Origin of the sequence: Chryseobacterium glaciei (assembly GCF_001648155.1) — a bacterium.
Taxonomy (GTDB): Bacteria; Bacteroidota; Bacteroidia; order Flavobacteriales; family Weeksellaceae; genus Chryseobacterium; species Chryseobacterium glaciei.
In genome coordinates, this window is sequence record NZ_CP015199.1 from 1,889,217 (window position 1) to 2,004,559 (window position 115,343).

Here is a 115,343-nt window from a genome sequence, read left to right on the forward strand (position 1 = left end):
GAACGTCTCCATTTGCATTTACAGGAAATAAATTTGAAATCAGAGCGGTAGGTTCTTCTGCAAACTGTGCAGAATCTATGACCGTAATGAACACGATTGCTGCAAAACAATTAGGTGATTTCAAAAAAGAAGTTGATGCTTTAATCGAAACAGGATTGAAGAAAGACGAAGCTATTTTCAATGTATTAAGAGAATATATCAAGCAGTGTAAAAACATTATGTTTGAAGGCGATGGATATTCTGATGACTGGGCAAAAGAAGCTGAGAAAAGAGGCCTTAACAACTTAAAGACTACTCCAGAAGCTCTTAAGCAAGAAATGGATCAGAAGTTTGTAGATCTTTATGAGGAAATGGGAATTTTCACTCACAGAGAAGTTGAGGCTAGAAACGAAATCAAATTAGAAAAATATTCTACAGTTATTGATATTGAAGCAAGAGTTTTAAGTGATATCGCAAGAAACCACATCATTCCTTCCGCTTTAAATTATCAAAACAGATTAATTGAGAACGTAAAAGGTCTTAAAGAAATTTTTGAAGACAAAGAATTCAAAAAATTAGCAAAAGAACAAATGAGTTTAATTACTCAGATTTCTGAAAACATTTCTAAAATCAAGTTAGGTGTTGAGGATCTTATGAAAGCGAGAGAAGCTGCAAAAGCAACGTCTGACAGCCAAAAGCAAGCAGAAGTATACTGCACGAATGTAATTCCATTATTTGACCCGATCAGAGAAGCTTCTGATGATCTTGAAATGATGGTTGACGATGAGCTTTGGCCAATGACGAAATATAGAGAAATGTTATTTACAAGATAACATCTGTAAAGTTCCATATTAGTTAAGCTCCTCGGTTTTTTCCGGGGAGTTTTTTTTGATTTATTAACAGTCTGAAAATTGGAGTTTTAAAAACTAGACTATGATTAATAAAGGAAATATCAATTATTATGTTAAAGAATCATAATAAAAAAAACCGCTCACTCACCAAAAATGGGACGTAGCGGTTGGTTTTTCTTTAACATACTTAAAGTATATGTTAAAATATGTTAAATACATAACCTGATAATAATCATATCGGGCTCGTTTTACTCGGAATCTCTACTTTTGTAAGGCTTTTGAAATAAATATCCCATTAACACGGTAATAAATATGTATATGAAGAAAAGAGTTTTGTCTTATTTAGTAGCTTTAGTTTCTACAGTCTCACTACAATCTTGCGTTACAAATTATGTAGTTTCAAAACCAGCAACTTACTCTAAAGAATACAAAACAGATGCCAAACTAGCTTCAATTGATACGAACAAAATGGAGCAGGATAAGCAAAGACTTATTAACTCTTTTCTTGCGGAAAAAGCGGCATCTATAGCAAATGCAAAAAATTCTATTAAAAATGCAGGCATTGCTAAAGTAGTAAAATACAATAAAACAATAGACAATATCCTAACGGAAGCTGAAACATACCTAGGAACTCCTTACAGATATGGAGGAATGACGAGAAACGGTATAGATTGTTCAGCTTTTGTGCTTTCTGTATTCGGAGCAGCAGCAGGGCTTAGCTTACCAAGAGTAGCAGCTTCTCAGGCTCAGGAAGGAGAAAAAATTGAGAAAGAAAACCTACAGAAAGGAGATTTGATTTTCTTTTCTCACGGTAGAAGAATTTCTCACGTAGGTATTGTAGAAAGTGTTTCTGAAGAAGGTGAAGTAAAATTCATTCATGCAGCCACTTCAAAAGGTGTTATGATTTCTTCTCTTAATGATTCTTATTGGGGACCTAAGTTCAGATTCGCAAAAAGAGTGATTAACGAAAACGGAGAAGCTTACAACAACCTAGCTGCAACAACAGCAACAGCCGCAACAAGTTTTTAATTTTAAATAATTGATTTAAATAATGAAACCATCAAAATTTTTGATGGTTTTTTTATTATGTTTTATATTGAAGCTTGATTAGCTATTTCTCTCTATTTGTATATCGAGCTTATATAATAGACCATGCACCTCAGAAAGGGAGAATTTAGCCTTTTTAAGCTTATTAATATTAGGATCTATGGAGTAGTTGATGGAAGTCCTGAAATCTGTTTTTTCAAGGTTTGCATTCACAAATACAGCTCCCGCAAGATCACAGTTTATAAATACCGAATTTGAAAGATCACATTCTTCAAAATCAACCTCAATTAACTTTGAATTTTTGAAAAAAGTCTTTTTAATCGTTGTTTTATAAAAGGTGGAATTATTCAGAGAGCATTCATCAAACTTAAATGACAATCCAAATTCATTGCAGTCACTAAATTGAAGTCCAAACATTTTACATCCTTTAAAAATCACATCACGAAAAGCCGTGTTTGAAAGCTTTGCCATGCTTAAATTGCATCCTATGAACTCACAGTCGGTAAATTTAAATTCGGATAGATTTACATATTCAAAATTACAATTAAGGAAAGTGCAGTTTTCATATTCGCCTTTTTCCAATGGAGATTTTCCAAAATCTGTGTTTTCGAAATTTTGGTCAAGAATGTATGCTTCTTTCATAAAGCTTATTGATTTTATTAATGATTTATTCTCCGCAGATTTTACAGATAGTTTAGGTTTTAAATTTAAAATTAACGGAAAATTTGTACACTTCCATCATCCAACTTCCAGCTTACACCAGACTGTTTTTATCAGCATAATTTAATTTAAAGAAAATAAAAGTCATGATCGAAAAGGCCAATAATGAACTTCCACCATAACTAAAGTACGGTAACGGAATCCCAACGGTTGGGAAAAGCCCCATAACCATCCCTAAATTGATCGTAAAGTGCATCAAAAGAATCGAGGCAAAACAATACCCGAAAACACGATTAAATATAGATTTTTGCTGTTCTGCGAGATAATAGATCCTTCCGATATAAACCATGTAGCAAAGCACAAGAACTGCACTGCCTATAAAGCCCCATTCTTCACCAACCGTACAAAAAATATAATCGGTTTCCTGCTCAGGGACGAATTTTCCTTGGGTAACAGAACCTTCACGATATCCTTTTCCTAAAATTCCACCAGAACCGATCGCTGTTTTAGAATATAATAAATTGTAACCGGAAGTGTCTCTAAATGCTTTTTCACCTTTAAAAAGAACTTCAATTCTTTCTCTCTGGTGTTTTGGAAGTTTTTCTAAGATTTTTGGTGAGCCAAAAGCCAATCCACATAATAAAACAATAGACCCAATAATACTCGCGATGGAAATTACATCCCAAGACATTTTATAGTAATTCATTGCGATCCACCCTGCCGCAATCACCAAAATAGCGACAACAACGTAAATTGGGTTTATAGCTAAAGATACTAAGAAAACTCCCGCAAAAAGGAATCCAATTCCGAAAAGCAAACCACTTAATCCTTCTCTATATAAAGCAATAAAAAATGCCGTAAAAACCAATAATGAACCCACATCGGGAATTGCCAAAACAACAACTGCAGGAATAGCGATAATCGCCAATATGGTTAAAAGTGATCTTCTGTTACTTAGATTAAAATCCGGTCCGGAAACATAATTGGCAACCATAAGCGTCGTCCCAATTTTGGCAAACTCTACAGGCTGCATGGTAAAACTCCCGAATTTATACCAGTTTTTTTGCCCTAAAATCTCCTTACCAAAAGGAAAAAGACCAATAAGCAACAAGACTCCGCCGATATAAAAAATACCTGCCATATTTTCGAAAAACTTACTTCTTCCAAAAAAGATAATAAGCCCTACAAATACCGAAATACCGAAAAAAGCCAATTGTTTTTCGCCTAATTTCTGGTCAACACTGTAAATATTTGCGATGGCAAAAATGCAAAGCATGAAGTATAAACCAAGACCCAACTTATCTATTCCCTCTGTCCATTTCATTGCTTCGTGGTTTTGATATTTTTGGTTTCTTCGTCTATCTTTTTCTGCAGTTTTACTTTCTGTTCTTTAATAAAATTAAGGCTGTCCTGAATTTTTTTCAATTTTACAGAATCCGGTTTTGGGTCTACATATAATCCTTTACGTTTTAAATCTGCGACCCACTGTCTTTTATATTCAGGCATAAAGCTTGAAGTGATCATCTTTTTGTAAAGATTTTCTCTTTTCAGATCTCCTGTAATATATTTTTCAGCAATTACGGTACAAGCAGGGCCAGCCCAAGTTGCCCCAAAACCAGCGTGTTCCATTACGGCAACAACAACTATTTTAGGTTTATCAGCTGGAGCGATCAACACGAAAATCGAGTTATCTTTCCCCTGAGGTACCTGTGCGGTACCTGTTTTTGCTAATTGTGTAAAGTCGTTTGATTTTAATCCTCTTGCTGTTCCTCTTAAAACTACGGCTTCCATTCCTTTTAGAACGGGCTCAAAGTGTTTTGGATCAACAAGGGTTTTATGTTTAGTTTTAAATCTTTTGTCTGGATTTGGTTTTCCATCAATTGCTTTTACGATGTGAGGCGTGTAATACCAACCTTTATTGGCAATAGCTCCAACATAATTGGCCAATTGTAAAGGCGTTACCAAAACATCTCCCTGCCCCATTCCGTTGAAAACAGCTCCGGTAGCCAAAGCATCCCAATTTTTAGGATCTTTTTTGGCTCCACTTGCTTTATAAATGGACTGCATTCTTTTCTCGTAAAACTCACCGGAAGGAATTCTGCCTTTTGCTCCAACAGCCAAGTCATTGTTTAGGAATTCTCCTACGCCAAAGCTATTCAGGATTTTTTTCCATTCATCAACTCCTTTGGAAGGGTTTCCCGGATATTTATTCATAATAGCTAAATAAGCATATGAAAAATAACAGTTACTTGAAATCTGTATTGCCGGTATCAAAGGATCTGCTCCGCCGTGACCTTTAATTCTTAATCCTCTATAATTAAATCCTCCTCCACACGGGAAAATAGTATTTTCATCCATTACTCCCATCTGCATTGCAGAAAGGGCAGTCAATAATTTGAATGTTGAACCTGGTGGATAAGCCGCCTGAAGTGATCTGTCAAAAGTTGGTTTATTTTCATAAAGTGTATCTTTTGATAAAGCGTATAAATTTCTAGACTTATTTGGACCCGTGAAAACATTGGGATCAATATCTGGTCCGGTCGCTAAGGTTAAAATTTCACCGTTATTTGGATCGATGGCAACGATGGCTCCATGTTTATTCACAAGCATCTCTTCGGCCATTCTTTGAAGGTCGTAATCAATGGTAAGTGTAATATCTTTACCTGTTACTACATCTTTATCTAAAGTTCCATCTTTGTAAGAACCAATATTTCTAAGTCTGATATCCTTCTGAATATATTTAATTCCCTTTATTCCACGAAGTTCTTTTTCGTATGATTTTTCAACTCCTGATTTTCCTGCGAAATCTCCCGGTAAATAATAGGTAGAATCTTTTTTAATATCTCTTTCATTCACCTCACTCGTATAACCCAAAAGGTTTCCAGAAGTAGAAACTTCATACTGACGCTGAGGTCTTGAAACAATACTGAAAGCCGGATATTTAAATATAATCTCCTGTACTCTGGCAATATCTTCTCTGCTAAGATCCTTCAAAAAAGTCATCGGGGTCAGCTTAGAATAATATTTTTCTTTTTTAATGATATTAATTCTTTTAATGAAATCATTCTTATCGATTTTCATTAAGCTACAAAAAGCCAATGTATCAAAATCAGGTTTCATTAAGGCTTGAGTAAACGAAATTTCATAAGCCGGCTGGTTGCCCACCATGATCTTACCGTTTCTGTCGAAAATTACGCCTCGTTGAGGAATAACGTACTCCGTTTTAATGGAAGTATTGGCCGCATTAAGTGCATAACGGTCGGTAAACAACTGCAAATAAGCAAGTCTCGCCACAAAAATAAGAGCGATAACAGCAAGGGCGGAAAAGATTTTTAAATAACGTGTGTTCAAACTTTTTGTTTGATTTTAAATATTAATGCGTAAATAACGATAAATATAAATGAAATTACGCTTGTTACCAACACATTAAGTAATATTTCAAAAATTCTGCTAAACTTAAAGAATTCAATATATTGTACAAAAAGTTGGTGCAAAAATATACTTGAAAACAGAAACACTAAAAACTGTGCCCATTGAAGGGACTGAAAAGAGAAAAAGTCTGTAGATGTATCTGTAGATGTCCTGAAAATCAAGGTTCTGTAATAAGCAATCAAAGTGGTTGCAAATGCATTGATTCCCCATGTGGACAAGAATGCATCAACAGAAAGCCCAATTAAGAAACTTAAAGCTAAAAATTGATATTTATTTCTGAAAAAAGGATAAAACATAACGAACACAGGATATAACACCGGAGTATATTTTCCGAAAATAACAATCCTGTTCAATACAAAAATCTGTAATGCAACAAGAAATATCATGATTAATATGTCCGTAAATAAAGTCCTGCTAATCATTTTCCTTTTTTATTACAGCTTGCATTGTATCCTGAATCTTTTGAACTTCAGCCTTCTTAAGGTTTTTAACAACAAAGATTTTATTCAGCGCGCCCATTTTTTCACTAAGCTCAACCGAAATATCCCAAAAACCTGTTTTATTATCAACGGAGTAACCCGCAATTGTACCGATCATCACTCCTTTAGGGAAAATTGCCGATTTACCGTCTGTTACAACGCTGTCACCAATTTTTAAAGCAACATATTTAGGAACGTCTGCCAAGTGCATTACTCGGGAGTTATCTCCACTCCAAGTTAATGTTCCAAAATATCCTGAGTTTTTAAGAGCTGCATTAATTCTGATTGTATTTACACTTAAAACAGATTGAACTAAAGCATAACTATCTGTAGAATTAATAACGATTCCCGCGATACCTCTTGGAGCCATAACTCCCATTTGAGGATATACACCGTCTCTTCTACCACGATTAATGGTAAAATAGTTGTTTCTTCTATTAATACTGTTGAAAACGATCTCTCCGTCTACAAATGTATAGATCTGTCCTCCTCCTAAAGTATCATGAACTTTTCTGAATACCGGATTCTTGGCTCCCTCTTTTCCGTAGAGTTCCACCATTAAAGCCTTATTTTGAGCTACCAGATCTTCGTTGACCTGTTTTAGCTTAAGATAAGTAACTCCTTCATCAATATATCCGGAAACCCTAGAGTTTAACGCAGCCGACTGGCCGGCAACCCAAGATCTCTGCATGGCATTCTTAGAGAATATCAGAACCAGAGCAATGATTTGCAAGAAAATAAAGAAGACAAAAAGAGAGTTCTTCGAAAATAATCTCAGCAAAAATCCCATTCAGATAAAGTGTCGTAAAAGTTAAAATTATTTAATTAAGAAATTGAATTTATCCATATTCTTAAGCGCAATACCCGTTCCGCGAACTACAGCTCTTAACGGATCTTCTGCCACGAAAACAGGAAGACCAGTCTTTTTGTGCAGTCTGTCTGCCAAACCTCTCAATAAAGCACCACCACCAGCAAGATAAATACCTGTTTTGTAGATATCTGCTGCCAATTCCGGAGGTGTTAAAGAAAGAGTTTCCATTACAGAATCTTCAATTCTTATGATAGATTTGTCCAGCGCACGAGCAATTTCTTTATAGCCAACCATAATTTCTTTTGGCTTACCAGTGATAAGGTCTCTACCTTGTACCGGGATATCTTCAATATCAACATCAAGATCTTCCACAGCAGAACCAACTTCAATTTTCACTCTTTCAGCTGTTCTTTCTCCGATGTAAAGATTATGGTGTGTTCTTAGGAAATAAGCAATATCATTTGTAAATACATCACCTGCAATTTTTACAGATTTATCACAAACAATACCTCCTAAAGCGACCACAGCAATTTCTGTAGTACCGCCACCTATGTCGATGATCATATTTCCTTCAGGTTTCTGAACATCAATCCCAACTCCTATTGCAGCTGCCATTGGTTCGTAGATCAACCTTACTTCTTTTGCATTTACTTTTTGAGCAGAATCTCTTACCGCTCTTTTTTCAACCTCCGTAATTCCGGAAGGAATACAGATAACAATTCTTAAAGCCGGCTGAATAAATCTACCTTTGATCCCAGGAATTTTTTTGATAAATTCCTTAATCATGTGCTCAGAAGCGTGGAAATCTGCAATAACACCGTCTTTCAAAGGACGGATCGTCTTAATATCTTCGTGAGTTTTCCCCTGCATATGCTTCGCCTGTTCACCTACTGCGATCGGTTTACCGGTAGAACGCTCAATTGCAACAATTGACGGCTGATCTATAACAATTTTATTATTATGGATGATAAGCGTGTTGGCAGTTCCTAGGTCTATCGCAATTTCTTGCGTAAACATATCGAATAAACTCATATTTTTCTTCTGATTTTAAGAATACAAAGATATAAATTTAACGCCACTAACGAAATTCCATAAGCATATAATTTGGTTAAAATTTTATTAAATTTTTCAATATTCTATTAACTTTTGCATTAATCAATTACAGACTTTAAGTGAAATAAGGTTTAAGATACTTTTGGATGGAAGTAAGAAGCCGGAAATTGAGCCTTTTTTAATAATAAAAAGGCAAATTTGCTCATAAAAAAATCATCAAATTAAATTTTGAAATTATTTTAGCATAAAACGCGAAATTTTCATTTTTCATACCAATTCAAAGCTTATTTAGAAGCATCCCAAAATAGTTTTTTACGATAATTATCATATACATTATCAGAAAGGGGTTAACAAAAAAAGCGTTAAATTTGCATCGCTTATGTTACAATATTCCAATATAAATCAAACTTCAAATTTTGCGGTTCTTTCTATAAGCTATGAAAAGGCTGATGGAGAAACTCGCGGGAAATTTGCATTTTTTGATGAAAATATTAAAAATTTTGTCTCCCAAATTCATGATGAAAATTTAGGCGATGCTTTTGTGGTTTCCACTTGTAACAGAACCGAAATTTACACCACTTCTCCGAATTACCTTTTGGTAGCCGAAGAATACTGTAAAACGATCGGGGTAAATATCACAGATTTTCTTCAGTTTGCCAATATTTTAACCAAAGAAGAAGCTTTGAAACATCTGTTCAGAGTTGCTGCAGGTTTGGAAAGCCAGATCATTGGTGACTTCGAGATTATCGGACAGATCAAAAAAGCTTACAACCGTTTTAAAAAAGAAAGACAGAATTCTAATCCTTATCTGGAAAGAGCGATCAACTCGGCGATCCAGATCTCGAAGAGAATTAAAAACGAAACAGGAATCTCCAACGGAGCGGCTTCCGTTTCTTATGCTGCCGTTCATTATATTTTAAACAGTCAAAAAAGAATTACCGAGAAAAATATTCTTTTACTTGGAGTTGGAGAAATTGGGCAAAATACAGTTGAGAATCTTGTAAAACATGTTTTCCAGCCGAAAATAAAAATAGCAAACAGAACTCAGGAGAAAGCTGAAAAGATATCTGAAAAATACAACATTCCTCATGTTGACTATTTTGATTTTGACAACGAGTTGAAAAACACAGATATCCTTATCGTTGCTACCGGAGCCAAAAAACCTATCATCAATGCTTCTCACTTCCCGAACGGAAAAGAAACATTAATTATTGATCTTTCCATCCCTCATAACGTAGATAAAGATGTTACGACGAATGAAAATGTAACCTTAGTTGATGTTGATGAACTTTCAAAACAGATTCAGGAAACCATCCAGCAGAGAGAAAAAGAAATCCCAAAAGCCGAATCTATTATCAAAGAAATGGCAAAAGAGTTTCTTGAGTGGGAAAAAAAGAGAAAATTAGCACCAAATATTCACCATTTCAAAGCCGTTCTTAAGAATATGGAACGCAACGAGATGCATAATTTTTACCGAAAAAATAAATATATAAACATCACAGATATGGAGCTTTCTGAGAAAATGATTCAGAAAATCACCAATCGTTTTGCAAAATATATCATCGATAATCCTTGGAAAGCCGAAGAAATTAGTAAATTAATGCACGAAATATTAGTTGAACAACCAAACAACGAATTCAATGAAAAGCATTAGAATCGGAACGAGAAATTCCGCCCTTGCACTTTGGCAGGCAAGAGAGGTTGCCAGGCACCTACAAAACAATAATTATTTAACCGAGATTGTACCTATCGTTTCTTCTGGCGATAAAAATCTTAATCAACCCCTTTATTCTTTAGGAATCACAGGTGTTTTTACAAGAGATCTGGATATTGCATTATTAAATGATGAGATCGACATCGCCGTTCACTCTTTAAAAGATGTACCTACACTTCTTCCGGAAAATGTTGAGCTTATCGCTTATCTTGAAAGAGATTTCCCTCAAGATGTATTAATAAGAAAGGAAGCATCCAGAACGAAAGAGTTTCACGAGTTGAAATTGGCAACAAGCAGCTTGAGAAGAAGAGCTTTTTGGTTAAGAAATTATCCTCACGCTGAATTTTCAGATATCCGTGGAAATATCCAAACTCGTCTACAAAAATTAGAAGATCAGGATTTTGACGCTACTATTTTATCTTTAGCAGGAATCAAAAGAATGAAAATGGACATTGATTATGAAATGCTTCCATTAATGATCCCCGCTGCGTCGCAAGGTGTAATTGCTGTTGCAGGGCATTCTGACAAGAAAGAAATCAACGAAATTTTAAGCAAAGTAACCAATCATAAACCAACGCAAATCTGTGTTGAGATCGAAAGAAATTTCCTAAGCACTCTAGAAGGAGGCTGTACCGCACCAATCGGAGCGTTTGCTGAATTTTTTGGAGACCAGATTCGTTTTAAAGCGGCACTTTGTTCATTAGATGGTAAAAACTGCATTGCTACAGACGAAAACTTCGAATATAATGAGTCTGAAAATTTTGGAGAAAAATTCGCAAAAATAGTTCTTGAAAACGGAGGAAAAGAATTGATGGCCGAAATTAAAGCTTCTTATTAAGAACTTTTAAGCATATTTGTACCTTTATATTTTAACGTACAAAATCATGAAAAAGGCTCTATTTTTATTACTCCTCGCATTCTGTGTGTTTACTGCAAATGCACAGAATAAATTTGCGCTTCAATTATCTAACGCCGCTTTGGGGATTATAGACAAGACGATCACTTACGACCCTACTTATTTTATCCTTACCTATCCCAATGGAGATGTTCCTTCGGATAAAGGCGTATGCACAGATGTTGTTATCAGAGCCTACAGAAAAGTTGGTATTGATCTGCAAAAAGAAGTTCATGAGGATATGGCGAAAAATTTTTCAAAATATCCAAAGACCTGGAAGTTAAAAAAGCCTGACACCAATATTGATCACAGAAGGGTTCCTAATTTGATGGTCTTCTTTTCTAAATTTGGAAAAGTAAAATCAATTGAAACCAATCCTACATTTTATATTCCGGGTGACATTGTTACTTGGGTTTTACCTGGCAACCTAACCCATATTGGAATTATTGTGAATAAAAAATCTGCAGACGGAAAAAGGTTTTTGATCGTACATAATATAGGAAGCGGACAGGTTATGGAAGACGTACTTTTTAAATATACCATTACAGGACATTATCAATACTCTAAATAAACTACTTTTATGAAAAATCTTTTTTATGCTTTATTCGTATTGATAATTTGCTCTACGAAGGCTCAAACCAATGAATTTAAGATAATTAATAAGCCTATTGAATATTCTACGGAAAGAACGCGCCTAAGTTTGGAGTATCTTAAGGATCATTATCAGATTGTTCAAAAGTCTCCAACTATTTCACCTAAAATAATCGTATTACATTATACTGCAGGTGGAACTGTTGAAACCAATTATAAGTATTTCAATAAAACCCATCTGGAATCTGCCCGAAATGTTTTGAAAAAACAAAGTACATTAAATGTTTCGTCCCAGTTTATTGTAGACAGAGACGGCACCATCTATCAACTTATGGAGCCCAATATGTTTGCAAGACACACGATTGGTCTTAATTATTGCGCAATAGGCATTGAAAATATCGGAAGTAAACAGCAACCGCTTACCGAAAAGCAAATTGCTTCGAACGCTCAATTAATTAGATTTTTAACCAAAAAATACGATATAGAATATTTAATCGGGCATTCAGAATATGGTATCTTTAGAAATTCTAAACTTTGGAAAGAAACTGACCCAAATTATTTTACAATAAAAGACGATCCCGGGAAAGATTTTATGAAAAAAGTAAGACTGTTAGTTACTGATTTACATTTAAAAGACAGACCTTAATGAAAATTTTATTCACCAAAAACATAGATCAATCAATTTTATCCCAGCAATTAGGAGAGGACATTTTGGTGGATTGTGTTGAGGTTATTAAGACCAACCCTATTCGGATCAATTCTTTTGATTTAAAAAATTCTTCTCTTATTTTCACAAGTGTGAACGGTGTAATTTCCTTTTTCAACAATCAATTTAAGCCTAATGAAGATTTTACAGCGAAAAACTACAATAAAATATATTGTGTGGGCGAAAAAACAAAAAGAGAATTAAGAAAAAACGGTTTTGGAACTTTTAAGGTATTGAAAAATGCTGAAACGCTTTCAAAATTCATCATTACTCACTGCCAGCATGAAAAGTTTCTTCATTTCTGTGGTAACTTAGCTATTGATGTTCTCGACAAAGAACTTCCGTTGCAAAATATCAAATACAATAAAGTCACAGTTTATAATACCGAAGAAATCAATCCTTTGGTACCTGAAAAATATCATGCTATAGTTTTTTTTAGTCCAAGTGGAGTTCGTAGTTTTGCAAATCAGAATTCTTTGGAAGGAATGACGCTTTTTTCGATCGGCGAAACCACTTCCAACGAACTAAGAAAATACACCCAAGAGAAGATTTATACTTCCGTGGGCAACAGTCTCGTATCTATCTTTGAATTAATACGAAAGACCGTTAAAAACAATCTTTAAAATGTGATTGCCCGAAGGTAACGAACGGCAGTAATAGTCTAATAAATTATGATTAAAAACGACCTATATTTAAAAGCACTTCGCGGAGAAACCGTAGAAAGACCGCCAGTTTGGATGATGAGACAAGCCGGAAGATATTTGCCGGAATTCATTGCTCTTCGTGACAAATATGACTTCTTCACTAGATGTCAGACTCCCGAATTAGCTTCTGAAATCACAGTACAGCCAATCCGCAGATTTCCTTTGGATGCTGCTATTTTGTTTTCTGATATTTTAGTAGTTCCTCAAGCAATGGGAATTGACTTTAAAATGAAGGAAAATGTTGGTCCGTGGTTAGACAACCCGATCAGAACAATGGAAGATGTTCAGAATGTTATTGTTCCCGATGTGAATGATACCCTAGGATACGTTTTTGATGCCATTGAACTAACTTTGATAAAACTAGACAATGAAATTCCATTGATCGGTTTTGCGGGTTCCCCTTGGACAATTCTTTGCTACTGTGTGGAAGGAAAAGGAAGTAAGGCTTTTGATATTGCAAAGTCTTTCTGTTTCCAACAGCCGGAAGCTGCTCATTTATTACTTCAAAAAATCACAGATACCACGATTGCTTATCTTAAAAGAAAAGTAGAAAAAGGAGTTTCTGCGGTACAGATCTTTGATTCTTGGGGAGGAATGCTTTCTCCTGCAGATTATCAGGAATTCTCTTGGCAATACATTAATCAAATTGTTGAGGCTTTAAGTCCGCTTTCTCATGTTGTGGTATTTGGAAAAGGATGTTGGTTCGCTTTGGAAGATATGACGATGTCTCCGGTTTCAGCTTTGGGTGTTGACTGGACGATCAAACCAGAGCTTGCAAGAACATTGACCAATCATACAATGACACTTCAAGGGAATTTTGATCCGGCGAGATTACATTCTACACCTGAAACCATCAAGAAAATGGTGACTGAAATGATCAACCGTTTCGGAAAAGACAGATATATTGCAAATCTTGGTCACGGGATTTTACCTAATATTCCGGTGGAAAATGCAGAAGCTTTTATTAGAGCTGTTGTGGAGTGGAAACCGAATAATTAAACTTGATATTATTGAAACCTTCAAGGTTTTAAAAACCTTGAAGGTTTAATTCCCATAAAACAAAATCCCTTTCAAATTCTGAAAGGGATTTTTCTATGAATAAAATATATAATAATTAGTTAATCTCTGTAATGAAATCTTCTTTAGACTTTCTTACTTTCGCAAGATTCACCAACCAGTCGTTGGATGCTTCTCTGTAACCGATTGGTAACAATAAAACACTTTTTAGTCCTTTCTCTTTTAAGTTTAAAACCTCATCAACAGCTTCCGGAGAAAAACCTTCCATTGGCGTTGAATCTACTTCTTCAAAAGCTGCCGCAATAATTGCTGCTCCGAAAGAAATATAAGCTTGTTTTGCTGCATGAGTGAAGTTTTCTTCAGCAGATCTTTGAGGATAAGTACCCAACAGCATCTGTCTGTAATTTTCCCAACCTTCATTTTTGAAACCTCTGATTTCATTCGTAAGATCGAACATATTATTGATTCTTTCTTCCGTATAGTTATCCCAAGCTGCAAAAACCAAAAGGTGCGAACAATCCGTGATCTGTGGTTGGTTCCATGCATGTGGCTTGATTTGTTCTTTCACTTCCTTATTCGTGATCACAATGATCTCGAAAGGCTGTAATCCGCTTGAAGTTGGAGCTAATCTGGCTGCTTCCAATATTTTATCTACCTTTTCCTGAGGTACTTTTTCACCGTTCATTGCTTTGGTCGCAAATCTCCAGTTTAATTTTTCTATTAATTCCATTAAATAAATTTTACGCAACAAAATTAGTTGGAATTAGTATAAACTCGGAGTCGAAAAATCAAATTTGATGTATTGTTAAAATCTATTATTTAGAATGAGTTTTAATTGTATAAAAAAAGCCTCCAAATTGAAGGCTTTACTTTTATTTTTTAAGAATTTTCTTTGTGATGACTTCTTTTCCATTATCAATTAAGATCATGTAAGTTCCGTTTGGCAGATCAGAAAGATTATATTTTTCAGATTTTCCTTCGAAAGTTTTCACTTTTTTTCCGGACATATCCATTACGCTTACTTTGGTATTTTTTAAATCATCAGACTTAATGAAAAGATCATCTTTTACAGGATTTGGATATACTTTAACCTTATCAGAAGCCGAAACCTCCGAAGTTCCCAATGTAGTCGTTGCCGAAATAACAACATCATCTACTGCTACTCCAAACGAATAATCTCCTACATCATCATACACAAATCTGAGTCGGAAATTAGGATTAGCATAAGGCGTTAGATCAATATTTGTAGCAATCTCATAAGTAGTAAGTACATAGGTAAGTGTATTAAAATCAATATCCCATACCCCTGCATCACCTGAAAAAGTAAATATCTGAACCCAAGAAGTTCCGTTAAAAGCCTCAACTTTCAGAGTTGTATCGTCCTGGTAAATCATATTGGCATATTTAAAGGATAATTTCGGGCTGGAGGCTGCTGTAAGATTAATAATAGGCGAAACCAATCTGGCATTCGTGTTTATACCTGATGGTCCCGCATCGTCATCATCAAAAAAAGCAGTTCCGTTTGGAAAGGAAGCAAACCCGGATTGAGTTCCGACTGCCCAATTATAGGTGGTATCGGGATTATTCACCGTCCATCCTGAAGGCAAAGCTGCCGTATCAAAGTTCTCTGAAAACAATTGAGCATTGGCCATCCCGCAGACCAAGACTAAAGGAAGTAATATTTTTTTCATGGTAATCGTTTTATATAGCTCAAATTTATAAAATAATTATTTAAAATTAAATATAACAATCACATAATCAACAATAATTGATTATAAATAAAATAATTCACATTTGCAAAACAAAAAATCACCCCTCAAAAATGAAGGGTGATCGTATTTTAATTAAAATAATGTAAAGTCTTTTAAGAAAGCATTCTCTGTGCTTTTTTTACCCCTTCCACCAAAGAATCAATCTCTTGGAAAGTATTGTAAATCGCAAAACTTGCTCTCACAGTTCCTGCAATATTGAAGAAATCCATTATAGGTTGTGTACAATGGTGTCCTGTTCTTACAGCAATGCCCATTTTGTCAAGAATCATCCCAACATCAGAAGAAATCCCTGTTCCTTCCAGATTAAAGGAAACAACGCCTGTTCTGTTGGCTTTTTCACCATAAACTTTTAGGTTTTCTATTTCTAATAATTGTCTTTGAGCATATTCCAACAAAGCATTTTCATGATTTTGGATGGTCGATTGTCCTACTTTTTCAATAAAATCTATCGCAGCACCAAGAGCAATATTTCCTCCAACATTTGGTGTTCCGGCTTCATATTTAAACGGTAAGCCCGCGTAAGTAGTCCCGTCAAAAGAACACGTTGCAATCATCTCTCCTCCTCCATGAAACGGAGGCAAATCTTCTAAAATCTCCTGTTTCCCGTATAAAATACCTGTTCCCATCGGAGCATACATTTTATGACCAGAAAAAACAAAGAAATCACAATCCATTTTCTGAACATCGATCGTGAAATGCGGAGCCGACTGAGCACCATCGATTATAATATAAGCATCAGAATTTTTTCTTGTTTTAGCAATGATCTCTTCAATCGGATTTACAATTCCTAATGCATTGGAAACCTGATTTACAGAAACAACTTTCGTTTTTTCGCTTAAATATTGATCAAGATAATCTAACTGAAGAATCCCGTTTTCATCAATTGGAATAACACGAAGTTTCGCGCCTGTTCTTTCACAAAGTAGTTGCCAAGGAACGATATTTGAGTGATGCTCAAGGTAAGAAATGATAATTTCATCATCCTTTTTAAGCTTCTGAGTTAAAATATAAGCAATGAGGTTTAATCCTTCCGTTGTTCCTTTTGTAAAAATTACTTCAAAATCATGTTTAGCATTAATGAATTTCTGAACCTTTCTTCTTGAAAGCTCCATTTCTTCTGTTGCTAACTGACTTAATGTATGAATTCCTCTATGTACATTAGCATTAAGCTCGGTGTAATATTTATTCCAAACTTCTAAAACTGAATTTGGTTTTTGAGATGTTGCTGCATTATCTAAGTAAACTAATGGCTTACCGTTCACCTGCTGGTTTAATATAGTAAACTGACTTCTTATTTCTTGAATGTCAAACATTTATTAAAATTTTAAATTAAAATGCTCTTATTTAGAACACTTCAAATTTACGGCTTTTTTTTCGAAAGAAAATTGAATGAACACGATTATAGATTTAATCTAAAAATAAAAAACCTGCCAAAATACATTGACAGGTTTTATATTGTGATTAAGAAATTTCTTATTCAGCTGCTGCTTCTTCAGTTGCAGGAGCATCTCCTTCAGCCACAACTTCTTCTTCATCGTCATCATCTGCCGCTGCTGCACCTTTCGCTGCATTTCTAGACATTTTAACAGCTACTACAACTGCATTGTCCGGGTGTACGAAAGAATAACCTTCAGCTTTGATAGTTCCAACATAAAGTTTGTTACCAATTTTAAGAGAAGTAATATCTACTACGATCTCGTCTGGCAAGTTTGCAGGAATAGCTTTTACTTTCAATTTTCTGAAAGACTGACGTAAAACACCACCAGCTACAACACCTTTAGAACGACCAGTGATTCTTACAGGAACTTCCATAACTACTGGCTTATCGTCAGATAATCTGTAAAAGTCTGCGTGAATAATTTTGTCTGTAATTGGGTGGAACTGAATATCTTGAAGAACAGCAGGAATTACCTGTCCGTCAACTTCAATAGATACCGTGTGTGCTTCAGGAGTATATACCAAACCTTTGAACGCTTTCTCTGTTGCAGAGAAGTTCAATGGCTCACCACCTCCGTAAACAACACAAGGAACTAATTCAGCATCACGTAAAGCTTTTGTCGACTTTTTGCCCACGCTTTCTCTTTTTGTACCTTGAATTGTAATTGATTTCATTTATAAAAATTTAAAATTTTGTTTAAAGTTTAATTTGCAAACGGCTAATTATCAATTAAATAACAAACTTACTGCTAATTGATTGATGTTCGTGAACCATCTTCATAACGTCCGCAAATAGAGGGGCGCAAGATAGCACTTTTATTTTAGTTGTCAAATTATTTTTCAAAGGAATTGAGTCAGTTACAATAACTTCCAATAATTTTGAGTTCTCAATATTATCGTAAGCCTTGCCTGAAAGTACTCCGTGAGTAGCCATTGCTCTTACAGATTTTGCACCTTTTTCCATTAAGATATCTGCAGCTTTACAAAGTGTTCCCGCAGTATCGATCATGTCATCAATAAGGATAACATTTTTTCCTACAACATCTCCGATAAGGAACATTTCTTCGATTACATTTGCTTTTTTTCTTTCTTTGTAAGCAATTACAACGTCTGCGCCTAAGTGACCTGCATAGTTTTTTGCTCTTTTTGCTCCACCCATATCCGGAGAAGCAATGGTAAGATTATCAAGATTCATATCTCTGATGTAATCTACGAAAATTGTAGAAGCATATAGATGATCAACCGGAATTTCAAAGAATCCCTGAATCTGATCCGCGTGCAGATCCATCGTCATGATTCTTGTTGCTCCCGCAGCAGTTAAAAGATTTGCCACCAATTTAGCTCCGATAGGTGCTCTTGGCTTGTCTTTTCTGTCTTGTCTTGCCAACCCGAAATACGGAAGTACAACGGTAATACTTTTAGCAGAAGCTCTTTTTGCTGCGTCAATCATTAAAAGAAGCTCTAAAAGATTGTCTGCCGGCGGAAATGTAGAAGCAATAAGGAAAACTCTTCCTCCTCTTACAGATTCGTCTAGCACAGGTTCAAATTCACCATCGCTGAACTCCTGAATGATGATTTTCCCTAATTCTTTCCCATAATGTTGGGCAATTTTTTCTGCCAAGACCTTACTCGTTCTTGTAGAAAATAGATAACTTAACTGATTGGCCATTTTTACTTTTTAAAAGATTTTGCAAATTTATAAAAAAACCACAAGAATTACTCCTTGTGGTTCATATGTTTTTATTTTCCTTTTTACTAAGGGAATTTCACACCCGAATATTTATTCGGATCTACCCATGGCAGTGTAGATTTATAAGTAGCGTTTATTGACTTAATAAATTCATTAGCAATAATTGCATACCCTCTACCCGTAAGGTGCACTCCGTCTAAAGAGAAAGCTCCTCCTGTAACGAATTTAGCAGTATACTTCACACCATCCCAAGAAACTCCTGACTGAGATCCAAGCTCATTCATTTTCTTATTAGCATCAACAAAAGCATAGCCTTTTGAAGCTGCTGCAGCTTTAATTGTTACGTTATAAGCATCAATAGCTGTGTTAATTTCTGTAATTTCAGATGGAATCAAAATATATTTATCTGCAAACGGGAAAGCAATACCCCTAGCCGATAGAGCAGCTAAAGCAGTAGGTTCAGTTTTGCCAATTTCAGCTTTTGTAGTTAAAGGCACTAAATCTCCAGCTTTCGCCTGTCTTGCCTGCCCATAAGTGTTACCAAGATAAGTAGCTAAAGCAACCAACTGAGCATTTCCTGAAGCAGCCGCCGCCGCTGTAATCTGAACCTTTAGATCAGTTAAACTTTCATCCTTAATAAGTAAAGGATTTGCAGCAGTTTTAGAAAGAGGTTTAATTCTATCTCCAGCTCCAAATGCAGTTAAGATCTGATTTAATGGTCCGTATAGGTTTGTATTTAAATTATCAATATTCGCTTCACCTGCAGCAACATTTCCATTTCCTAAAACAGCAGATGTAAGAGGATTTGTAGGAATCGTTGTTAACGAAGGAATAGAAGTTACACTAGGAATATTTGCAACAACCCCTTTAGCATTTGTAGTAGCAATCTCAGAAATCAATAAATTATAATATTGAGCAAACTGAGCCGGAGGTGTTAAAGTCTCCACAGAAGTATCTGCACCAGCTAAGGCATAAAGTAAAGCATCATTATTTCCAATCCATAAAGAAAAGAATGTAGGATTTTGAGCTTTAAAATCAGCAATAACCGAAGTTGTTGGACTTGAAGCAAATCTTACGAAATAAGGATTAGCCGTTTTTAGCAAAACTCCCGAAACATTTCCGTAACCCGGAGCTAATAAATGAGCAACTTTTGCTCCCGGAACCCCCATATTATTGAAAGGACCAGCCAAAACAGTATTTGTTAAAGTCGTTGCAACGTTATTATTAGCATTTTTTATGTCCGGAGCACCTGCAATAAAGCTATCAATATAAAGTTTTGTAGTAGCAATCTGTACATTTGCACCAACATTCAGAAGAAGACCTCCGTTGTTATCTGCCATTAAAGGCTGTCTGAAATCTCCTCCACCAACAAGCTTCATTTGCTGAGCGATCATTGAAGGGTAAGATTCATTTTGTCCATCAATATAAAGAGCACCGTCTCTATAACCAGAGGTTAATGAGTTTCCTAAAGAAACATACTTAGTAAAATCAGCGTCACCTTTAGAAACCTGAACATCCTTTACGTCTGTATCAAATTCATTTTCGCAACTCGTTGTAAAAAGTAACGCGGAAATAGCGATTGTAGAAATTATAATTTTTTTCATAGTCTTTCAATTAAAAAGGATTATAAGATAAACCTAAACCTACATAAAATGCCGTAGCTGTGGATTGTCCGTAGAAACCAAGATTAGCATTTTTCACGTCTCTTGCCTGAGGCATTGCATATCCTCCAGAAACATCAACTCCGAATTGTTTTAGTTTAAATCCAACCCCACCCGTTACAACATATGTATTGTATGAAGGTGTTTCAGGGATAAAGTTTTCGTCAGTATATGGAGATTCATCATAATAAGCACCAAGACGACCAAAGATCTTATCTGTAAATGCATATTGAGTTCCTAACCTAAATGTTTTAGTGTTGTGAAAGTTTTTAGGAGAAACAGAAACTGTAGGATCTGATGGCTGATTTCCAACCGGAGCATTGCCAAAATCCAACGTCAATTTGCTGTATCTTTCCCATCCATGATAGTTGAAATCTGCTGAAACCAACCATTTTGGAGTAATCTTATACGTCAAACCAATAGTATATTCTTCCACCAAAGGCAATGTTGCAGAGAAGCTATCCTTGCCTGACGCATCCAGACCTAATAATGGATAAATAGAAGCTGTCGGGAAGCTGAAAGTAGCTGTTCCCTTCTTAGCCTTCATATCAACCGGCGAACGGTAAGCGATACTTACATCAAGCTTTGGATCTGGTCTGAAATAGAAACCAAAACCATATCCATGTCCGCTTGCCTTACTGTCAAGATTAAGCTCACCTCCAAATTGTGTAATAGCTTTATCCCATTTCACATCTCCTTTTGCATAGATATAACTTGCACCAAAAGCAAACCAATCATTAAATTTATATGAAACCATTGGCTGAAAATAGAAAGCCTTCAGCTCAAGTCTCTGAACCATTTCTTTTCCTTCCCAATTACTTGGGTACTCAATCGTACTCCCGAAAGGGGTAGAGAAACTGAAACCAACTGATAATTTCTCGATCGGCCTATAAGCAATTGCTGCATAAAGAGGAGTTCCCATAGGATTATCTGTTTCTGTACTTTGCAGAGTATTCGTATTCTGGAAGGTAACTTTATTACCTGCAGCAAAAGCTCCCACTGAGATACTCAGTCTTGAAGGAATGAACGACATACCCGCCGGGTTAAAGAATGCCACACTTGCATCCTCAGCATGCGCACTAGTATGTGCCATTGCCAATTGCTTTACCCCTTGCAGAGACACTCTGAAGCCTCCGGCGTAAGATAGAACACCCGCCAATAAAGCAGTTGATACTAATATTTTTTTCATAGACTATTATTATATAACCCAAATATAAAATTATTTTGGCTACAACTGTTAATAAATCTTAAAATTTTAAACATTATGCCAAAAGAAAATTATGTTTAAAATAACACTTTAACGAAAACAGGCCTTAAACGCATAACTATTAGGCATTTAATAATGTTTTACTGACTAATCAAGTTTTTCGTTTAATATTAAACAATGATGTTGACGAATATTTGAATTTTTTAGAATTACATAAAGATAAAAATATATAAATTTGCAAGAACAAATAAAAGTTATATGAGTTGTGGATGTAAAACATCCGGCGATTCTGCACATTCTTGCGGACCCAAGAAAACCGCGAATGGCTGTGAAAGTGTAAATACCTGTGGTAATAGTTATAAATTAAGTGTTTTCGACTGGCTGTCTAACATCAATAATCCTGCATCTAATAGGTGTGATTATGTAGAAGTTAGATTTAAAAATGACAGAAAATTATTTTATAAAAATGTAAATAATGTTCCTTTACATATAGGTAGCGTAGTAACAGTAGAATCAAGTCCCGGACATGATGTAGGTGTGGTAAGTCTCACCGGAGAATTAGTGAAAATTCAGATGAAGAAGAAAAGAGCTTCTGAAGAATCAGCACTTAAAATATATAGATTAGCGAACCAAAAAGACATTGAAGTCTGGCAGGAAGTTAGAAAAAAAGAAGACAGCGTAAAAATAGAAGCCCGAAAAATTGCTCACAAAATTGGCCTTGAAATGAAGGTTACAGATGTTGAGTATCAAGGTGATGCTTCTAAAGTTACATTTTATTACACTGCTGATAACCGAATAGATTTCAGACAGTTAATTAAAGAGTACGCCTCAACTTTCAGGACTAAAATCGATATGAAACAGATCGGTTTCAGACAGGAAGCTGCAAAAGTTGGAGGAATCGGATCGTGTGGAAGAGAATTATGTTGTTCAACTTGGTTAACGGATTTCAGATCGGTAAACACCAACGTTGCAAGATATCAGCAATTGAGTATTAACCCTCAAAAATTGGCTGGACAGTGCGGTAAACTGAAATGTTGTCTTAATTATGAATTAGACAGCTACCTTGACGCTTTAAGCAATTTCCCTTCTTCTTCTACCGTATTAGATACAGAAAAAGGAAGAGCTTTTTGTATCAAGATTGACGTTTTCAAAAAGAAAATGTGGTTTGCGTATGTTGACAGTTCAATGGCTTGGTATGATTTTGATATTGATTTAGTTAAGGAATTAATAGCAAAAAATAAAAAAGGCGAAAGAACTTTACCTCTTGAAGACCTTAAGCAACCAGATGCTCCTTTGCATACGATTGACCTTATTCAAGAGAACAGTGTTGATAGATTTGAGAAGAAAAACAAAAGTTTTAATAAAAACAAACCTCAGAATCAAAACAGACCGAACAACAATCAAATCGGGCCAAATCAAGGACCTAGAAAACCAAGACCAGAAAGATCAGACAGGCCTCAAAATACTGATAAATCTGATCGTCCGGAAAGATCTGAAAGACCAGCAAGGACAGAAAACCCGAACCCGAATACCAACGCTAATCCTAACAAGCCGAGACCTCAAAAGCCTCAGCAGCAACAGCCAAAAGCTCAGTTAGAAAAAGCAGACGCAACGGCAGCTGATCCTGAGAAAAGTGCTCAACCAAACCCAAATAAGAAAAAATTCAAGAAGAAATTTCCTCCAAAAAAAGATAACAATGCGTAAAATTTTAGGGTTATTAACTCTTATCCTTTTCTTTAGCTGTAACTCTTCTTCGGAAGGGGACGTTACTATGAATTCTGTTAATAATAAATGGAATAAGAAAAGCGAACAAAAATTTAATCTTGAAATTACGGATCCGCAAAATCCTAAAAATATTATATTTGTTGTAAGAAATAACAATGATTATCCTTACAGTAATATAAGATTTATTGTAAATTTCACCAATCTTCAAAACAAGAAAAAGGAAACCGACACATTGAATTATGTATTGGCAAAACCAAACGGAGAATGGCTTGGTACAGGTTTTGGTGAGACAAAGGAGACACTTTTTCAATATAAATTGAATTACAAATTTCCTGCGAAAGGCAAGTATGAAATCGGCGTGGTGCAAGCCATGAGAAACGATGCTCTTCCCGGAATTGAAGATATTGGAGTAAAAATAGAAACGGCTAAACCGTAATCATAAATGGAAGTAAACAAACAAAACGCAGGAAGTAAAGGAAAAACATTCCCCCTTCCTCCCAAAAAAAATGGCAAAAAAACCGGTTGGAAAAAATGGGTTAGCTTTATTTGGATTGGACTCATTGCAGTCGTTTTAGGAATTTCAGGACTTTTCTTTGCCGTTTCTCAAGGTTTTCTTGGGGAAATGCCCGATGTAAAAGAGCTTGAAAACCCAGATATTTACGTTGCATCTGAAATTTATTCATCTGATGGTTTATTATTAGGCAAGTTTGAAAAAGAAAAAACCCAGCCTATTACCTATAAAGATCTTCCCCCTTATCTTGTGTATGCTTTACAGGCTAAAGAAGATGAGCGTTTCAAAGAACATTCCGGAATTGATCTACAGTCAGTTGCCAGAGCTGTTGTTTACGGTGGTGGACGAGGTGGTGGTTCTACCATTACTCAACAGCTTGCAAAATTACTTTTTACAGGTGGAGCTTCTCAAAATAAGACCGCAAGAGCATTCCAGAAATTAAAAGAATGGGTTGTTGCGGTAAGTCTCGAGAAAAGATATACCAAAGAAGAAATTGTCACTTTATATTTCAACAAATTCGACTTTTTATACAATGCAAACGGTGTTGAAATGGCTTCAAGAATCTATTTCAATAAAAAAACGTCTCAACTTACCCTTCCAGAAGCTGCAATGTTTGTAGCAATGCTGGAAAATCCGGTAAAGAATAACCCAATGAGAAACATCGAAAGGGCTAAAGCGAGAAGAGATGTTGTTTTAGAACAAATGCAGAAAACAGGTTATATCGATCAGACTACTTTTGATAAGGCTGTTAGCACTCCAATTACGTTAGATTATCATCCAATCAAGAACATTAGTGATGATTATTCTGCTTACTATAAGTTTTATTTAAAGAAAGAGATTGATAATTACCTTAAAGATTACGAAAAGCAGACAGGTAAGAAATTAAACCTTTATAAAGATGGTTTAAAAATATATGTTACTCTTGATTCTAAAATGCAAAAGTATGCTGAAGATGCAATCAGGGAACATTTAACAGATATTCAAAAAAGGTTTGATGCCGAGCAAAGAGGCAGAAAAAACAGACCTTTCTATTACTTAACAAATACACAGATCAATAGTGTAATGCTTCAGGCGATGAAAAGAACCGGACGTTACAAGCAATTGAAGGCAGCTGGAGTTTCTGAAGATTCAATCATGATGGAATTCCACAAACCGACCAAAACTTCACGTTTCACTTGGAGCGGAGAAGAAGAAGTTGAAATGTCTCCTTGGGATTCTATCAGATATCACAAACAAATTGCTCAGGCAGGTTTAATGTCAATGGTTCCTGGAACAGGTGAAATTAAAGCTTGGGTTGGAGGTATCGATTGGCAACATTTCCAATATGACCACATCAAACAAGGAAAAAGACAGGTTGGTTCAACATTCAAGCCTTTCGTATATGCAACAGCAATTATGAAATTGGGAATGACACCTTGCTCAACAGTATCCAACGGAACTTATGATCATAATGGATGGCATGTACCTGGAAGAGGAGGAATGCTAACACTTAAAGACGCATTAGCACACTCTCAAAACCCTGTAGCAGCGAGACTTATTGAAATGACAGGTGTTGATGCGGTAATTCAAACAGCAAGAGATCTGGGTGTAACGGAAGAAATTCCAAGAAACAATACAATCGCTTTAGGTTCATCAGATATTACAATCTATGAAATGCTTGGGGCTTATAGTACTTTTGCTAACTACGGAAATCACAACAAACCGGAAATGATCTGGAGAATTGAAGATGCCAACGGTAGAGTGATAAAAGAAGTAAATGTAGAACCAAAAGAAGTAATGAACCCGCTATACGCTTACACCATGATTGAATTAATGAAAGGTGTTGCACAATACGGAACCGCTTCCGGTGAATTGGGAAGAAGAGGAATCTCAAAAGCGGTGGAAATTGCTGCTAAAACAGGTACAACGCAGAATAACTCCGATGGTTGGTTTATGGGAATTACTCCAAAACTGGCAACAGGAGCTTGGGTTGGATGGGAAGACAGAGCAACCCACTTTTTAGGAACAGGAGAAGGCCAGGGAGCAAAAATGGCTTTACCAATCTGGGCGATCTTTATGAAGAAAGTTTGGGCTGATAAAACATTAGGAATTTCACCTGATGACAAATTCATAAAACCTTCCGATTGGAAAGACGGATGTTCCGGCTTAAAAGGTATTAGCGGAGGTTATGGTGATGATGGAGGTCTTCAAACGATTGACGAGATCAAAAATCCGAAACCCGTAGACCATACCCCTAAAAACAATTCACAAAAGAAAGATGAAAATGTTAATGAAAACCTACACTCCGGAGAAGAGGTAGATTTCAATAAATAAATTCTCTTTTAGAAATACACAAGACCTTTCAATTATTTGGAAGGTCTTTTCTTTTATTATTAATAACTTTGATTCATGAATATCGAAAACATCAAACAACCTTTTATAAAAATTTTTCCTGGAGATTTTTCCGGCAATACCATTCAAAGAAATACTCCAAAAGTTTTATTTTCAACAGTAGATCCTGTCGGTTTTGAAAAGCCTGAATTGATTGTTTTTAATGAAAAACTTTCGGAAGAAATAGGATTAGGAAAATTTGAAGAAAAGGATCTGGATTTTCTTGTTGGAAATAATATTCCTGAAAATATTCAAACTTATGCAACGGCTTACGCAGGACATCAATTTGGAAACTGGGCAGGCCAATTAGGTGATGGAAGAGCAATTTTAGCAGGTGAAATCACAAATGATTCCAGTAAAAAAACAGAAATCCAATGGAAAGGAGCCGGCGCAACACCCTACTCCAGACATGCAGATGGAAGAGCTGTGTTGAGATCTTCCGTTCGCGAATACTTGATGAGTGAAGCGATGTTTCATTTGGGAGTTCCTACAACAAGAGCACTAAGCCTTTCTTTCACCGGAGAAGATGTAGTAAGGGATATGATGTACAGTGGAAATCCTCAGAAAGAAAAAGGCGCAGTTGTCGTAAGAACAGCAGAAAGCTTCCTTCGCTTTGGACATTTTGAATTGATGTCTGCTCAACAAGAATATGACACCTTATACAAGCTTGTTAATTTCACCATTGATAATTACTATCCCGAAATAACTTCCGAAGGAATTCAAAAATATAAAGACTTTTTTGAAAGCGTTTGTAAAAAAACAGCCGATCTTATGGTCGAATGGTTCAGGGTTGGCTTTGTTCACGGTGTAATGAATACAGATAATATGTCAATTTTAGGATTGACAATTGATTATGGACCTTATTCTATGATGGATGAATATGATTTAAATTTCACTCCCAACACAACAGACTTGCCTGGAAGAAGATATGCTTTCGGAAAGCAAGGCCAGATATCGCAATGGAATCTTTGGCAACTAGCCAATGCACTACATCCAATCATAAAAGATGAACAGTTTTTAGAAAAAACATTAAATGAGTTTGGAGATTATTTCTGGAAATCTCATGACAATATTCTTTGTAAGAAATTTGGCTTTGATCAATTACTTGATGGTGATGAAGAGTTTTTCACAAACTGGCAAGGATTGATGCAGGAATTAAAGTTAGACTATACTCTATTTTTCAATCAATTAGAAAAAATTGATGATGAAAATGATTTGAAATTTTTATTTGAAAGAGTTTCGTACATTTTTTTAGACACTGAAAAACTTTTAAAAATTGAGAATTTCATAAATACATATAAAGCTAGAATTGGTAGAAATTTAATTTCAAATGAAGAATCTATCAACCTAATGAAGAAAACAAATCCAAAATTCATTTTAAGAAATTTTCTACTATATCAATGTATAGAAGAAATTAATATAGGAAAAACTAATATTCTTGATAAATTAATAACAGCATTAGAAAACCCTTATAAAGAAATTAATTCTGAATTCTCCATAAAGAGGCCTTCAGAATATGATGATATATCGGGATGTTCGATGCTTTCGTGTAGCTCTTAAGTTTATTAATAATCCATTAATATAGTATTTAGTGTGAGTTTTTTTCATCATTAAGCTTTTTTTGTTATATTTACATAAAATAAAAAATATCATGAAAAAACTTCTACTATCTCTAAGCTTACTTCTTACTGGGGCAGCTACGCAAGCTCAAACAGTATTATTAAATGAGGACTTTGAATCTTATACAAATTTTGCAATTACAGGGTTTGGGAGCTGGCTTACTCTAGATTTAGACGCCTTAACTACTTATACCGGAGGAGGTGACCCAACTTGGGATAATGCTGGTGAAGCAATGGCTTATCAAATTTTCAATCCTTCAGTGGCTGGCGTAACAAATCAAGCAACTCCAACTACTGCTGATCCTGAAACTAGAAATTTTGATCCTCACAGTGGGTTAAAATATGCTGCTTCTTGGGCTGCTGTTCCAGTTGGCACTGTCACAGCAAACAACGATTGGCTTATATCTCCAGCAGTCACATTAGGCGCAAGCAATAATTTATTATCTCTATGGACGAAAGCAATGTCTTCAACATATACTCCGGAAAGATATAGAATAGGAGTTTATGTAGGTAGTGGAACACCAACTGCCGTCGCAAATTTCACAATTATCTCGGGAGCAAGTCCATTAACTGCAACGCCCCTAACTTGGCAACGCATAAGCTATGCACTTGATGCATACGCTGGGCAAACTATAAGAATTGGTATTCAATGTATATCTGCGGATAAATATATGTTCATGGTTGATGATGTAAGAATCACTACTGGATCTCTTGGAACAAGTGAAGCAACAAAAGCTAAAACAACAAATATTTACCCTAACCCAACAAAAGGAGAAATCAACATCAAAACTGATAAAAAGATTAAATCTTCAACAGTATTGGATTTCTCAGGAAAATCAGTATTGAAATCTACATCTGATAGAGTTGATATTTCTTCTCTTCCAAAAGGAGCATACTTATTACAAGTTGAATTCTCTGACGGAACAACATCTTCAGAAAAAGTAATTAAAGAATAATTATTCACCATATAATCTTTTTAAAGCTCACCAATTTGGTGAGCTTTTTATTTTTACATTTGCAAAAAATTGATAACAAGTGGCTTTCAAATCTAAATTAATTAACCTTTTAAAATTAATATTCCCATCAAGCTTTATTGAATTGGGCATTTTTGCATTTTTCATTATTTGCTATGGAATTTTGGGTTCATATATTGCTCTCAATTACAGAATAATTTTTGACGACAGAATTCCTTGGGATGCCTATTTTAGCTTTGACAACCGCTCAATTATAATGACAGGCGGAAGCTTCGAAAGACATCCTCTAGCCTACTATTTTTTCAATTGGATAAGAGAATTAGCTTTACTCATTTCAGGTGGAAAAACAAACGATACATTTAGACTCACTCTAGCTTGGTTTAGTAATTTAGTCATCAGTTCAAGTATCGTTCAGGTTTTTAAGTATCTCAAAAATATCATCAGCCTTCCATTATTCTTTAGCCTATTAATAACTTTCTTTTTTGGACTATTTTCAACAAACATTATCCTTTCTTTTACTCCCGAAAACTTTACGTATACTTTATTCTTACTGACTCTATTTAATTATTATGCAGCTATAAAAATTAAAAAAGAAGAAAAAATCCCCGCGATACCTCTAATTTTAGCCGGAATTTCTATTGGAGGACTCACTGTCACAAACATTGTAAAAGTTTTTATCCCAGTAGTATTTGAAAAAGGGCTTTTTAAAAATTGGAAGAAATTCGGAAATGCTGTTTTCAGAATAACATTAACCTGCATCTGTTTCATATTATTATACTTAAATAGAATTGATTTTAAGTACAAAACCATCTTTTCAAAGACAAATAGTCAATATGAAAAATTCTCCAATGTAAAATCAACTCCTATTTGGGACATGATTTCATCTTATTTTTTTGGGGGAAACATCTTATTTCCAAGTTTTATCATTCGTGATAAACACAACATGAAAGGCTTCGATTTCAAAGGCTTATTTATGGATGTTTATACTTCTGGGATTCCGTACATATTTATTTCAATACTTTTGACATTGATTTTGTGGAGTTATTTCAGGAATTTCAAAAACAAATTTGTTCAGATATTAATGATCTCTTTTTTCATTGATATCATCATCCATTGCATCATGAGATTCGGGCTTCACACATCTTATATCTACGGTGGACACTTCGTTTTTGTCTATCCATTACTGTTGGGGTGGCTGTTTTATTCATACAAATCATCACCTAAAATACTCTCTTTTTTAACTATCATTTTAGGTCTTTTATTTACTTATTTAGCCTCCAGTAATTACTTAAGAATGACAGAATTTTTCTGGTTTTTAAATCAATATTATCAATAAAAAAAGCCGAGAAAATTCTCAGCTTTAGTATCTATATTTCTAAAAAGTTCTATTTCGCTTCTGCACAGAAAATTCTGTATTGTACAGGAATTGCTGATTTAAAATACTCTCTAACCTTAGACAAATCCGAAGCAGCACTCTGTTTTGTAAAATAACTTCCCGCCAAAATTTTATAATTTGGTCTTAGCGAAGCATCCGTCTCAACTTTCAAATTCGGGAATCTTCTTCTGAAATAAGACTTCACTTCATTAGCCTCTTCATTACTCTTCACAGTCGTAATTTGAAGTTTATATCCTAAAATTCGAGGGTTTTTTCTACAAATCTCTGCATTTGTAAGCTCTCTGTTGGGAACATAAATCTTTGTTGGCTTCGTATAAGAAGTGTCATCATCATTATCTCTTGATGAATTATTGGTTACTACTCGGGAACATTTATCCTCTAAATTCCCCAAAGCATCGCTCACTTTCGGATCCATAGACATGATTAACTCTGTTCCGGACAAAGTATCTTTCTTCACAACCTGCTGTGCTCCAATATTATAAAACCCTAATAATGATAATACTGAAAATATTTTGATTAAATTTTTCATTTAAACTTGTTTCGGCAAATTTATACAAATTAAAAAATTATGCCAAACGAAGTTATTTAGAATTAATACAAATTAACCACAAATGATATTTTCCCCTCTCGTTATGGCGTTAAATTCCTGTTAAAAATATTATTTTTGCGGGATTGATTGGTTCAATATTTTACTAACATAAGATAATTTAAATGATTAGTTGGAGAAAGCATTATAAACAAACGTTGATCGCAATAGGCTTATTGCTATCAACCAGTGCTTCAATTTACGGGCAAGACGGCGATCCTAAAAACGGAGAGAAACTTTTCAAAGCGAATTGTACTGCATGTCACGCGCTGGACAAACAAGTAATAGGACCTCCTTTGAAAGGGGTTGTAGAACGAGTGAAGACAGAAGGCGGTGTAGACAAGGATTGGCTTCACAAGTGGATCAAAGACAACAAAGCTCTTAGAGCTTCTGGGGACAAATACGCCAATGAGATTTTTGAAAAATTTAATAAAACTGAAATGTTACAGTTTCCGAATCTTACAGATAAGGATATTGATGACATCTTAGCTTTTACAACTAATCCTCCGGCTGTAGAAGAGGTCAAAAAAGACACTGGAACAGCAACGGCAGCAGATGGAGCTCAAGCAGCTCCGGCAAGCAATACTACTACAAGTGTAGTTATTATTTCACTTTTAGCAATTGCTGCTCTATTAGTTTGGATCTTAATTAAACTAAGACAATTAGTAAAATTAGGGCAATCTGAAGACTTAGCTGGACTTAACGAAACTAGAGTTAAATCTTTCAGCGAAATCTATGAAAAATACCATTATGTAGGTAAAGGATTATTAACGATCCTAGCTATTTTGGCAACTTATGGAATTTGGAACTGGATCATGTGGATCGGGGTTTACAAAGGATATAAGCCAGAACAGCCTATCTACTTCTCTCACAAAATCCACGCTGGGGAACAGAAAATTGACTGTCAGTTATGTCACTCTAGTGCTAAATACGGTAAAGTATCTGAGATTCCTTCTATGAACGTTTGTATGAACTGTCACAGAACAATTTCTGAATACGGAGCTAATGATTACATGGAGCCAGGAAAAGACAAAGCATTCTATGACGGAGAAATCCAGAAAATATATGCTGCGACAGGTTGGGATCCTGCTAAACAACAGTATACAGGTAAAACTCAGCCAGTAGAATGGACGAGAATTCACAACATGCCGGATTTCGTATACTTTAATCACTCTCAGCACGTAGTAGCGGGTGAACAAGCAATTATTAATTCTTTCAATAAAAAGAATCCAACAAACAAAATTGATGTTGTTTGTAAAGCTTGTCACGGAAAAATTGATACAATGAATGTTGTTCAAATGGCTAATGACTTCACAATGGGATGGTGCATTGAATGTCACAGAACTACTGAAGTTGATATGAACAACGGTTATAATAAAGAATACTTCAAGAATCTACATGACAAGCTTAAGAAGCAATACCCTAAAGATGGTGGTAAAATTACTGTAGACGCAATTGGAGGTCTTGAGTGTGGTAAATGTCATTATTAATAACTAAAAATTAGAAGTATAAATGGCTTCAAATAAAATACAATTTAGAAGTATTCATGAACTTAAAGACCCAGCTTTAAATAATAAGCTGGCTCAGAAAGAGTTTCAGGAAGAAATTCCGGTAGAAGATTTCCTTGGAGATGCTGAACAAAACGGATCAAGTACTTCAAGAAGAGATTTCTTAAAGTTACTAGGATTCTCTACAGCGGCGGTAACGCTTGCTGCTTGTGAAGCTCCGGTAATTAAAACGATTCCTTACGTAGTAAAACCTCATGATATTATTCCGGGGGTTCCAAATTACTACGCTTCAACATATTTTGATGGGTTCGATTTCGCTAGTGTTTTAGTAAAAACTCGTGAAGGTAGGCCAATCAAGATTGATCCAAACCCGGCTGCTGGTGATTTAGGTAAAACTAACGCTAGAGCTCAGGCGGCTGTACTTTCTCTTTATGATAATGATAAAGTAAAGCAACCTAAGCTAGACGGTAAAGACGAAACTTTCGATAAAGTAGATGATTTCGTTCTTAAAGGATTAGAAGAAGCTAAAGCAGCAGGAAAGAAAATCGTTCTTTTATCTCAGTCTTTTGCTTCACCTACTTTCAAAAAGTTATTCGCTGATTTTAAAGCAAAATATCCTACAGCTGAACTTGTAACTTTTGATGCTTTCCCTTACTCTGCAGGATTAGATGCTGCTCAAGAAGTATTCGGACAAAGAGCATTACCAGTTTACGATCTTAAAGGTTCTGAATTGGTAGTTTCTTTCCAGGCAGATTTCTTAGGAGATTACAACGCTGGAAGTTTAGAAACTTCTTTTGCTGAGGCAAGAAAACCGGGAGCAAGCATGTTGAGACACATCCAAGTGGAATCAAACATGTCTTTAACTGGTGCTAATGCTGACTCAAGATATAGATTAAAGCCAAGTGCTGTAAACAAAACTTTAGTTGAAGTTTACAATGCAATCGTAGGAGGAGGCGCTGCTTCTGACAAGATTGCTTCTGAGATCGTAAAAGAATTACAAGCTAAAGGCAGCAAAGCAGTTGTATTGGCTGACGGTTCTAAAGGAGCTCAGGTTCTTGCACACTTGATCAACCAAAAATTAGGTTCAGTAGCTTTCACTGGTAAAGCGAACTTCTTAAGAGAATTTGACCAAGCAAGATATAACGAATTCTTAGCATGGGTAAATGCAGGACAAGTTGGAGTATTAATTACAAACAACGTAGATCCTATCTACTCTCATCCAAAAGGAGAAGATTTCAAAAAATCTTTATCTAAAGTTGCTTGCGTAGTTGCTGTTGCAGATAAGAAAAATGAAATGTACAAAGCAGCGAAAGCTGTAATTCCTGTAGCTAACTGGCTAGAATCTTGGGGTGATATGGAACCTCAGACTGGAGTTTATACATTAATGCAGCCTACAATCCAAAAAATCTACAAATCAAGACAGATTGAAGAATCTCTATTGGTTTGGAAAAATGGAAAAAACAATGCTGCTAATAACTATTACGATTATTTAAAAGCAAGTTCTGCTTCAATCTTAGGAGCAACTTCTTTCAATAAAGCTTTATACAACGGTATCGTTCCTTCTAATAATGCAACAATGTTGTCTTATGCAGGTGGAAATGGTGCTCAAGCTATTGCAGAATTAGGAAACTTCAAAGCTTCCGATCTAGAATTAGTATTATATACTACTACTGCAATGGGAGATGGTACTCAGGCAAACAACCCTTGGTTGCAGGAATTACCAGATCCAATCACTAGAATGTCTTGGGATAACTACTTGACAATTTCTCCTAAAGATGCAGAAAGATTAGGTATTGAAAACGATCTTAATGCTAGAATGCAGTTAGATGGTTCTATCGTAAACCTTACTGTAAACGGAGTAACAATAAAAGATGTTCCTGTATTCATTCAGCCGGGACAAGCAGACGGATCAGTTGGTCTTGCGCTTGGATATGGTAAGAAAAACTCAGGAGCTACTGCTGATACAGGTGTAAATGCTTATCCTTTATTTGATGGTTCTAACTTAGCTATTTCAAACGCTAAGATTGAAAAAACAGGTGAAGATCATGAGTTTGCTGGTATCCAGCTTCAGAATACTCTAATGGGACGTTACGAGATTGCTAAAGAAGTTCCTTTAGCTGAATATATTAACGTAGCATTCGATGACGAACACAAAGGATGGAACAAGCCTTTGGAGTACCACACAATTAGCGGTGCACTTCCAGCAGGTAAAATTGACCTTTGGGATGCATTCGATGATACAGATGGTCCTCACTTCAACTTATCTGTTGACTTGAACTCTTGTACTGGTTGTGGAGCATGTATTATTGCTTGTCAGGCAGAAAACAACGTTCCTGTTGTAGGTAAAGAAGAGATCAGAATGTCTAGAGATATGTATTGGTTAAGAATTGACCGTTACTACTCTGCTAAAGAAAAGATCGAAACTAAAGAAGGTATTGAAAGAGGACTTAACGTTCCTAACTTATACGACATCTTAATCGAGCCAAACGAAAGTCCAGATGTGATTTTCCAACCGGTAATGTGTCAGCATTGTAACCACGCTCCATGTGAAACTGTATGTCCGGTAGCGGCTACTTCTCACAGTAAGCAAGGTCAAAACCACATGGCTTACAACAGATGTATTGGTACTAGATATTGTGCAAACAACTGTCCGTATAAAGTAAGACGTTTCAACTGGTTTACATATAACTTGAATGATAAATTCGACTTTAATCAAAATAACGATTTAGGAAGAATGGTTCTTAACCCGGATGTTGTTGTAAGAACAAGAGGGGTTATGGAGAAATGTTCAATGTGTATCCAAAAGACTCAGGCAACTATTCTTACAGCTAAGAAAGAAGGAAGAAAAGTTACAGACCATGAATTCCAAGACTCTGTTGCGTGTGCATCAGCTTGTTCTACAGGATCTATGAAGTTTGGAGACATGAATGACAAAGAATCTGAAATTAGAAAACTATATTCTAGTAACAGAAGATATTATTTACTAGAAGAGATCGGAACCAAGCCAAACGTGTTCTATCACACTAAAGTAAGAAACAGAGTAGAAAAATAAAGTTTAAATAATAAATAGGTAAAAAATGTCAGGACATTACGAAGCTCCGATAAGGGAACCTCTAATTATTGGTCACAAAACTTATCACGATATTACGGAAGATATCGCACGACCTATCGAAGAAAGAGCAGGAAAATTATGGTGGGTATCACTATATGCAGCCTTAGTTCTTTTCATCTATGGATTCGGCTGTATCGCTTATACTATCGGAACAGGTATTGGAGCATGGGGGCTTAACAGAACTATTAACTGGGGTTGGGATATTACCAACTTCGTATGGTGGGTAGGTATCGGTCACGCCGGAACACTTATCTCCGCAGTATTATTATTATTTAGACAGCGTTGGAGAATGTCTGTAAACCGTTCAGCTGAGGCGATGACTATCTTCGCGGTTGTTCAGGCGGCAATCTTCCCTGTTATCCACATGGGTAGAGTTTGGGTAGGATATTGGGTTTTCCCTTTACCTAACCAGTTTGGTTCTCTTTGGGGGAACTTTAACTCTCCTCTACTTTGGGACGTATTTGCGATCTCTACGTATTTCTCAGTATCAACCGTATTCTGGTTCATGGGATTAATCCCTGACTTTGCGATGATCAGAGATAGAGCAAAAACTCCTTGGACAAAGAAAATATATACATTCCTAGCATTCGGTTGGGGTGGTAAAGCAAAACACTGGCAGAGATTCGAAGAACTATCTTTGGTTCTTGCAGGTTTAGCAACTCCACTTGTATTCTCAGTACACACTACCGTATCTTTTGACTTCGCAACTTCGGTTATTAAAGGATGGCACTCTACGATCTATCCTCCTTACTTCGTTGCTGGAGCAATCTTCTCAGGATTTGCAATGGTACAAACACTATTGTTGATCGCTAGAAAAGTTTGTCACTTAGAAGACTATATTACAATGTATCATATCGAAATTATGAACATCGTAATTATCTTAACAGGTGGTATGGTAACTGTAGCTTATGCAACTGAATATTTCATCGGATGGTACTCAGGATCAAGATTTGAAGACTTTACTTATCTTTCTCCAGGTGCAGCAACTGGTCCTTATTGGTGGGCTTTCTGGGCATTGATTACTTGTAACTTAATTATTCCTGCATTATTCTGGTTTAAGAGAGTAAGAACAAATATTATTGCAACATTTGTTATTGCATTAATCATTAACATCGGTATGTGGTTCGAGCGTTTTGATATTATCGTTATCAACCTTTCTAGAGACTACTTACCTGGATCTTGGACAATGTTTAAGCCAACGATCATTGATGTAGGTGTATACTTAGGAACAATCGGATTCTTCTCTGTATTATTCTTACTATATGCAAGAACATTCCCTGTAATTGCACAGGCCGAATTGAAATCAATTCTGAAAATCTCAGGTGAAACTTATAAAGCAAAAGAAGGAGATGAGCACCACTAAAATTGTATACGGACTTTATGCTGATGACGACGATCTAATGAACGGCGTTAAGGCATTCAACGATAAAGGGATTGCGATAAACGAAGTTTATACTCCATTCCCGGTTCACGGACTAGATAAAGCTTTAGGTTTAAAGAAAACTAGAATCTCTGATGCTGCTTTCTTCTATGCTCTTTACGGTCTTACCATTGGTGCTACTGTAACTTGGTATGTGATGAATCATGACTGGCCTCAAAATATTGGTGGTAAACCTGCTTTTGACTGGGCACACAATATGCCTGCATTCGTAGTTCCAATGTTTGAATTGATGGTTTTCTGTGCCGCTCACATGATGTCATTAACTTTCTTGGTAAGAAACAAAATGTATCCTGGAGCTCCTGCACAAAACCCGGATCCTAGAACTACAGATGATAAATTCCTTATGGAGTTTGTAACTGAAGATGTAGAATCTGTAAAGCAGTTGCTTATTGAAACCGGAGTTGAAGAAATAACTGTTAAAGACGCTTAAAATGAAAAAGAATGTATTAAAAATTACAGCAATTTTAGGTTTAACTACAGTTTTACTTAATTCTTGCGGACCGAAAGAAAACACTCCGTTGGTATATTTCCCGGATATGTACTTTCCTGTAGCTTATGATCCATTGATGAAAGCTCAGGATGCGTATTCAGATCATGAAAATGAAATTCCTGCATTTGTTAAAAATAGTTTTGCAACAGGTCTTGGTCCTGTAGAAGGATCGGTTGCTCAAAATAGTGACGGTGTTTTTGAAGAAGGTTTACTTCCAAAAAATGTAGACGAATATAACGCAGGTTATGATGCATCTAAAAAACTAAATGCTTCTCCTTTAAATCCGGCAAACGCTGCTAAGGATATTGAAAGAGGAAAAATGTTATTCGACCATACTTGTGCTGCATGTCACGGAACAGGAGGTGATGGACAAGGACCAATTGTACAAAGCGGTGCTTTCTCTGGTGTACCAAACTATGCTGATAGAGAAATTACTGTAGGATCTGTTCATTATGTATTAACAAACGGTAGAAATGCGATGGGTTCTTATGCTGGACAGCTTAACGCTGGAGACAGATGGAGAGTGGCAATGTATGTGATGAGCGCCTTCAAAAAAGGAGCAACAGCACCTGCAGCAGCTACAACGGCTACAGCTACACCAGCTGCAGCTGCAACAGAGACTACTACCGAAACTAAAAAATAAGAAAAGAAATGTATAGTTTTTCACCAAAATTAAAATCAACTTCTCTAATACTTCTTGTTGTAGGTTTAGTTCTGTTTGGTATTGGTTTTTTCTTGAATAAAGGAATTAGCACAGAAAGAATAGAACAAATGATGGAAGCTGTTCATGCTTCCGGTCATACTGCTCCTACACATTCAAGTGAAATGATTGGTCCTCAGGATCACGCTTCTCACTTGGAGCATGCAGAACTACAGATTCACAATCAGCCTTTAGCGGCAATACACTTTGTGGCTGTATTTTTCTTTGGAGTAAGCTGCGCGGTATTATTTTTCTATTGTATTCAGCACGCTGCTCACGCAGGATGGCCAATTATTATTACAAGAGTAATGGAAGCTATTGCTTCTTACATCCCTTACGGTGGTGCAATCTTGGTAATTTTAATGCTATTGAATATCTTCCAACAAGGTCACTTATTCCATTGGATGGATCCGGATTTAACAGATCCAAATTCTGCACATTTTGATGTGATCTTATTTGAAAAGAAAAGATTCTTAAATATTCCTTTCTATGCAATCAGAACATTGATCTACGTTATCGGAGCATCATTCTTCGCATGGAAATTGAAAGCACAGTCTAAAAAAGTAGATGATACAAAATCTTTAGTTGAGTATCAGTTCCTTTACAGATGGGCTGTTGGATATATCGCATTCTTCGGGTTTGCTTCTGCAGCTTGGGCTTGGGACTGGTTGATGTCTATTGACCCTCACTGGTATTCTACAATGTATATCTGGTATTCAATGGTTAGCTGCTTATCAAGTGGTATTGCTGTTATCATTTTATTAAGTGTTTATCTTAAGAAAAATGGTTTCTTACCACAGTTCAATGACAATCACTTGCATGATTTAGGAGTATTCCTTTTCGCTACAAGTATGCTTTGGACGTACACATGGTTCGCACAGTTTATGCTTTATTGGTATGCAAACGTACCGGAAGAGGTTAACTACTTCTTCGGAAGATTCCAACACTATGGTGTTACTTTCTTACCAATGTTGATCATCAACTTCTTATTACCATTATTGGTATTAGTAAGTAGCAGCATCAAGAGAAACTACAGAGTAGTTACAGTAATGGCGATCGTGGTTATTTTAGGTCACTTATTAGATTACTTCAATATGGTTATGCCGGGAACGGTAGGACCTTTCTGGAACACTCCGGAAGTATTGTTACTAATATTAGGAGCTGTATTATTTGTAGTTGGATTGTTTATGTTTACAGTGCTTTCTGCATTAGCTAAACTTAAATTGATTCCTACAGGTAACCCATTCTTACATGAATCTGAAATTTATGAGTATCCTTTCTAAGGACTTGTAACAAAATAAAACTTTAAAAGACTGATTATTAATTAATCAGTCTTTTTTTATGGAATGAATTCATCATTTCGGGCAACTTTTTTAAAATTGTTTCGTCTTATCATTAGATTGGTTATATAACTATTAAAAATTTATTATGAAAAAAAGTTATCTGTTTTACATTCTATTTGTTTTTGCATTTCAGTTGATCAATGCGCAGTCTGTTACTTTTGTTTCGGAGAAAACAAATAAGCCACTTCCCAAAGTTTCGGTTTTCGGAAAAGACGGAAGTATTCTTGCCTTTTCTGATATTGATGGAAAAATAGATAAAAAGTCTATTGATCCGGCTCAGGAAAAATTTCAGATTATATATGATAACTTTTCGGTTGCCACACTCTCCTATTCAGATTTTGATAAAGAGGTTATAAAAATTAATGACAGAGTAAAAGATATCGAAACGGTAGTTATTAAAAATAATAAACCTGCAAAATATATTTTTGTAAAAGGAAATTTTAATTCTTATGTAACCGTCAACAACAAACTGAATTGCTATACAGACGGAATCGTCACTTATATTTTTGATAATAAAACCAAGAAACTGAAAAGCACAAATGTTGAACAATACAGAGTTTACAGACTCGAAGATGTAAAGTTTGAAAAAAAACAAACTGCAATGTGGGATTATGATGCAACACTGGAGGTTCCGGATTTAAAAGAAGTGGGAAATATTTTAGATTATAAAAGTAAAAGATCTACCATCAAAGAATTGAAAGGTGACCAGAAAGATCAAATCGAAATCACAGGTGAAGCCTTACAGAAAAAAGAATTTGCATTGTTCGGGTACAGATTTTTTGATATTAAAAGTATCTTAAATCTCTCCTATGAAAAAGGAAGCAAAAAAACATTGCGCGATTTATTAGAATTTAATGAGATCAATTTTTTAAAACTGAAACATAAAAGCGAACCCGATTACAATCAATTAATTCTTTACACCAACTTCTATCCTACAGAATTAAACTTCAGCAACGAGAATGATATCGAAAAAGTGAAATTCAAAACAGATAACAGCAATTATCAGTCAAAATTCTGGGAAACACCATATTTTCCGAATATGCAGAGTGTTTTTAGCTCATTTTTTAAAGATGATTTAAAAGAGCAACAAAATAAAAAATAAAAAATGTCTTTTCGTAAAGGTTTTATTAAATTTGTAGCAAACCAAAAAAACATGAAAAAGTTTTCTTTTCTACTAATTTTCAGCTTATTGCTTTTCACGGCATGTAAGAAAGATCATGTAGATGCTACAAGTACACAAACTTTGCAGTCTAGTATCAATGATATGACTTCTAGCCTTCCAACCATTAAACAGATAAAATTTAATGAAGCTCTTTATATTCTTAAAACATTTGGAGTAGAAGCTGATGGCGATGTAAACGAATTGAAAGCTCTTGGAAAGCTTGTTAACGGAAAAAAAGTCCCCGAAATTTTGACGATGGCCGATCAGGTTGCTCAAAAAAACGGTATCGAATGGGCAAGTACTGCTCCACCATCATTAGGTGAAATGAATATCTTCGGTGACGAAAAAGCAAAAGAAAGTGATCCAAACGACGTTAAAGCGAGCTCTTTAAGCATCATCACAAGACCTTCTGCGGATGACGGAAATGGCGCAACTGCGATCCAAATTATTCCAAGATTGGTAGATAATGCGGGAAATCCTGTTGCCTTTACCGGAGCCGGTCTAGAAGCAACTTTAGAGGTTTTCAGTAATGGAGTAAGGCTTTCTACCGCTAAAAACCTGATGCAGGATAATAATTTCAAAGGATTTAACCTTAAATTCTCATCTCTTCTTGCTTCAAAAGTGGTTGACAATAAAATCGACATCACGGTTTCTGTAAAAACAACTGCAAAAACGTTCAAAATGTCTAAAATCGGACTGGATGTTAATGCATCAGCATTGAAAGTTCCTGCACCACCAAAAGTAGATTCTACAGCGGTAAACCAAGATCCTGCAGCTATTGACCCGAATAATCCTACGACGACAGTTCCAACAACAGGAACAACAGATCCTGCGGCAACTACAACGCCTGCTACACCAAAGCAACCGACTGCAGATCCTAAAAATACAGTAACTAAGTTTTTAAATAACGTAAGTTCACAAAACCTAAAAGCGGCTTTTGATGCATCAAACAACCCAAATTGGGGAAGTTATGAGTCTTTCTCGAACCCAACTTCAGGTTTTGGATCTGTGAAAAATGTTAGCGTTAAAAACATCAGCTCAAACGCTACCAATCCAAACAATGCAAGTGTAAATGCAACCTACGATGTTACCGATAAAAATGGAAAAACAACTTCATTAAAGGTAACTTTCGGACTTAAAAGTGTAAACGGAGACTGGAAAATTTCCAGCTATAAAATAAACCCATAAATGGCTTCAAAAGAACTCATCAAAAAACTGGAAGATACGATTGAAAATATTCCTGATTTTCCGATTCCGGGGATTCAGTTTAAAGATATCTCTCCTATTTTCTTAGATCCAAAACTTTACGAAGATGTTATTAAAGATTTGGTAGCTTTCAGTAAAGGAAAAGTAGATGCAGTCTGCGGAATCGAAAGCCGAGGCTATTTATTCGGAATTGCGATTGCGGTAGCACTAGAAGTTCCGTTTATTCTTATCAGAAAAGCAGGAAAGCTTCCTCCACCCATCATTTCAGAAAAATATGATCTCGAATATGGAAGTGCAGTAATCGAAACCCGCGAAGGACAGATCAAAAAAGGACAAAGAATTTTAATTCATGACGATTTATTAGCAACAGGTGGAACTACAGAAGCCGCTGCTAAATTAGTTGAAAAACAAGGCGCAACCGTAACTCAATTCAGTTTCCTGATTGGTCTTACAGGTCTTAATGGTGATGAAAAATTAAAAAAATTTAACTCCGAGATCTATCATATTTTAGAATATTAAAATGTATAAATATAAAGATGCTGAACAATGTTGAGCATCTTTTTTAATCTAAAAACAAGCAATTTTTCAAGAGTTTAAATGATTTATCTAAAGCTTTGATACAGTTTTATTAATAATACTCATAAAGTATTTTGTAAATCATTCAGAAACAATTAAATTTGCAGTTCAATTTTTAAGAATTTATGGCAAAACTTACAAAGAATGCTCAGCACGAGCAAGAAGGTAAAGAAACAGTAGAGTTTTTTAAAGACCTTGACAGAGAGGCTTTAAACACAGAAAGGTTTCTTGAGAAATATTCAAAGCCTCTAGGTATTGTTTTTGGTGCACTTGTTTTAGGTGTTCTAGGGTTTTTCGCTTATCAGCAATTTATTGTAGCTCCTAAAAATGTTGAAGCTATGAAAACTTTCCTTTCTGCTCAGAAAAATCTTATGGAAGGTAAAGATAAAGAAGCTTTAGGAGGAAAATCTGCTGCAAACCCAGGTTTTGTTGGTACTTATAACGATTATTCTTCTACAAATGTTGGTAAACTTGCCGGATATAACGCTGGTTTATTGAAATTCAAAGAAGGAAAATTTCAGGAAGCTTATGATCTTTTAGATCAATTTTCATCTGATAACAAAACATTGATGGCAATGAAATTTGGCGCAATGGCAGATGCTAAATCTGGTCTTAACAAGAATGATGAAGCTTTATCATTATTAGACAAAGCATCTTCTGCATCTTCTGATCCTTACACTACTTACTATTTCACAAGAAAAGCAGGTATTTTAGCTTTAGGATTAAAGAAAAACGCAGATGCTAAAAAATATTTTTCTGCAATTGACGAAAAATATCAGGACTACGACAACGGAATGTCTGATTCTTATATTGAAATGACTAAATATTACTAAAAAATGGCAACAGTTAATCTATCCGATTACAAGCCACTTCATATAACTAATGCCGAAGATTTTTCTATCGGCATTGTTTTTTCTGAGTGGAATGATTTTGTAACATACAATCTTCGTGATGCAGCTTTGGAAATCCTTGAAAAAGAAGGCGTAAAAGCTGAAAACATTAAACTTTTCCCGGTTCCGGGAGCATTTGAGCTTAACTACGCAAGCATGCAGCTTTGCAAGGAAAGAAAATACGACGCAGTAATTGCAATTGGCTGCGTGATCCGTGGAGAAACTCCTCACTTTGATTTCGTTTGCTCGGCAGTAGCTCAGGGGATCAAAGATTGTAATATCTTAACTGATACTCCAACTATCTTCTGTGTATTAACAGACGATACAAAAGAGCAGTCTATCGCAAGAAGCGGTGGTGATCTTGGAAACAAAGGCGTTGAAGCAGCTGTTACAGCATTAAGAATGGTAGATTTTAAAAAGAATTTATCTGAAAAAACCGGAAATATCGGTTTCGGACACTCATAATTTTAACATTCGTTATAAATTCATAAAACAAAAAGGACTATTATTTATAGTCCTTTTTTTATTGATAACTCTCTTGTTTCCCGTATTAAAACAGGTTTTTTCCTCTGATACTTATTTTTTAATGGTAAATTAACCATTTATAAAACTCCTAATAATTAAGATGTTTACGTATTTTTTATTAAATGATTGTGAACAAAAAGTATCTTTGCGAAAAATCAACTTATAATTCAACCAGATGATTACTCAAAAAATTAAACCTTTTTTATATTTAGGTATTTTTTACCTTATAGTTTCATTAGTTATAAGACTCGTTTTCTTATTTCATCCCATAACAACCGCAAGTTTTGGATTTTTTGAGATAATTAAAGTATTATCGATCGGAATTATTAATGACATTTTTGTGTTCACCATTGCGAGTGTGTTCTTAGCACTGTACTTTTTATTTCTATCAAATTCGAAGTACGATAAGCCTTACGGACATATCATATTAGGAATACTTATACTTATTTTCCTTTACATCCTCGTTATTCCCAACAATATTTTCAAACAATATGGAGGCTCAATTGCAGAGATTGCCCTCGCTTTTATTGGGTTAAAAATACTCTTCTTTGGATTAATGCTTTTCTTACCTGGCAAAAGAATTCAGATCAGAAATGTTCTTTACTTTATCATATTGTTTTTGTATTCGGTAATCATCATTTTCAATGCGGTAAGTGAGTATTTCTTTTATAATGAATTTGGTTTGAGATACAATTTCATCGCTGTAGATTATCTTATTTACACCAACGAAGTTATCGGAAACATCATGGAAAGTTATCCTGTTGTTCCTTTATTCCTTTCTATTTTTGCTGTTGGACTTGCCATCACGTTCTTCATTTATAGAAAAACAAGAAAAGAACTTCTGGATCTTCCAAATTTGAAACAGAAATTCATTTTATTAGGTTCTTTCATTCTGTTGGTTGCTGTAAGTTTATTCGGATTAAGTTTTACAACGAAAATAACCTCTCCGAATGTCTTCGCAGAAGAAATTGAAGCCAACGGATTACCTAAATTTTACTGGGCGTTTACCCACAACGAACTTGATTATTTTCAGTTTTATCCTAAAATAGATCAAAAATTAGCTGAAAAGAATTTCTTAAGTGAATTTTCTACTCCGGCTTTAACAAGAAATATCACCTCAGAACAGCCTGAATTAAAGAAAAATGTAGTTTTAATTTCCATTGAAAGTCTATCCGCAGATTTTATGGAACATTATGGGAACACAGAAAAGCTAACTCCATTTTTGGATAGTCTGGCAGATAAATCGATGATGTTTACCAATCTGTATGCTACAGGAAACAGAACCGTTCGTGGTTTGGAAGCATTGACACTTTGTATTCCTCCAACAGCCGGAGAAAGTATCATTAAAAGAGAAAATAATAAGAATAAATTCACAACCGGAAGTGTTTTCAAATCTAAAGGTTATGATGTGAAATTTTTATATGGCGGATACAGTTATTTCGACAATATGCAGGATTTCTTTACCGGAAACGGATATGGAATTGTAGACAGAGATAATTTTAAACCAGAAGAAATTTCTTTTGCCAATGTTTGGGGCGTTGCCGATGAAGATATGGCTAAAAAAGCAATTCAGGTGATGAATGCTGAAGCAAAATCAGGAAAGCCGTTCTTTAATCACTGGATGACCGTTTCCAATCACAGACCGTTTACCTATCCTGACGGAAGAATTGATATTCCCGGAAATGCAAAATCCCGTGAAGGCGGAGTAAAATATACAGACTATTCGCTTAGAAAGTTCTTTGAAATGGCTAAAAAACAAGATTGGTACAAAAATACAGTCTTCGTAATTATCGCTGATCATTGTGCTTCCAGCGCAGGAGACACAGAATTACCGATGGATAAATATAAAATTCCTGCAATGGTTTATTCTGAAGGATTTATTCAACCTCAAAAATTTGATAAACTGATGTCTCAGATCGATGTAATGCCAACTGTTTTTGGTTTATTAAATTTTAATTATCAATCTAAATTCTTGGGTCAGGATGTCTTAAAAAGTGAATTTCAGCCTAAAGCTTATATTGCAACGTATCAGGATCTTGGATTTGTGAAAGATGATCATTTAACGATCATTTCGCCTGTAAGAATTATCAGACAATATTCTGTGAAACAAAAACCGGGTAAATTATCACCTCAATTCAATATTTATTATGATGAGAATATTTTAAAAGATCATAATCAAAAACTTGTTGATGAAACAATTTCCGCTTATCAGTCTACTTCTTATTGGTTAAAAAACAATCAGTTGAATCGTTAATTTTGGTTACAGAAAATATTTTTATTGATAATTTTTCATGTAAATATTTAATGTTAATATTAATTTTATATTTTTAACTTTACTAACAAAATTAAACACATTATGAAATGGACAGACGATAGAGGTGGCAACGTTGAAGACCGTCGCGGAGGCGGTGGACGCAGTGGCGGTGCAATTGTAGGCGGCGGACTTGGAACTTTAATTATTGCCGCTATCATCTTCTTTCTGGGAGGAGATCCTTCAAGCATATTAAGCTCCGGCAGCATGTCTTCACCACAAACTCAGACCGAACAACGGGAACTAAGTGCCAACGACAAGAAAATTGGAGAAATGGTCGACATGATGGGAAAATGGAATATCCTAACATGGGATCAGGTTTTCAAGGAAAATGGCATGACTTATACTCCTCCAAAGATCATTCTTTTTACAGAAACTACTCAATCCGGTTGTGGAACTGCGCAATCTGCGATGGGACCTTTTTATTGTCCTGCAGATCAGTCGGTTTACATGGATATGAGTTTCTTTAATGAGTTACAGCAACGATTTGGCGCACAAGTTACTGAATTCACGATTGCTTACGTTTTGGCTCACGAAGTTGGTCACCACGTACAGACTCTTTTAGGAACAACTCAAAAAGTTGATGCCTTGAGAAGAAGCGGAAGATATTCTGAAACCGAAATGAACAGAGTTTCTGTTGCAACCGAATTACAGGCTGATTTCTATGCCGGAGTTTGGGCTAAGAAAACAGATTCTAGAGAACATATTTTAGAACCCGGAGATATTGAGTCTGCCATTGAAGCTGCACAAGCTGTTGGAGACGATAATATTCAGAAAAGATCTCAGGGATATGTAAATCAGGAAAGTTTTACGCATGGCTCATCTGCACAGCGTAAAGAATGGTTTATGAAAGGGTATACTACCGGAGACATCAGACAAGGTGATACTTTCAACCAACTTTTAAAATAAATTAATCCTTATAAAAATTAAAAACCCTGAAGAAGTTCTTCAGGGTTTTGTTTTATTTCAATTCTATCGGATTGCTGTTATTTTTAGCTTCCTCTTTTATTCTGTCTTCCATTCTTTTTCTCATTTCGGCAGGATTTTGATTTCCGCCACGGCCATTTCCGCCGCCTGATCTTGGTGAAGCAATTCCTCCACCACCTATTCTGGTTTGTGAAAATCCGCCACCTTGTTGGCTCATGAATGACATAGGATCGGTTCTATATTTTTCCTGTTGTTTTAAATAATCTGCTCTTTTTACTTTAATCGTATTTCCAAATTGATTCATCGTTGGAAAATCGGCGATTTTATAGTTTTTCATTAAGTCAAAAGAATATTCTCCTTGAGCGTCTTCCACTTTTACAATCAATCCAGGAAGTCCTGTAAATTTGTACGGTCCATCCTGATAAGGTAAATCTGTTGTAAACCAAGCCGTCCATTTTCTTCCAGCAAAATCAGTTTCAGCTTTTTGTACTTTATATTCTCCGATTTTTGTTGTTTCGGGAAGGATTTTCCAGCTTAAAGGACGATCTTCTTCGTAAGAATAGTTATCTCGACCTATTCTGTCTTTAAAGAATGTCTTTTGGTTGGTTTTATCTTTTTCTATTGAATAATTAATACTTGAACGTAAACCTTCCATCTGGTCTCTGTTAAAACCCCTTGCACCACCGCTTTGAAAGTTTTGCTGCATGATAGAATCTCTTTTCAATCTGTTTTCAGAATAGAACATTGATTTTTCTGCTGAAATGTCTAAGTATGCGTTTTCGGTTTTTATATCAGTTTTGTTTGCTGCATCCGGTTTCATGGTTACCTGATACACAAATCTGTTGGCTTGTGCATAGATATTCTGCATGAATAATGCTAAAGCAATGATTCCTATTTTTTTCATTTTAAATTTATTTTAATTCAATTGGGTTTTGGTTAATATTGTTTTTAAAAGAAGTATTTTCTGTGTTAGTGCTTTGCATTGATGGATTATTACCGTCCATTCCTCCTCTGTGAGACATTCCTTCACCACCACCTAAGTGATTGCCGCCTCTCATTCCGCCCATTCCGCCGCCATGTTTTCCGCCACCGCCGTTAAAACTTTGCATTCCATCTCCATTACTACCCAGTCTTTTGTTTTTTATAAATTCTAGCTCCAATGCGGCTTTATCTCCATTAAAATTTACTCTTGTACTTAGCTTGACATCAGAACTAATGGGTTCTTCAAAAGCATTTTTAACTATAATTTTCTTAATAAGATCGAATTTATAATCGCCTTTATCATCTTCTAATTTCACAATTAGTCCAGGTAAGCCAGAAAGTTTGTAGGGGCCGTCAGAAATCGCAATATCTTTTGTGAACCATGCCGTCCAAACTCTCCCTCCAAAATTGGCAACTGCTTTTTGGGACGGATACCCATTCTGTTTCTCTGTAACATCTGTTATCTCCCACTTTACAGGTCTGTCTTCCTGATAATAAATTTGCTTCCCGACTACTCTATCGTAATAATAAACTTTCTGTCCAGGAATATCTTTAGTTATATAATATTCAAAAAAAGTAGGCTCAACATGTTTTTTGATTCCGAGTTTTGAAAAATCTTTTTCTTCTTTTTTAATATCTTTTTTTTCGTCAAGTTTAAATGTCGAGAATAAAGAATCTTTAATTAATTTATTCTCACTGATAAATAAAGATCGATTGTCTTTAATATCCAAAAAAGTTTTTTCATTCTTTAGGCTTACCAGATTAATTGAATCCGGATTCACCGAAGTTTCATAAATGTATCTTGTAGTCTGTCCGTAAGACATTGTTACCAAAAACAGCGCTAAAAAAACAAGTACTTTATTTTTCATTATTATTTCTTTTATAGATAAAAAATCCTATTCAAAGTTAAATCAAAAACAGAGTTTCCTGATTTGTGATAGAAAATTTATACAATTTTAACATTAACAATCATATCGATAATCAACTTAATAAGATTAGAATCATTAAAATAGATAGCTTCAATTTGAGATTGCGGAAATTAGTTCGTATTTTTGCAAGATTAAATCATTCTAAATAAATACAATGATAAAAGTATCAGACCAAGCAAAGGCAAAAGCTATCCAACTTATGACGGAAGATGGCTTCAACCCTGCTGAAGATTATATAAGAGTAGGGGTAAAAAGTGGAGGATGTTCTGGTTTAGAGTATGTTTTGGGATTCGACAATCAAAAAGCAGACACAGATCAGATTTTTGAAGATAACGACGTAAAAATTGTTGTTGAGAAAAAAGCTGTCCTTTATCTGGCAGGAACAATTCTTGAGTATTCAGGAGGATTAAACGGAAAGGGGTTTGTTTTTAACAATCCTAATGCATCCAGAACGTGTGGTTGTGGAGAGAGTTTTTCTTTATAATTAGAAGTTAGAAATATGAGGTTAGAAGTTAGCACATTGCGAATTTTTAACATCTGAAATTTAACCTCTAAAATCTATTAAAATGAGTAAATATACTGAAGACGACTTGAGGGTCGATTTAGAAAATAAAAAATACGAATTCGGTTGGGAAACAAAGATCGATTATGAAGATTTCCCGATTGGTTTAAATGAAGATATCGTTCGTGCTATTTCTGCTAAAAAAGAAGAGCCGGAATGGATGACTGAATGGCGTTTGGAGTCTTATAGAATTTGGCTAAAGATGACTGAGCCAGATTGGGCAAACATTAAATATACAAAACCAGATTTTCAAGCCATAAAATATTACGCTGCTCCGAAAGTAAACGCTGAATTGGCAAGCTTAGATGAAGTAGATCCTGAATTATTGGCAACTTTTGCAAAATTAGGAATCAATATTGAAGAACAAAAAAGACTTTCAGGAGTTGCTGTAGATATTGTAATAGATTCAGTTTCTGTTAAAACGACCTTTCAGGACACGTTAATGGAAAAAGGAATTATTTTCTGTTCAATTTCTGAGGCGATTAAAAATCACCCGGATCTTGTTAAGAAATATCTTGGTAAAGTAGTTCCTAGAGGAGATAACTTTTATGCAGCCCTAAATTCCGCAGTATTTTCTGACGGAAGTTTCTGCTATATTCCAAAAGGCGTAAGATGTCCAATGGAATTGTCTACGTATTTCCGTATCAATCAAGCAGGAACAGGTCAGTTTGAAAGAACGATCGTTATCGCCGATGAAGGAAGTTATGTATCTTATCTTGAAGGCTGTACAGCTCCGTCAAGAGACGAAAACCAGCTTCACGCTGCCGTTGTAGAACTTATCGCAATGGATGGCGCTGAAATTAAATATTCAACCGTTCAAAACTGGTATCCAGGAAATGAAGAAGGAAAAGGAGGTGTTTTCAATTTTGTAACGAAAAGAGGACTTTGCGAAAGAAATGCAAAAATCTCTTGGACTCAGGTTGAAACAGGTTCTGCCGTTACTTGGAAATATCCGTCTTGTATCTTGAAAGGTGATAACTCAATTGGGGAATTCTACTCTATTGCGGTTACCAACAACCACCAATATGCAGATACAGGGACAAAAATGATCCACATTGGTAAAAATACCAGATCAACGATCATTTCTAAAGGAATCTCTGCAGGAAAATCTCAGAATTCATACAGAGGATTGGTAAAAGTAATGCCTTCTGCAAAAGGAGCGAGAAATTTCTCTCAGTGTGATTCTTTACTAATGGGTAACGAATGTGGTGCACACACCTTCCCTTACATTGAAATTAAAGACCCTACAGCTCAGTTAGAGCACGAGGCTACGACTTCAAAAATCGGTGAAGATCAGATTTTCTACTGTAACCAAAGAGGTATTGATACGGAAAGAGCAATTGCTTTGATCGTAAACGGTTTCAGTAAAGAAGTTTTAAATAAATTACCAATGGAATTCGCTATTGAAGCGCAGAAATTGTTGGAAATTTCATTAGAAGGATCAGTTGGGTAATTTTTATCGCAAGGTTAGACTAAGATTTTTTAGTTGCTAATTATTTATTTTAAAGATAAACAAAGGCGCTAACGCTTAGGAAAGTAATACAAGTTTTAAATTGCATTCCTACAATTAACTTGTGTATCTTTGCGAAAATTACACAAATGACCGAAAATGAAATTTCAAAGATTGTCTTTGAAAGTGGATTAAAAATCTATAGAAAATTAGGAATTGGATTATACGAAAGTATTTATGAAGAATGTCTTTTCTATGAATTAAAGAAATCAGATGTAAAAGTTGAAAGACAAAAACCTCTGAACATCCAATACGAAGAACTATTGCTGGAAAATGCTTTTAAAATGGATTTATTAATTGAAAACAAAGTTGTTTTAGAAATTAAATCCGTTGAAAATTTAAATAATTTTCATGCAGCACAATTAAAAAATTATTTAAGACTTGGAGACTATAAACTTGGAATGTTGATAAACTTCAACTCCCAACTGTTTAAAAATGGTGTCATGAGAATAGCAAACGGTCTTGATAAATTTTAGATATAAATTAAGAATAAGAAATAGTATTTCATTGATAAGCGTTAGCGCCTTTGTTTATCTTAAAAAAGCAAAGGAGATTAAAAAATCTTAGTCTAACCTTGCGATAAACTTGAACATATGTTAAATATAAAAAACTTGCACGCCAAAATTGCAGATGGCGCAGAAATTTTAAAAGGTATCAATCTAGAAATAAAACCGGGTGAAGTTCATGCGATCATGGGACCAAACGGAGCCGGAAAATCTACTCTTTCTTCTGTAATTGCAGGAAAAGAAGAGTATGAAGTTACAGACGGAGAAATTCTTTTTCAAGGTGAGAATATCATTGAAGATGCTCCGGAAGACAGAGCGCACAAAGGTATTTTCCTTTCTTTCCAGTATCCTGTGGAAATTCCTGGGGTTTCGGTAACCAACTTTATCAAAGCTGCTTTAAACGAAACCAGAAAAGCAAACGGATTGGAAGACATGTCTGCAAAAGAGATGTTAGCAATGATTCGTGAGAAGTCTGAGCAGTTGGGAATTAAAAAAGATTTCCTTTCTAGATCATTAAATGAAGGTTTTTCAGGAGGTGAAAAGAAAAGAAACGAGATCTTCCAAATGATGATGCTTAACCCAAAATTGGCTATTCTTGATGAAACAGATTCAGGATTAGACATTGACGCGTTGAGAATCGTTGCAGATGGGGTAAATACATTCAAAAATGAAGGAAATGCAGTTCTTTTGATTACCCACTATCAAAGATTGCTTAACTATATTCAACCTGATTTTGTACACGTTTTAGCAGACGGAAAGATCATCAAAACAGGAGACAAATCTCTTGCTTTAGAGCTTGAAGAGAAAGGTTACGATTGGCTTCTTAATTAAGAAGAAAAAGTTTTTAGCTAAGATTTTATCAATTTTAACTAAAAAACAAAGCGGAAAAACCGCAGTATTATTACAATATTCAAATATATAAAAAAGGTGTGATGGCCGAAATCGCAGTAATGGCTTTATACGATCAAATTATTGACAACCACGGTGAATTTTTGGAAGGTCTTCGTCACAGATTTCTGGATGAAGATAGAAAATCTGCTCTTCAAAAGTTTGAAAGCATTGGTTTTCCTACCAAAAAGGACGAAGAATATAAATATACCAACATCAAAGAGATCACGGAGAAAAACTATAACTTTTTCCCGAAAGAAAGTCACAATATTACTAAAGAGCAATTCGACGAATTGCATTTAGGAGAAGAAAATTTTGACTGGATCGTTTTTGTAAACGGTAAACTTCATAAAGAATTATCTAAAGTTTCTATCGAAAACGTAGAATTCTTATCATTCAATTACGCTTTGAATGACGAGAATCACAAAGAAGTTTTTGATAAATATTTTAATACAATTGCTGACGGAAATTCGGCTTTTACAGATTTAAATCTTGCATACTGCAAATATGGTTTCTTTCTGAAAGTTCCGAAAAATGTAGTGATTGAAAAACCAATCCATGTTTTCTATATTTCTCAAAATCAAGAAGAAAACACATTCTACAACACAAGAAACCTGTTGATCGTAGAAGATGGAGCTAAAGTGGAAATTATTGAAAGTCACCACAATTTTGATGATACATTTGTATTGACAAATTCTGTAACGGAGATTTTCACCTATCCAAATGCAAAAGCAGATTGGCATAAACTTCAAAACGATAACCATACGTCTTATCTTGTTGACAGCACTTTTGCAAAACAGGAAAAAGACAGTTTAACAACGGTAAACACGTTCACTTTCGGAGGTAAATTGGTTAGAAATAACCTTGATTTTATTCATAATGGATCAAACATTAATTCATTCATGAACGGAATCACAATTATTGGGAAAGACCAATTGGTAGACCACCACACGGCGGTTCATCATAAGACTCCCAACTGTGAAAGTTACCAGAATTATAAAGGTATTTTCAAAGATAATGCTCACGGAGTATTTAACGGAAAAGTTTTTGTTGATAAAATCGCTCAGAAAACGAATGCATATCAGCAAAATAACAACGTTTTATTAAGCGAAGGTGCTACAATTGATACAAAACCTCAGTTAGAGATTTTCGCAGACGATGTGAAGTGTTCTCACGGCTGTACGGTTGGACAATTGAATGAAGATGCATTATTTTATCTAAGAGCAAGAGGTATTTCTAAAAAAGAAGCACAAGCTTTATTGTTATATGCGTTTGCTAATGATGCAATGCAGAATATCGATATTGAACCTCTTAAAGAGAAAGTTTCAAAACTTTTGGCAGAGAAACTAAACGTAGACATAGAGTTCTAAAAATAAATTGATACATAAAAAAGCACTTCAAATTGAAGTGCTTTTTTGTTTTTTACAGAAATTAGATTATTTCTTCATCCAAGACTGATTATCCTTTTTCTCAGAACGCTTCTTCCCATTATCCAAATTATAGGCAAAACCAACTCCTAAAGTCTGCTTCAACTGAGTTTTTCTGATCTGATTATGATCATACAATACATCCACTGTAATATTTGAAGAGATAAACTTGTTGATTTTCATATTAAGAACTGCTCCATAAGCAAGAACTAATCTTTCGGGATGGTCTATATAATTTGAAAATACAGAAGCTGTATTCGTAAGATTAATATTTTCCATCAGTTTCACTTTATAAATTGCCGTTCCCAAGAAACCGAACTGGAAAAGTGAAGAATCTCCGTCATTTTTTAAACCATAACTTCCTGCATACTGTAAATCTTCATCCAAAACAAAAGTTATTCTGGCATTTGCAGGACGAAGCGTCATCGTAAAATTATCATTAGGACGGTAAGTTACACCAACACCAACATTTACATATCCCGGAGCCATAAAATTGGAAATTTTCTTTGCGTCAGGATTGTTTCCATCTTCATAACCTCCCGCAAACTGGGTTTGCAAACTTGCACCTCCGGAAAGATACCAGTTCTTTCTAAATTCTCTCCCGTAGTTGGTTGAAAGATTAATAACATCCTGCGTTTTTCTTGTTCCGACACCCTTTGTATTGTTCTGTCCGTAGCCAAGAATTACGATGTTTTCCCAAAGATCCTTGCCTTTTTCATAGGTCATGTTGTAATTAACTCCGGCAAGCCAACCAACGTTATTGGCTCCTCCGCCTACCCAATTTGAAAAGGCAGCCTGATTTAGCATTAAAGTATTTTGCCCCTGAATAGACCAAGATTTTGTAGTATCTACGACTGGTGCATCAGCTTTTGTTTCCTGTGCAGCCGCACTTATTCCAAGAGAAATGGAAATTAGTAATAAACTTTTTTTCATAGTTTGAAGGATTTTATTAACACAAAAATATAAATATAATTTTTGTTAAAAAACAAATCACTCAATTTTGACATAAATATTCATTACATAATACTTTATTTATCTGAACGTTAAATCATATTTAACTTAAATTTTAAAGCTTGAACTTAAATCTACTTAAAAAGCAACTTTATTTAAAATCAAAAAAAGCAACCCATTTCTGAATTGCTTTTCAATATGCTATTTCCAGCATTCTATTTTTTAAGCCACCATTGACTGTCTTTTCTGTCGGACCTTTTTACCCCATTATTAAGAGTGTAAGCAAGACCAATTCCTAATGTCTGCTTCAACTGCGTTTTTTGAATCTGATTATGGTCATACAAAACATCTACAGTTACATTTGAAGATAAAAATTTGTTCACTTTTAAGTTTAAAACAGCTCCATAAGCAACAACTAATCTGTCCGGATGATCAAGATAATTTGAGAACACGGAAGCGGTATTTGTAAGACTTACATTCTCCATCAATTTCACTTTATACAAAGCTGTTCCCAGAAAACCGAACTGTAATAAAGAGGAATCACCGTCCTGTTTCAAACCGTAGTTTCCTGCAAGTTGAAGCTCTTTATCAAGAACCAAAGTCCATCTCGCATTGGCAGGACGCATTGTAACGGTAAGATTATCATTCGGTCTATATGTGATACCCAAACCAAAGTTCAGATATCCAGGAGCCATAAAATTGGATATTTTTTTAGCTTCAGGATTATTTCCGTCTTCATATCCTGCTGCAAACTGAGTAAGTAAACCCGCACCACCAGACAAATACCAGCTTTTTGAAAACTGCCTTCCATAATTGGTAGAAATATTAATAACATCCTGAGTCTTTCTCATTCCGATACCTTGGGTATTATTTTGTCCGTAATTTAAGACTATAATATTCTCCCAAAGATCCTTGCCTTTTTCGTAGGTAATGTTGTAATCAGTTCCTGCAAGCCAACCAACATTGTTAGCTCCACCGCCGACCCAGTTTGAAAAGGCAGCCTGATTAAACATCAATGAATTTTTACCTAAAACAGACCAGTGTTTTACTGTATCTACTACAATCGTATCTTTCTTTAATTCTTCCTGAGCTTTTGCATATAATCCAACAAAACCGGAAAGAACCAATAAAAACTTCTTCATTCTTTAAGATTTTCATTTACAAAAATATCAATATAATTTTGGTTGAAACAAACCTGTCCCAACATGAATCTTCTCAACACCGTATTTTTTCAGCATTAACATACTAAAACTAAGCCAGTTTGTAAATTTCAATGACAAAAAATTTTGTTTAAATTTTAAAACTGATTAAAATCATAGCGTTTTGTCTTAAAATAATTGAGGATCAATGAAATCATCGCCAAATTTTCCGAAATTTATCCTTGGCGTTTCATTTGACGTAAGATATTCATGTTTAAAAATGTAATTTCCAAAAGAGCTATTCTATATCCACTGCTAATGCTTGCTGCAATGTGGTTCGGCTACTTTTTACAGATGCAGGGCTTTTTTGAAAGTTGCTTTGGAGCGATCATTCCTTTATTGCCAGAAGGTTTATTGGGAATCGTCACCTCTCCTCTTTTACACGGAAATCTGGATCATATCATAGGAAACTCGATTCCAATTGCGGTGCTGATGTTTCTTTTATATCAATTCTATCCTCTAGTAGCTAATAAAGTCTTTATTTTAGGCTGGCTGGCGACAGGTCTTTTAGTTTGGCTGTTACCGCCAGTTGATATTTCTACCGGCGAATATATTTATACATGTACTATCGGAGCAAGCGGTGTTGTGTATGTTTTGGCTTTTTTCCTTTTTTTCAGCGGTGTTTTTAAATGGGAAATGAAACTTTTGACAATCTCCTTATTAGTCGTTTTATATTATGGAAGTTTAATCTGGGGAATGTTTCCTGAAGAAATGTTCTACAATCTACAGGAACCCAGCAAAATCTCTTGGCAGGCGCATCTTTCCGGAGCGGTTGTAGGAAGTATTATTGCTTTTGCATTTAAAAAAGTAGGAGAAAAAAAGAAGAAATATATTTGGGAATTTCCTAATTATTACAGTGAAAAAGATGATAAACTTTGGCAGGAATACAAAGAAAACCATCCCGATGATTTCTTAGAATTACCTTATAAAAAAAGAGACGATATTTGGGATCATTTGGATGAATTAAGGACAAAATAAAACTAATTTTTCTACATTTGTGACATAAAACAACACAAATGTATTCTGAAGAACAACTCTACTCCATCGCTTTACGCGAGTGTAATCTTATTGGTGACATTAATTTTCTCAAGCTTGTCCGAACATTTGGAACTGCGAAAAATGCTTGGGAAAATGCAAAAAAAGAATATAATAAAGTAGACGGCATTGGCAGAAAAACAGTTTCAGAAATTGGAAATCACGCTTATTTGGAATTTGCAGAAAAAGAACTTAAATTTTGCGAAAACAATAAAATTCAAATAAGATTAAGACATCTGAATCAACTTCCAAGATTATTGAATGAATGTGATGACGCTCCGGCTATTCTTTATCAAAAAGGAAACTTTGATGATTCTTTAGAAGCAGTGAGCGTTGTCGGGACGCGAAACATGTCACTTTACGGTAAACAATTTATACAGGATTTTTTCGAAGAAACAAAATCGGGTAATTACATTTCCGTGAGTGGTTTGGCGTTGGGTGTTGATAAAGAAGTTCATGAGCAATCTATTCAAAATCAAATAGCTACAGTTGCAGTTTTAGCGCATGGATTTCATACTTTGTATCCGGCAAAAAATAGAAAACTGTCTGAAAAAATCATTGAAAATAATGGCGCTTTATTTACGGAATTCAATTCTTCAAGAAAACCGGATAGAGAAAATTTCATCCAAAGAAACAGAGTCGTTGCCGGCATTTCTCCCGCAACAATTGTTGTAGAAACAGCTTTTGGAGGAGGCTCAATAAGCACTGCAACGTTTGCAAACAATTATAACCGAGAAGTTTTTGCCCTTCCCGGAAAAATCACAGATAAATACAGTCAGGGCTGTAATCAACTGATTTTTCAGCATAAAGCGAGTGCAATTTCAACGATTAAAGATCTTATTAATTCATTGGATTTTAATAAGTCGTATCATAAAACTGAGGAATTATTTCCGCGCAGTAAAGAAATCATTCAATTAACTGAAAATCAAAAAGTAATCTATAATTCCATTATTGAAAATCCACAAATAACTTTGGATGATCTTGCCCAGAAAATATCATTGCCTTCACACAAAATTTTGCCTGTAATTTTAGAATTAGAGCTTTTGGGGAAAGTGAAATCGTATTCCGGGAGGCAATTTACAGCAATTTGAGATTTAACTATTTCTTAATATTGCATTATTTCACACATAACATTTAATTTTCAACAAGATTTGAACCTAAATTATGGATTTAATAATATTTCGCCCCGTTATTATTAAATTTTCAGCAATTATTAAATAAGGTGTTGTGAATTTCGAAAAAAAAATTAAATTTGTTGACAATAATATTCAACCTTACTATATGGAACAATATAATATTGACCAGAAAATTCAGGAGTTTATTGCAAAAATAGAGGCAAAAAACCCTAACGAGCCAGAATTTTTACAAGCTGTAAAAGAAGTTGCTGTGACTGTAATTCCGTTTATTATGACCAAAAAGGAATATACGGGAATGAAACTTCTAGAAAGAATGGCGGAAGCTGAAAGAATCATTATTTTCAGAGTTCCATGGGTTGACGATAAAGGAGAAATCCAGGTAAACAGAGGTTTCAGAATTCAGATGAACTCTGCGATCGGGCCATACAAAGGAGGAATCCGTTTCCATCCTACGGTAAACTTGTCAGTTCTTAAATTCTTAGCTTTCGAACAAGTATTCAAAAACTCATTAACTACTCTTCCGATGGGAGGTGGTAAAGGAGGTTCAGACTTCGATCCACAAGGAAAATCTGATATGGAAGTTATGCGTTTCTGCCAAGCTTTCATGACAGAATTATGTAAGCATATCGGTCCTGAAACGGACGTTCCTGCAGGAGATATCGGAGTTGGAGCAAGAGAGATCGGATATTTATTCGGACAGTACAAGAAAATCAAAAACGAATTTACAGGAGTATTGACTGGTAAAGGTCTTGCTTACGGAGGTTCATTGATCCGTCCTGAAGCTACAGGTTACGGTGTTGTTTACTTCGCTGAGCAGATGCTTAAAACGATCGGCCAAACTTTCAAAGATAAAACGGTAAGTGTTTCAGGTTTCGGAAACGTAGCTTGGGGAGTTATCAAAAAAATATCTGAACTAGGAGGAAAAGTAGTAACTATTTCCGGACCAGATGGATATATTTATGATAAAGACGGAATCGATGGAGATAAAATCGATTATTTATTAGAGCTTAGAAATTCAGGAAACAACAGAGCTGAGGATTATGCTAAAAAATATCCTTCTGCACAGTTCTTCGCTGGAAAACGTCCTTGGGAAGTGAAGTGTGATGTTGCCATCCCTTCTGCAACTCAAAACGAACTAGACTTAGAAGATGCAAAATTATTGGTTGAAAACGGATGTCTTTGTGTAACTGAAGCTGCAAACATGCCTTCTACACTAGACGCTATCAACTATTTCTTAGACAACAAAGTATTATTCTCTCCTGGTAAAGCGTCTAACGCTGGTGGTGTAGCTACTTCAGGATTAGAAATGACTCAAAACTCTATCCGTCTAAACTGGACTTCTGAGGAAGTTGATGCTAGACTGAAAGAAATTATGATCGGAATTCATAAAGCTTGTAGAGACTACGGAAAAGAGGAAGACGGCTATGTAAACTACGTAAAAGGCGCAAATATCGCCGGCTTCGTGAAAGTTGCAGAAGCAATGTTAGCTCAAGGAGTAGTATAAAAATATAAAGGTTGGGAAATTTTCCCGACCTTTTTTGATACAGCCTGTTCCCGGGATTATAAATGGGAAAAAAGTAAAAAGTGAAAGGAGAAAGCGTTGATTTATTTCAACGCTTTTTTTGTTTTTGTTAAATGAAAAATACTTTTAACTTGTCTGATTTTTATTTAGATCTTTCATAAACACGTTTAGGAATCTTGTTTAAATCTTTATTTTGAATTTTCATTAAATCTATATATTTTTGATATGCTTCTCTTGCTTTTTGTTGATTATCGAACTCCCAATAAGCATCTCCAAGATTGATATAAGAGACTATACGATCTGGAAATTTATTGACGATTTCTTTTAACAAAAATATTGAACCAATGGAACCATCTTTTGTATACATGTTATAAAAAGCTAAATCATTATAATTATTCAAGTTGTTTTCTTGAAGAGGAAAAAAATATAATAATTCAGTTATGCTATCTAGATCAATTCCATTTATGTTTTTAATAGTTTTATTGAGATAATTTTTTTTAAATAAATTAAGTTTTTCATTGAAAAGATTGAGATTTTGAGATTTTGAATCCTCTATTTCTTTAGAATAAACTAATTTATTATTTGCTGATTTTTCTCCGTTAATACTTTCAGATAAATCATTTAGATTCAGATTTATTATAGGTATAAAATCATCGTCGACAGTAGAAACTAATGTTTTATATAAAAACCAATTATTATTTAAATATTTATAATTATATGTTTCTGTTGTTTTAAAATTTCCACAACAAGAAGATCCAATTATTATTTCTCCAACTTTACCATTTGAGACAAAAAAATTCTCAATAGGATTTTCAACTTCGCTAAAATCATCATTAGTAATTGTGATTGATTTTATTTTTTTAAATTGGTTTTGATAAGATCCTAAATAAATACTAAGCTCTTTTTCCTCAGACGGTTTAGTATTTATTTCAATATAATCTATTATATTATCGTTGTTAAAATAACCATGTATTGTATCTGTGATATTTTTTTGAGAAATATTCTGGATAGATATTTCTTTATTGTTTGAATTTAAAACTTTTTGAGGTTCTGTCTTTTTACAATAGATAAACTGTAAAAGAACAATCATAGAGATTATATATCTATTCATTTTCTAATTCTTTTATTCTTTTTAACGATGCTTTTCTAATATTTACAAATTTTTTAACCTTTCCGGCTATGGTTTTTGTATATACTAAATCTGAAAAATGTATAAGCTTTTGTATACTATAATAATTAGTTGTTGAATCTGCTTCATCAGTCAGTTCTACGAATCTTTTATATCCTTCTAATGCTAGATGTTTACTTTTTCTACATCCGTCTTTGCTAAATTTTGGATCATGCCAAAGCCCCCATGCAAATGATGCTTTTTTATCTTCATAAGTCTTACTGCTTTTAAATTTATATTCTGTCGTTTTTCCATCATTATTAACACAGTTTGAATATAATATTTTAAAACCTCTTTTTACATTTTCTAGTCTATCATCTATATGATTAAACCCACCATTTACCCTATAAGTAATATAAATAAAATCATTACTTTCCGCATGAGTATTGAGTATAGCATGCTTATCCCAGAACCAACCAGCTGAATATACTGCATATGGAGATTTTGTCACCTTATCTCTTGCTAAACTTGAAGAAGTTACATCCTCTCCAATTGCTCTTTCAAATGCCAAATAATTTGGTTTTGTTGTAAGCTGTATTAATCCTCTTCCATGCCATCCTCCATATTTCGCTAAATATTCAGAATTTCCTTGTTCAACATTATATCTAAAACTTCCTGACTCATGAATTACTTGTGCAAAAAAATGTATCTTTTGCAGACAAGTATTAATATTGAATTTTTTAAAGGTTATATTAAAGCCCTCAAAATATTTATCAATATTAGTTACTTTTGCATAAGGAGCAATATTTTTTAATTCTTCTTTTGTGATATTATTATTACACGAACATTTTCCATTAGACTTTTTTTCTTCTTTTTTCTGATCTGCTTTTTTAGCTTTCACACCCGAAGTACTCACCCCAGTCTCCACTTTAATCTTAGGCGCAGAATCATTCACATTAATCACCTCAGAATCTACACTTTGTCCTGCATATTCTATCTCTAAAAAATATTCCTGTTCACTACCTTCTTTAAAATCATCACCTTTTTTGCGCATTTCATTGGTGAGATTAATGGTTGCGTAACTTTCATCTCCACCTAAAACATAATTATTCTCATAAACCAATTGATCTGAAATATCATCTTCCCATATTTTCAGTTTTATGGTTTTTCCTTTCATGTCTTTGGAAATGATTTTGGCTTTTACCTGCGTTCCAAACTTCATGTTTTGGTAAGGTTTTCCCAAAAAGTCTACGAACTCAACACTTATAATTTTCCCTTTTGGATCAGAAGCCTTAGTTTTTGCCTTTGGAGTTATAGGTGTTTTATAAGTATCCTTTTTTGGAGTTGGTGGTGGTGGAGTCGGACGTTTATTTACCTTTGGCTTTTGTGTATCTTTCTGTTTCTGTACTTTATCTTCTTCTATCTTTTTTAGAATATCTTCCATGCTTACTGGCGTCAAAGAAGAAGAATCTACTTTTATATTTACATTATTGCTGGCTTCAAGTTTTCCGTAATAATCTGCTGTTACATAATATTCATGGTTCTTACCTTCACTTTTATCACCTTTAGCTAATTGCATATTGGCAATCATTGATGCCTGAGTATAAAAAGCCATATTGAATTTTACTTCAGCCTTACCTCTTTTTACAGTTGCAGGAATTGGAACAGGATTTATTCTATTGATCTCATTGATTTTGTTATGCCCAGATTTTAGAGCATCGTCTTCCCAAAGAGTGAAGTGAAGTTTTTCACCTTCCATTTCTGTACATTGAGCTCTTGCGATTAAGATATCAAAATAATGCAGGGGTTTTGTAACTTTATTATAATTAACATCCAGAAGGTCTATTTTTAGAATTTTGGGTTGTCCAGCTTTCCTTGTTTTAATAATTAATTCTCCTTTGTCGTTTCCTTTTGTTACGACAAGTTTTATTCCTTCTCTCCAAAGACTGTTTTGTGTGAAAGTATAAGATATATTATCACCTTTTTTGGTGTTTTCAGATGTTTTACGCCATTTTCCGTGTTCCAGTATGAGAACTTGCCATTCTGCTTTTTCAACTGAGTTTAGAAACAGTGGATTTTCTACTGTAAAATTAGGTGCATGCTGAAAGATACTGTAATGTATTTCTTTTCCTATTTCGGGATTTGTATTTCCTGTAATAATTAAATTATTTGCCATCACCTTAGTTCTTTAACAGATTATAATCGTGAATAACTTTAGAATCAGCCTTTAGAATATAAAGAACTTTATGCAGATAATTGCTGTGTGGATATTGATTAGATGCAAAGGTCAATGAGGCATCCTCCTTGCGGGTCATGTTTTCTATCATTTGTGTGTGTTTATTAAAATCAAATTTAAAAAAATAATCAATATATAATTCTTTTTTTGGTGAAAACTATAAAAGTTCACAAAAAAAATCCTGAAATATTACATTCCAGGATTTTCATTGATTATAAAAGACTATTTTCTACTTTGCTTTTTTTCTTTTAGACTTTTTCTCTTCTTTCGTTGCGTCTGCTGGCTTCGTAGCCTCCATGCTCGTATCTGCTGTTACCGTTGCCGTTGCATCAGCGGTAGTTGCCGTTGTTGCTGCACCATCAATTGTTGTCGTTGCAGTGGTTGTACTTGGTGTAGTTGCAGTTGCTCCTTGTGTAGCCGTAGCTGTATTCCAAGATCCTTGAGTCTGAGCTTGAGTTGATGTTTGGTTATTCGTTTCCGCAGGCTTTTGCGTTGCTGTTTGAGCCGATACCGCGATTACTCCGACTAATGTAAACGCTGCTGTTAAGATTAACTTCTTCATAATATAAATTTTAAATGGTTGTTTAATACTTTTAAAACGACCCACATTCCATTAATATTATATCTAAAATCCTTATTTAACGTACTTTATAACTCTTTAAGACGAATTGGGATTATAAATTATTTTTCCAAATTTTTCATAATTCGTTCAACAAATTCAAAGGCTGCGGGACAGATTACGGTATTTTTCATCATTAAATCATTAATCTGGTAAATCTTTTTACGATCTGTGTGCGGATATTCTCTGCAAGCTTTAGGTCGAACATCATAAATTGAACACGTATTATCACCATTCAGAAAAAAACATGGCAGATTTTGTAAAACTTTATCGTCATCTTCATCTACACGCAGAAATTTAGCCTCGAAATCAGCCGGTTTCATACGCAGATGTTTTGAAATTCGCTCGATATCTTTTTCTGTATATAAAGGACCTGTAGTTTTGCAACAGTTAGCACATTGTAGACAATCTACCTTTTCAAAAACCTCTTCATGGGTTTCCTGAACGACATAATCAAGGTTCTTGGGCGGTTTTTTCTTTAATCCGTCCAGAAATTTTTTATGCTCTTTCTGTTTCAGTAAAGCCTGTTTCTTGTAAAATTCTAAATTCATTTATAATTGTTCTTCCACCAAAATGGGAAGATCTACTTTTTCATATTCATTAATTTTATCCAAATCTAAAACGGTTGTAAGATTTTCTTTGCTTGGATAATACATCTTAGTAAATTTCGCTCCATAAATAATTTCTCTCGAAACATATGAAGATCTCTGCACCACGGTATTTGAAAACACTTCATCAAATGCACGCACATGAACGATAATTTCAATATTAATATTCTTAAAATCATCCTCAGAGAAGCCATAAAACGGTGAATTTTCGTCTATTTTATGCACAACCGTCCAATTGAGCGCCAAGGTGTTGATCTTGCCTAATTGAGTGTCTAATCTGTAAAAATTATTCTTCGCCACTCCATCCTCAATCACTTCAATTGCCGTTGATAGAATAACTTCAGCATCCGTTAATGCATTATTTTTATACGGTGCTAATCTGAACATCAAAGCCGTCGTATCCTGAAAAGGAGCAATCACCGTAATGTCAGAAAATTTAAGATATGCCCTAGGTCTCGAAAATCTACCGTAAAATAAACCCGTTGCGATTGCAAAGGTAAGTAATCCTAAAAAGGCTTCAAAAGTCGCCACCAAACTCGCTGTAAAGCCAACCGGAGCAATTCTTCCGTATCCAACAGTGGTAAAAGTCTGTGAACTAAAGAAAAACACATCAATAAATTCGTTTAACGGATCACTTTTATCAATTCCCGTAAGATGTTCTACTCCAATCAAATAATAGATCATCGCAAAAACGATATTGATCAAAATATACGCAACAACTAGATACGTCAGAAACCGAAATGTCGATAAATTAAGCATCGTATGATACCAGCTCAATCTATTAAAGACATTAACGCCTTTTCTCTGTACATTCGGAAGCCCATCTTTATTGATGAATCTTCCCGAAGCACTATTTCCAAAACCACTATTTTCAGTGTTTTTCTGTGGAATTTTTTGTCTGAATCCTCTTGCCATTTTTTTAAATCATTTTTGTTTTTTTGTTGGCTTGATTTTCTACAGCTTTTTTTGGCGCGAGCGAAGCGAGCGTCAAAGCAGATGGTATTAGCGATGTTATGCAAAATCTACTGAATCATTTTTAATTTCAATTAAAAAATCAAACCAACACGCAAAGATAAAATATTGTTTTCATGAAATTTATCAATCCAGCGATTGAATTTTTAAATTGATTTTAAACTAAATTTGAAGTATGAAAAAACTGGAATCAAGAGAAGATATTGAACATCTTGTAAATTCATTCTATGCTAAAGTCGTTAAAGATGAAACCATTAGCTTTTTCTTTAACGATGTTGCCAAAGTCGATTGGGATAAACATTTACCAAAGATGTATTCGTTTTGGGAAACTATTCTTTTCGGGCAAATGACTTATAAAGGAAATCCAATGGCCGTACACTTCCCCATCAATGAAATGAAAGCAATGGAAAGGAAACATTTCGACCAATGGCTTGAATTATGGAAACTGACCATCGAAGAAAATTTCGTTGGCGAAAATGCCGATATGGCTATTTATAAATCTGAAAACATCGCCAAATTAATGGCTTACAAGATGGAAATGGCTAGAAAAATTTAATGATTAAGGAACAATTACTGTAAAAATATACGCTGCCAAATTCACTAATAATACCGTTCCGTAAAGAACATTTGTTTTTCCTCGACTTAGCGATAACATTACAATAAATACCGATAAAGACAGCAGAATAATATCCTTTTTATCTAATCCCAATACGAAAGGAATATCATACATGATACAAACAACCGACACCGCCGGAATCGTTAACCCAATACTTGCCAACGCAGAACCCAATGCTAAATTTAAGCTCGATTGTATCTGATTACTTCTCGCTGCACGAATTGCCGCAACCCCTTCAGGAAGTAAAACCACAGCCGCAATAATAACTCCAACCAAAGATTTTGGAGCTCCAACACTTCTTACCATATCTTCAATCGTTCCGGAAAGTCCTTTTGCCATTAAAACAACAATGACAAGACAGATAACCAGAAAAATGAAACTGATGATCGTTGCATTTCTAGTAGGAATATAATGCGAATCGGGATCTTCATCCGTAATAATGAAATAGTTTCTATGTCTTACGGTCTGAACCATCAGAAATACTCCGTAAATAACCAAACAGGCAATAGAAACAAAAATAAGCTGCGCTCTGTTATAAAAAGGTCCGTTGACGCTTGAAGTAAAATTAGGAAGTACCAAAGTTAATATCAAAATAGAAACAATACTCACCAAATAGGTTGTTGCGGAAGTTCTTGCAAAAAACTGCTCGTAATATTTCACTCCTCCTATTAAAATACAGATTCCTAAAATACCATTCAGGATAATCATTACAGCAGCAAAAACCGTATCTCTCGCGAGTGTCATCGCATCATCCCCACCAGCAACCATCAGTGAGATAATCAAGGCAACTTCAATAATGGTAATACAAAGTGCCAGAATAATTGTTCCGAAAGGCTCTCCTACTTTGTGAGCCACCACTTCTGCATGATGCACTGCCGATAAAACACTTCCGGTAAGCAAAAGGCCGGCAATTACATCATAAATAACTCCACCTCCCATTAATCCGGAAAAGTAATAAATGACCGCCAGAACAGGAAAAATATACGTATAATGTAAAAGTTCTTTTAATTTCATAAGTGTCTACAAAATACAAAAAATCTATTGAAATTCAAATATCAAAAGAAAATATTAATCTTATTTTAATGAGGCCAGAGGTAAAAGTCCTGAAGATCTGTCAACATATGAAGCAAAAGTCCGATGCCAATAATCCTGATATTTCCTTTAAAAAAGAGCATCAAAAAATACACCGAAATAGAATAATAAGAATGTAAAAAATGAAAACCTACACTTCCTCTGTTCGGATCGAAAATAGGATTGGCAAATAAATGATCGAGATCAACAAGCATTGTAGCTAATAGAATAAAATAAGCCGTCTTCCAGTTTTCACGAAAAAATATCAACGCAATAAACACCGGAAAAATCAGATGTAAAAAGTAATGCGTGCATGTTTTTAATAAAAAAATTTCAGAAGAACTCATTAATAATTAATCATTTTAGGATCGAGGAAATTACATTCATCATCTTAAAATCAAAGGTAAATCTCCTTTTTTAGCTTTCAATTTTATGTAATAATCCTGACCTTTGTTTCCGTAAAAAATATAGTCTAAGTTAGAAATTATCTTTTTCTCAGTTGATTTTAAAGTATTGAAAGATGATGAAAGCAAAGAATTATTTTTGACAAAAATATAGTTTTCTTTTAAATTTGAAGATAATTGCAGAGGTTTTCTGGTTGATTTTATTTTAAATCCAGCATTATTTTTTTCAATATAATTAGGCTGAAACGGAATGATCGTAAATTGATTTTGCGCATTGATCCACTTTTTATCTTGAAAATAATCCCAAGTTTTTTCAGGATTTAAACTTTGAAGATCAATCACATAATTAGGCTGAATAATTTTCTGGAAGCTCTTTTTTTCAACCTCATTAAAGTCATCATCATAGCCGTAACTAATAATCGTATCATTCACCTGCTCAAGTTCTGCAGTTGCTTTTATGTAATTAATTTGCGAAGAATCTGCGATACTTTTATTGAAAAACTGAGCGTATTTTTTGATGTTTTGAGCATCTAATTCCATTTCTAAAAAGGAAGTTTTTTGCTCTAGCTTAGAAATAATTGAAGTAAATTCTTCGGAGTTTGATTCATTTTTAATTTCAATATCATCAGCATTTAATTCAATAGAAAAATTCCGGGTTCTATCTCCGGAAATAAAGGAAATACTTCCTACAGTATTATGAATAAAGCTATCTGAATTAAAATTATCTTTTTCTGAAGATTGAGAAAGTTGTCGATCTATATTTTCAAAAGCTAAATTAGAACTTCCTAAAATACATTTATCTCTTTCTATTTTAATGAAAATCTGATCTTTTTGAAAGATATTTTTTCCTTTGTTTACAAAGTTTTCCTGTTTTAAAAATGCTAAGAATTTCTGTTGATCTTTAAGTTCAATCACAGAATACCAATCTGAGAATTTGGAATTTTTGATGTGAAAAATCTGCAAAAAATCGGGAATTTTCATCCCCGAATCTTGCAGTGAACTTTTGTTTTCACTTTTATTTTTGCTCCCAAACCATTGTGAAGGATGGATTATAAAGCTGGAAATATATTGTCTCGTCAGTTTTTTAACATCAATTAAAACTACAGCATCTGCATCTTTCGGGACAAATTTTAATTCTTTGTCTCTATGATAAAATACAAAGTAAACAACAATGCCGAGCAAAAGAACTAACGGGACAATAAACTTCTTTTTATTCATTAATTATAATGTTTTCAATGTTTTTTCTGGCTCTTCCATGATTTTATAAATATCATCGAACAAATCGAAGAAATACATTAAGCTGTTTTCAGATAAATCTTTAATATTATAATCCATTTCAGTTTCTATGCTTTCGCCTTTCACTTCGGTTTTATAATTTACTTCGCCAATATTTTTTCTTAGCAGATCCAACGTTTTTTTCTCGGAAGTACTTTTGAATTCTTTTTCCATTCCTACCAAAAGCTTCTGGATATTCAGCCTTCCTGACAATGGATATTTAGCCGATTCTTTTGCCCATTTTTTAGAAATATCAGACTGATCTTTCGGGATAATATTCTCCGTTGAGGTCGTAAGATACACAACTCCGTCTTTTACGGTAAAGAACAATTGATCAAGATATCCGCTGTCTTTTTTGTCTTTAAAACTATAAAAATCACCGTTTTTCGTGAAATTTTTCGCTGTATTTTTATTCGTTATTAATAAATTAAATACGCGATTCCAATAGCCTTCATTTTCTGTAGCGAAGGCAAAAACGAAATTAGGAACCATAATATCCTTCGTTTTCTTTACTTCTTTTTCATTGTAATCTTCATCGTAGTCGTAATCTGTGTAGTCTACTTTTTTAGATTTCAGTTCATTCAAAACAAAAATCCCGTTTCCTGGTGCTATTTTGGCAATGGCTTCTTCATCCAGAACAATTTTCATTGTTTCCATCATCAGTTCAACTTCTTTCTGATATTCTACGTCTCCAAGATCTTTGAACAGACTGTAAATCATATCAAAACTTTTGGCTCCGTTTAGGTTAACAGAGTAATAACCAATGCTTTTATCGTTGATTAACGCTGTCAGTTTCTTATTTTTCTTTCCTTTATAAACATCAGCGACACTTTTTTGAACATTCGCATCTTTATGCTGATAATTGTTGACTAATTTTACTTTGTCTTTGTCAAAATACAGATTGTATGAAGAGTTTGAATTGTAAGCTTTCTGCAGAAACTGAGTAAACTCCAAACGCTTCATTGTTCTCCCGTAAATTCCTTCATTAACGATTTTTCCGTAATCCGTGTACACAAAAACATCCGAATTCGCATCACGGAAAGCCAACATTTGCGATGGAACTTCAAGGTCTAAATTTGAATTAAAATACTTATCAAATGAATCTTCCGCCAGCTTTTTCACCACCTTGAATTTTTCTATTCGTATAGAATCCATCTCTTTTTGATAGTCGGAATCTACTGCATATTCCTCATTTTCCATATCCTCATCTTTTTCAGGAGAACCTGCTACTTCAGCTTCATTTTCAGAATATTCCGTATCTGTCGCGCCTTTCTTTTCTTTTGGATATTCATGATGCTTTTCAAGATATTTGATATCTTTCTGCACTCTTGCAATTTCAGCATTATTGTCTTTTATACTTTCTTTTAAAGACTTAATATCATCCTTCAAATATTGAATTTCTTCCTTATAATCAAAAGGTCTTTCAGGTTCTGCAGCATAAGCAGTATCTACAACCACCGCTGAACTATCAACAACAGCCATAGCACTGTCTACAGCAACTTCATCTGTCCAAACATCTTTATATGGTTTGTTATAGTTAATTACACTTAAAACAGCACGATCGCCATTCCAAGCAACAAAAATATCATCATCGATATCTACGTAAGAATATTTATTTTTCTTAGAAATTTCCAATCCTTTTTTCTTGGTTGAATTAATGAATTCCAGAAACTTTTCTTTATTATCTAAAATAAAATGAGCAGTATATGATTGCACAGAATCATTGAAAGTTCCGTAATGATATTGCGTTGCATCGTATTTAATACCCGTTTTGGAAAAATCGTTCCAAGATGGTTTATCTTTATTGTCTTTGTCTTTTTTATTCTTTTTCTGAGTGATTTCCTTTAAAAAAGGATTGAATTTGTCCCAGTTGATTTTCTTATTCAGCTGTTTTCCGTTGATTTCCATGTAAAAGGCAGCATCATTGGGAATTTTCATCTTTTGTTGTGCAAAAACCAGCACAAAACCGAGAAGTAAAAGCGTAATTTGTTGTATTTTTTTTAAAATAGATTTCATGGTTTAAATTTGAAATTATTGGAAAAGGATCGTATTTTGTATTTGTTTCTTTTGAAGAATAAAATCTAAAACGTTGGCTTCAAGTTTCAGCGCTTTTTTGTTGGGCGAAAGCAAATAAGAAGAATTTGTTTGAGATTTAATCGTGTTTTCGAACTGCAAGACAGAAGTATATTTGGCATTATTAAAGACCTCTTTATCGGCCGTACTCATCTTGTCGTAGTCTGTTTTGAATGTATTGATCTTGTTTCTCGTAAATGATTTCCCTACATTTTGACTGTAAATCTGTGTAGGAATCATTTTTCCAAGAATATTTTTAGCCTTTAATTGTTCTAATCCGGCGTTGATATTTTCAATTTTCTTGAAATTACAGCTTAGTTTAATGATATAATTATCAAAATCAACACTTGTTTTTACATTGCTGATTCCCGGAGTGGCTTTAAAAATCCTTGATGCTTCATTGATTTTACTTTCAATTTGAGGCTTTTTTGGAACTTTTTTGCCATTTATAGTTTCCATTTTAGAGATGGAAGCAAGTCTGGTTTTGCTTTTACTTGCGTTGAGGATAACGGTGTACTCCCCTGTCCCATCAGCTTTTACATTGACTTTATCAATGATATCGAAACAACTCGTTAACAATAATAATGGAAGAAAAAGCATCAACCGCCTGAGAATAATTTTCATGACTTAGTTTTAAAAAGCAAAACTACTTAATTCTAATGTATTAAGTAGTTTTATTTTTTATATTCTGCCTTTAAGATAATCCTGTCGCACTTCTTCATCCAATTTTTCGATTGAATATCGCAGGCAGGTTCTTGGCATTTCTTTATAATATTTATTTAAATAATTAATGAGTTCTGTTTCATTTTTCTGCCCCATTTCTCTTAGCAGCCATCCGTTTGCTTTGTGCATGAGATCGTGAGGATGCTTTAAGTTATTGGTTACAAATTCTTTAGTTAAATAAAATTCACCTTTTTTCACATAATGCATTGTTCCGACAACGGCAATTCTTTTTTGCCACATTTCGTCGGAATTAGAAAGCTTCTTTAGTAAGTCTTCTCGCTGATTTTCAAAAGCATACCGACCTAAAATCTTATAACAACTCGAATCTACAAGATCCCAATTGTTGACATATTGTAAATGATTTAGATAAAACTCTACGATCTCTTCTTTTACTTTTTGATCTTTTGTTTTTTCAAACTTAGAAATTAATATGAATAAAGCAGTTAATCGATGTTCATGGTATTTTGAAGAAAGTAATTCGCTGAGTTCCTCTAAAGAAATTTTAGCATAATATTCTTTAGCAACACTTCTCTGATCAGGAACTTTTACCCCTAAAAACCAATCTCCTTCACCATATTCTCCTATTCCGGTTTTGAAGAATTTTGGAAAGAATGCTGCCTTTTCAGGAATGGATAGAACGGCTAATGCTTCTTTTATTTCTTTAATTATATTAATCATTGATATTTAAATAATTAACGACTTTCATCTGAAGTAATATTTCCCAGCTCTTGTTCTTCTTTTGCAATTTTATTAGGATTAGCAACTTTCGCAATGGTAAGTCCCTGAACAATAATTGAAAACACAACAACACAGTAAGTGATACTTAAAATAATTTCGCTGTATTCACTTTTTGGGATAGACATCGCCAAAGCAATGGAAACCCCACCTCGAATTCCTCCCCAAACCAATACTTTTACCGTTTGCGGACTAAAGGTTGTTTTCATCAATTTGGTAGGTCCCCAAATCGAAATTACTCTCGCTAATAAAACAATTACGATAGCAACTAATCCTGGAACGATAAAATGCTTAAGGTCCTTGATCATTAGTAATTCAAAACCTATGAATAGAAATAGAACAGCATTTAGAATTTCATCAATCAACTCCCAGAATTTGATCAGATAATCCTGAGTGATGGATTTCATTTTAAATCTAACATTAAAATTACCCATAAATAAACCTGCTGCAACCATCGTCAAAGGTCCTGAAATGTGCATTTGTCTTGCGATAAGATATCCGCCCATTACGACAGAAAGTGTTACTAAAACAGAAATAATATAATCATCCACCTCACGCATTAATCTGGAAGTTACCCAACCTAGCACAATTCCTAAGAACAAACCTCCACCGGCTTCTTTTAACAATAATAAGCCTATGCTTTCGATTCCCAAATCAACCTCTTTTCCGATCGCCAATTGTAATACTACTGAGAATATCACAACTGCCATACCGTCGTTAAAAAGAGATTCTCCGGCTACTTTAGTTTCTAATGATTTTGAAACTTTTGCCTGCTTTAAAATACTTAAAACAGCAACCGGATCAGTCGGAGAAATTAAAGCTCCAAAAAGAAGGCAATAAATAAATGGTAAATTAATTCCTAAAAAAGGCAAAATATAAAACATTCCAAACCCGACAACAAAAGTAGAAATAACCACTCCCGCCGTTGAAAAGATCACCACAGGCCGGAATTGTTCCTTGAGATCGTCGATATTAATATGGATTCCTCCCGCAAAGAGAAGGAAATTAAGCATGGCCCCCATCAGAACTTCTGTAAAGTCTATTCCACTCATCAAATCGTGAAGGTGCCAGAACGTTCTCGGTAAAAAAGTTTCTCCAAAAGAAACCAAAATAATAGAAACTACTATGGCAATCACCATAATTCCGATCGTGCTCGGAAGTTTCAAAAACCTGTAATTAAGATATGCGAATATTGATGCTAAAACGATTAAAGCTGAAAATGAATAATATAACTCCACTAAGTTGTTTTTAAATTAAAAGTCCAAATAAAGTACTTTGATATAAATTTTACTGTCTTCTTTTTCCCAAATATCAATCATTCCGTCTTTTAAAGATTTAGAACCTCTTGTGTAATCTTGTCCTATATTCAGCATATTCAGAAGAATATACTCATCTCCCACGCTGTTTACAGCATATGCCGTTTTTTCAGATTTTCCGTCTCCGGAAGCCTTCATAGCGTCTGCAAGCAAACGAAATTGACCTAAATGATGCATGAAATTACTCCCATCCTTCAGAGAATCATACGCACGCAGCAAAATAAGAAGAACATCCAGATTGGTAGGATCTTTATCATAAAGAACCTTGCCTAATTTGACACATTCCTCAAAATTTTTATCCTTGAAAGCTTCTGCAAGCTTCTTAAAATCATCATCTGAAGTAGAAATTTTATCTTTCCTGAAATTTCTTCCATAATAAAGATATTGCGCTTCTATACTGTCTAAAGATTTGGGATATCCCTTATATTTAAAGATCAGTTTTTCGTAATTATACGGAGATTGAGCATTTGTAAGGCTTTTCTCAATACTTTTGAAATCGATTTTTGATTTTTGACTAAAACCAAAAACCGACACCAAAAGAAGTAAAAGGAAAAAGTGATATTTCATTACTCGTTGGTTTCTTCTTCCTCATCATTTTCGAAATATTCGAAAAGGAAATCATTGTAAGGAAATCTCGCGATATGAATTTTCATCACCTCATCGTAGATCATCTTTTTCATTTCCGGGAAGTTTTCTTTCGTTAAAGCTGAGATGAAAACCGTTGGATGCTTAGATTTTCCCATCCATGTTTTTTGCCATTCTTCTAACGAAATATTTCTTTTTGTAGAAGGCGTTAAATCATCATCGTCCTTTCTATCATAACTGAAATCATCAATTTTATTGAAAACCATGATCATCGGTTTTTGATGCGCATTGATTTCCATTAATGTATTATTTACAGATTCTATATGATCTTCAAAACTTTCGTGAGAGATATCTACAACATGAATCAACAAATCCGCTTCACGAACCTCATCAAGAGTTGATTTGAAAGATTCAACAAGCTGAGTTGGTAATTTTCTGATAAATCCTACCGTATCCGTCAATAGGAACGGTAAATTTCCGATCACCACTTTTCTTACTGTAGTGTCCAGTGTTGCAAATAATTTATTTTCAGCGAAAACATCAGATTTTGACAAAGCATTCATCAATGTAGATTTTCCAACATTGGTATACCCTACCAAAGCAGCACGAACAACCTTCCCACGATTGTTACGTTGGGTAGCCATTTGCCTATCGATTGTTTTCAGTTTATCCTTCAATAAGGAAATTCGGTCACGGATGATACGACGGTCGGTCTCAATCTCAGTTTCTCCGGGTCCTCTCATCCCGATTCCCCCTTTCTGACGCTCCAAGTGAGTCCACATTCTTGTCAGTCGAGGTAAAAGATATTGATATTGCGCCAACTCTACCTGAGTTCTTGCATATGAAGTCTGTGCTCTTTGGGCAAAAATATCAAGGATAAGATTGGTTCTGTCCAGGATTTTTACTTCTATTTCTTTTTCAAGATTTTTAAGCTGAGATGGAGATAATTCATCATCAAAAATGATGGTTCCTATCCCATTTTCCTTTACATATTCTTTTATTTCCTGAGCTTTTCCGCTCCCGATGAAGGTCTTGGAATCAGGCTGAGTTAATTTTTGAGTAAACCTTTTTTGTATGGTAGCTCCAGCTGTGAAAGCCAAAAACTCCAATTCATCCATATATTCCGTAAGCTTATCTTCGTCTTGGTTCTGAGTAATAACACCCACCAAAATAGCTTTTTCGTAATTATGTTCTTTCTTGTCTAGCATTAAATTCTGTCTATGTTTGTAAGATTTACAAGTTACCATTTTCAGAAGAAAAAACAAAATCATTTTTTATATTTCATAAGATCTTAATGTTAATTTAAGTTTACAATGCAATTGATTTATAGAAATTTAATAACTTTATGAAGTAATTGTTTGAGTTTAATCATTAAAATTTAATCAATTACATAAAAACTAACATTCCGAGAATCATGATTACCAATATCAGATGTATGATCATTGATGGTGATGAACTAGATAGGCTGGTTCTGCATCATCATATCAAACAATATGAGAATATAGAAATTGTTGCTTCTTTTGATTCAGCCGAAAAAGCGATTCCCTATCTCGGACTTCCCATTGATCTTTTATTCATCGAAGCTAAACTTCCGGGCATGAATGGATTGGAATTCAGGAAACTAGCTCATAAGATTCCAATCTGTATTTTTGTGAGTTCTCACCCCGAATTTGCTCTTGAAACTTTTGAGATCAATACCTTAGATTTTATTTCAAAACCTTTAAAAACAGAACGTTTTCAACATTCCATGCAAAAGCTTTTCGACTATTTTGAGATGAAAGAAAAAAGCGACTGTTTTGAGACCTTACTCGGTGAAAACAGTATTAAAATAAAAGAAAACGGCAATATTTTGCAAGTGAAAATAACTGATATTCTGTATCTTGAAGCATTAAAAGATTACACAAGAATCATCACTTCCGAAAAAAAACACTGTATTTTAGATTCTCTGGGAAACCTTCTTCATAAAAATTCTTTTGATTCTTTTGTAAGGATTCATAAAAGCTATGCTGTTCCACGACATCTGATCAGAAGTAAAAACACTCATGAAGTGGAACTCGTTCATCAAATCAAGCTTCCCATTGGAAGAACTTACAAAGACAATCTTTCTTTTTTTGAACCTGGATCTTAAAAATAAAATCACCCAACCTATTGGTTTACAAATAAATTGTTAGCAATATTTCACTAATCGCCGTTGGTCGATTATTTCGGTCGTTTGTCTATTTTCCAAATATACGGCCGTGATATGTGGTAATTTAGTCTTCCAAAATTTCCACAAATTTTAGGACAAAAACCAATTAATAACCACAAAACTATTTTACATGAAAAGAACATCTATTTACTGTTTCTTTCTCATTCCGCTCACCGTAACCGTCAGCCTGCTGAAAGCACAATCAGTAGTCTTGGCAACGGGAGCGAATGCTACAGGAGGTGCAGGATCCGTTTCTTACAGTGTAGGGCAAACCACTTACCTTATAAAAGGCACCAATCAGATTTTGGAAGGCGTACAACAGGCCTACGAAATCACCACCCTCGCTACCAACGAAACGTCATCAGCTGAAAAAGACATTTTAATTTATCCTAATCCATTTAAAGACTATCTGTTTTTAGATTTCACCACAAACAGTTACAAAGGAGCCGAGTATTCATTATTCGACGCTCAGGGGAAATTAATTAAAAAGGATAAAATTACTCAGTCTAAATCTGAGTTCAATTTTTCTTCACTACCATCCGCAATGTATATCATCACGATAAACCAAAACGGAGAAAACATCAAAACATTTAAAATCATTAAAAAATAACTACCATGAAAAAAATATTATTAACGGTCGGGATTATGCTGGGCTCCTTTTTAGCTTATGCACAAGTACCCGAAAAAATGAGTTATCAGGCCATTATGCGAAATGGTTCAGGTCAAATTTTATCCAATCAGGCTGTGGCTGTCCGAGTAAGTGTATTACAGGGATCTCCAGCCGGAGCTGCTGTATATTCTGAAAGACTAACCGGAAATACCAACGTAAACGGTCTTGTAACCCTTGAAATTGGTGCAGGAACAGCTCTTACAGGAACATTCAACACCATCAACTGGTCTACAGGAAATTATTATTTAAAAACAGAAACAGACCCAGCAGGCGGAACTAACTATACCATTGCAGGAACAAGTCAATTATTAAGTGTTCCTTACGCCATGTATGCAAAAACAGCAGGCGGAGGTGGCGGAAGTTTCGCAATACCTTATACTAATACTGTAAATAATGCAGGAACGCTTTTCACACTAATCAATGATGGAGACGGAACTTCTGTGGAAGGTATCAGCAATTCAACAAGTTCTAGTATTGCTGCCGTTCGAGGAACGGTTACCAATGTAGCTCCAGGAGGATTTTCTTCAGCAGTTCGAGGTATCAATAATGGTACAGGAGGTCTAGGCGTAGGTGTCTGGGGAAGCCAAGCCGGAAGCGGATGGGGAGTTTACGGTGTTACACCTACCGGTCTAGGAGTTTACGGAAATTCATCAGGAGCCGGATACGGAGTTTACGCCAACAGTAACACAGGAACAGGTCTTAATGCAACAAGTACCAATGGTATTGCCGCTAATATTTCAATATTAAATAATGCCAATAGCAGTAATGTTCTTAATGCTTCAACGTTAGGAAACGGAACTGTTATTAATGTTTCCTCATCAGGAACCGGAGCAGGTGTATTAAGTTCTACAGGAAGTGGATTTGCCGTTCAGGGAATTACCTCTCAGCAAACTTCTGCAGGTATCATAGGAGATAATAACGGAGCAGGTGAAGCTGTCGTTGGTAGAACAACCAGTAATATTGCCGGAGCTGTAGTCGGTAGAAACGATGGCGGAGGTTATGGTGTAAGAGGTTTTGTTGCTACAAATACAACAGGAACAGGTATCGGGGTCTTCGGTCAAGTCGGAATAAGCAATAGTAAAGGACGTGCAGGACGTTTTGAAAACACCAATACTTCCAATGATATAAATAATACTTTCGAGGTAGAAACCAACGGTGCAGGAAATATCCCTGACAATACGCAAGGTAATGCTTCATCTTTCTTAGTTAATAATACGAATAGTGTTGGTGCGGCAGTAAGAGGTGAAGTTAACACTATCTTCGGCAACTTTGGAGCAGCGGGTCTCTTCGGATTAGCATCCGGAACCGGAGGATTCGGAGGTCTTTTCTTTGCTTCAAACGTAAATGGAAACGGACGCGCTTTAGTTGCCATAACAGATGGTAATGGTGATGCTATTGTTGCCAATGCCGGAAAAGACGGCGATGCAATAGAAGCTAATGTTGACGGAGCCGGGCGTGCAATCTATGGTTGGACTCCAACATTCAGTTTAGGAAAACCTGCGGAATTCCAAAACTTTAATACATCAAATACAAATTCTGTAATTACTGCAAAAACAGTCGGAAATGGTATGGCCGGAGATTTCTTCGTAGATAACACCAATGGTACTTCTGCAGCATTACATGGTAAAGTGAATTCTATATTTGCCAATTTCGGAACCGCGGGAGTTTATGGTGAGTCTATTGGTACAGGTGGTTTTGCAGGCTTATTTTATCAAAGAAATCCGGCAGGAAACGGACCCGCTCTAATCGCACTATCAGAAGGAAACGGAAATGGAATTACTGCTAATGCCGGCGGTAGTGGTGATGGTGTTGAAGCTACAGTAGACGGAACAGGTTCTGCTATTTATGGCTGGGTTCCGAATTTCGGGACTGGTAGAGCTGGATATTTCAGAAACTTTAATAATGCCAACGGACAGCCAGTAGTGAATATAACCACAACCGGTACAGGATCTACTTTACTTGTTAATCATCAAGGGCCATCAGGTAGTATTGCTACTTATCAAAGTGCCTCAACAAACGTGGCTCGTATCGATAAAACTGGAAAAGGATTTTTTAACGGTGGAACTCAGAACAGTGGCGCCGATTTAGCAGAAGCCTTCGATGTTGAAGGAAATACTTCAGAATACGAACCTGGTGATATTTTAGTAATATCAACTGATACCGACAGAACCGTAGAAAAATCTTCAACACCATATTCTAATCTTGTTGCCGGAGTTTATGCAACTAAGCCTGGAGTTCTTTTAACAGAAGAAAATATAGATTCTGAATTAATCGGAAAAGTTCCGATGGGTGTAATTGGGGTTATTCCAACAAAAGTTTGTCTTCAGGGTGGTGCTATAAAAAGAGGTGATCTTCTCGTAACCTCATCACAATCCGGAGTTGCCATGAAAGCCAACATTAAAAAAGTAAAAATTGGACAAGTGATAGGAAAAGCACTTCAAGATTATGACCAAGACGGAATCGGAAAAATAAAAGTACTTGTAAACATTAAATAAACGATCATGAAATCATTATATATCATCGCATTATTAACATTGAGTGTAAGTATTTATGCTCAGGAAAGTAAAAAAACTTCCGAACTGCAGGATCAGGCACAAGTTGTAAAAGAGCTTAAGGAGCATGATGCCCAAATGCTGAAAAGCAGTCAGGAAAGTGCTCAGAAAAAACAGACTCAAAATATAACTCTAGCTTCAGAACAAGGTCTTGAAGTAAAAAAACAGGAGGCAAAAACACAACCATCAAGTAACAACACAGGAAAATTACTGCCCAACACGGCAAGTTTAGAAGAAATTTTAGCAACAGTTCCCAACAGACAGGCACGTAAAGCAAATAATTCTAGGAACACAAATCAAAATGTACAAGGATTACCAAACACGGCAACCTTGCAAGAGATCAAAAAAACAATTCCTAAAAACTAATAACAAAAACTAGATTTTTCAACAAAAAGAAAGTCCACCTAACAAGGTGGACTTTTTCGTTTTCTCTTAATTAAAAATCCTTCGACTTCGCTCAAGATGACACGGCAAATTATACTGCTTTTTAATGGTTAGTATTAGCGATGTCATCCTGAGCGAAGTCGAAGTATCTATTATTTATCTTGAATTATTTAAAATTAATCCCAATCCGCAGCAACAAATTTCATTGAATTTCCTGCATCATCAGACAGCGTAAGAAAATGCCCTTCAACCGAATATTTCGTCATGTTTTGAAAACTTTTTGAAAATTTGGTTTCCAAGTTCATATTTTGACACGCTTTCATCGTACCTCCGACTCCGGAAATCTTCACTTTTCCATCGTTCTTAAATTCGGAAGAAAAGAACATATTGTTGCATCCCATAAAAGCACTTCCACGGATCTTACCGTTTTCCTGAGGGGTTGTTAAATTAATACCCGCTTTATTCTTAATTAATTCATTTTTAGTGAAATTACCAAAAGAAACCAACATCCATTCTCTTTGGATATGTGGACTATTAACCTTTACTGTAGAGCAATTAAAGATTAAACCTAAAAACAAAACAGTAAAAACTGAGAGCAATATTTTTTTCATACATTCCAGAATCCCATTTTCATACCATTCAGAAGCAGAATCCCATAAAAATTAGTAAATTAGCGACACAAAAATTATTATATAAAATGAAAAGACTATTTCTACTATTCACTTTCTTGTTGGGCTTCGCTCAGATGAGGGCGGATGAGGGGATGTGGCTGTTAATGCTCATCAAAAGATTAAATGGTGTTGACATGCAAAAAGAAGGTTTGCATTTGACCCCTGAAGAGATTTATTCAGTAAACAACTCAAGTATGAAGGATGCTATCGTAAGTTTCGGTGGTTTCTGTACTGGGGAAATTGTTTCTGACAAAGGACTTATTTTCACAAACCACCACTGTGGTTACGGTGCTGTTGCAGCAGCTTCTACTCCAGAGAAAGACTATTTGAAGAATGGTTTCTGGGCAATGAAGCAGAAAGATGAATTTAATGCAAAAGATCTTTATGTAAGATTTTTAGTTAGAATGGATGATGCTACGCAGAGAATCAATTCTAAACTGAACAATAAAATGACCGGAGAAGAGAGAAAAGCTGTGATCGATGCTGAAACTAAAGCGATCCAGACTGAAAACTCTGAAAATGGGAAATATACAGTAGTTGTAAGAGATTTCTTCAACGGAAACGAATTCTATTATTTCGTTTACCAAGATTATAAAGATATCAGATTAGTAGGTGCACCACCATCATCTTTAGGGAAATTCGGAGGTGATACAGATAACTGGGAGTGGCCAAGACATACTGCAGACTTTACAGTTTTCAGAGTGTATGCTGATGCTGCAGGAAACCCCGCGGAATTCGCTCCAACAAACGTTCCTTTAAAGCCTAAACATTTCTTACCTGTTTCTCTTAAAGGAGTTAAGCCAGGTGATTTCTCAATGATCATGGGTTACCCGGGAAGAACAAACCGTTATTTGACTTCTTATGGAATTCAGCAAATGGTTGGTAAAGATTATCCAGCTTGGGTTGAGGCTTCTAAATTAGCGATGGACGTTATGAAGAAGTACATGGATAAAGACAAAGGAACTCAACTAAACTATGCTTCTCAGTACGCTTCTGTTGCCAATTACTGGAAAAACAGACAAGGAACAATTGATGCTGTTATCAAAAATGGAACAATTACAGACAAACAAAAAGTAGAAGAAACATTCAAAACATGGTCTGTACAGCCTGCAAATATTGCAGAATACGAAAGTGTTTTAGATGATATCGGTATTTATTACAAACAAGTTTCTACAAGAAATGTTGAGAGAAATTATATGTCTCAGCTTTCAAGAAACTCAAAATATATCAGCCTTGCTTACCAGTTAGGTGCTGTTCTTAAAGCTTACGCTGCGCAAGATATGGCTGGAAGATTGGCTATGAAGCCTAAAGTAGATGCTGCTGTAAAAGCGGCTTACGAAAACATCAATACAAACCTTGAAGGTGAAATGCTGAACTCAATGGTTAACCTTTACCAGACAAGAGTAGATAAAGATGTTGCTTCTGCTACCATTATGGGATTAGATGCTAAGAACTTATCAAACGTTGCTTATTCATCTATTTTCGCTAATAAAACTTCTGCTACAAACTTTGTTTTGAACCCAGATGCTTTAAAATTAGATGCAGATCCGCTTCTTAAAATTGCTAACGGTGTAGCTACAGATCAAAGATTATCTGGAGAGAGATTCTCTAAAATTGATGACAATTTTGCTAAAAACAACCGTCTTTTCTTAGCTGGTTTAATGAAAGCTATGCCTGAGAAAAAATTCTATCCGGATGCTAACTCTACAATGAGATTAACTTATGGAACTGTAGATAAATTGCCAATCAGAACAGACAGAAACTATTTCGGTGTTACTGATAACTATTATACAGATATGGCTGGTCTTGTAGGTAAATACAAGAAAGGTGATGAAGAATTTGATCTTCCACAAAGAGTAATTGACCTTTACAACATGAGCGACTTCGGTCAGTATGCTGATGCTAAAGGTTACATGCCTGTAAACTTCTTGTCAAACAACGATATTACTGGTGGTAACTCTGGTTCTCCTGTAATTGACGCAGACGGAAACCTTATCGGTATCGCATTCGACGGAAACAGTGAAGCTTTAAGCGGTGACATCGTTTTCGAACAAGAATGGCAAAAAACAATCAACGTTGACGTTCGTTTCGTTCTTTGGACAATCGACAAGTACGCTGGTGCAAGAAGATTGATCGACGAGTTGAAATTAGTAAGAGACGAAAATACTCCTGCTGACACAAAAACTAAAGCTGCGAAACCTGAGCACGTAAAAGCTGCAGGTAAAAGCAAAAAATAATCTTCATTGAATATATTTTTGAAAACCGTGAAATTTTATTTCGCGGTTTTTTTATTGCTAAATATTTAAAATTGAATCAATTAAACAAATAAAAAAGAAAATAATATAATTTTTTTGTCAGGTTTTTAAAAACTCCTCGTCTATGGTTATAAGAATATAATTATAACTATAAAAAAATTATTATGAAAAAGAACATCTTTAGAATTGCTTTATTAACAACGGGTATTATGACAACTTTCGCACTTACCTCTTGTGATAATAATGATACAATGGAAATGCTTTCAGCAGAAAAAACAATCACTTTTGAGAATGTCGTAACACCAAAAGATTTTGTTGAAAGCGGAAGCTTCCAGGGTACAGCAGCACCTATTATCACACCAGGACAGTCTGTTTCTATTAAATTTAGTGCAGGAAAAGCACAGTCACTCATGTTCGCAACAATGTATGGAGCTTCAAAAGACTGGTTTTTTGCGTCACAACAACCCGGAATAAAGTTATTCGACAACAACGGAAATGCAATTACAGGAGATGTATCTTCACAAGTTCTTTTGTGGGATAATGGAACAAAAGACAATACTTCGGGACAAGTAGAAAGCAAGCCTATTGCACAAGTTCCTGGTGTAACCGCTTCTCAATTGATGAAATTGAATCTTGCTTATAATGATATTTCATCCGAGTTTACATTAACCATCACCAACACATCGGGAGGCACAACGCACGAAACACCTTTCTCTCCAGGAGTCTGGGCAGTTTCTAATTACAATGGCTCACAACTATTGAATTCTGCACCTTTCTTTACTCCGAACGCCTTATCTAACCCTGAGATCACAGACATAGCCCAAATGGGTAATATCACTAAAATGATGACAAGCCTTACTGCCAATACTAAAGTGATGACAGGACTTTCACCTGCTTTGGTTGTAGTTTATAATGGAGACAAAAATCCAATTTATGAGCTCGGTCAATTAGATACAGGGAAAGGATTAAAAGAAATTGCTCAGATGGGAAATGTAACCAAACTTCAAAACAGCTTAAAAGCTTTACCTAACGTAAAAGGAGTTTATATTGCAGGAAGTGCACCGGTAGCGCCTGGAGCTAAAGTGATGACTAAATTCCAATCAAGTCCGGGAGATAAAATTGCTTATGTAACAATGTTTGGGTTTTCTAATGACTGGTTTTATGCTAATGAACAAAGCATTGATGCCAATACAAAAGGAGATTTAACTTCAAAAACAACGTTATTTGATTCAGGAACAGGTATCGATCAATACCCGGGAGCCGGAAATCATCAGGCTTTATTTGGAGGAACTCCTCAGGCTGAAAGTAAGGTGATTATGAAAGTAGGAAATGCATTCCCAGTTCCTTCCGTACAAAATGTTTTGAAAGTGACTATCAATTAAAAAGTTCTTATATTTTTTTAAGTTCAAGCAAAAAGAGTTTAGGATGCCCTAAACTCTTTTCGGTTTTATATTAAAGATTAATTTTTAGTAAGTATCGTATGTACAGATAGGAAAAGTAATATCCGCATCGATCATTGTAACATCAGATGGAATATTGGCAGTAATTACATCTCCTTCTATTTTTGTAATTTTGAAATAAATATTTCCTCCGTTAGAAGTTAGGTAAAAAATATGTCCTTCAGAAATCTCATTAGTTGGTCCGGATTTTATGACAAATTTACGCGATCCAATAGTTGCATCAAAAGTATATCCGGATAACACGTTATTAATTCCTGATTTTTTAATTATCGATGTTTGAAACGTAGTAGTGTCATAAAACTTTTCTCCTGTGCTAAAACTAAAACCAGTCATGTCCGATGGATTATTAATTGTCGGATAAGTATCAGACGGTGTTTCAAGAAATTTCACTTTTTTAATTTTATCCATATCTTTACGGTTTAGCATCACCTTAAGTCTGGCACTATCATACGGTCTTTGAAGAATTCCAACATATTTTGCATCTGCAATAAAAGTCATATTATTCACAAAATCACTATTTGATTCCTTACCTATAACTATTGTTTTTACATTCACTATGGCAGAGACAGAGTAATCCTGTGGTCTATAATCAATTAATGCGATCTGCTGCTGCAATTTAGTAGTATCAGTGATTAAATTTCTGTTTTCATCAAATAACACAAGTTCAGAATTTCTATACCATTTCACCCAAAGTCTTGCAGTATGGTCATTGATTTCAAAGATCTGGCAAAACCTATTTGCATAGTATGCATCCGGGAGCAAACCTGTTCTATCATTAAATGGTTCTAATTTTTTTACATAAGTATGTCTGTAATCATTAGTCATTCTATTGATCTTAAAATCACACTTTAAGTCTTCATCTAATAAAACAATAGGTTTTTCTCCTACATATCTAATTCCATTCTCATCTGTAAAGTCTGTAACTGAAGCATATTGTCCAGATTTAAAACTAAACTCTGATCCTGTACGAAAAACGCCTAATCTCTCATCATTTACATCTTCAATTCTTGGTTCCAAAATTGATATTCCGAAACAACTTGCAGCTGAAAAATCAAAACACAAAGTCTCTTCCAGTATATTTTTATTAACATCTACAAACTTTCCTTCAAAAGACTGATTTAAGAACAGCCAAGAATTACATTCTTTAGAAAGCTCATCTTTTTCAAATTTTATAAAAGTTCTTCTTCTATTAATAGGTTTAGACTCATCAATTAGCCCTGAAGGTGAAGCAAATTCTCCTCCAGTTACCCTGTTTGCATTAGCCCAACCTTTATTTTTATTTCGAATCACAAATGAATCAAGATTTGTCTGTAGAGATTTTAGTTGAATATCATTCCATGCAAAACCAGGATATAATCCCTGAGAATCATTTGCCTCACAAATAATTCCTTTAGTAAAAAATGAAGCTCCAACATCAATTTTTGAATTTATAGCACCCTGAATCAGGATTCCAACAAAATCATCGGAAGTAAAAACAGCACTTGGATATGCACTTACATGAGTATCAATCGTATTTTTATAACTATTTTGAAAAATCAAAGCAGCTTTATCCCTAGTTCCTCTATAAAATATTTTATCAACTAAAAAATTTACCGGTTTTTCAAACTTTATTGTCCCTTCAATTTTATACCCAATAGGACTATTGCCCACAATGGTTACCGCTTGTTTTTCAAGAGAATAGTTTTCTTGCCCATTACTCTCATTTACAGAAACAAAATCAGGAAGTCCGTTAATAAATTCTGCAGCCTTTAAAAATGCATCTGTATCATTCTTTCTGGAATCTCCTTTTGCACCGAAAAGCTCAATATTGATAGGTTTCCCTGCTAGAAAACTGGTTAATGCATAGTGATCAGTTGTATCTGTCAAAATATCATACCTCTCTCTAATAATAACACCATCAACGTACATTGGGCCAACCTCATGATACCAAGTGTTAACTTTTTGATAGTTTACATTTTCAAAAGTCCTGCTATCTACTAATTGTACTAAATCATCATTTGGAAGTGTTGAACCTGTTGAGAAAAAATCGTCTGTAAAAATCATTTTTAATATTTTTTGTTTGGTTAATATTTAAGAACAACATTTTTAATATGGGCATATCTCTCTGTTTTTCTATAATGCAAATATCACCCAGCACAGCGACAAAACTCGACGTATTATTTTCTCATTTTTAAAATTTTTAAAATAAATTAAAACCTTCTCTTAGCGGAAAATTTTAAACTAAACATTCCAAAACTCTCTGTCCAAACTTCTATACTGTATCGCTTCAGAAATATGATGAGACAAAATATTTTGAGATTCTTCCAGATCGGCAATTGTTCTGGCCACTTTTAAAATTCGATCATAAGCTCTTGCGGAAAGATTCAGTTTTTCCATGGCTAATTTTATGAGATTAAATGAGGATGAATCAAGTTCACAAAATTTTTCTATTTCTTTTGGTCCAATTTGAGCGTTGTAACTAATTTCCAAGTCTTTATATCGTTCACCTTGAATCTCACGGGCAATTAAAACTCGTTTTCGAATGTCTTCACTTTTTTCACCTTTTCTTTTTTCTGCGAGCTGTTCAAATTCAACTTTTTGAACTTCAATATGAATATCAATTCTATCCAAAAGCGGTCCCGAAAGTTTATTCATATATCGCTGCATTTCGTAGACAGATGAGGTATTGTTGGGATCATCAGGGAAAAACCCACTCGGACTTGGATTCATTGAGGCGACGAGCATAAAACTTGCAGGATAATTTACCGTAAATCGGGCTCTTGAAATGGTGACTTCACGATCTTCCAAAGGCTGTCGCATGACTTCAAGAACCGTTCTTTTGAATTCGGGCATTTCATCTAAAAATAAAACTCCGTTATGAGCGAGAGAAATTTCTCCGGGTTGAGGATAACTTCCACCGCCGACTAAGGCAACATCCGAGATCGTATGATGAGGTGATCTAAAAGGACGAACAGTCATGAGTGACGTTTCAGTCCCCATTTTTCCAGCTACAGAATGAATCTTTGTTGTTTCCAGTGCTTCTTTCAACGTCAAAGGAGGTAAAATACTCGGAACTCGTTTTGCCAACATTGTTTTTCCACTTCCGGGAGGTCCGATCAGAATAATATTATGACCGCCTGCTGCGGCAACTTCCATCGCACGTTTTGCGGTTTCCTGTCCTTTAACCTCAGAAAAATCAAAAGGAAATAGATTAATTTTATCCTGAAACTCTTTTCGCGTGTCTAAAACTACTTTTTCAAGAGGTTTTCCTTCATTAAAAAAATCAATAACTTCTTTAATATTTTCAACGCCGTAGACATCAAGATTATTGACGATGGCAGCTTCTCGAGTGTTTTGTTTAGGCAAAATAATTCCTTTAAAACCCTCTTCCCTTGCCTGAATCGCGATCGGAAGAACACCACGGATCGGCTGTAAGCCTCCATCCAATGAAAGCTCTCCCATAATAATGTAATCCTGAATATTTTCTGCTAAAATTTGATCTGAAGCTGTTAAAATTCCGATAGCAATACTCAAATCATAGGCCGCTCCTTCTTTTCGAAGATCTGCGGGAGCCATATTAATTGTGATTTTTTTTCCGGGAATTTTATAGCCTACATTTTTCAAGGCAGCGGAAATTCGGTAACTGCTTTCTTTGATGGCATTGTCGGCAAGTCCTACCAAATGATATCCTACTCCACCCGTATCTACATTAACTTCAATAGTAATAGTCTGAGCTGCAACACCATAAATTGCACTTCCGTAAACTTTGATCAGCATGATTGTGTTTTGCGGTAAAAATAATTAATATTTTATTTTAGAAAATATTTCGTTTAGTTCACAATATTTAGGTTTAATCCTTATTAGCTTAAAAAAATAAATCGGCACAGAAATATATTCTGCACCGACCTAAACATAAATTATTAAAAAACTAACTATTACTTCTTTATAAATTTGTTTTTATAGACTTTTCCGTCTAAAGTTTTAGAGACAATCATATATGTTCCAGGAACAAGACTGCTTACGTCTATTGCTACATTATATTGATGTTTATCTTTCTGTAAGACAAGCTTTCCGGACATATCAATGATAGAGATAGAATTGTATGTTTTATCAGACTCTTTTCCGATATATAAAAATTGGGTTGTCGGGTTTGGATATAATGTCAGGACGTTTTCTTTCGGTTTTATTTCACCTGTTGCGAGATTACAGAAGCTAAAATTCCCAAAATTAAGTTTAATAAATGCAAAATCACTCAACATTTCGCACTGATCTGGGCAGTATTCTGTACAAGCGTAAAATCCATATTCACCCGATGCATTAGCAATGTAAGAATCACCAGTTGCTCCATTGATGATACAAGGATCTGTAGGCAAGGGAGGATTGCTGCTCGGGACACATTTAAACCAAGTATGAACGCCATACAACAATGGAAATCCATCATCAAGTTGCACCGTTGCTCCCTGACAAATATTATATTCTCCAGGCCCGATTCCTTCATAAGTTCCTGGGATAAAATTAGCCATCATATATGGCAGTCCATAAGCATATCCATCAGCAAGAATGGCTGGACTTTCTGCGATGCAGTCTCCATTTGTAACCTTAACCTTAAAATAATATAGCATATCATCTACACCATTGATCGTCAATGTTTGTGATGTCGCTCCCGAAACGGGAACCCAAGGATTTTGATTAGGAGATTGCCAGTCCCATTGTTGTTTGTACCATTGATAACTTCCGTAAGTCTGTGTTGTAGAAAGCGTTTCGGTTTCTGTATTACAAAAAACCACACTGCTCTGAAACATAGTTCCCAATCTAGGACTCGTAATTGTAGGTGTACATTGAGCCTGTATTTTTACAATGCTCAGGAATAGGTAAAATGCTAAAAAAATTAGTTTTGTTTTCATGTTAATATTTATTTAGTGAGTTGATTTTAAATGTTTTATCAGTTTTTATTTTGGTTAAGGTTCGGGCATAATAAAACCAAAGAGCTTATTGATTAATAAGCCTAATTTATTTTAGATATTGTTTTTGATGTGTGAATTAATTATCAGTCGATCAACAATCTAATCCCGAATTTTACATTAAAATTTAATGGCTTCTCTTTATATATTGTATTGAGTGAACTGTCATCTTTGAAATGATAGCCGATCCCCGGCTCTGCATAAATCCCTATTTTATTGACAACTTTTATCTGTAATCCTACTCCGCTGTTAACAGAAAACTGAACCGGTTTTGCTTCCAATCCTTCTTTCTTTTCTTCTTTTACTTCATTATTTACAATATACTTTGTGGTGACACCTCCGGCAACCGCTTTTTCAACAATGGCTCCGGCAGTGACATATCCTGTAAATGCTCCTTTTTTAATTACATTATAATTTACCTGCACAGGGACACCGATGTAATGAACCGACTGATCGCTTTTTATTAAATTAGCGTCACTTCCTGAACGAAGCTCGGACGATAATTTTGTATAGTTAATTCCCGTTCCGATTCCCCATTTTTTTCCTAAACTATAATACATTGAAACACCCAAAGTAACAGGAACTTTATGTCTTATTCTGGCTTCCACTTCCTTATTTTGATTCGCCAAAACTACTTGCACAAAAGGATCTCCATCGTTACTTGCATAAAACATATCGCCAACATTCATCGGGCTTCCGCTTATGGTTGCATAACCCGGAAATTGTTCTGATGAACTTCCTGAAGTATTTCCTGTGAGCAAACTCAGCATCCAAGGTTTTTTGGATTGTTTTTTTGCGATTTTTTGTTCTTGAATTGATTCAAATTTATCTTTAAACTCTTTTTCTTCATGCGAAACAGGATCTTTTATATCATTGATTGATTGATTATTATCAATAATTACATTTTCCTGCTGTGCAATTTGATTGTTTTGATTAATTGAACCTGTTGTCGTATTTTGATTTTGATTTCCTGAATAATTAATCCTATTTTTAAGAATCTCATTATGATTATTCAGAACTTCATTAAAGCTATTGTTTGTTGAAATTTTATTTGAAGTGATTTTATTTGAACTTGAATTTCCTTTAAATAAATTACTATCAATCAAATCATTAACTCCATTTGGCGAATTTTTATTTTCGGAAGAATGACTCGCTGATTCTACTCTATTTCCTTTCTTAGAACTTGCAATTTTTGGTGAATTTTCCTTTTCATTATTATAAAAATCTAATATTTTTCCACCAATAAAAAACATGGCGATCACAGCGGCAACAGCACTGATGCGGTATATTAATTTTTTAGATGTAAACGTAGATGTATTTTTGTCTTTTGCTTTCAAATCATTTCCAATAATAGGAAGTGCTGTAATTTTATCATTGTCGTCTTCGGAGAACAAATCATCTTTAATATTGTCCCACAATCCTTCCGGAACATCATCTGTATGATCTTCCATTTTTCTGCGCATCTCATTCAACCACTGATTACTCATATTGCGCTGTTTTTGACATTTTATATTCTTTTATTTTATGACCAAGCATCGCTTTAGCTCTATGAAACTGTGATGCCGAAGAATTTTCAGCAATTCCCAAAATCGCAGCAATCTCTTTATGACTCTTTTCCTCAAACACAAACAAATTGAAAACAGTTCTGTAACCGTCGGGAAGAGTTCGTATCATTTTCATGATCGTTGTTTGGGATATTTCCTGAAGATCGGGTTCTTCTTCCGGTAGATCGGGTATTTCAAACTCATCTTCAACTATTTTAAAATCAGAATTTTGCTTAAGATATTTTAATGATTCCGTTACCACAATTCTGGTAATCCAAGCTCTTAAAGAACCACTTCCTCTATATTCAAATGAATCAATTGAACGGAACATCTTTATAAAACTGTTCTGCAAAACATCACGCACGTCGTCCTGCCCGATAATATACCGCGAACACACATAGGTAAGGTTTCCGGAATAAGCTTCAAAAAGCTCTTTCCAGGCAGTTTCCTCCTTCAAATGAAGGCGTTTTATCAAAATCTGCTCCTTACTTTCTTCCATGTATTTTTACAATAACATCCTGATTTTTATGATTAATTTAATTGTAATGCAAAAATAGGCTGCCTTTTTTCAAAGCACAACCTATCTTGCATGATATCCGTCTCTTAATTTTTTATAGAATACGGAAAATCATATTTAATGGTTTCAAAGGGGGCTAATTCTACACCATCAACTATTATTTTTTCTGCTACCAAACCGAATCTCAGCGACCAATCTTGTCCTACAAAAAAACCTTTTTGTTTAGCAACCACTGTTACTACAGCATTTTTAGTCACTCCGTCTACAGGAATTTGGATATTCAATTTCTTAGGAGCAAAGGTTAACTCAACAATATTCTGTTCTGTATTAATTTTTGAAGTATAATTAAGTTTATACTCAACCTTTCCGATTTTGGCTAATGCCGTATCCGTTTTCACAGAATCTTTTACTACAGATTTTACAATTTCTCTGATCGGAAAATCTTTAAAATCAACTATCGTATCCTTTGCTGCAAAGTTTATAATTTTCTCAACAACAGGTCCTTTACTTCCCTGCTGTATAAAAAGTCTTGCCTTATAGTTGCCATTCACATCTCCCAATTTTACAGGAACAGGCTCATAACTATCATTATTACACGACGTTAAAGACAACGCTGCAAATGCAACCAAAACGACCATAAAAGCCTTAAGTACTGTTAATTTCTTCATTACTTTAATTATTTCATTATACATTATTTACTTTGAGTACTCATTTATATAAATCCACTTTTCGAAAAATCTTGCGCGAAATATTGAAAAAAGATGAAAAAAAATTATAACTGACTGATTATTAAAAGAAAAAATTTATGTTTCGAAAATAATTTTTAAGTTTTTAATATTTTAATACATTTGTTAAAACATATATTTGAATGAATTTTGAACAAATCAATCTACATCTCGACGCTTATAAAGAGCATGATCAAATTTTAGACGCTGCAAAATATTTAATTCACTCTTTTGATTTAGAGCATGAAAACTTTGCGGGTTTTGGTTTCAGACAGGAACTTTCACCGAATTCAATGCTTCTGACTGCGGAAGGAGAATTGGGAAAACCTCAAATGGTTATGATTCCCAAGAATATATTTGATTTTGATCTGAATCTTGTCTTAAATATGGTTGCTCACGAAATGCTTCATGTAAGACAGAAAGCGCCCGGAAATGTAATTGAAGATAAAAATGAAAGAGAATTTCAGGCGTATTACGAAATGCTTTTTCATAAAGTGTTTCCACAAATTCCCGATGTTTCAGATTTTCACAGAAAATTTTTCGGAAATAAAGCGTTGGAATATTACAGAAGAATGGGCGAAGGCTCTGAGCTTCAACACAAATATGCAGAACAGAAAACAGAAGTAGAAAACTTAATCAATTCATTATCATGATAGTAAAACCGGAAATCTCTTGGGAAGATTTTGAAAAATTAGATATAAGATGCGGAACCATAATCTCGGTAAGCGATTTTGAAAAAGCCAGAAATCCATCGTATCAACTAGAAATTGATTTCGGAGACTTGGGAATCAGAAAATCATCCGCCCAAATCACAAATCTTTATCAAAAAGAAGATCTTGTAGGACAGCAAATTTTAGCTATTGTAAATTTTCCAAAGAAACAAATCGCTAATTTTTTCAGCGAGTGTCTGGTTTTGGGAGTTTATGGAGAAAATAAAAAAGACGTTACACTTTTAACCCCTTCATTACCCGCAAAAAACGGAATGCAGGTAGGTTAAAAATAATAAAAAACACATGATACAAAACATTCCATTAGAAAGAGTTTTATTCCTTGATATTGAGACCGTTCCGGGAACAGGATCATGGGAAGAGCTTCCCGAAACAGAACAAAAACTTTGGGATAAAAAAACAAGATTCCAGAGAAAAGATGAAGCAACCGCAGAAGAATTTTACCCCGAAAGAGCCGGAATTATGGCCGAATTCGGAAAAATCATCTGCATCACCATCGGAATGCTTGAAAAAAATGATACTTTAAAGATCAAAAGCTTCGCAAACGATGATGAAAAAAAGTTGTTGATAGAATTTGGCGAAATTTTCAACAGTCCAAGGCTTCGCGACATTATTCTTTGTGCCCACAACGGTAAAGAATTTGACTTCCCGTGGATTGCAAGACGGTTTCTGATTAACGGAATGCAACCTCCAACTCCTTTCCAAATGTTCGGTAAAAAACCGTGGGAAATTCCGCATATTGACACCATGGAATTATGGAAGTTCGGAGACTATAAAAGCTTCATTTCTTTAGAATTACTGGCTCACGTTTTTGGAATTCCGACCCCGAAAGATGATATCGACGGCTCAATGGTTTCATCAATCTATTACATAGAAAAAGACTTGCAAAGAATAGTTGACTATTGTGAAAAAGATGTCTTAACTTTGGCAAATGTTTTCCGACGAATGCGTCAGGAAGATTTGTTGAAAAGGAATATCAATCTAGATTAAAAAATGAAATTTACAGACGATCAAATTGCCGATATAGGAGAAGAAATCATTGGAATACTAAAAACCGTTTATGACCCGGAAATTCCGGTGGATATTTACGAGTTGGGACTTATTTATGATGTTCAGATCTCTGAAGATGCTGATGTGAAAATTATTATGACTCTTACTACACCAAACTGTCCGGTTGCAGAAACGCTTCCACAGGAGGTAAAAGATAAAGTAGCGGAAGCAGAAAACGTAAAAAGCGTAGATTTAGAGCTTACTTTCGAACCTAGCTGGAATAAGGATATGATGAGCGAAGAAGCGAAGTTTGAATTAGGAATGCTTTAAAAATTCGGATTAAAATAAAACAGGCTGTCAATTTTTTGGCAGCCTTTTATTTTTCCTTTCAAACAACAAAGGTTTTTGAAAATCTTTAATTTAACCATTAAGATCAATTAAGTTGTTAAGAATATTAAGATTCATTTCATCTTCAGAAGCGAAGATTCGCTTAATTAAACTTAACTTCTTAAGCCTTCCTTAATCGTTCAAAAATATTTTTATTAAATCTCTCTTGCAATCTCCTTTCCTTCTCTTCTACTCCATTCACTCCACGAGCCAACATATAAGTTAGAAACATGAAAACCAGCATATTCCAAAGCTAAAATTGTATGACACGCTGTAACTCCCGAACCACAGTGAATGATTAAATTTTCAGGTTTGTTTGCTAATAATTTTGAATATTTTTCTTTTAAAATTTCTGGTTTTAGGAAATTCCCATTTTCATCCAAGTTTTCAGAAAAAGGAATATTGATTGCTCCCGGAATGTGCCCCGCCACCAAATCAATCGGCTCAGATTCACCGTTATATCGGTAAGCATCTCTTACGTCGATTACAGTTGAAGAATTGTTTACTAATTCATTTTCAACATCTTCTAAGCTTGAAATTGGAAGAAGCCAGTTTTCTTTTTTAATTACATCTGATTTTTCAAAAGTTTCTTCACCTGATGAAAATTCTAAATTCTCTTTTTCTGCAGATTGAATTCCTCCGCCTAAAACCTGAACATTTTTTAATCCAAAAGATCTTAACATCCACCAAGCTCTTGCTCCTGCATTTGCTCCGTTTTTATCATCATAAATAACAACATGAGAGTCTTCAGAAATTCCAAGATTTGAAAGCGTCTCTGCAAATTTTTCAATACTTGGAAGCGGATGTCTTCCTCCAAAAGCTGCATCTTCTCCAATTTCAGCTAAATCTTTATCTAAATCGATGAATCTTGCTCCTTTGATGTGTTTGTCTAAGTAGTTTTGATATACATCTTTTCCAACCCTTGCATCAAGAATGATTAGGTTTTTAGTTTGGATATTTTTTAATTCGGATGGTGAGATTATTGGTGACATTTTTGTTGATTTTGGAGTTAATTTTTAAGTTTTGGCTAAAGCCAATTGAGTTTTTAATCTAGGAGAGCGGGTTAAAACCCGCTCCTATTGATATTTATTTTATTATTCTTCGACAAGCTCAGGCTGAAATCGCTCATAATAAAAGAGACAATGTCTCAAAAATGAAAAATATCCTTCGCTCTGTTATAAGAACTTTCGAAGTTTAGTAAATTTAATTTGTGATCTACTTTTTCAACGCTCATGAAGTTGATTACCTGTTCTGTAGGCATATTTCCTACCAAATCATCTTTTGCCATCGGGCAACCTCCAATTCCTTTAATTGCACTGTCGAATCTTCGGCAGCCTTTATCGTAAGCTGCTTTTAATTTAGAATAAGAATCTTCATAACGATTATGAAAATGTCCTCCGAAATTAATTTCAGGGTATTTTGAAGGTATTTTTTCGAATAAAAGAGCAATCGTTTCTGATGTTGCAACTCCCGTTGTATCAGAAAGTAAAATGTTTTTAATTCCAATTTCTGAAAATCTTTGTGCCCAGAAATCTACATCTTCCCATTTCCACATTTCACCGTACGGATTTCCGAAAGCCATTGAGAAATAGATATTTAATTCTCTGTTTTCACTTTTCGTCAATTCAAGCATTTTAAGAATTTCAGTAAAAGCTTCTTCCTGACTTTTATTGGTATTTCTATGTTGGAAAGTTTCAGAAATAGAAAAAGGAAACCCCAGAATATCAACAGATTGATGCTTCAGTGCTTTTTCGGCACCTCTGTAATTTCCGATGATCGCAGAAACTTTTGTATTCGATAAAGATTTATCTATATTTTCGGCAACCTCATCAGAATCAGCAAGCTGAGGAATTGCTTTTGGAGAAACAAAGCTCAGACAATCCAATATATCATACCCAACTTCCATCAAGGAGTTGATATAATCTATTTTTTTGGCGGTCGGGATAAATTCTCCCCAACCCTGCATTGCATCTCTCGGACATTCAGTTAGAAACATTGGTACTTTTTGATTTTCTCAAATATAATAAAACTAAACAAGTTTATATAAGATTAAAGCAAAGCTAACATTATTTTGATTTTCAAGCTTTTATATATGATTAATATTTTCAATACCTTATATTCAAGTCCAAATAAGGTATTCTGAGCATCAAATTTGCTAACTTTGTTGAAATTTATGATATCTAATGAGTACAATAGAATTCAACCAATTGTGGAAAGAAAAATTACTGAACCGTTTTATTAATTACGTAAAAATCTATTCAACGAGCGACGCAGAAAGCGAAACAACTCCCTCTACTGAAAGGCAGTGGGACATCGCAAAATACATTGTTGAAGAACTGAAAACGATCGGTCTGGAAAACGTTTCGATTGATGACAACGGTTATATTATGGGCTACGTTCCCTCTAACCTTGAAAACGATGACAAACCAACAATTGGATTTATTTCGCATTATGATACTTCACCGGATTTCAGTGGTGAGAATGTAAAACCTCAGATTTGGGAAAATTATGACGGAAATGATCTGGTTTTAAATCAAACAACAGGATTTACTTTATCTCCTTCAAAATTTGAAAGTTTAAAAATGTATATCGGTCAGACATTAATTACAACTGACGGAAATACGCTTCTTGGAGCTGATGATAAAGCAGGTTGCGCAGAAATAGTAACCGCTGCAGAATACCTAATTGCTCATCCAGAAATCAAACACGGAAGAGTTGCTGTAGGATTTACGCCTGATGAAGAAATCGGAAGAGGGGCACATAAATTTGATGTTGCAAAATTCGGGGCTGAGTTCGCTTATACAATGGATGGAAGCGAAGTTGGAGAACTCGAATATGAAAACTTCAATGCTGCAGGAGCTGTTGTAAAAATCCACGGATTGAGTGTACACCCAGGGTATGCTTTCGGAAAAATGGTAAATGCAGGTCTTTTAGCTGCGGAATTTATTCAATTGCTTCCGGCTAATGAAACTCCTGCTACGACTAAAGGTTTTGACGGATTTTATCATTTAATGGATATTACCGCTGATATTTCTGAGGCTAAACTTCAATATATTATTCGTGATCATGACGAAGAAAAGTATGAAGCGAGAAAGAAATTCATGGAGGAAAAAGTTGCTGAATTCAACCAAAAACATGGTGAAGGAACGGCTGAAGTTGAAATCAAGGAGCAATACCGTAATATGAAACAGCAGTTTGAAGGCAAAATGCACATCATTGATCTTGCCGCGAAAGCGATGAAAGAATCGAATATTGAGCCTAAAATCAAGGCGATCAGAGGAGGAACGGATGGCGCTCAATTGTCATACATGGGACTTCCTTGTCCAAATATTTTTGCAGGTGGAATGAATTTCCACGGACCTTACGAGTATGTAGCGTTGGAAAGTATGGAAAAAGCAATGGAGGTTATTATTAATATTGTAAAAGCTTAATATTTAAACTATTATAGAAAAACCACTGCTTTTTGCGGTGGTTTTTTATTTGGGGGAAATATTAAACAAGAAAAGTTGAACATTAATATTTCTGCCATCACTAATATATTAACCGCCATCGTGAATATTATAAATGACATTAGCAATATTGTATTTGACATTAGAAAAAATACATTCGCCAATGCTAAAACTGCAATCGCCATCATGAATATTGAAGTCGCCAAAGCTTATAATACAACTGCTGTTGCTAATATTTAAAGCGCCACTTCGAATATTATCATTGACATCGCTAATATTATAACTGCGGTTGCTTATAAAAAAATAATTATCTACAAAGTTTGTCATCCTGGAAGAATCTAAACACGTTTCTTCAATTGTTTTTTTCTAATACTATGCTGAGATCCTTCCAGGATGACAAACTTTGTGGGTAAAAGTAATATTTTAAAGATTTATTTTTAAAAAAGAGAATGGTTTCAACAAAAATATCATCGTCTTTCTAAATTTGGTCAAAATCATTAAAATTAAAATATTTATAAAATATTTTGAAAATTTTGTTTTTATTTTTACTAAAACAGCAAATAATGAAAACAAAATTATTAACCAGTGCATATGTTATTTTCTTATGCCTGAAATTTTCTATGGTAATGGCAACTAATATACAGAATCACCATCGTTACTCTAGTGAGGTTCCTTTGGCCGGAAATGCGTTTATCACGACCTCAACAAAAGGCTCAACGGAAATGATTACTAAAAACGGTCTTGGGAATTGGACAAGCGCCAATAGTGTAATCAGCACCTATTTTAAGGTAAATCAGGGCGGGATTTTACACCTCAACCTGAAAGCAAAAGTTCCATCCGGAAAGAGTGTAATTAAAGTTAGCATTAATGGTGTTTCACATGCTATTCCAATTAGAGATTCTTCTTATAACACCTATTGTGTGGGAGACTTTAATGTTCTTCCAGGATATGTGAAAGTGGATCTTCAAGGTTTAAAAAAGACAGGAGATTATTTTGCGGATGTTTCTCATATTATATTTGAAAGTCCATCATCCGAGGGAGATTATATTTTTTGTAATGATCCTAACTTTTACTATTGGGGAAGAAGAGGGCCGTCTTGCCATTTGAAGTACACAAATCCCACCACCAAAGATGTTCTGTATTTTTATAATGAAATCACTATTTCGAAAGGAGAAGACAAAATAGGCTCTTATTTTATGGCTAATGGTTTCCAGAATGGATATTTTGGAATTCAGGTAAATTCTGAGACTGAAAGAAGAATTTTATTTTCTGTCTGGAGCCCTTTTTCTACTGATAATCCAAAGGATATTCCCGAAGATCATAAAATCAAGCTTAATTGTAAAGGCAAAAACGTAATCACCGGAGAATTTGGAAATGAAGGATCTGGAGGTCAAAGTTACCTGCAATACAATTGGAAAGCCGGTGTAACGTACAAATTCCTTTTAAAAGGAGAGCCTGACGGCACAAGAAATACCAATTATACAGCTTGGTTTTTTGCTCCTGAAACCAATTCATGGGCGTTAATTGCAAGCTGGAAAAGACCTTACACAAAAGCCTATTTAGACAATTTGCACAGTTTTGTTGAAAATTTTATTCCTGATAACGGCTATCAGGGAAGAAAAGCCGAGTTTGGAAATCAATGGGTAAAAAAAACGGACGGGCAATGGCTGCCAATATCTCAGGCAAAATTTACAGCAGATGCGACCTATAAAGCTCGTCAAAGAGTTGATGCTACAGGAGGAACTATAAATAATACTTTTTATCTTAAAAACGGGGCATTTACAAATGATGTTACGCTTATGAATTCGGTTTTAAATGTTAGTCCGCCAACTCGAAATCCTGATATTAATTTAATTGATTTAGGCTCCTGCAATGTTTCAGCGAATTAAGCTTAAATTTTAAAATCATCTATAAAACCAGTGCAATATTGTGCTGGTTTTCTTTTTATCACAAACATGAGAAATGATTAATTTTAATTTTTTATCTTTAAATAATGTAAAATATTTTACATTTTAACCAAATAACAAACTTTAATTATGAAAAACATCAAAAAACTTTTAAGAAAAGATCTATCCAACATTCTTGGAGGTGGCGGAGGTGGTTGTCACAGTAACGGAGATTCTGCCTATTGCTGGACAGACTGCGAATGCACCTTCGGAAAAGCATGCGAAATGAATGACGATGGAAATCCCGGACAATGCATCGCTGTAGGCGGAGGCGGTGGATCTGGCGGTGGTGGCGGAACTTATTGTCCTCCCGGGGATGATCGTTGTACGGAACAGCCTTTTTAACAAAAAAACCACTACGGATTGTAGTGGTTTTTTTTAAATTAATCTAGCTCAAAGTCACAGATTTTGCGCAGCAGGAGCGGGGAAGCAATTACTCTTGGACTTCAACATTTTTCTTATTAATATTATCCTCTTTAGGTGTTGTTAAATCATCAAACAACATATAAAATGAGAATATCATAAATATTATTGCAACACACATAGCAATAATAGAACGATAATAAACATATATTTTTAAATAATCATCTTTCGGAGATTCTAGGCTTTCTTTTTTATAGTTTTTAAAAACCTTATATGAGTATAAAAAAATTCCTCCTCCTAATAAGAAACACAAAAGAAATTTAACAAAAATGTGTTCTTTTAAAAATTCATCCATACAAATCTATTTAAATTGTTCTAACTTAATTGCTTCGTTTAGTCTTTGACCCGCTGCGCAAAGTCTGTGACTTTGAGCTCTATTCATTATAATTATTATATTTCCAAAACTCATTTTTCTTAGTTACATCAATTACAGGATTATCTGCCAATTCTACATCCAATAATCCATTTCCCAAAACATAATTACTTGCAGATGAATATATATAATGATGTGCCTTATCTACCAAACCCGCTCTTATAGGATTTAAATGAATATAATTAAGCTTATCCCATAAAAAGTGCAAAGTATAGATTTCCTCTGCATGATTACCATACTGCTAGAATTGATAGGTTTTGTTTCTACTATGACTTTCTGTTGATTTGGAAAATCTTTCAATCATCCATTCTCGCCTACTTTCCGGTTCTGTTTGTATTTTCTCTAAAATATTCTTTGATGTAAACTTTTTAAAATCCCTGATTAAATCTGATAGTTTACCTTCTTTCGATTGTACAATTAAGTGAATATGATTACTCATTATGACATAGCCATACAATATAAGACCTTTATGTTCTTTACAATATTTTAGGGCTTCAATTATTACATCTCTATAATTCTTTCTTGTAAAGACATCAACCCAATCCACAACTGTACAGGTTATAAAATGTGGCTTCTCCTGATCTCTTATAATATAACCTTCTTTCATCTTTTTGTTTTTATATAATAAATGTAAATAATTTTCTTTTAATGAAAAAACCGTTACTAAGTTGTAGCGGTTTTTTCATTAATCTGGCTCAAAGTCACAGACTTTGCGCAGCAGGTTTCCCAGATCTCTTATAATATAACCTTCCTTCATCTTTTTGTTTTTATATTATAAATGTAAAATTAATTTTCTTTTTTATGTAAAAAACCGCTACTAAATTGTAGCGGTTTTTTGTTAATTAATCTGGCTCAAAGTCACAGACTTTGCGCAGCGGGTAGCAAATATCGACTTTCTCAAAAACTATTATTTAATTCGGTGATAAAATTAGTTGGATTTTTATTTGAATATTTAATTTGTATAGAATCTCCTACATTTTTATTTGTCGATTTTTGCATTCCATCAGACCCTGTTACCAACTCATTATTTACCTTAAATTTTACATCGATATGATGCCCCTTGTATAAGCTAATTTTCGTAATAACACCATTAGTTATTGAGAAGTCATTATTGATTTCTTGTATTTCTTCCCCTCTCTTTTGGGATATTAAGTAAATAAGAGTAATAAAAAAACTTGCAATTCCTATCATTACAAAAGAAAACTGTATATATTCTTTTTTAGAAATTTTCTTTTTTTCCATATTTTGTAATTTATTTGCCTATATTATATTTATCCTTTATTCTATCAGAAAGATTCCCTCTTATTGCGCTATTTATAAGTCCACCTGCACCTTGACTTTTTATAGCTTTTTGAATATTTTTAACGTGTACCGTATTTGTATGAGCAGCATTTGAAATAGCAATTGCTTTCTTTAAATTTTGTTTTGCAGCTGTAGTTCTAGCTCCATACTGACCAGTCCTTCTGACTACTTGATTATAAGTATTTCTTGCATTTGCAACTTTTCTAATTGCATCTATTTCTTTCTTTTGAAATTTTTCGACAGCTTTATCTGTTAATCCTCCAGCTTTTTTCCCGGCATAACCACCAAGCTTTCCTCCTGCATAATCTATAACTCCGTCATAAACCACCTCTTCTATTTTTTTTCCACTTCCAATAGATTTAAAACCGTCGTCCTCAGAATAATCAACACTTGCCTTTAATACTATTGCTGCGTTTTCTGCAACGCCTGCAAGTGCTGGATTAAAGCCTATTATTGCTCCCTTCCCAGCTTCTATACCAACGTCTGCCCAATCTACTTTATTTAAAGATTTACCTGATAATAATTGTGAGCCAAGCTCAATACCTCCTAACGCAACAGCTCCAATAATAGCTCCTGCAACATTCTGTTTTCCATTAGGGTCAACATATTTAATTGGATTTTGATAGCAATATTGATATGGATTGTTATTTCCAGAATTGTATACTCCTCCATTATGCTCACCTTCAATGTAATGCTCTTCGTTATAAAAAGGGTTATAATCAGCCAGCGGATCCACATTCAACCAAAGAGAAACCCTAGGATTATAATACCTCGCTCCATAATATAGATACCCAGTTTCAGCATCAAGTTCCTTGCCATTAAATTTGTAAGGGCTGTTATTACTGTTAGCATTATGATTTTCTACAAATACCTCTCCACTTGGGAAGTATTCTATGTTTTGAGTTACTTCTCCATCTGCTCCTGAAATATAACTACTAGACCCTAAATGATCGGGATGGAACCAATAGATTTCCTTCTCTTTACCTCCTGCATAATTGTTTACACAATTTCCGTTATATCCCGCATTCTGTCCGTAATTAGGAGGTGGCGTGATGTTATTTTGCTGCATTACTGCCAAACTTTTTTGGGTAGCCGTTTGCAAAATAGTATTAGATAAAGTAACAGGGTTTATAGGCGGCGTACTTCCTGCAAATGGTATGATCAACCAATCACAATTGAATGCTCCTATATTCTCACTTGTCCCATTTTTAGTTACTATTCTTTGACTTCCTGCATAATAATGTTTTGTATAACGAGGTATTGTTACACCTCCCAAACTATCAAAAGAGAAATTCATTGTCAACAATCCATTTGGATAAATAGTCGCTGAATGAGATGTTACAATAGGTTGCGGCCATGTACCTGACTGTTCACCTCTTGTTCTGAATAACATCCCTGAATACAATACATCTTTGATAATTCTTTCTCCACCAGCGTCATATGTATATATAGCTGCTCCATCAACTTCCGGTGTAGAAGGGTTAGTGTCTACGAAACGTAAACGGTTTTCTTCATCCCACTGATATACTGTTTTCTGTTCATTAAAAGTACATGTTTCTTGCTCAATTGTCAGTGGATTTCCTTTTGCATCATATTTATAATGCTGGAACTTCACTCCCGGATCATCCGGATTACAACATGTGGAAGAAGGCACAATATTAGGTTCATCTACAATTGTTGTCGGTGCATGTGGATGTGATGGGTTGTCATATTTATAATTCAGTCTGTAAGATGTTGGTTCCATTGCCGTCCAGTTGTTGTTGGTAGCTCCGGTTGTCCATTCATGCTTCTGAGTTTTGCTCATGATATTGTGCATGTTATCATAAGACATCACAACAGTATAACGGTGACGTTCTTCTTCTGCCTGTGTATTAATACCTCTCCAGTTTCCTGAAGCAGATGTAAGACGGTAAAGATCATCATACCCGAAAGCATAATTAGTTCCTCCTCCTAAAAGACCATTTACAACAGGTGCATTGTTATGAATCTGCATAACATTAGATACGACATCATACTGATACGTATTCTGCATGAAAGATCTGTTTGCATTTTTAGCATACATTTTTAACAGTCTTCTACGGTTGGTTTCGTACTCGTATGTTGTTTCTGTGTCGTTTCCGTTTTTCAGATATATTCTTTGTTCGAATTTATCATAGCCGATAAGATTTATCATCGGATAAGAGTTTCCGTCTTTAACAGAGGCAACATTATTTAAATTACCTGCTTTATCATATTTATAAGTTAATTTTTCCCCATCGGGATAAGTAATTGTCTTCACACGATTCCAAGTATCATACTGCCATTCTGTTCCGAACCAATAAACCTGAGCTCCCGGAACTGCTACTGAACGTCTTTGGTAAGTAAGCTCACCTAATCTTCCGTATTTCAAATACTGCGTTCCTGTAGCATCGGTCTGATACCATAACCTTCCTACCGCATTATTATCCATTGCCGAAGCATCTAATGCATTTCCGTAGTAATATTTTACATTATTTTCAGGATATACAGGATATTTAACTTCTTTTATTCTTGAATAATCGTATTTATATTCAACTATTTCATTGGCTGCATTGGTTTTTGAAGTCATATTACTTGCCTGATCATAGTTATAGGTAGTAACTCCACTGTCCGGATGCGTATAAGAAGTTCTTCTTCCCAAATCGTCATAAACCGATGTTGTAATATTACCATTCACATCTTTTGCCTGAAGAATTTCTCCGATTGCATCATGTGTAAACTGAGTCTTGATATCTCCGGTATTTGAAACCTCATGAACAGAAGTTGTTCTTCCTTTAATATCGGTATATGTTTTCTTAATACTTCCTAATTCATCCTTGAAAATAGTTTCAAACATATTTCTTCCCTGAACGTCTGTTCCAAATCCATACGTAATAGTTGAGAACAGGTTTTCTCCCGGTAATTTTGTATAAATAACCCTGTCCATAACATCATATTGATTAATTGTTGGTTCGATGTTATCTACAGCTGCATTATACTGAGTATTAGTAGAACTGATATCTTCTACAGTAGGATAATAAGTTTTTAAAGCTCTTCCGAAGGCATCTTCTTCAACTTTACCTGCTACAATATATTTTAACCCTTGATTATGAATATCTCCGGTTTTCTTCACCTGAATTGCTCCTCCAAAACCATCAGCAACCGTAATGGTGTTGATCGTACTGTTTGCATATTCCGGATCATAATGCTTGGTCATGGCAAAAGACTGAGCATTGGTAGCATTAAGCGGAGCATTGGTAATTGGATTATACTCAAATTTAATTGTCCAAGGAATGTTGTTAAACAATTCGTATGGTCCTGTAATTTCCGTAGGCCTTGCTTTGGCATCATATGCATACTTCATTGGCTGCAAATTCATATCTTCAGTATATGTTGGTATTCCAAAACGGAAATCATACTGAGTCTTGCTGCTATATCCAAAGGCATCCTGAACTTTTACCGGATATGTTTTTACATTATCATCATAGGTATATTGATGGAAGAATCTTTGGTTAGCATAATTCGCAGGCCCCGTAGATTTTGAAATATTTCCGTAGATATCATATTCAAAATCATAAACAGAATAATTTGCCCCCTGTTTAAGGATCGTCATTTTTGAAAGATCACCATTAGTATTATATTCTGCTTTTTTCTCTCTTGTTACACCATTTGCAATATTTTTTACTGATGTAGGCATTACTATATAAGCAGATGCATTAACTAATGTATAAGCAACTGTACTGTTTAATATTTCAGATACTCCAATATCAGGATCTCCGGAATCTTCAACTTTTGTTGCATTACCCCATTGATCATATTCTTTTATTTTCGTGTTGGTGGTTTTCCAACCGGTATCTCCTTCTGTAAAGTGAGAGTTTGTATTATCTAAAGCTACGAAACAAGCATAGTTTTCATATGTCTTTTCATCTTCTTTTACTTTGTATAAAAACGCATCGTTTGTACTTTGTATTTTTCTTAGTGAATAATTACTAACTTTTGTAGTCCATGACTTATCATTTGCATCTACAAGTCTTTCTGTAAGCAATGCTCCTTTTAAGTAGTAATTATCATTATTAAATCTTTGTATTGTTTTTCTAAAAACTATATTTGAAGATGCTCCTCCTTGTTTAGTATCAATCTGATTAACCGTCAGTTGTCTGAAACCATAGAACGTTCTTTCTCTTCTGCTGTAATAAGGTTCTTCATAGTTTACTATAACCTTAGACACATCTGTGCTAAACGCGTTATCTCCTGTAAATCCATCGTTAGTAATTACACTTTTTAAAATGTATTTACTTTGTGGCATATCATAGGTATTTCCTACTCTTTCATAAGCAACTTCCCAAGATCCTCCCATTGGAGTGGTTACTTTTTTAAGAAGGTTTGTGATGCCTATCTGGTTAAGACGAACACTAATGTTATCGGCATCATCTGATGTTACAAAATCAGGATAACCGTCTCCGTTCATGTCTTTGAATGTAGATTTTTTCTTGCTGGATGATTTACCTGTTGATGCACCTAATGCAATATTTAATTTAAGCCCAATTGTAGCAGTTGGACTAGTTGGAATTGGAATAAGGATAGTTGCCCCGACATTTCCTCCAATACTTTTAGACTCATCTTCATTAAAGTTTACACCAGAATTTGATACTGTTAAAAAGTCTTGTATTATACCATTTCCTGTATTTAGATATATTTTAGCTGTTGAACCGCTATACTCCGTTTTATCTGGGAGTCCATCTCCATTAATGTCTACTAATTCTTCTTTTGTATTACTATTTGTAGTTGAGGTATTTACTCCTCCTGAAAAACTGCCATAAAATAATGAAATTCCACCTCCTATACCTGTAGTAATTCCTGTTCCTTTTGAAGCAGCCCCTGTATTCCAAGATGCACTGTTTGCAAAGTTTTCTTTACCAATATTAAGGCTAAAATTTCCATTATCATATAAATCGGGAAGACCATCTCCATTGATGTCTAAGAATGTTTTCTCAGACTTTTCACTTGATAATTCGGCCTGTCCATTTATCGAAAGTTTGGTAGATCCCCCTGCACTTTCCTGTGCATTTTTAACAGCATCAGCCACCAGCCTGCTTTTAGAGTTTCCTATAAATGCCATTCGCGCAGAATTTCCATGTGTAAAAGAAAAACCTGAAGAAAGACCTTCTGTGTCAGAAGAAGTAATCGACTGGCTTTGGTTTACATTTAATTGTCCCGAATTAGATGGAGCTCCTATAGCAGTAGTAAGTCTCACACTTTTTTTATTAAAGTCATCCGGAAACCCGTCACCATTATAATCTAAGAGATTTCTGAGAAATCTTCCCTGAGAGAAAATAGTCTTAGAAGCGTTCAATCCTAAACCACTTCCAAAGCTTATTCCACCAGCCACACTGATGCTTTGGTTTTTCATTTTCATGGAAGGAGCATTAAGCTCATCTCCAGAGGATTGCGCTGTAGAATAGTTAGAAAAATTAGTATCTATGCTATGTACTCCTACACGAGAAGAGTTTATTGCATTTTGAGACAGATATATTGTTGGATCTGCATCTATCAATCTTCCCTTATCACTATTATTAACCGTAGAAATTGTTGTTAAAAAATAGTTTTTAGAAAGTGAGCTGGCATTATCATGAAAAGTAATATTACCATCTGCATCACCATCCGGCCTAGTTACCGTAGGCCCATTGGGGTTGTTGTTTGGGTTTGGGTCTGTACCGTACGCATTACTAAGGGCCAAGCGAGATTCGTCTACTTTCATTTCTGCTACAGTACCCGAATTGGCATAATTCTTAGATAAATCGTATCCTTCTACTACTGTATTTTTAGACAGGTTATTTCCATTTAATACAAACGCTCCCCATCCACGGTATAGTATTCCGAATCTGCTGTCGTATTGATTTGAATTTAATACCGTTGTAGGATTTTCCGGACTTAAAATTGGCTTATGTGGCGGTGAATTCGTAAATCCTGTAATCATTACATCGCCTGTCCCCGTATTTATGATCTTTATTTTAGTCTGAGCATATCCATTTGAATCTATATACAAATTATACGTATATGTTCCCGGAGATAAGTTTACATTGGTAGATATAATAGGTTGATTATTCGGATTACTACTATCATACAACAATTCACCATTATTATTAATTGAAACAGGCTGTCCTGTTTGGGTATTAACTATACTCAAATATGAATGTGCCTGAACAGGACCTATGTCAGGAGACAACGAAAATAATGAATACTGTAGATTAGTAGGCTGGTTAATTACTATGCTTCCATCATCATTATTACTTCCTTGCCCTTGAGAAACTGATAAAAGTTTCTCATACGTATTAGGCGTATTAATATAGTTTGCATTACTTGTATATAATCCCCCGCTAAGACTTGAGATATTTTGAACAAAGTCTCTATCCTCGCTGCTTACGGTAGTTTCTAAATAGATAGGTCCCCCTGATAAATCGTCGGAGGTAATGTTATAAGGCGCCCCAAAATTTGGCGTTATGGTATTCCCATTATTCGATACAGTATAAACCGTTTTGGTCAAGAGTTTATTCTTGGTTTTTGCAGAAATGACAACTTTCCCATTTTTCCCATTGAAATTAGGAAAAGAACTAATTTTTACTAAGACCTTCTTATTCACATCCCCAGATTGAATCGTATAATTAGTAAAACTTCCCCTGTCATTATACATCGTATAGTCAACTTGTATATTTGTTTTCTCTCCTGATGATGTCTCTGTGAATTCGGGAATAAGTTTAAAATTAGTCCAGTCTATCTGAGTGTCTGTAAGTACTTTTACGGATACTTTATCATTTACACTTAAATTTATTGGAGTTCCTATAATTCCATTATTATAAGTAGAGGTAGATGGTATTGGAAAAGTTGTATCTACACCATTAATGTTTAGGATTATTTTAGCATCATCTGATAATGGAATTGCTTTATTCAAATATAAATTTAAAATTCCTGCATCTCCTGCGATAAAAGAACTCCCATTAGAATTAACAAAATCTTCTTGTGCTTTATATGTTGATAAATCCCTATTATCACTATCAACCGATGGTGTAGTTCCGACAGAATAAGTGATTTCAGGATTCCAAGTAATCTGATCCAATAACCCGTCATATTTAGATGTAACTCTAAAATATAATTTCTCACCTTTAGCAATATTAATTACCTGATTTGCAAAAGAATGTAAACCAAAATCTCCTGCATTAATATTTTGTACTAACGGATCATTATTTTTATACTGAAACGCAACGGCTACTCCATCTGCTTTACTACAGTCTTCATTAGGATCGCATGTAACCTGGTTCAGATTAAATGTATTTTTAACAGTAATAGTACCAGATTTAGGAGCTACCCAAACGCGAACCATATCATGCAGCGGATTTTGCTCCAGCATCATTTTTTTCTCTGCATTATCTTGATTATCAAATAAAGATTGTTGTGGACTAGCTGCCGTTATATTAATTGGGTATGGTGTTCCTAAGCTATCTGGGTTAAATGTAGGAATCCCTCCTACAATTCTATTAAAATAAACTTTTCCATCTTTTACAAAATCTACCAATCCATCATCATTGAAATCCATAAAATATGAAGTCGTGGTAGAAGTAGCGTTTGAATAATCAAAGCCGAGACTCACATTGCCATAGTTTCCATCTATCCCAACTCCCCAAGTCGAAACTTTCGTTTTCCCGACTTCTGACGTACTTCCGGAAACAGGAATAGAAACCCCGAATTGTTGTGAACCTCCCGGAGTTGACATGTTTTTTGAATAATATATAACCCCTCCTTCTTCATATACTCTATCTGGTAGATTGTCTCCATCAACATCTATTAATGTAATCTTGACATTAGAATTATTTTGGCTAATAGATCCATGCGCTCCAAATGTTCCTTTTCTAAAACTCGCAATCCCTCTATCTCCTATGGGGTTATCCGTTAAATTATAAAGACCAACACTCACACCAAAATTTGTACCGAGTGAAGCTGAAGAAGTTCCAGATAGCATAGAATATCCTGACCCCGATAAATTTGCAGGATCTGATGCCTCCCAATTTTGAACTGTCCCAAATAAATTTGCGGCATCAGGAGCATCATTATATTCTATTTTATTCGTATAAAAATCTCCGCCGGAAGCATCTTTTTCCGTGATGCTTTCTAATAAAGATTTTTTGAAAGTTTTGTTATCGTTTTTATACTTAAACTCATAGCTTCTTACATTTTCGTCACCATACTTAACGTCTACTTTTGTTAATCTTTTTGATTCTATCTGAAGAAAACCTAATCTCCCGTTAATTTGAACATCTTCTCTACTAGAATCTGTTGTAAATAAGACTTTATAATTTTTTGCTGGACTCTGTGTAGTATGTAATGTATACTCAATTTTAGAAATATGTAATTCCTGTCCTCCATTTCCGGGATTTCCTGTATAGGTCGATTTATCGTAGGTATACAATACATAATTCCCATTGGTATCAACAGTCTTATATAATGCCCAATGCCCAATATTTCCAGTTGCATCCTTAAGAACAGCATTATCTTTTATGCCTGTTTCATCGCCACCAAAATAAGATTTTGTACCATCTTTAGAAGTTACAATCCATACATAGTTTTTAGGACTTGAGCCGTTTCTTATGATCTTATTGTAAGAACCTTCAATTCTTGGATAAAATTGTCTATTTGCTTGTCTTCCTTTATCAAAACCTTCATTTCTGTTAGGCATTGCAAACACTCCGCTGCTTACTTCGAAGGTTAATTGTTCTCCGCCAATAGTATAAAGTTCAGTTTCAGTTGTATCATCATATCTTGGAACTCCCCATCGGGTATCAATTCCTATAGAAGGAACAGACATATCCCATCCAAGTCCCATCCAGCCATTCCCTCCTTCACTGCTATAGCTTACTCCTAAAGAAGGCTGCATTCCTGCTCTACCCGCCGGAAGTTTAATAGGGAAACTAGTTGTAACACTTCCCATACTGTTAGGAGATGGCGGAGCAATACTTACAATTCCCTCAGAAGGATTTGCCGCTTTTATATCTTTAATAGAATTGGGTGCATAACTGCCTGTTTCCGGAGATTCAGGAACTTTTAAAACCCCATTTACCATATCCGTAAAGTGAGTTGTTTTTGACACCAAAACTTTTTGTTGTAGATTGACACTGTCTTTGTCTAAAGCAATCCATTTCTTTTCTGTTTTATCGAAATAAAATGTTTTGATATCCTGCTCTGTATATCCACTTGGAATTTTACTTTTATCATACCCTAAAGACACTTTTGCCGGAGCTGAAAAATGCTCTCCATGAGGTAGAAAACGATATCCTGAATTTTCAGAGGTTACGTTTACCATTTCCGGAGTAAGCGCAGGCATATCTATATCCCTAAGGGCAGTAATAGAAAAATTTTCTGAGCTTTTAAGAGTTCCTTTAGTAATATTTAATTCAGCCGAGCCTAAATTAAGTTTTTCTGAATTGCTTATATTACTTACAAATTTTGAAACAGATAAAGCATTATAATTTACATTCGCTACATTTTCAAAATTTTGTTTTTTATTGGAAATACCTACTCTAAGGTTTTTCACTTTATAACTATACCCTGAAAGATATGGTAAGGTAAAGATTACAGTATTTTTCCCCTGCTTGATTGATCTTTCTGTAATTGGTTCCGACTGATGTGTCCAAGCAGTATTTTTTTGAACATTCTTTCCTCCAATCGCTAAATCATCATTGATAACTTTACTTACTTCTTTGTAATTATCAACTCCATACAAATCATATTCTAATGTGTATTGATAAGCAGGGTTTATTTTTTCATCAATTAAAATATTAAAAACATTATCATAAATCTGATCAATTGGATGTTCCAAACTGGTTCCAATGATACCTTCTTTAATATCAGAAGTATAATATCTTTTTTCATTTAATTCTAAAGGTCTATTGCGTACAATATTATTTAAAGGTGATGAAACAAGAATTTTATTACTAATCTTCTTGTTATTTTCATCCACTTTTTTAGCAGAAACATCGTTAGAAATTTCTGCTTTATTTTGATTTTCTTTACTATTATCAGAAGTTCCCTTACGTATATCTTTTCCTTTTGAATTAGAACCAACTTCCATTATTGGAATTACATTTTCCTGCTTATTCAGATAATATGAATTTGCATAAGCATGAACTTGAGACCAACAAGTAAAAAATATGATTGAATTAAGGAGCTTTGTGTTTTTTCTTAAAACGCTCAATAAAGATCTTTTCATTCGTTTTATATGTGTGCTTTTTATACTTAAGACACTCTTAATTTAAAATTAGAATGTCTCAAGTATGGATATTAATTTTTTACAATTAGTTTGAATACCTTGATTTCGGACGAAGTTTTTACAATAATTAAGTACACTCCTTCAACTGGTAAAGTATCCTGTATTTCATAATAATCTTTGCCATTATCCTGAATTGTTTTTATCAATCTTCCAGAGGCGTCATGTATTTTTATATCTACAGTTTCTTTCTTATCTGAAATAATTCTTATTGTAAAAGGCTGCCCTTTTGGTACCGGATTAGGATAAATTACAATTCCGTTTTCTCTCTTTCTTGTAACTTTTACTGTATCTTTTTTAATACAGTTATCTGATGTTTTTACGGTTACAGTATACTCTCCAGGTTCGTAAACATTAATATTAGCAGAGCTACTTGTAAATCCATTATCAGAAGTCCAAGTATATGTTGCATTTGGATCTGTAATTTGTGTTGATGCATCAAACTGAGCAGAATTTCCAGAAGAAATTGTGACATCTGGGCCAAGATCTAAATTAATAGAGCTGAAATCATTCACGGTAAAGTCATAAGAAGTAACATTATTATTTGCATCAGTAATATTAAGATGATAGCTACCTATTGCTAAATTCGGGAATGAAACCTGTGATGTCTGAACGCTTATATTTTGTGATGTTCCATTACCTGTAAGAGCAACATTGAATGGTGCTTTTCCTCCTTTAATATTTAAATTAAGCGTCCCACTTGTAACAGTACATGTAGGCTGGGTTATCTGATAAATTGATAAAATTTGATTACCTAAAGCAAAAGAAAAAACATCAGTTCCTGATAGATCCTGATCGAAAACTACATCCTTAAAATGAACTCCCTGATCATTATCAACGTAATCCATTGGGTATGCATCAATATTAGATGAATTAAAATTCCCTTGCCCTGTTCTGTCAACCAAGAGCCAAAGTTTTTTATCTGCCGGAATTTGCGCAATAATATTTTTAATAGAAAAAACTACCTCCGTAGGAATTGTTTGAGAGTTTTCGGTAGTAAATCTTGCTTTCCATTTTCTCTTTAACAATCTATATCCGAAAGTTTCAGCATCTAATTCTAATGGTTTTTTATTATCTCCCCAAATCAAAAAACTTTGATCCGGAAACTGTGCATCATTTGATCTGTTATCTACAGCCAATTTTTTTGCAGCAATAACCAACCTTTTTTGTTCTGACGAACTTGTAGCCTGTTTTTGATAAAGATCAGAATACCCATCCCTTGCTATACCCGTGATGTTTGCAGGATAATCATTAAAATCATCTTGTCTCCAGATTTTTTTATTTTTAGAACTCAGGTATTCTGTATAGGGCATTGTAATTGCATATTTTACTGCCAAATAAGTATTTACTCTATTTCTTTCATTAAGAGTAAGAATTTTTCTATATGTGAAAAACTCAGGTAGTTTTCCTTTAAAGCTTTGCCATTGGTGGTTCCCTGCATCTTTTCCTATAAACATTGATGAAAGACCTGTCTTACCAATTACCTTCGTAATTTTAGTTGATGGAGTTCCAAATTTAGAATATAAACTAAAAGAAGCTAACGTATCAATTGTGCTGGTATTGATATAATTAATTTGGTCATTATTATATCTAAAAACATTTTTAGTACTATAAAACAACTCTTTTTCATCTGTATTATCTGTAGTAAACAAAGCAGATTCCTGCGTTGAATTTTTATTTTGATAAGCGGTAAAGAAGTTTATTTTATCGATTGTTTCTATTACAAATGGAAACTTCAAAAAATCATCTGTCCCATCAAAATTTAAACATTCATTATAATTCAGTAATGAATAGGTAGGTTTATTAGCTCCTGTTAATGCTTGTATCTGATGCTGATTGCCGCTATAATCCTGATAAAGTAAAGCCGGAGTCTGAAGTGAATTGGTTTTGTACCAAACACTTAAACCTCCAACTCCACCAGGAGATTGAGCATTTAAAATACAAATGAGCAAAACACCGAGAAGTGTAAATATTTTTTTCATGTATTATTTGTGTTTTATTTTATGATTAGCTTTTTTGTTTCCTTATATTCTGAAGTTTCTATTGAAACCATATACACACCCGGAGAATAAGCTCTTGTATCTACAGTTTTCACAAACTCTCCTTTTGGAAATTTGGTTGAACGTTGTTCTGTTGATAAAAGTTTTCCCGAAGCATCGTATATCGAAATCTTTATGGAAGATTCATTTTGCAGATAAAATTTAATATTAACTTCTTCTTTCGCTGGATTTGGAAATAATGTAAAATGTCCAAGTGATGATCCGGTAGGTACGGTAATAACTTCTGCTCCTACTCTTTGCTGTGCTTTATATTTTAAGGCCGAAATCAAATCAAAACATGGCGTAATGAAAGCATGAAAACCAACACCTTGCTGAGCATGAAAACCCGGAAGTAAAGTAATATCTCTTGAAGCTATATATTCAACATTTTGTACGGGGGCTATGACTTTATTGCTTGCTACAATTTGTTTAGCTAAAATCGTCTGACTTGTGGAAATATCATTTGTTGGGCTTACTAATGTTGTAAGATCTTCTTTATAACAAAAGTCAACATTTGAAACCACTATTGAAAATGTTTGATTCCCACTTGGTAACAACGGAGTAGTATTTGTTTTTGGAGAAACAATTATTTTATACGTTACTTTTTCAGGATTTTTAATATCAACTCTTTCTATAGTATCTACATTGTTTGTTGATGTATTGGTTGCTGCCCCAGTCAGATTGCTCATTCCCCCCAATTTCCATGGGTAATAAGTGCTTTCAGTTCCGTTAGAATTTATTTTTACTATTTTTAAATCTAAATCATTAATAACATTAGGGTTATTAAGATCTACAACATTATTTACTAAGTTTCCTTGTGGATCTGTCCATGAAATAGTAGCAGATAATGGCTGGCTAGTTTCATAAGGAACAACATATAAAGTATATTTATTTCCTTGGTTTAAATTAACCTCTTTAATTAAAGTAGATTTTTTTTCTCCATTAATTGTTCCTTCAATATTATTATAGATCGCTTCGGAAGCTCTTTTTGCATCTGCCAATCCCCATCCATAAATATAATCTGGCCCTTCTGATCCTTTATCATTTGCAGTATGAGCCAATAAAGCTCTCACCGTTGATGAAAGCATATAACTCTGTGTTGGACTTACAGATTTATAATATTGTTGAAGTAAAGTTATAATACCAGAAACAACAGCTGTCGCCGAAGAAGTTCCTCTATAGGTACCATAAGCAGCATCGTAAGTTTCAATAGATGAATAAATATTTTCTCCAGGCGCGCAAATATCCGGCTTTATTCTGCCATCATCTGTTGGTCCGTAACTGCTGAAAGAAGAAACATCAAAAGCTTCATCCGAATTCATATTTGCATTTTTCTTTGCTGAAGCAACTACCAGAACATTTTTAGCAATTCCCGCTCCTTCCAGAAGGTCATATCCGTTTTTAGCTGAAACCTGAGGAACAA

The 115,343-nt window shown here is 34.6% G+C and carries 99 protein-coding genes (2 of these 99 cut by a window edge); 50 read left to right on the forward strand and 49 right to left on the reverse strand.

The annotated features are described in order from the left end of the window. Positions 1-812, forward strand: partial view of a glutamine synthetase III family protein gene (locus A0O34_RS08395; RefSeq protein WP_066753690.1) — the 3' end only. It extends 1,384 nt beyond the left edge of the window; only the last 812 of its 2,196 coding nucleotides appear in the window; the start codon falls outside the window, past its left edge; its stop codon occupies positions 810-812. Between the two features lie 336 nt (positions 813-1,148). Then, on the forward strand, positions 1,149-1,859 hold the full coding sequence (locus A0O34_RS08400) for a C40 family peptidase (protein ID WP_066759584.1): 711 nt from the start codon (positions 1,149-1,151) through the stop codon (positions 1,857-1,859). Between the two features lie 78 nt (positions 1,860-1,937). Here A0O34_RS08400 and A0O34_RS08405 read toward each other — a convergent pair whose 3' ends face one another. From A0O34_RS08405 to A0O34_RS08430, 6 genes are all read right to left on the reverse strand, one after another. Next, positions 1,938-2,519, reverse strand: coding sequence for a pentapeptide repeat-containing protein (locus tag A0O34_RS08405; RefSeq protein ID WP_066753692.1), 582 nt, complete (start codon positions 2,517-2,519; stop codon positions 1,938-1,940). A gap of 112 nt (positions 2,520-2,631) precedes the next feature. Beyond that, positions 2,632-3,861: a rod shape-determining protein RodA gene (gene rodA, locus A0O34_RS08410; protein WP_066753694.1), complete on the reverse strand. Its 1,230-nt coding sequence runs from the start codon at positions 3,859-3,861 to the stop codon at positions 2,632-2,634. After that, a complete protein-coding gene (locus A0O34_RS08415; RefSeq protein ID WP_066753696.1) occupies positions 3,858-5,888 on the reverse strand; it encodes a peptidoglycan D,D-transpeptidase FtsI family protein in 2,031 nt (676 codons plus the stop codon). The genes rodA and A0O34_RS08415 overlap by 4 nt, the downstream gene beginning before the upstream one ends. Beyond that, positions 5,885-6,391 (reverse strand): rod shape-determining protein MreD, encoded by a 507-nt coding sequence (locus tag A0O34_RS08420; RefSeq protein WP_066753698.1) that lies wholly within the window; start codon positions 6,389-6,391, stop codon positions 5,885-5,887. The genes A0O34_RS08415 and A0O34_RS08420 overlap by 4 nt, the downstream gene beginning before the upstream one ends. Then, positions 6,384-7,238 (reverse strand): rod shape-determining protein MreC, encoded by an 855-nt coding sequence (gene mreC / locus A0O34_RS08425; RefSeq protein WP_066753700.1) that lies wholly within the window; start codon positions 7,236-7,238, stop codon positions 6,384-6,386. Before mreC ends, A0O34_RS08420 begins: the two co-directional genes overlap by 8 nt. Positions 7,239-7,265: 27 nt before the next feature. Then, complete coding sequence (locus A0O34_RS08430) at positions 7,266-8,291, reverse strand: rod shape-determining protein (protein WP_054512301.1); 1,026 nt, start codon at positions 8,289-8,291, stop codon at positions 7,266-7,268. 400 nt (positions 8,292-8,691) lie between these two features. Between A0O34_RS08430 and hemA the strand changes: the two genes are divergently transcribed. Genes hemA through hemE form a run of 6 tightly spaced genes read left to right on the forward strand, consistent with a single transcriptional unit; the run spans position 8,692 to position 13,921 of the window. After that, positions 8,692-9,966, forward strand: coding sequence for a glutamyl-tRNA reductase (gene hemA / locus A0O34_RS08435; protein ID WP_066753702.1), 1,275 nt, complete (start codon positions 8,692-8,694; stop codon positions 9,964-9,966). Next, on the forward strand, positions 9,953-10,864 hold the full coding sequence (hemC, locus tag A0O34_RS08440; protein ID WP_066753704.1) for a hydroxymethylbilane synthase: 912 nt from the start codon (positions 9,953-9,955) through the stop codon (positions 10,862-10,864). Before hemA ends, hemC begins: the two co-directional genes overlap by 14 nt. A 46-nt stretch (positions 10,865-10,910) precedes the next feature. Further along, on the forward strand, positions 10,911-11,492 hold the full coding sequence (locus A0O34_RS08445; RefSeq protein WP_066753705.1) for a DUF1287 domain-containing protein: 582 nt from the start codon (positions 10,911-10,913) through the stop codon (positions 11,490-11,492). Between the two features lie 9 nt (positions 11,493-11,501). Next, positions 11,502-12,158: a peptidoglycan recognition protein family protein gene (locus A0O34_RS08450; protein WP_066753706.1), complete on the forward strand. Its 657-nt coding sequence runs from the start codon at positions 11,502-11,504 to the stop codon at positions 12,156-12,158. Beyond that, positions 12,158-12,841: a uroporphyrinogen-III synthase gene (locus A0O34_RS08455; RefSeq protein WP_066753708.1), complete on the forward strand. Its 684-nt coding sequence runs from the start codon at positions 12,158-12,160 to the stop codon at positions 12,839-12,841. The genes A0O34_RS08450 and A0O34_RS08455 overlap by 1 nt, the downstream gene beginning before the upstream one ends. Before the next feature lie 48 nt (positions 12,842-12,889). Further along, positions 12,890-13,921 (forward strand): uroporphyrinogen decarboxylase, encoded by a 1,032-nt coding sequence (gene hemE, locus A0O34_RS08460; protein WP_066753709.1) that lies wholly within the window; start codon positions 12,890-12,892, stop codon positions 13,919-13,921. 115 nt (positions 13,922-14,036) lie between these two features. On the opposite strand, the gene A0O34_RS08465 is transcribed toward hemE, so the two are convergent. The 7 genes from A0O34_RS08465 to A0O34_RS08495 all read right to left on the reverse strand — a co-directional run bounded on the left by A0O34_RS08465 (position 14,037) and on the right by A0O34_RS08495 (position 21,688). Then, positions 14,037-14,669 (reverse strand): NAD(P)H-dependent oxidoreductase, encoded by a 633-nt coding sequence (locus A0O34_RS08465; protein ID WP_066753710.1) that lies wholly within the window; start codon positions 14,667-14,669, stop codon positions 14,037-14,039. Between the two features lie 142 nt (positions 14,670-14,811). Then, positions 14,812-15,630 carry a T9SS-dependent choice-of-anchor J family protein gene (locus tag A0O34_RS08470; RefSeq protein ID WP_066753713.1) on the reverse strand — a complete coding sequence of 273 codons (819 nt, stop codon included), beginning with the start codon at positions 15,628-15,630 and terminating at the stop codon, positions 14,812-14,814. 173 nt (positions 15,631-15,803) lie between these two features. Beyond that, positions 15,804-17,024 carry a cysteine desulfurase gene (locus A0O34_RS08475; RefSeq protein ID WP_066753715.1) on the reverse strand — a complete coding sequence of 407 codons (1,221 nt, stop codon included), beginning with the start codon at positions 17,022-17,024 and terminating at the stop codon, positions 15,804-15,806. A gap of 160 nt (positions 17,025-17,184) precedes the next feature. Further along, the gene (locus A0O34_RS08480) at positions 17,185-17,823 is read right to left on the reverse strand and encodes a 50S ribosomal protein L25/general stress protein Ctc (protein ID WP_066753717.1); all 639 of its coding nucleotides are present in this window, start codon (positions 17,821-17,823) and stop codon (positions 17,185-17,187) included. Between the two features lie 55 nt (positions 17,824-17,878). Then, entirely contained in the window at positions 17,879-18,817 is a 939-nt protein-coding gene (locus tag A0O34_RS08485; RefSeq protein ID WP_066753719.1) for a ribose-phosphate pyrophosphokinase, read from the reverse strand. Between the two features lie 86 nt (positions 18,818-18,903). Then, on the reverse strand, positions 18,904-20,442 hold the full coding sequence (locus tag A0O34_RS08490) for an SGNH/GDSL hydrolase family protein (protein ID WP_066753721.1): 1,539 nt from the start codon (positions 20,440-20,442) through the stop codon (positions 18,904-18,906). 10 nt (positions 20,443-20,452) lie between these two features. Continuing rightward, on the reverse strand, positions 20,453-21,688 hold the full coding sequence (locus A0O34_RS08495) for an OmpP1/FadL family transporter (protein ID WP_066753723.1): 1,236 nt from the start codon (positions 21,686-21,688) through the stop codon (positions 20,453-20,455). 276 nt (positions 21,689-21,964) lie between these two features. Between A0O34_RS08495 and A0O34_RS08500 the strand changes: the two genes are divergently transcribed. The 6 genes from A0O34_RS08500 (at position 21,965) to A0O34_RS08525 (ending at position 30,241) form a co-directional block, all read left to right on the forward strand. Then, a complete protein-coding gene (locus tag A0O34_RS08500; RefSeq protein WP_066753725.1) occupies positions 21,965-23,410 on the forward strand; it encodes a PSP1 domain-containing protein in 1,446 nt (481 codons plus the stop codon). Continuing rightward, on the forward strand, positions 23,403-23,867 hold the full coding sequence (locus A0O34_RS08505; RefSeq protein ID WP_066753727.1) for a gliding motility lipoprotein GldH: 465 nt from the start codon (positions 23,403-23,405) through the stop codon (positions 23,865-23,867). The genes A0O34_RS08500 and A0O34_RS08505 overlap by 8 nt, the downstream gene beginning before the upstream one ends. A 6-nt stretch (positions 23,868-23,873) precedes the next feature. Next, positions 23,874-26,255 carry a transglycosylase domain-containing protein gene (locus A0O34_RS08510; RefSeq protein ID WP_066753729.1) on the forward strand — a complete coding sequence of 794 codons (2,382 nt, stop codon included), beginning with the start codon at positions 23,874-23,876 and terminating at the stop codon, positions 26,253-26,255. Between the two features lie 75 nt (positions 26,256-26,330). Further along, a complete protein-coding gene (locus tag A0O34_RS08515; protein ID WP_066753731.1) occupies positions 26,331-27,872 on the forward strand; it encodes a protein adenylyltransferase SelO in 1,542 nt (513 codons plus the stop codon). A gap of 91 nt (positions 27,873-27,963) precedes the next feature. Beyond that, complete coding sequence (locus A0O34_RS08520; RefSeq protein WP_066753732.1) at positions 27,964-28,887, forward strand: T9SS-dependent choice-of-anchor J family protein; 924 nt, start codon at positions 27,964-27,966, stop codon at positions 28,885-28,887. A gap of 79 nt (positions 28,888-28,966) precedes the next feature. Then, entirely contained in the window at positions 28,967-30,241 is a 1,275-nt protein-coding gene (locus A0O34_RS08525) for a DUF6080 domain-containing protein (RefSeq protein ID WP_066753733.1), read from the forward strand. 49 nt (positions 30,242-30,290) lie between these two features. Here the strand turns inward: A0O34_RS08525 and A0O34_RS08530 are convergent, their stop codons facing one another. Beyond that, positions 30,291-30,830, reverse strand: coding sequence for a sporulation protein (locus A0O34_RS08530; protein WP_066753735.1), 540 nt, complete (start codon positions 30,828-30,830; stop codon positions 30,291-30,293). Positions 30,831-31,012: 182 nt separating this feature from the next. Here A0O34_RS08530 and A0O34_RS08535 point away from each other — a divergent pair, with 182 nt between their 5' ends. From A0O34_RS08535 to ypfJ, 13 genes are all read left to right on the forward strand, one after another. Then, on the forward strand, positions 31,013-32,377 hold the full coding sequence (locus tag A0O34_RS08535) for a c-type cytochrome (protein ID WP_066753737.1): 1,365 nt from the start codon (positions 31,013-31,015) through the stop codon (positions 32,375-32,377). Positions 32,378-32,399: 22 nt separating this feature from the next. Further along, a complete protein-coding gene (locus tag A0O34_RS08540) occupies positions 32,400-35,447 on the forward strand; it encodes a TAT-variant-translocated molybdopterin oxidoreductase (protein WP_066753739.1) in 3,048 nt (1,015 codons plus the stop codon). Positions 35,448-35,472: 25 nt separating this feature from the next. Beyond that, complete coding sequence (gene nrfD / locus A0O34_RS08545; RefSeq protein WP_066753741.1) at positions 35,473-36,870, forward strand: NrfD/PsrC family molybdoenzyme membrane anchor subunit; 1,398 nt, start codon at positions 35,473-35,475, stop codon at positions 36,868-36,870. Continuing rightward, the gene (locus A0O34_RS08550) at positions 36,857-37,378 is read left to right on the forward strand and encodes a DUF3341 domain-containing protein (RefSeq protein ID WP_066753743.1); all 522 of its coding nucleotides are present in this window, start codon (positions 36,857-36,859) and stop codon (positions 37,376-37,378) included. The genes nrfD and A0O34_RS08550 overlap by 14 nt, the downstream gene beginning before the upstream one ends. 1 nt (position 37,379) lies before the next feature. After that, positions 37,380-38,081, forward strand: coding sequence for a c-type cytochrome (locus A0O34_RS08555; protein WP_066753745.1), 702 nt, complete (start codon positions 37,380-37,382; stop codon positions 38,079-38,081). Positions 38,082-38,089: 8 nt separating this feature from the next. After that, complete coding sequence (locus A0O34_RS08560) at positions 38,090-39,421, forward strand: quinol:cytochrome C oxidoreductase (RefSeq protein ID WP_066753747.1); 1,332 nt, start codon at positions 38,090-38,092, stop codon at positions 39,419-39,421. 145 nt (positions 39,422-39,566) lie between these two features. Then, complete coding sequence (locus A0O34_RS08565) at positions 39,567-40,583, forward strand: hypothetical protein (protein WP_066753749.1); 1,017 nt, start codon at positions 39,567-39,569, stop codon at positions 40,581-40,583. A gap of 51 nt (positions 40,584-40,634) precedes the next feature. Next, the gene (locus tag A0O34_RS08570; protein WP_066759586.1) at positions 40,635-41,831 is read left to right on the forward strand and encodes an NTF2-like N-terminal transpeptidase; all 1,197 of its coding nucleotides are present in this window, start codon (positions 40,635-40,637) and stop codon (positions 41,829-41,831) included. Further along, positions 41,832-42,368: an adenine phosphoribosyltransferase gene (locus tag A0O34_RS08575; protein WP_066753751.1), complete on the forward strand. Its 537-nt coding sequence runs from the start codon at positions 41,832-41,834 to the stop codon at positions 42,366-42,368. It abuts the gene before it with no gap. 182 nt (positions 42,369-42,550) lie between these two features. After that, positions 42,551-43,258: a YfgM family protein gene (locus tag A0O34_RS08580; protein WP_066753752.1), complete on the forward strand. Its 708-nt coding sequence runs from the start codon at positions 42,551-42,553 to the stop codon at positions 43,256-43,258. Between the two features lie 3 nt (positions 43,259-43,261). Further along, complete coding sequence (gene ribH / locus A0O34_RS08585) at positions 43,262-43,780, forward strand: 6,7-dimethyl-8-ribityllumazine synthase (protein WP_066753753.1); 519 nt, start codon at positions 43,262-43,264, stop codon at positions 43,778-43,780. Positions 43,781-44,015: 235 nt separating this feature from the next. Then, complete coding sequence (locus A0O34_RS08590; RefSeq protein ID WP_066753754.1) at positions 44,016-46,094, forward strand: LTA synthase family protein; 2,079 nt, start codon at positions 44,016-44,018, stop codon at positions 46,092-46,094. A 102-nt stretch (positions 46,095-46,196) separates the two neighbouring features. Then, complete coding sequence (gene ypfJ, locus A0O34_RS08595) at positions 46,197-47,060, forward strand: KPN_02809 family neutral zinc metallopeptidase (RefSeq protein WP_066753756.1); 864 nt, start codon at positions 46,197-46,199, stop codon at positions 47,058-47,060. Positions 47,061-47,112: 52 nt separating this feature from the next. Here the strand turns inward: ypfJ and A0O34_RS08600 are convergent, their stop codons facing one another. Both A0O34_RS08600 and A0O34_RS08605 read right to left on the reverse strand, forming a co-directional pair. Further along, positions 47,113-47,982 (reverse strand): GLPGLI family protein, encoded by an 870-nt coding sequence (locus A0O34_RS08600; protein WP_066753758.1) that lies wholly within the window; start codon positions 47,980-47,982, stop codon positions 47,113-47,115. A 7-nt stretch (positions 47,983-47,989) separates the two neighbouring features. Then, positions 47,990-48,928 carry a GLPGLI family protein gene (locus A0O34_RS08605; RefSeq protein ID WP_066753760.1) on the reverse strand — a complete coding sequence of 313 codons (939 nt, stop codon included), beginning with the start codon at positions 48,926-48,928 and terminating at the stop codon, positions 47,990-47,992. 214 nt (positions 48,929-49,142) lie between these two features. On the opposite strand from A0O34_RS08605, the gene A0O34_RS08610 reads away from it, so the two are divergent. The 5 genes from A0O34_RS08610 (at position 49,143) to sufD (ending at position 53,824) form a co-directional block, all read left to right on the forward strand. Further along, a complete protein-coding gene (locus A0O34_RS08610) occupies positions 49,143-49,472 on the forward strand; it encodes a HesB/IscA family protein (protein WP_066753763.1) in 330 nt (109 codons plus the stop codon). An 82-nt stretch (positions 49,473-49,554) separates the two neighbouring features. Beyond that, complete coding sequence (gene sufB / locus A0O34_RS08615; protein WP_054512335.1) at positions 49,555-51,003, forward strand: Fe-S cluster assembly protein SufB; 1,449 nt, start codon at positions 49,555-49,557, stop codon at positions 51,001-51,003. Between the two features lie 146 nt (positions 51,004-51,149). Then, on the forward strand, positions 51,150-51,536 hold the full coding sequence (locus tag A0O34_RS08620; protein WP_066753765.1) for a GxxExxY protein: 387 nt from the start codon (positions 51,150-51,152) through the stop codon (positions 51,534-51,536). Between the two features lie 117 nt (positions 51,537-51,653). Beyond that, positions 51,654-52,397 carry a Fe-S cluster assembly ATPase SufC gene (gene sufC, locus A0O34_RS08625; protein ID WP_066753767.1) on the forward strand — a complete coding sequence of 248 codons (744 nt, stop codon included), beginning with the start codon at positions 51,654-51,656 and terminating at the stop codon, positions 52,395-52,397. Between the two features lie 119 nt (positions 52,398-52,516). After that, positions 52,517-53,824 carry a Fe-S cluster assembly protein SufD gene (gene sufD / locus A0O34_RS08630; protein WP_066759588.1) on the forward strand — a complete coding sequence of 436 codons (1,308 nt, stop codon included), beginning with the start codon at positions 52,517-52,519 and terminating at the stop codon, positions 53,822-53,824. A gap of 66 nt (positions 53,825-53,890) precedes the next feature. Here the strand turns inward: sufD and A0O34_RS08635 are convergent, their stop codons facing one another. Next, on the reverse strand, positions 53,891-54,814 hold the full coding sequence (locus A0O34_RS08635; RefSeq protein WP_066753769.1) for a DUF3078 domain-containing protein: 924 nt from the start codon (positions 54,812-54,814) through the stop codon (positions 53,891-53,893). Between the two features lie 233 nt (positions 54,815-55,047). Continuing rightward, positions 55,048-55,974 carry a DUF3078 domain-containing protein gene (locus A0O34_RS08640; protein WP_066753770.1) on the reverse strand — a complete coding sequence of 309 codons (927 nt, stop codon included), beginning with the start codon at positions 55,972-55,974 and terminating at the stop codon, positions 55,048-55,050. A gap of 267 nt (positions 55,975-56,241) precedes the next feature. Here A0O34_RS08640 and A0O34_RS08645 point away from each other — a divergent pair, with 267 nt between their 5' ends. The 3 genes from A0O34_RS08645 (at position 56,242) to gdhA (ending at position 59,706) form a co-directional block, all read left to right on the forward strand. Next, entirely contained in the window at positions 56,242-57,009 is a 768-nt protein-coding gene (locus tag A0O34_RS08645; RefSeq protein ID WP_066753771.1) for a rhomboid family intramembrane serine protease, read from the forward strand. A gap of 38 nt (positions 57,010-57,047) precedes the next feature. Then, positions 57,048-58,157: a DNA-processing protein DprA gene (gene dprA, locus A0O34_RS08650; protein WP_066753772.1), complete on the forward strand. Its 1,110-nt coding sequence runs from the start codon at positions 57,048-57,050 to the stop codon at positions 58,155-58,157. Between the two features lie 190 nt (positions 58,158-58,347). Further along, positions 58,348-59,706: an NADP-specific glutamate dehydrogenase gene (gdhA, locus tag A0O34_RS08655; RefSeq protein WP_066759590.1), complete on the forward strand. Its 1,359-nt coding sequence runs from the start codon at positions 58,348-58,350 to the stop codon at positions 59,704-59,706. Between the two features lie 160 nt (positions 59,707-59,866). On the opposite strand, the gene A0O34_RS08660 is transcribed toward gdhA, so the two are convergent. The 6 genes from A0O34_RS08660 to A0O34_RS08680 form a co-directional block, all read right to left on the reverse strand. Beyond that, positions 59,867-60,835, reverse strand: coding sequence for a tetratricopeptide repeat protein (locus tag A0O34_RS08660; protein WP_157885983.1), 969 nt, complete (start codon positions 60,833-60,835; stop codon positions 59,867-59,869). After that, positions 60,828-63,008: a glycoside hydrolase family 19 protein gene (locus tag A0O34_RS08665; RefSeq protein WP_066753776.1), complete on the reverse strand. Its 2,181-nt coding sequence runs from the start codon at positions 63,006-63,008 to the stop codon at positions 60,828-60,830. Before A0O34_RS08665 ends, A0O34_RS08660 begins: the two co-directional genes overlap by 8 nt. Before the next feature lie 4 nt (positions 63,009-63,012). Then, positions 63,013-63,159, reverse strand: a complete 147-nt coding sequence (locus A0O34_RS22330) for a hypothetical protein (RefSeq protein WP_157885984.1) — start codon at positions 63,157-63,159, stop codon at positions 63,013-63,015. A 138-nt stretch (positions 63,160-63,297) separates the two neighbouring features. Beyond that, on the reverse strand, positions 63,298-63,630 hold the full coding sequence (locus tag A0O34_RS08670; protein WP_066753778.1) for a hypothetical protein: 333 nt from the start codon (positions 63,628-63,630) through the stop codon (positions 63,298-63,300). A gap of 119 nt (positions 63,631-63,749) precedes the next feature. Beyond that, positions 63,750-64,238, reverse strand: coding sequence for a YkgJ family cysteine cluster protein (locus A0O34_RS08675; RefSeq protein ID WP_066753780.1), 489 nt, complete (start codon positions 64,236-64,238; stop codon positions 63,750-63,752). Further along, positions 64,239-65,210 (reverse strand): ion channel, encoded by a 972-nt coding sequence (locus A0O34_RS08680; protein ID WP_066753782.1) that lies wholly within the window; start codon positions 65,208-65,210, stop codon positions 64,239-64,241. It abuts the gene before it with no gap. 232 nt (positions 65,211-65,442) lie between these two features. Between A0O34_RS08680 and A0O34_RS08685 the strand changes: the two genes are divergently transcribed. Then, entirely contained in the window at positions 65,443-65,823 is a 381-nt protein-coding gene (locus A0O34_RS08685) for a group III truncated hemoglobin (protein ID WP_066753784.1), read from the forward strand. Between the two features lie 3 nt (positions 65,824-65,826). Here A0O34_RS08685 and A0O34_RS08690 read toward each other — a convergent pair whose 3' ends face one another. From A0O34_RS08690 to hflX, 9 genes are all read right to left on the reverse strand, one after another. Beyond that, positions 65,827-66,897, reverse strand: a complete 1,071-nt coding sequence (locus tag A0O34_RS08690; protein ID WP_066753786.1) for a calcium:cation antiporter — start codon at positions 66,895-66,897, stop codon at positions 65,827-65,829. A gap of 65 nt (positions 66,898-66,962) precedes the next feature. Next, positions 66,963-67,301, reverse strand: a complete 339-nt coding sequence (locus A0O34_RS08695) for a DUF6122 family protein (RefSeq protein ID WP_066753788.1) — start codon at positions 67,299-67,301, stop codon at positions 66,963-66,965. A 39-nt stretch (positions 67,302-67,340) separates the two neighbouring features. Beyond that, positions 67,341-68,576 carry a hypothetical protein gene (locus A0O34_RS08700; RefSeq protein WP_066753789.1) on the reverse strand — a complete coding sequence of 412 codons (1,236 nt, stop codon included), beginning with the start codon at positions 68,574-68,576 and terminating at the stop codon, positions 67,341-67,343. 3 nt (positions 68,577-68,579) lie between these two features. Further along, positions 68,580-70,649: a hypothetical protein gene (locus A0O34_RS08705; protein WP_066753790.1), complete on the reverse strand. Its 2,070-nt coding sequence runs from the start codon at positions 70,647-70,649 to the stop codon at positions 68,580-68,582. Positions 70,650-70,664: 15 nt separating this feature from the next. Beyond that, on the reverse strand, positions 70,665-71,330 hold the full coding sequence (locus A0O34_RS08710) for a hypothetical protein (RefSeq protein WP_066753791.1): 666 nt from the start codon (positions 71,328-71,330) through the stop codon (positions 70,665-70,667). A 57-nt stretch (positions 71,331-71,387) separates the two neighbouring features. Then, a complete protein-coding gene (locus tag A0O34_RS08715; protein WP_066753793.1) occupies positions 71,388-72,107 on the reverse strand; it encodes a DNA alkylation repair protein in 720 nt (239 codons plus the stop codon). 14 nt (positions 72,108-72,121) lie between these two features. Continuing rightward, a complete protein-coding gene (locus A0O34_RS08720) occupies positions 72,122-73,402 on the reverse strand; it encodes a cation:proton antiporter (RefSeq protein ID WP_066753795.1) in 1,281 nt (426 codons plus the stop codon). Between the two features lie 15 nt (positions 73,403-73,417). Then, positions 73,418-74,047: a DUF4919 domain-containing protein gene (locus A0O34_RS08725; protein ID WP_066753797.1), complete on the reverse strand. Its 630-nt coding sequence runs from the start codon at positions 74,045-74,047 to the stop codon at positions 73,418-73,420. Then, a complete protein-coding gene (gene hflX, locus A0O34_RS08730; protein WP_066759592.1) occupies positions 74,047-75,273 on the reverse strand; it encodes a GTPase HflX in 1,227 nt (408 codons plus the stop codon). Before hflX ends, A0O34_RS08725 begins: the two co-directional genes overlap by 1 nt. A gap of 206 nt (positions 75,274-75,479) precedes the next feature. On the opposite strand from hflX, the gene A0O34_RS08735 reads away from it, so the two are divergent. From A0O34_RS08735 to A0O34_RS08750, 4 genes are all read left to right on the forward strand, one after another. Next, a complete protein-coding gene (locus A0O34_RS08735) occupies positions 75,480-76,193 on the forward strand; it encodes a LytR/AlgR family response regulator transcription factor (protein WP_066753799.1) in 714 nt (237 codons plus the stop codon). A gap of 190 nt (positions 76,194-76,383) precedes the next feature. After that, positions 76,384-76,863 carry a T9SS type A sorting domain-containing protein gene (locus tag A0O34_RS08740; RefSeq protein WP_066753801.1) on the forward strand — a complete coding sequence of 160 codons (480 nt, stop codon included), beginning with the start codon at positions 76,384-76,386 and terminating at the stop codon, positions 76,861-76,863. Between the two features lie 5 nt (positions 76,864-76,868). After that, entirely contained in the window at positions 76,869-79,418 is a 2,550-nt protein-coding gene (locus A0O34_RS08745; RefSeq protein WP_066753803.1) for a beta strand repeat-containing protein, read from the forward strand. 6 nt (positions 79,419-79,424) lie between these two features. After that, the gene (locus tag A0O34_RS08750) at positions 79,425-79,841 is read left to right on the forward strand and encodes a hypothetical protein (RefSeq protein WP_066753805.1); all 417 of its coding nucleotides are present in this window, start codon (positions 79,425-79,427) and stop codon (positions 79,839-79,841) included. 194 nt (positions 79,842-80,035) lie between these two features. Here A0O34_RS08750 and A0O34_RS08755 read toward each other — a convergent pair whose 3' ends face one another. Further along, entirely contained in the window at positions 80,036-80,470 is a 435-nt protein-coding gene (locus A0O34_RS08755) for an META domain-containing protein (RefSeq protein WP_066753807.1), read from the reverse strand. A gap of 86 nt (positions 80,471-80,556) precedes the next feature. On the opposite strand from A0O34_RS08755, the gene A0O34_RS08760 reads away from it, so the two are divergent. Together A0O34_RS08760 and A0O34_RS08765 are read left to right on the forward strand one after the other, a co-directional pair. After that, complete coding sequence (locus tag A0O34_RS08760; RefSeq protein ID WP_066753809.1) at positions 80,557-82,767, forward strand: S46 family peptidase; 2,211 nt, start codon at positions 80,557-80,559, stop codon at positions 82,765-82,767. 182 nt (positions 82,768-82,949) lie between these two features. After that, positions 82,950-84,167, forward strand: coding sequence for a spondin domain-containing protein (locus A0O34_RS08765; RefSeq protein ID WP_066753811.1), 1,218 nt, complete (start codon positions 82,950-82,952; stop codon positions 84,165-84,167). Positions 84,168-84,251: 84 nt separating this feature from the next. Here A0O34_RS08765 and A0O34_RS08770 read toward each other — a convergent pair whose 3' ends face one another. From A0O34_RS08770 to A0O34_RS08795, 6 genes are all read right to left on the reverse strand, one after another. Continuing rightward, complete coding sequence (locus A0O34_RS08770; RefSeq protein WP_066753813.1) at positions 84,252-86,288, reverse strand: hypothetical protein; 2,037 nt, start codon at positions 86,286-86,288, stop codon at positions 84,252-84,254. Between the two features lie 177 nt (positions 86,289-86,465). Continuing rightward, positions 86,466-88,001, reverse strand: a complete 1,536-nt coding sequence (locus A0O34_RS08775) for a YifB family Mg chelatase-like AAA ATPase (protein WP_066753815.1) — start codon at positions 87,999-88,001, stop codon at positions 86,466-86,468. 158 nt (positions 88,002-88,159) lie between these two features. Beyond that, positions 88,160-89,128 carry a T9SS type A sorting domain-containing protein gene (locus A0O34_RS08780; protein ID WP_066753817.1) on the reverse strand — a complete coding sequence of 323 codons (969 nt, stop codon included), beginning with the start codon at positions 89,126-89,128 and terminating at the stop codon, positions 88,160-88,162. A gap of 143 nt (positions 89,129-89,271) precedes the next feature. Continuing rightward, on the reverse strand, positions 89,272-90,672 hold the full coding sequence (locus tag A0O34_RS08785; RefSeq protein WP_082891130.1) for an outer membrane beta-barrel protein: 1,401 nt from the start codon (positions 90,670-90,672) through the stop codon (positions 89,272-89,274). After that, on the reverse strand, positions 90,665-91,228 hold the full coding sequence (locus A0O34_RS08790) for an RNA polymerase sigma factor (protein WP_066753821.1): 564 nt from the start codon (positions 91,226-91,228) through the stop codon (positions 90,665-90,667). The genes A0O34_RS08785 and A0O34_RS08790 overlap by 8 nt, the downstream gene beginning before the upstream one ends. A gap of 104 nt (positions 91,229-91,332) precedes the next feature. Beyond that, positions 91,333-91,914 (reverse strand): DUF4840 domain-containing protein, encoded by a 582-nt coding sequence (locus A0O34_RS08795; RefSeq protein WP_066759594.1) that lies wholly within the window; start codon positions 91,912-91,914, stop codon positions 91,333-91,335. A 200-nt stretch (positions 91,915-92,114) separates the two neighbouring features. Here A0O34_RS08795 and A0O34_RS08800 point away from each other — a divergent pair, with 200 nt between their 5' ends. From A0O34_RS08800 to A0O34_RS08815, 4 genes are read left to right on the forward strand one after another with little or no spacing between them, the layout of a single operon-like run. After that, positions 92,115-92,624 (forward strand): hypothetical protein, encoded by a 510-nt coding sequence (locus A0O34_RS08800; protein ID WP_066753823.1) that lies wholly within the window; start codon positions 92,115-92,117, stop codon positions 92,622-92,624. Next, positions 92,621-92,968 carry a tRNA-binding protein gene (locus A0O34_RS08805; protein WP_066753825.1) on the forward strand — a complete coding sequence of 116 codons (348 nt, stop codon included), beginning with the start codon at positions 92,621-92,623 and terminating at the stop codon, positions 92,966-92,968. The genes A0O34_RS08800 and A0O34_RS08805 overlap by 4 nt, the downstream gene beginning before the upstream one ends. 16 nt (positions 92,969-92,984) lie before the next feature. Beyond that, a complete protein-coding gene (locus tag A0O34_RS08810) occupies positions 92,985-93,689 on the forward strand; it encodes a 3'-5' exonuclease (protein WP_066753826.1) in 705 nt (234 codons plus the stop codon). 3 nt (positions 93,690-93,692) lie between these two features. Next, positions 93,693-94,019, forward strand: a complete 327-nt coding sequence (locus A0O34_RS08815; RefSeq protein ID WP_066753828.1) for an iron-sulfur cluster assembly protein — start codon at positions 93,693-93,695, stop codon at positions 94,017-94,019. A 212-nt stretch (positions 94,020-94,231) separates the two neighbouring features. Here A0O34_RS08815 and A0O34_RS08820 read toward each other — a convergent pair whose 3' ends face one another. Together A0O34_RS08820 and A0O34_RS08825 are read right to left on the reverse strand one after the other, a co-directional pair. After that, complete coding sequence (locus A0O34_RS08820) at positions 94,232-95,068, reverse strand: sulfurtransferase (RefSeq protein ID WP_066753829.1); 837 nt, start codon at positions 95,066-95,068, stop codon at positions 94,232-94,234. 155 nt (positions 95,069-95,223) lie between these two features. After that, entirely contained in the window at positions 95,224-96,072 is an 849-nt protein-coding gene (locus tag A0O34_RS08825) for a hydroxymethylglutaryl-CoA lyase (RefSeq protein WP_066753830.1), read from the reverse strand. Positions 96,073-96,259: 187 nt separating this feature from the next. Between A0O34_RS08825 and pepT the strand changes: the two genes are divergently transcribed. The 4 genes from pepT (at position 96,260) to A0O34_RS08845 (ending at position 99,816) form a co-directional block, all read left to right on the forward strand. Next, positions 96,260-97,507: a peptidase T gene (gene pepT / locus A0O34_RS08830; RefSeq protein ID WP_066753831.1), complete on the forward strand. Its 1,248-nt coding sequence runs from the start codon at positions 96,260-96,262 to the stop codon at positions 97,505-97,507. 120 nt (positions 97,508-97,627) lie between these two features. Continuing rightward, on the forward strand, positions 97,628-97,765 hold the full coding sequence (locus tag A0O34_RS08835) for a hypothetical protein (RefSeq protein ID WP_157885985.1): 138 nt from the start codon (positions 97,628-97,630) through the stop codon (positions 97,763-97,765). 323 nt (positions 97,766-98,088) lie between these two features. Next, positions 98,089-99,414, forward strand: a complete 1,326-nt coding sequence (locus A0O34_RS08840) for a DUF3472 domain-containing protein (RefSeq protein ID WP_066753834.1) — start codon at positions 98,089-98,091, stop codon at positions 99,412-99,414. Between the two features lie 147 nt (positions 99,415-99,561). Then, entirely contained in the window at positions 99,562-99,816 is a 255-nt protein-coding gene (locus tag A0O34_RS08845; protein WP_066753836.1) for a hypothetical protein, read from the forward strand. An 88-nt stretch (positions 99,817-99,904) separates the two neighbouring features. Here the strand turns inward: A0O34_RS08845 and A0O34_RS08850 are convergent, their stop codons facing one another. The 7 genes from A0O34_RS08850 to A0O34_RS08875 all read right to left on the reverse strand — a co-directional run. Then, complete coding sequence (locus tag A0O34_RS08850) at positions 99,905-100,189, reverse strand: hypothetical protein (protein WP_066753837.1); 285 nt, start codon at positions 100,187-100,189, stop codon at positions 99,905-99,907. Between the two features lie 79 nt (positions 100,190-100,268). Continuing rightward, on the reverse strand, positions 100,269-100,475 hold the full coding sequence (locus A0O34_RS22750) for a hypothetical protein (protein ID WP_335617691.1): 207 nt from the start codon (positions 100,473-100,475) through the stop codon (positions 100,269-100,271). Positions 100,476-100,508: 33 nt separating this feature from the next. After that, positions 100,509-100,874 (reverse strand): transposase, encoded by a 366-nt coding sequence (locus A0O34_RS22755; RefSeq protein WP_335617692.1) that lies wholly within the window; start codon positions 100,872-100,874, stop codon positions 100,509-100,511. Positions 100,875-101,164: 290 nt separating this feature from the next. After that, positions 101,165-101,509 (reverse strand): hypothetical protein, encoded by a 345-nt coding sequence (locus A0O34_RS08860; protein ID WP_066753838.1) that lies wholly within the window; start codon positions 101,507-101,509, stop codon positions 101,165-101,167. A gap of 10 nt (positions 101,510-101,519) precedes the next feature. Further along, a complete protein-coding gene (locus A0O34_RS08865; protein ID WP_066753839.1) occupies positions 101,520-111,824 on the reverse strand; it encodes a SpvB/TcaC N-terminal domain-containing protein in 10,305 nt (3,434 codons plus the stop codon). Positions 111,825-111,895: 71 nt separating this feature from the next. Then, positions 111,896-113,863, reverse strand: coding sequence for a DUF8202 domain-containing protein (locus A0O34_RS08870; RefSeq protein WP_066753841.1), 1,968 nt, complete (start codon positions 113,861-113,863; stop codon positions 111,896-111,898). Between the two features lie 14 nt (positions 113,864-113,877). Continuing rightward, positions 113,878-115,343, reverse strand: the 3' portion of a protein-coding gene (locus A0O34_RS08875; RefSeq protein WP_066753843.1) for a S8 family serine peptidase. The gene runs 772 nt beyond the window's last position; the window shows 1,466 of its 2,238 coding nt (coding positions 773-2,238); its start codon lies off the right edge, out of view; it ends in the stop codon at positions 113,878-113,880.

Bases quoted from the DNA above. Each gene is read 5' to 3' on its own strand.
- A0O34_RS08400 (WP_066759584.1), top strand. From the start codon at position 1,149: ATGAAGAAAAGAGTTTTGTCTTATTTAGTAGCTTTAGTTTCTACAGTC.
- A0O34_RS08405 (WP_066753692.1), bottom strand. From the start codon at position 2,519: ATGAAAGAAGCATACATTCTTGACCAAAATTTCGAAAACACAGATTTT.
- rodA (WP_066753694.1), bottom strand. From the start codon at position 3,861: ATGAAATGGACAGAGGGAATAGATAAGTTGGGTCTTGGTTTATACTTC.
- A0O34_RS08420 (WP_066753698.1), bottom strand. From the start codon at position 6,391: ATGATTAGCAGGACTTTATTTACGGACATATTAATCATGATATTTCTT.
- mreC (WP_066753700.1), bottom strand. From the start codon at position 7,238: ATGGGATTTTTGCTGAGATTATTTTCGAAGAACTCTCTTTTTGTCTTC.
- A0O34_RS08430 (WP_054512301.1), bottom strand. From the start codon at position 8,291: ATGAGTTTATTCGATATGTTTACGCAAGAAATTGCGATAGACCTAGGA.
- hemA (WP_066753702.1), top strand. From the start codon at position 8,692: ATGTTACAATATTCCAATATAAATCAAACTTCAAATTTTGCGGTTCTT.
- hemC (WP_066753704.1), top strand. From the start codon at position 9,953: ATGAAAAGCATTAGAATCGGAACGAGAAATTCCGCCCTTGCACTTTGG.
- A0O34_RS08445 (WP_066753705.1), top strand. From the start codon at position 10,911: ATGAAAAAGGCTCTATTTTTATTACTCCTCGCATTCTGTGTGTTTACT.
- A0O34_RS08450 (WP_066753706.1), top strand. From the start codon at position 11,502: ATGAAAAATCTTTTTTATGCTTTATTCGTATTGATAATTTGCTCTACG.
- A0O34_RS08455 (WP_066753708.1), top strand. From the start codon at position 12,158: ATGAAAATTTTATTCACCAAAAACATAGATCAATCAATTTTATCCCAG.
- hemE (WP_066753709.1), top strand. From the start codon at position 12,890: ATGATTAAAAACGACCTATATTTAAAAGCACTTCGCGGAGAAACCGTA.
- A0O34_RS08465 (WP_066753710.1), bottom strand. From the start codon at position 14,669: ATGGAATTAATAGAAAAATTAAACTGGAGATTTGCGACCAAAGCAATG.
- A0O34_RS08470 (WP_066753713.1), bottom strand. From the start codon at position 15,630: ATGAAAAAAATATTACTTCCTTTAGTCTTGGTCTGCGGGATGGCCAAT.
- A0O34_RS08475 (WP_066753715.1), bottom strand. From the start codon at position 17,024: ATGTTTGACATTCAAGAAATAAGAAGTCAGTTTACTATATTAAACCAG.
- A0O34_RS08480 (WP_066753717.1), bottom strand. From the start codon at position 17,823: ATGAAATCAATTACAATTCAAGGTACAAAAAGAGAAAGCGTGGGCAAA.
- A0O34_RS08485 (WP_066753719.1), bottom strand. From the start codon at position 18,817: ATGGCCAATCAGTTAAGTTATCTATTTTCTACAAGAACGAGTAAGGTC.
- A0O34_RS08490 (WP_066753721.1), bottom strand. From the start codon at position 20,442: ATGAAAAAAATTATAATTTCTACAATCGCTATTTCCGCGTTACTTTTT.
- A0O34_RS08495 (WP_066753723.1), bottom strand. From the start codon at position 21,688: ATGAAAAAAATATTAGTATCAACTGCTTTATTGGCGGGTGTTCTATCT.
- A0O34_RS08500 (WP_066753725.1), top strand. From the start codon at position 21,965: ATGAGTTGTGGATGTAAAACATCCGGCGATTCTGCACATTCTTGCGGA.
- A0O34_RS08505 (WP_066753727.1), top strand. From the start codon at position 23,403: ATGCGTAAAATTTTAGGGTTATTAACTCTTATCCTTTTCTTTAGCTGT.
- A0O34_RS08510 (WP_066753729.1), top strand. From the start codon at position 23,874: ATGGAAGTAAACAAACAAAACGCAGGAAGTAAAGGAAAAACATTCCCC.
- A0O34_RS08515 (WP_066753731.1), top strand. From the start codon at position 26,331: ATGAATATCGAAAACATCAAACAACCTTTTATAAAAATTTTTCCTGGA.
- A0O34_RS08520 (WP_066753732.1), top strand. From the start codon at position 27,964: ATGAAAAAACTTCTACTATCTCTAAGCTTACTTCTTACTGGGGCAGCT.
- A0O34_RS08530 (WP_066753735.1), bottom strand. From the start codon at position 30,830: ATGAAAAATTTAATCAAAATATTTTCAGTATTATCATTATTAGGGTTT.
- A0O34_RS08535 (WP_066753737.1), top strand. From the start codon at position 31,013: ATGATTAGTTGGAGAAAGCATTATAAACAAACGTTGATCGCAATAGGC.
- A0O34_RS08540 (WP_066753739.1), top strand. From the start codon at position 32,400: ATGGCTTCAAATAAAATACAATTTAGAAGTATTCATGAACTTAAAGAC.
- nrfD (WP_066753741.1), top strand. From the start codon at position 35,473: ATGTCAGGACATTACGAAGCTCCGATAAGGGAACCTCTAATTATTGGT.
- A0O34_RS08550 (WP_066753743.1), top strand. From the start codon at position 36,857: ATGAGCACCACTAAAATTGTATACGGACTTTATGCTGATGACGACGAT.
- A0O34_RS08555 (WP_066753745.1), top strand. From the start codon at position 37,380: ATGAAAAAGAATGTATTAAAAATTACAGCAATTTTAGGTTTAACTACA.
- A0O34_RS08560 (WP_066753747.1), top strand. From the start codon at position 38,090: ATGTATAGTTTTTCACCAAAATTAAAATCAACTTCTCTAATACTTCTT.
- A0O34_RS08565 (WP_066753749.1), top strand. From the start codon at position 39,567: ATGAAAAAAAGTTATCTGTTTTACATTCTATTTGTTTTTGCATTTCAG.
- A0O34_RS08570 (WP_066759586.1), top strand. From the start codon at position 40,635: ATGAAAAAGTTTTCTTTTCTACTAATTTTCAGCTTATTGCTTTTCACG.
- A0O34_RS08575 (WP_066753751.1), top strand. From the start codon at position 41,832: ATGGCTTCAAAAGAACTCATCAAAAAACTGGAAGATACGATTGAAAAT.
- A0O34_RS08580 (WP_066753752.1), top strand. From the start codon at position 42,551: ATGGCAAAACTTACAAAGAATGCTCAGCACGAGCAAGAAGGTAAAGAA.
- ribH (WP_066753753.1), top strand. From the start codon at position 43,262: ATGGCAACAGTTAATCTATCCGATTACAAGCCACTTCATATAACTAAT.
- A0O34_RS08590 (WP_066753754.1), top strand. From the start codon at position 44,016: ATGATTACTCAAAAAATTAAACCTTTTTTATATTTAGGTATTTTTTAC.
- ypfJ (WP_066753756.1), top strand. From the start codon at position 46,197: ATGAAATGGACAGACGATAGAGGTGGCAACGTTGAAGACCGTCGCGGA.
- A0O34_RS08600 (WP_066753758.1), bottom strand. From the start codon at position 47,982: ATGAAAAAAATAGGAATCATTGCTTTAGCATTATTCATGCAGAATATC.
- A0O34_RS08605 (WP_066753760.1), bottom strand. From the start codon at position 48,928: ATGAAAAATAAAGTACTTGTTTTTTTAGCGCTGTTTTTGGTAACAATG.
- A0O34_RS08610 (WP_066753763.1), top strand. From the start codon at position 49,143: ATGATAAAAGTATCAGACCAAGCAAAGGCAAAAGCTATCCAACTTATG.
- sufB (WP_054512335.1), top strand. From the start codon at position 49,555: ATGAGTAAATATACTGAAGACGACTTGAGGGTCGATTTAGAAAATAAA.
- A0O34_RS08620 (WP_066753765.1), top strand. From the start codon at position 51,150: ATGACCGAAAATGAAATTTCAAAGATTGTCTTTGAAAGTGGATTAAAA.
- sufC (WP_066753767.1), top strand. From the start codon at position 51,654: ATGTTAAATATAAAAAACTTGCACGCCAAAATTGCAGATGGCGCAGAA.
- sufD (WP_066759588.1), top strand. From the start codon at position 52,517: ATGGCTTTATACGATCAAATTATTGACAACCACGGTGAATTTTTGGAA.
- A0O34_RS08635 (WP_066753769.1), bottom strand. From the start codon at position 54,814: ATGAAAAAAAGTTTATTACTAATTTCCATTTCTCTTGGAATAAGTGCG.
- A0O34_RS08640 (WP_066753770.1), bottom strand. From the start codon at position 55,974: ATGAAGAAGTTTTTATTGGTTCTTTCCGGTTTTGTTGGATTATATGCA.
- A0O34_RS08645 (WP_066753771.1), top strand. From the start codon at position 56,242: ATGTTTAAAAATGTAATTTCCAAAAGAGCTATTCTATATCCACTGCTA.
- dprA (WP_066753772.1), top strand. From the start codon at position 57,048: ATGTATTCTGAAGAACAACTCTACTCCATCGCTTTACGCGAGTGTAAT.
- gdhA (WP_066759590.1), top strand. From the start codon at position 58,348: ATGGAACAATATAATATTGACCAGAAAATTCAGGAGTTTATTGCAAAA.
- A0O34_RS08660 (WP_157885983.1), bottom strand. From the start codon at position 60,835: ATGAATAGATATATAATCTCTATGATTGTTCTTTTACAGTTTATCTAT.
- A0O34_RS08665 (WP_066753776.1), bottom strand. From the start codon at position 63,008: ATGGCAAATAATTTAATTATTACAGGAAATACAAATCCCGAAATAGGA.
- A0O34_RS22330 (WP_157885984.1), bottom strand. From the start codon at position 63,159: ATGATAGAAAACATGACCCGCAAGGAGGATGCCTCATTGACCTTTGCA.
- A0O34_RS08670 (WP_066753778.1), bottom strand. From the start codon at position 63,630: ATGAAGAAGTTAATCTTAACAGCAGCGTTTACATTAGTCGGAGTAATC.
- A0O34_RS08675 (WP_066753780.1), bottom strand. From the start codon at position 64,238: ATGAATTTAGAATTTTACAAGAAACAGGCTTTACTGAAACAGAAAGAG.
- A0O34_RS08680 (WP_066753782.1), bottom strand. From the start codon at position 65,210: ATGGCAAGAGGATTCAGACAAAAAATTCCACAGAAAAACACTGAAAAT.
- A0O34_RS08685 (WP_066753784.1), top strand. From the start codon at position 65,443: ATGAAAAAACTGGAATCAAGAGAAGATATTGAACATCTTGTAAATTCA.
- A0O34_RS08690 (WP_066753786.1), bottom strand. From the start codon at position 66,897: ATGAAATTAAAAGAACTTTTACATTATACGTATATTTTTCCTGTTCTG.
- A0O34_RS08695 (WP_066753788.1), bottom strand. From the start codon at position 67,301: ATGAGTTCTTCTGAAATTTTTTTATTAAAAACATGCACGCATTACTTT.
- A0O34_RS08700 (WP_066753789.1), bottom strand. From the start codon at position 68,576: ATGAATAAAAAGAAGTTTATTGTCCCGTTAGTTCTTTTGCTCGGCATT.
- A0O34_RS08705 (WP_066753790.1), bottom strand. From the start codon at position 70,649: ATGAAATCTATTTTAAAAAAAATACAACAAATTACGCTTTTACTTCTC.
- A0O34_RS08710 (WP_066753791.1), bottom strand. From the start codon at position 71,330: ATGAAAATTATTCTCAGGCGGTTGATGCTTTTTCTTCCATTATTATTG.
- A0O34_RS08715 (WP_066753793.1), bottom strand. From the start codon at position 72,107: ATGATTAATATAATTAAAGAAATAAAAGAAGCATTAGCCGTTCTATCC.
- A0O34_RS08725 (WP_066753797.1), bottom strand. From the start codon at position 74,047: ATGAAATATCACTTTTTCCTTTTACTTCTTTTGGTGTCGGTTTTTGGT.
- hflX (WP_066759592.1), bottom strand. From the start codon at position 75,273: ATGCTAGACAAGAAAGAACATAATTACGAAAAAGCTATTTTGGTGGGT.
- A0O34_RS08735 (WP_066753799.1), top strand. From the start codon at position 75,480: ATGATTACCAATATCAGATGTATGATCATTGATGGTGATGAACTAGAT.
- A0O34_RS08740 (WP_066753801.1), top strand. From the start codon at position 76,384: ATGAAAAGAACATCTATTTACTGTTTCTTTCTCATTCCGCTCACCGTA.
- A0O34_RS08745 (WP_066753803.1), top strand. From the start codon at position 76,869: ATGAAAAAAATATTATTAACGGTCGGGATTATGCTGGGCTCCTTTTTA.
- A0O34_RS08750 (WP_066753805.1), top strand. From the start codon at position 79,425: ATGAAATCATTATATATCATCGCATTATTAACATTGAGTGTAAGTATT.
- A0O34_RS08755 (WP_066753807.1), bottom strand. From the start codon at position 80,470: ATGAAAAAAATATTGCTCTCAGTTTTTACTGTTTTGTTTTTAGGTTTA.
- A0O34_RS08760 (WP_066753809.1), top strand. From the start codon at position 80,557: ATGAAAAGACTATTTCTACTATTCACTTTCTTGTTGGGCTTCGCTCAG.
- A0O34_RS08765 (WP_066753811.1), top strand. From the start codon at position 82,950: ATGAAAAAGAACATCTTTAGAATTGCTTTATTAACAACGGGTATTATG.
- A0O34_RS08770 (WP_066753813.1), bottom strand. From the start codon at position 86,288: ATGATTTTTACAGACGATTTTTTCTCAACAGGTTCAACACTTCCAAAT.
- A0O34_RS08775 (WP_066753815.1), bottom strand. From the start codon at position 88,001: ATGCTGATCAAAGTTTACGGAAGTGCAATTTATGGTGTTGCAGCTCAG.
- A0O34_RS08780 (WP_066753817.1), bottom strand. From the start codon at position 89,128: ATGAAAACAAAACTAATTTTTTTAGCATTTTACCTATTCCTGAGCATT.
- A0O34_RS08785 (WP_082891130.1), bottom strand. From the start codon at position 90,672: ATGAGTAATCAGTGGTTGAATGAGATGCGCAGAAAAATGGAAGATCAT.
- A0O34_RS08790 (WP_066753821.1), bottom strand. From the start codon at position 91,228: ATGGAAGAAAGTAAGGAGCAGATTTTGATAAAACGCCTTCATTTGAAG.
- A0O34_RS08795 (WP_066759594.1), bottom strand. From the start codon at position 91,914: ATGAAGAAATTAACAGTACTTAAGGCTTTTATGGTCGTTTTGGTTGCA.
- A0O34_RS08800 (WP_066753823.1), top strand. From the start codon at position 92,115: ATGAATTTTGAACAAATCAATCTACATCTCGACGCTTATAAAGAGCAT.
- A0O34_RS08805 (WP_066753825.1), top strand. From the start codon at position 92,621: ATGATAGTAAAACCGGAAATCTCTTGGGAAGATTTTGAAAAATTAGAT.
- A0O34_RS08810 (WP_066753826.1), top strand. From the start codon at position 92,985: ATGATACAAAACATTCCATTAGAAAGAGTTTTATTCCTTGATATTGAG.
- A0O34_RS08815 (WP_066753828.1), top strand. From the start codon at position 93,693: ATGAAATTTACAGACGATCAAATTGCCGATATAGGAGAAGAAATCATT.
- A0O34_RS08820 (WP_066753829.1), bottom strand. From the start codon at position 95,068: ATGTCACCAATAATCTCACCATCCGAATTAAAAAATATCCAAACTAAA.
- A0O34_RS08825 (WP_066753830.1), bottom strand. From the start codon at position 96,072: ATGTTTCTAACTGAATGTCCGAGAGATGCAATGCAGGGTTGGGGAGAA.
- pepT (WP_066753831.1), top strand. From the start codon at position 96,260: ATGAGTACAATAGAATTCAACCAATTGTGGAAAGAAAAATTACTGAAC.
- A0O34_RS08840 (WP_066753834.1), top strand. From the start codon at position 98,089: ATGAAAACAAAATTATTAACCAGTGCATATGTTATTTTCTTATGCCTG.
- A0O34_RS08845 (WP_066753836.1), top strand. From the start codon at position 99,562: ATGAAAAACATCAAAAAACTTTTAAGAAAAGATCTATCCAACATTCTT.
- A0O34_RS08850 (WP_066753837.1), bottom strand. From the start codon at position 100,189: ATGGATGAATTTTTAAAAGAACACATTTTTGTTAAATTTCTTTTGTGT.
- A0O34_RS22755 (WP_335617692.1), bottom strand. From the start codon at position 100,874: ATGAAAGAAGGTTATATTATAAGAGATCAGGAGAAGCCACATTTTATA.
- A0O34_RS08860 (WP_066753838.1), bottom strand. From the start codon at position 101,509: ATGGAAAAAAAGAAAATTTCTAAAAAAGAATATATACAGTTTTCTTTT.
- A0O34_RS08865 (WP_066753839.1), bottom strand. From the start codon at position 111,824: ATGAAAAGATCTTTATTGAGCGTTTTAAGAAAAAACACAAAGCTCCTT.
- A0O34_RS08870 (WP_066753841.1), bottom strand. From the start codon at position 113,863: ATGAAAAAAATATTTACACTTCTCGGTGTTTTGCTCATTTGTATTTTA.